Origin of the sequence: Sphingobium sp. MP9-4 (assembly GCF_005281675.1) — a bacterium.
Classification (GTDB): Bacteria; Pseudomonadota; Alphaproteobacteria; order Sphingomonadales; family Sphingomonadaceae; genus Sphingobium; species Sphingobium yanoikuyae.
The window spans coordinates 109,673-190,467 of sequence record NZ_LUFI01000038.1 but is presented as its reverse complement, the minus strand read 5'-3'; the positions used below and the strand labels follow the sequence as shown (position 1 = coordinate 190,467).

The window sequence follows — 80,795 nt, the reverse complement described above, 5'->3', positions numbered from 1 at the left end:
GCCCCGTCGCCGCTCCGCCGGCGCCCCGTCCCAGCGCATCGTCACCCGCGCGCCCAGTCCCGCCTGCTCCCAGTCGCGGCGCAGCCGCTCGCCTGCCGCCAGCTGCCGGTCGCTCACATGACCCCGCGCATGCAGCCAGCCGATCGGAGATTCCCCCAGATGCAGCTTCACCGCCTGCATCTTTCCGGCAGGGTCTTCGATCATACGGTCGACAAACTGGGCGGCCATGGCGGCATCTCCTGACAGGGTGGGATAGGCCAGGGGCTTGCCACGGCGGATAATCTGTAGGAAAGAGAAAACCAAATAGGTTATCAACCCGAGGACAGCCATGATCACCCGCATCCGCGAGGTCCGCAAGGCCAAGGGCCTGACGCTCGAACAGGTGGGCTTGCTCTGCGTGCCGCCGACCACCGCCCAGACCATCGGCCGGCTCGAAACCGGCACCCGCACCGTCTCGGTCAAATGGCTGAACCGCATCGCCGACGCGCTCGGCGTCACCAGCGCGGAACTGGTCGCCCTGCCCGGCCAGAGCGAAGTGCCCGTCGCCGCCCTGCTCGGGCCGGAGGGCGCGCGCGCACCGGTCCGCGCCCTGTCCTTCCCGCCGCCCGTGCCCGCCGACGGCATGATCGGCATCCAGGTCAATGCCAGCATAGGCGACTATCGCAGCGGCGACGCCATCTGGTGCCGCCGCATCGCCCCGGCCGATTTCGCCAGCGCCTTGAACCGCGACGTCCTCTTTCCCCGCCCCGCTGGCCGCTTCCTGTTCGGCCGCCTCATCGGCCGCGAGGGCGACCGGCTCCAGATATTGCCGCTCGGCCATGGCGCCCGGCAACAGGTACTGACCGACCCACCCTGGGGCGCAGTGGCGGTGCAACTCGTCCGACGGCTATAGCCAAGCGCCCCCGCCACGCCTAAGCCTCGCTTAACCGACATGCAGTAGGGAGGGCCCATGACACTCAACGTCCTCACGCTTTCCACGCTCTTCCCGGACATGAGCCGGCCCAATTTCGGCGTTTTCGTGGAGCGACAGGCGCGCGAACTGGCGAGCCGCCCCGACGTCAGCGTCACCGTCGTCGCCCCGATCGGCATGCCGCCCTGGCCGCTCTCGCGCGCCGGCCGCTATGCCCCGCTGCGCGCCCTGCCACCCAAGGAAAGGTGGAAGGATCTGACCGTCTATCGGCCGACCTTCCCGATCATCCCGAAATTCGGCGGCCGCACCAATGTCCTCACCATGACCCGCGCCATCCTGCCGCTGGTCAAGCGGCTGCACGCCCAGACCCCGTTCGACGTGATCGACGCCAGCTTCTTCTTCCCCGACGGCCCGGTGGCCCAGCGTCTGTCGAAGGCGCTCGGCATCCCCTATTCGGTCAAGGCGCGCGGCGCCGACATTCATCATTGGGGCACCCAGCGCGGCACGAAGAAGATGGTGAAGCGCGCCGCCGACGGCGCCGCCGGCCTGCTCGCCGTCTCGGCCGCGATGCGGCGCTCCATGGGCCGAATGGGCATCGATGCCGACAAGATTCGGGTCCATTATACCGGGGTCGACCTTGATCGCTTCGAAATCGCCGACCGCGATCAGGCCAAGGCCGCGCTCGGCTTCGAAGGGCCGCTGATCCTCTGCGTCGGCGCGCTCATCCCGCGCAAGGGGCAGGATATTCTGGTCCGCGCCCTGCCCCAGCTGCCCGGCACCACCCTGCTGCTCGCGGGTCAGGGCCAGTATCGCCGGATGCTCGAAAATCTCGCGCAGGAACTGGGCGTCGAACGGCGCATCGGCTTCCTCGGCTCGGTGCCGCACGATCGCTTGCCGCGCCTCTATGCCGCTGCCGACGTGATGGCGCTGCCATCGGAATCCGAAGGGCTGGCCAATGCCTGGGTGGAATCGCTCGCCTGCGGTACGCCGATCGTCATCACCGACGTCGGCGGCGCCCGCGAACTGCTCGATCGCCCCGAAGCCGGCAGGATCGTCGATCGCGAACCCGAAGCCCTGGCCGAAGCCATCGCCGACATATTGGCCGACCCGCCCGAGCGCGACGCCGTCCGCGCCGCCGCCCTGCGCTTCACCTGGACCGCCAATGGCGACGCCCTGCTCGATCATCTCACGGGCATAACGCGAGGCTGAACCGGTCTAGAATATACCCCGGCCCTCCGCTGGGGTGGCAAAGTTGGGTGGGGAGCGGACAGTCTGCTCGTGGCGATAGGATGCCGTTACCTGGCATTCAGAATGCGAGCCGAGCAAGTAAAACGACCTGCTATTTCTTTAATAGATTTCCTCAAATTCCCAACCGGTCAGTTTTAAGGTCAGCAGTCCAAAATCGCGCATTGCCCCCTTCTGAGGCGACCAACGGTCGGCATATTCGTAACTGCCCTTACGAGCGCGTTCGAGTATCCATCGACTACCATCCGTGCCGCCGCCGCAATTTTCGGGCGGTTCATTGAACGGGCTAGCCCTCGCCATCGCGCGCTCCACTTAGTGCGCTTCTAAGGAACTGAGTTTCCGATTGATTTGCCGAGAGATACTACCCGGTTCATAACCCCCGGCACCGGAAAGCTCCTTCGCTATAAAATTAGTGGTGCCTGCGGACGTTTCGAAACGGACAATCACCGGATGATGAAACGTCGGGAGCCATGTGAATCTGAGAACACTGTCTCCGGCATACTTTTGGGCGTTTGAAATTTCAAAAAGAGATGGCTCCGTTGCGGCTTCCCAATGGTTGGAATACCATTCACTCTCAAAATTACTGATCTTAGGAAAGCATTCCGGATAACCCTTGAATTTACAAATGTGCATAACCTTCCCAAACGAAGGCGGGAGATACTGGATACCTGATTTTGAAGATCTAATCGCTTCAGATTTTCCTGGGAGCATTCGGCAAAGCGCATTATTCTCTTCATTGCTCGTCGGCACCTGCTGAGCAGTGCATGCCGCGAGCATCAATGGAGGAATACTCGCTGCAAGCCAAAGGAGCGACCGACCCATCATATTTTCTGTCAACCCATGCCCGTAAGCCAGCTTCCTCAAAGTTGCTGGAAATGTCTGCAATTGGAAAGCGGAAAACACCATATCAAAGGCAACAAATGGTCGTTTTCAGACCATCCTCCCCTGCAAGGGGAGGTGGCTGGCCGAAGGCCAGACGGAGGGGTATCTCCCTCTCGATAGGGCGACACCCCTCCACCACTTCGTGGTCCCCCTCCCCTTGCAGGGGAGGATTTTACAGCCGCATTTGGTCGGTAGCAGCCCCATCGCTTTCCTACTCTCGCCCTTTCTGTTCCACATGCTTCGATGGAACGCCGCGCCCTTTCCCGCCTCCACTGCCGCCGCCCACGCGACACTGTCGCGTCGCTGTCCTTTCCCTGTCGCCTCGCTGTCGCGTCGCAGGCGCGGCAACGGCGCCTGATCGTCGCGCGGCCATCCCCCCGCACCGACCTGGCGCAAATCCGCCAAAAGCCGCGCCACCATAGGCCGCACAACGGTGTGAACTTTCTACTGTCGCGTCGGCGCCCCATCGCCCGGCGATCTACCGCCTAGGACAGGGGCAGCAGGCGGGCCTTGCCGTCCGGTGTCGGGAACCTCCCCTCGTCGAACGGCAGTTCGCCCCAGCGCCAGGGGGTCAGCTCGTCATAGGCGGGGTTGGAAATCGGGGCATGACGGCGCAGGTTGAGCAGCCGCGCGCCGTCATTGCCATAGGCGGTCAGGCGCACATGCTCGCGGTAGATTTCCGCCGCCCATTCATAATGAAAGGCCGCCTGCCAGCCCATGGCGCGGGCGACCTGGGTGACGATCCACCAGTCGGGCTTCGCATCGCCGGGCAGCGGGAACAGCCGGCGCTGGCGGCTGATCAGCCGGTCCGCCCCGGTCAGCGTGCCGTCCTTCTCGACCCAGCTCGCCGATGGCAGCAGGATGCCGCGCCCGTCCCGCTCGGGATCGGCCCAGGGGGTGGAGCGGATCGCCAGCGGCACCGTGTCCAGCGCTGCGCGCAGCCAGGCCGGATCGATGCCGTCGCCGCTTATGCTCCACAGCGCGCGGATGCGCCCGCTCCGCACCGCGTCGGCTAGTTCCGCGCCGTCCAGTCCCGGCCCTGTTGCCATCGCCTCGGCCGACCAGAAACGGGCTATTTCTGCCATAGCCGATGCCGTGAAGCCACGATGCGCCGCAAGCCCCGTCGCATTGCAGCCGACCTCGCGCCCGCCCATGCCATTGGCCGCGGCCGTCATGGCAAAGGGCGCCGCCCCCGGCCTGCCGATCCGCCCCGTCGCCAGATGGAAATCGATCACCGCCCGCGCCAGCCCCTCGTCCGCGCCGCCAAACAGCGTCACGATCCGCGGCACGGCGGCGATCCGGTCATAGAGCGCACGCAGCTCCACCGGCGACAGGCCGCAACTGCGCGCCACCGACCACAGATCATGGCGGGTCCGCAGTTGCGCCCAGAAATCGTCGGGCACGCTGACACTGCGCGCCAGATAGTCGCCATCGGTCGCGCCGACATCATGACAATGGCGCAGCAGTCCGGCGATCCAGGACGCCATGCCGTCGCGCGGCATTTCGATGCGCAGGTCGGCCTCGATGCTCGTCCCCTCGCCCGGCGCCGCCAGCAACAGCAGTTCGACGCCCTGCTCGGCCCGCGCCGCCGCGATCCGCGCGTTCAGCACCGGATGATCCTGCGCCAGATCCGCGCCGACCATCAGGATCAGTTCGGCCCGCTCGATATCCTCATAGGCGGCGGGCATCACATCCTCGCCATAGGCCGCGCGCTGCGCCAGCGCCGCGCCATCATTGGCGGCCCAGCCCGCATCGACATGGGCCGAACCGATGAAGCCCTTCATCAGCTTGTTGGCGACATAATAATCCTCGGTCAGCAGGCCGCCGCCGACATGCAGCGCCACGCTGTCCGGGCCATGCTGGGCGATCACCGCCGACAGCCGCCGCGCGACCTGTGCGATCGCCTTCTCCCAGCGTTGCGGCCGACCGTCTATCATCGGCTGGAGCAATCGCCCGTCCAGCCCGACCTCTTCCGCGATCTCCAGCCCGCGGATGCACAGCCGCCCGGCATTGGCCGGATGCATCCGGTCGCCCTCGACCATCAGGTCGCGATCCTCGCCGGTGATGGCGCGCAGGCCACAGCCGACGCCGCACCGGCCGCAAAGCGTGCGTATCACTGCCATGTCAAAGGGCTGCGCGGGTCCGGCCGGAACGGACGAAGGGGGGAAGGATCGGCGTCACCAGCGCCTGCTTAGCGGATCGGGCGCGGCGACAAAAGCATGTGCCGACAATTGCATGGCCCCGGCGCCGGGCGCACAAGGCGGTCATGCGCTTCTTCTCTCCGATTCCGCTCCTGCTGCGCGCGCTCGCGCTGCTGTCGCTTTTGCTGTCGCCATCCTGGGCCGCCGCGCAGGACAGGCGCGGGCCGCTGGTGCTTGCCGCCGCCAGCCTGCAGGAATCGATGAATGCCGCCGCCGATGCCTGGGCGCGGCAGGGCCATGCCCGCCCGGTCCTGTCCTTCGCCGCCTCCTCGGCGCTGGCCCGGCAGATCAAGGCCGGTGCCCCCGCCGACATGTTCGCCTCCGCCGACGAGGATTGGATGGACGATATCCAGAAGGCCGGCTTCGTCGCGCGCGGCAGCCGCGCCGACATGGCCGGCAACCGGCTGGTGCTGGTCGCCCCGGCCGGCAAGCCGGTGCGGCTGCGCATCGGCCGCAACATGCCTCTCGCCGCAGCGTTGAACGGCGGCCGCCTCGCCATGGCCGATCCCGACGCCGTGCCGGCGGGCAAATATGGCAAGGCGGCGCTCACCGCGCTCAATGTCTGGCCCTCGGTCGCGGACAAGGTCGCGCGCAGCGACAGCGTGCGCGCCGCCCTCGCCCTGGTCGAACGCGGCGCCACCCCGTTCGGCATCGTCTATGCGACCGATGCCCGCGCCTCGAAATCGGTGCAGACGGTCGGCACCTTCCCGGCGAACAGCCATCCGCCGATCCGCTATCCGGTGGCGCGACTGACCGCCAGCCGCCACCGCGACGCGGAAGGCTTCCGCCGTTTCCTGCTGTCGGCGCAGGGCCGGGCGATCCTTGGCCGTTACGGCTTCAGCGCGCCCTGATCGCCGATTGTTTTTCTACGGATCGCGCACACCATCATCTCAAAGCCCCGCCCCATCTCCGGTTTTCAACGGACGGATCGAGACAAGGTCGGCTCCCAGCGCCTCCAATTCTGCACGATCGTGACTGACATAAAGAATCGGGATCGATGTGGCCGCGTGCAACTTGCGTATAAGCTCCAGTATCTGGTCCTTCAGGCCCTGGTCCAAGCCCGTCAATGGCTCATCCATCAACAAAAAATGAGGATTGGCTAGCAAGGCACGCCCAATCGCCACACGCTGCGCCTCCCCCCCGGAGAGAGAATGTGGCCGGCGCTCAAGCAGATCGCCGATGCCTAACATGTCGACGATAGCTGGCATATCAAGTGCGCTGCCCCTACTATGCCTTCGGCCATAAATAAGGTTCCGGCGCACGCTCATGTGCGGAAAGAGGCGCAGATCCTGAAAAATATAGCCGCAATGCCTCTGCGCGATGGGCAGGTCTACGCCGACGGCGCTGTCAAACAACGTGCCCCCGGCAATCGCGACACGACCTTCATCGGGACGTAATAGACCGGCCACCATGTTGAGCAGGCTGCTCTTGCCTGCCCCAGATGGACCAAATAGGCCGACGATCGCACTGGAACTGGCGATGTCTATGGCCAGATGATTGGCCCCCAGTCGGCGACGGACATGGATGTCAAAGGACATGGTCGCCCCTGCCCATGCGTCTCGCGAGCCATTCGGATGCCATCAGCGCGCCGAGCGACAGCGCAATCGAAATCAGTGCCAGCCGCAATACCGCATTTTCGCTGTCCGGCAGTTGCAGCGCGGAATAGATGGCGATCGGCAGTGTTCGGGTCTCCCCTGGTATATCGGATACAAAGGTAATGGTGGCGCCAAATTCCCCGATCGATCGAGCAAAACCCAGGATCATGCCAGCCAATATGCCCGGAACCGCGAGTGGCAACGAGATGGTGCAGAAGACCCGGATACGGCCGGCTCCGAGCGTCTGGGCGACAGCCTCCAATCGTCGATCGATTGTCTCAATAGACAGCCGGATAGCGCGCACCATCAGCGGCATCGCCATGATTGCTGCCGCGAGCGTTGCGCCCGTCCAGCGAAACAACAGACTGATGCCAAACCAGCTTTCCAGCCAATAACCAAAAACACCCTGCCGACCAAACAGAAGCAGCAGTAGCCAGCCGGTGACCACCGGTGGCACCACCAACGGCAAATGCACCAGTGCATCAAGCATCAGTTTGCCAGGAAAACGATAGCGCGCGAGCAACCATGCCAAGGCAAAAGCTATCGGCAGCATCGCGAAGACCGCTGTCAGACTGACCCGGAGCGAAAGCCCGATGATCGCCCATTCTTCAGCACTGATCGATGACAATAGCATGTAGTCACCGATTCACTTCGGCAAGATTGCGCATTCGCCGATCAATGGCGATGGTCACCAAAATTGTCCTTTAGCGTACTCCACGTAACGCCGTGCCCTTTTGCATTGTCCATCGTGGTGCGCGGCCTCGGTCTGGCCGGATAATCTGCGCAGGCGCCCGCAACAGCCGATCAACCGCGTTGCTGACGAGCATCTGCAGCCCTTCCTCGCTCAGAAGCCCTCCGCGAATGAGGCAGCGATCGACCAGAACTCGCCGAAACGCTGAATAGAGCGTCATGTCCGGCTGGCGCGGCGCCGACCAGAAATCATCAAGGCTCGACTGATGCACCACTCCTGGCACCTTGTAGACTGCGTGCCCCAGAACCACGACAGGCTTGCCGGCATTGAGCGCCAGCGTGCCTACAGTGCTGTTCACCGTCACCACGCCCAACGACTTGCCCACCACTTCGGCAATGTCCCAATCGGCCAGATAGACGACACGGTCCTTTACGCCATAATGAGCGGCCAGCCGGCGAGTCAGTCGGTCCCAGGCGACAAGACCGGGATCCAGCGGATGGCGTTTCACCACAAGAGAGACATGATCAGGCGCATGCTGCGCAAAGCTCTTGATAGCGAAACGCAGCGCAGCGCGCATGTTGCCGAAGGGCGAATGAACGCGAATCTGATAGTCGGAGTTGAGTTGCAACGGGAGCGCGAAATAGGGCTTATCCTTGACCGTATCCCACGCCTTGAAAGACCGGCGCCCGTCACCGCGACGCATGACCAGCTTGCGACACCAGGCGACCGATTCCATCAGGAAACTATGCGGCCGGTGGGTTCGGTAGAATGGGAAATAGGGCCGCATGAATGCAGCGGCGAGGCCATTGCGCATCGTGTTGCGCGCACGGGCATTGAAGGTCGAGGGCACGGGCGGCAGATTATCGATATAGTCCGGCAGGCCCCGGACTAGGTCCAGGTACCATTGCGGGTCCAGCGGCAGAGTCGAATTGCCATTCACGCCATCATCTTGCAAGGTCAGGAAATCGGGGCGAATATACCCTTCCTCAACGACATGAACATGCACGTTGCGCAGCCGTGCCATGCCATGTGCCGAGGTATGGTAGGGACGGCAATCACCATAGAGAATCAGGTCCGTAACGCCATGATTGACGATAAAATCGTCAAAGAAGAGCGGCCAGTTACGAAATGTTCCACGATAATCGGTGGCCTCTCCTAGCCAATCGACCTTGTCGCCACCATTAATATTGATCCGCAGAGCAGAATGTCCGCGCTTGCGCAACGCATCCGCAAGCATCGAGAAATAGGGACCATGCGGCCCCTGCAGGAACAAGAATGTTTTGGACGTGGGTTCAGCCATGAAGGAACTCAGCGGACAATGTCATAAATCTTCGTAGCTTCCCCTGTAGCGCCCGCAACCGAATGAGCCATGTCATCGGCGGCGTCGATCCACTCGCCAGGCGGTCCACCATCAGTTCGGGACCACAAGGCAAGCGCGTCACGGGATCAATATAGCGAGGATAGAGAATGAGCGCGGCCGCGACAAGTCGATCCACGTCGAGTTGACGCCCTCTTCGCGGAGAGGATTTGGCCAGATCCCGAGTCACCCCCCAACCGGCATAGAAGGGCATGCCGTGAACCGTAACGGAGCAGCCCCGCATCAACGCCTCGAAGCCGGTCAGCGAAGACAGGACATGCACCTCGTCCACCGCCTGCACCAGTTCCATCAGGGGCGCGCCGCTGTCGATCGCGTCAGCATGTTCCAGCACGGCGGCGTCGCTCAAATGCCCCTTGCGATGTCCGGCCTGCACATCGGGATGGGGACGATAGATGATCCAGCCGTCCGGTTCTGCGCGGCGCACTCGCGCCAGAAAATCGAGATTACCATCGATCCCGGCCCCGCCCAGTTGCACCGACATGTCGTCATCGACCTGCCCCACCGCCAGCACCGTGCGCCGCCCCGGCGGCAGGTCGATCATCTGCCCCGCCTCGGCGCCATATTTGGTAACGCCGGCATCGCAGACGCGCGCGCGCAACTGCCGGGCGCGTTCGACCAGGTCCGGCGAAAATTCATGCGTGGCGAGCAAGCCTTCCAGATCGCTTGCGGCGCGCGCGTTATAATAGATGCCGCATCGATCGATCACCACCGATCCGGGCGGATGCAGCGCCGCGCCCAGCCCTCGTGAACGCAGGAATCCATCCTCTACCCGAGCCAGGGTAACACCAACGGCAGCCGCATCCGCTGTAATGGTCACGGGCACGCGCGATGGCCAGATCGCCAGCGCGCCCGCTTCCCGCCGTGCCCGCGCCAAGCCGCGTGCGGGTGGCAGGAAGGGCGGTGTGCGGACTCCATCCCACAGGAAATGACGCATCGCTTCCCGCTTCCAGAATGCCATGCCGCTTGCCGCCGCAATCCCTCTGTTGCCGTCCACATGCCGTCGCCAATCGGCCAGTTGCCCAATTGCATGGGCGGCATCGACCATCTCGCCACTGAAGCAATCGCGATAGCGGGCGCTGGCCAGCCGATAACGGGCAGCTTCCTTCAACTGCTCTGCAGAGAACGCCGCACCATCCGGCCCCAAGACCGCAATGCCCAACAAGCCGGCAACGATGGCCAGGTCATCGTCCACCTCGGCATGGACGGTCCGCGCGTCGGCCAGCAATACCCAGGGATCGCAGACCGAAGGCAGCCAATGCCCGATTGCTGGCGCTGCCCCACGCTTCGCGCTGACATCAGCGGGCATAATGCCAATCTGCCCAGCAACAAGACCGACACAGATGGAGGGATCGATGCGCACGCCTTCGCGCGCGACCAGCAGCAGACCTTTTGGCCGATGTCCCCAGAAATCGCCACCCACCCGTGCTAGCAGCAACGCATCCAGCAACGCGTCGGATATGGGCGCTAAGACGCTCTCCTGTTCCGCATAGCTGATGGCTGCAACCGCCGGATCGATGCCGGGGAAAGGCGGCGACCGCAGGAACGGAACACGGTCTGCGCGACGGCAGGCTCCGACTCCCGCGTCGGCCATTTCCGCCATGTCCATATACCCCCGACGACGCCCTCCAAGCCGGCCAGCGTCAAGGAGGGGAATTGCATTCAACCCATTCCATGATCGCCTGAAAATTCCAGGTCAAGGAACAGTAGCAGTCACATCTTCCAATAGTTCCGCCACTATGTCGAAATAGTCACGCCAGGTCGGCGCATGCCATCCGCCGATCCGTGCAAGCTGCGCCGCCCGCTGCGGCGAATCCGCTGCGGCATAGGCGTGGATCATCCGCATCCAGCCCATACCATCGAGCGGATCGATATAATCGGGCGCATCGCCGCCGACTTCACGATGCGCCGAAATGTCGCTGCAGATCACCGGGACGCCAGCGCACAGCGCTTCGACCACCGGCATGCCGAACCCTTCGGCAAAGGACGGCATCAGCATCGCCCGCGCGCCCGCGACCAGATCCTGCATCTGGTTGTCGGGCAGCTCGCCCGCCTCGACCACATGGCCGCGCAGCGCCTCGCCCCGCTCCAGCATGTCGATGACATTCTCATTTTCCCAGCCGCGCCGGCCGATCAGCACCAGCATCGGCGCCGCATCGCCCAGTTCGTCCACCATCCGCCGCCAGATATTGAGCAGCAGCAGATGATTCTTCCGCGGCTCGATGGTCGACAGATAGACGAAATAGGGCCGCTCAGGGAGCGCCGTGCCCGACCCGCCAAACACATCGGGCGGATCGGCGCCGAAATGGGCGACGCATGTCTGGCGATCGGCCAGGCCGTTCGACAGATGCGGTTCCAGCGCGTCCAGCGTCGCCTGGCTGTTGCCGATGATCCCGGCGGCATAAAGGTCGATGCTGCGCAGCCGACGACGATGCTCGTCCGCGCCCTGCGGCCGGGCGAACTCGGGATGGCTCAGCGGAATGACGTCATGCACCAGCGTGACGAACTTCGCGCCCTCCGCGCGCAAAATCGCCCCTACCTGCGCCGCATCGTCCAGATGATGGGGCGACGCCTGCAGATAGATGCGCGGCCCCTTGGCCCTCGGCACCGGGCGCGGGCGGGTCGCGAACATGTGGCGGATCACCGCCGCCCGCTCCTTGCGCTCGTCGGGCGAATCCACATTACGCCATTTCGCCGCGGTGAAGGCCAGGAACTGGCGCACGGCAGCGTGATTCAAGCGCCCATAATAGCCGCCCGCCGGATGAACGGCGGCAAAGGCCAACCGATCGGGCATCCGCTCCAGCAATTCGCGGGCATAGACATATTCGACCCGGTCGATGCCGGTCGGCGTCGGGTGGAAAGCACGCGAGAGCAGCCGCGAGATGTCGAGGATCACCTCGGCCCCGCCCCGATCGCCGGTCAGATAGCTGTTCGCCGCCTTGGACCGCAGCGCCAGCCGCGCGCCCGGCGCCTTGAAGGGTTTGAGTGCCACGTCAGAACTGCGCGCGAATCTCTTCGGCCAGCGCCGCCAGCGCATCCTTGTCCGCCTGCGCACCGGCGCCATGGGCGGTGAAACCCTTGGGATCGCCCTCCCAGCGCGGCAGGATATGGACGTGCAGGTGGAAGATGGTCTGGCCCGCCGGCGCGCCGTTGAACTGGGCGATCTGGATGCCGTCGGGGTTCAGCGCCTTGCGGATGGCGGTGGCGACCTTCTTGGTGGTCGCCATCACCTCACCCAGCGCCTCATCCTCCATCTCCAGCAGGTTGCGCGCCTTGGACCATTTGGAAATGACCAGCGCATGGCCCCGCGTCTGCGGCATGATGTCGAGGAAGGCGAAGGTCTTCTCGTCCTCGTACAGCTTGGTCGACGGGATCTTGCCCTGCAGGATCAGGGCAAAGATATTGGCTTCGTCATAGGTGCCGTCGAGGCTCATGAAACGCCCTTAGCTGATATAATGGGCGGTCGTCTTAGCAGCGACTTCTTCGGCGGTCACGCCCGGCGCCAGTTCAACCAGCTTGAACGGGCTGTCATGGTCGAGACGCTGGAACACGCACAGGTCGGTGACGATCATGTCGACCACATTCTTGCCGGTCAGCGGCAGGGTGCAGGCCGGGATGAACTTGGGATCGCCATTTTTGGACGTATGCTCCATCACCACGATGATCTTCTTGACGCCCGCGACCAGGTCCATCGCGCCGCCCATGCCCTTGATCATCTTGCCGGGGATCATCCAGTTGGCGATGTCGCCATTCTCGGCCACTTCCATCGCGCCAAGGACGGTCAGGTCGATATGCCCGCCGCGGATCATCGCGAAACTGTCGGACGAACTGAAATAGGCCGATTGCGGCAGCTCGCTGATCGTCTGCTTGCCGGCATTGATCAGGTCCGCATCCTCATCCCCCTCATAGGGGAAGGGACCGATGCCCAGCATGCCATTTTCCGACTGCAGCGTCACTTCGACGCCATCGGGAATATGGTTCGCCACCAGCGTCGGGATGCCGATGCCCAGATTCACATAGAAGCCGTCCTCCAGCTCCTTCGCCGCACGCGCGGCCATCTCGTCACGGGTCCAGGCCATTATCACTTCTCCCCTTGGGCGGGCGGCGCCCATCTTTTGTCGGCAGGAAAAACATCGTCGAAGCCGCCCTTGAGGCCGCTGCCATAAACCGGGTTGGGCAGGACGAACCAGCCCGCGCCCCAGAGTTGCGCGATTGCCGGGCCTTGCGTCGCGGCGCGCCGCGCCGGCACGCTCTGCCCGACATTGAACAGGTCCGTGAAATCGCCAAGCTGATCGCCGCCCAGTGCAATCACGCAATAGCTGCGCGAAATCGTCCAGCGCCGGCCATCCTTGCGCGATCCCATCGTATCGTCGCCGGCCAGATACAGCGTCTGGCCATGCACCGCCTCGCCCAGCCCCGCCGCCTTGATCGCGCGCGCGGTCGCGTCGGCATTGGCGGCCGAACGGTTGGTGTTGAAGATCACCGTCACGCCCATCGCCCGCAGCGCGTTGAGGCCGCTGTCAGCGCCCGGCACCGGGCCGACCGCGCCTTCGCCGGTCTTTTCCCACGCGTCCCAGTCGGCGGCATCATAGCCCTTGCCGGTCTTCGCATCATGATATTCGAAGCCGGTGTTCAGCATCACCGTCTCATCGACGTCGAACACGGCGGCGAAGGGCCGGTTGCCGCACGGCACATATTTGGGCGCATCCAGGCTCGCGCCTTCCGCCAGCACGACAGAATCTGCCGGCCGCGCCTTCACGACGGTCGCGGCATGGGCGACCAGCGCGGTCCAGGCCTGGCGCGACAAGGCTGCCGCCTCGCCCGATCCATAAAGATATTGCATGCCCGCCGGCGGCACCGCTGGTCCGGTCGGCGTCACCGGCGCCGGGCCGGTCGCGCTCGTCGTCTCGGTCGTCGTTGCACAGGCCGCCAGCGGCGCCAGCAACAGCGCCGGCGCAAGCCGCATCATCGTCGCCATCAGGCCGCGTCCCTCTGGCGCACGGTGCGGAACTCGATCTTCTTGTCATAGGGCGCGCCGACGATCATCCGCTTGACGTAGATGCCGGGCAGATGGATCGCATCGGGGTCCAGGCTGCCGACCGGCACCACTTCCTCCACCTCGGCGATACAGATCTTCGCCGCGGTCGCCATCGGCGCGTTGAAATTGCGCGCGGTCTTGCGGAAGATCAGGTTGCCGCTCTCGTCCGCCTTCCAGCCCTTGATGATCGCGACATCGGCAAAGATGCCGCGTTCAAGGATATAGTCCTGGCCGTCGAAATTCTTGACTTCCTTGCCCTCGGCCACCGCGGTGCCGACGCCGGTCTTGGTGTAGAAGCCGGGAATGCCCGCCCCGCCCGCGCGGCAGCGCTCGGCCAGCGTCCCCTGCGGGCAGAATTCCACCTCCAGCTCACCGGCCAAATATTGCCGCTCGAACTCCTTGTTCTCGCCGACATAGGAGGAGATCATCTTCTTGACCTGGCGCGTGCGCAGCAGCTTGCCCAGCCCTTCGCCGTCGATGCCGGCATTGTTGCTGGCGATGGTCAGGTCCTTCACCCCCGAATCGCGGATCGCGTCGATCAGCCGCTCGGGGATGCCGCACAGGCCAAAGCCGCCCGCGCACAGATGCATGCCGTCGAACAGCAGCCCTTCCAGCGCGGCGGCGGCATCGGGGTAGAGCTTCTTGGCCATCGGCATCCATCCTTTTGAAATTTCGGCGCAGACTAGGCAGGCAAACCGATCAATACCAATGATTTGTTTTTTCGGTTAAACCCAAACAATGTCTATCAATCGCATCGCCTTCTACCATCTCGAAACCCTGCTGTGGATCGCGCGGCTGGGCACCTTCGCGGCGGCGGCGGCGCGCCTCAACACCACCCAACCGGCGATTTCCGCGCGGGTGCGCGAACTGGAAAGCCATCTGGGGACTGCCCTCTTCCGGCGCGAGGGGCGGACGATGGCGCTCACCCCCGCCGGGCGCGAGCTGGTGCGGGAGAGCGAGCCGCTCTGGGCGCGCTTCCAGGGCGTGCTGATGGGGTGCAGCGACATATCCGGCGCGACCGGCATCGTGCGCATCGGCGCGGGCGAGATCGCGGCGGCCAGCTGCCTGCCCGGCTTCGTCGCCCAGCTCGGCCGCGACCTGCCCCATGTCAGCCTGGAGGTCGACATCGCGCTCACCGCCGACCTCATCCAGCAGCTCGCCTCGGGCCATGCCGACCTCGCCTTCGCCGCCGGCCGCATCGCCCATCCGATGCTGCGCACCGCGCCGATCGGCAGCGTCGACCTGCTCTGGCTCGCCAGTCCCGCAACCGTCGCGACGATGGCAGACGTCCGCCCGCCGATCTGGTCGCTCACCAACCTGTCGCCGCTCTACCGCATCATGAAGGATGCGATCGCCGCGTCGGACCTGGCCGACTGCCCGCTCAACCTGTGCAACAATGTCCGCACCATGATCGACATCGTGCTGGAAGGCGGCGGCATCGGCATCTTTCCCCGGCCGATGGCGCGCCAGCAACTGGCCGAAGGGCGCCTGGTCCCGGTGCCCGGCGCCCCGCTCATGCCCCCGGTCGATTTCCACGTCGCCGTCCGCGCCGCCGAAGCCGACCCGCTGGTGCTCGCAATCTTCGACCGGGCCAGCCGGCTGGAGTTACGGGGTGAAGAGTGAAGAACGAGGGATAGGATTACGGTCAACCTGATCGGTTAAATGATGGGCTTCCGGCCCGCCCTCACAACGTCATGCTGAACTTGTTTCAGCATCCATCCAGCCCAGTAGTCCATTGGCCTGCTGGGACAAATGGACCCTGAAACAAGTTCAGGGTGACGATGCTGTTAGCGACAGCTTCCGCCCCTCAACCGCGCTGTCCTACACGCGCCTCTTCTGATTTACTTGGGGGATGGGACATCCGCCCCCAAGCAACCGCCCACCTGCAACACAGGCGTCGCTTCCCTGTCGCCCCAGTGTCGCCTCCGTGTCGCGTCGAACGCGCGCGATCGTGCCCCGATTGTCGCGCGATTGTCGCTTCGCTGTCGCGTCGCGGGCGCGTTCCCGGCGCATTGGCCCGGAATCACCCCCACGACACTGTGAACTTCGGCTGTCGCGTCGAATCTCGCGCCGCGACGCCCTGGAATCAGATCAGGCCAGCGAGCGGACTCGACGGGTCGGCATACATGCGCTTGCCCATGCGGCCGGCGCGATAGGCCATGCGGCCGGCCTCGACGCCCGCCTTCATCGCCGCCGCCATCAGCACCGGGTCCTTCGCCTCGGCAATGGCAGTGTTCATCAGCACGCCGGTGCAGCCCAGCTCCATCGCCTGCGCCGCTTCCGACGCGGTGCCCACGCCCGCATCGACCAGCACGGGCAGCTTGGTGCCTTCCACGATCAGGCGGATCGTCACCTTGTTCTGGATGCCCAGACCCGACCCGATCGGCGCGCCCAGCGGCATGATCGCGACCGCGCCGGCATCCTCCAGCCGCTTGGCCGCGATCGGATCGTCGACGCAATAGACCATCGGCTTGAAGCCTTCCTTGGCCAGCACCTCGGTCGCGCGCAGCGTTTCGACCATATCCGGGTAGAGCGTCCGCGCCTCGCCCAGCACTTCCAGCTTCACCAGTTCCCAGCCGCCCGCCTCGCGCGCCAGGCGCAGGGTACGGATCGCCTCCTCGCCGGTAAAGCAGCCGGCGGTGTTGGGCAGATAGGTGACCTTCTTCGGGTCGATATAGTCGGTCAGCATCGGGGCGTTCGGATCGGACACATTGACGCGGCGCACGGCCACGGTGACGATCTCAGCGCCCGACGCGACCAGCGCGGCGGCATTCTGCTCGAAATTCTTGTACTTGCCGGTGCCCACGATCAGGCGCGAGCGGAAGGTCTTGCCCGCTACCGTCCAGCTATCGTCATCCACCGGGGACATATCGCCGCCGCCAACGAAATGCACGATCTCCAGTTCGTCGCCATCCTCGACCTTCACATCGGCCAGGGTCGAACGCGGCACCACTTCCAGATTGCGCTCCACCGCCACCTTCTCCGGCGCGAAGCCCAGCTCGCTCGCCAGCTCGGCCAGGGTCAGGCCGTCGCGGATGCGGCGATGCTCGCCATTGATATGGATGGAGATGGTGCCGTCGATGCTCACTACATTATCCCGTTCGTGGCTGGAAACGTGTCTCGACTTGGCGCGACACGAAGGGCTAAAGATCAGCGCGCATATAGGGGCGGCGACGCCGCGCCCGCAACAGACAAGTCTCGACCGAATGGGGGATCGCCATGGCGGACACACGCAAAATCTATGTTCTTAACGGCCCGAACCTCAACATGCTCGGCACCCGCGAACCGGAAATCTACGGCTATGACACGCTGGACGACATTGCCGAGCGGATGGAGGACGCCGCCCACCGCGCCCATGTCGAGATCGATTTCCGCCAGTCCAATCATGAAGGCCACCTGGTCGACTGGGTGCAGGAGGCGCATCGCGAGGGCGCCCATGCCATCATCATGAATCCCGGCGCCTATACCCACACCTCCATCGCGCTGCATGATGCGATCAAGAGCATCACCGTGCCGGTGATCGAGATCCACCTGTCCAACCCGCACACGCGCGAGGCCTTCCGCCACAAATCCTATGTCGGCATGGCCGCCAAGGGCACGATCGCAGGCTTTGGCGCCATGTCCTACATGCTGGCGCTCGAAGCAGCCCTGGAACTGTAGAACGCACAAAAGTTGCGCTTTGGCGCAAATGAGCATAGGCGCTGGCCGCCAGAACGCATTTTGAAAGACGACAAGGGTCAAGCATGAACGACAAGCATGACAAGGGCGCGATGCAGGTGGACGTCACCCTGGTGCGCGAACTGGCAGCTTTGCTGGACGACACCAACCTGACCGAGATCGAGGTTGAAGACGGCGACCGCAAGATTCGCGTGGCGCGCAAGATCGGTGGCGGCGCCCCCATCTTCGCAGCGCCCGCTGCCGTAGCGGCACCCGTCGCTGCCCCGGCTGCGGCACCGGCCGCTGCTCCCGCCGCGGCGGCCGAGCCTGCCCTGCCCGCCGGCAATGTGGTGAAGTCGCCGATCGTCGGCACCGCCTATCTCTCGGCCGAGCCGGGCGCCGCGCCCTTCGCGCGCGTCGGTGCACAGGTAAAGGCCGGCGAAACCGTGCTGATCGTCGAGGCCATGAAGGTGATGAACGCGATTACCGCGCCCGTCGCCGGCACCGTCAAGGCCGTGCTGGTCGATAACGGCCAGCCGGTCGAATATGACCAGCCGCTGATCGTCATCGAATAAGGCCGCGATCCCATGGCCATCGAAAAACTGCTGATCGCCAACCGGGGCGAAATCGCGCTGCGCATCCACCGCGCCTGCCATGAAATGGGTATCAAGACGGTGGCGGTCCATTCGACCGCCGACGCCGACGCCATGCATGTGCGCCTCGCCGACGAGGCGATCTGCATCGGGCCGCCCGCCGCCAAGGACAGCTATCTCAACATCGCCGCGATCATCTCTGCGGCCGAGATCAGCGGCGCCGACGCGATCCATCCGGGCTATGGCTTCCTCAGCGAAAACGCCAAGTTCGCCGAAATCGTCGAGGCTCATGGTCTCGCCTTTGTCGGTCCCAAGCCCGAACATATCCGCACCATGGGCGACAAGATCGAGGCGAAGCGTACCGCTGGCGCGCTCGGCCTGCCGCTGGTGCCGGGTTCGGACGGCGCGGTCAGCGATGTCGAGGAAGCGCGCGCGATTGCCGATGCTGCCGGCTATCCGGTGATCATCAAGGCCGCGTCTGGCGGCGGCGGTCGCGGCATGAAGGTCTGCACCTCGCCCGACCAGCTCGAAACGCTGATGCAGCAGGCCGGTTCGGAAGCGAAGGCCGCGTTCGGCGACGCCACCGTCTATATCGAGAAATATCTCGGCAATCCGCGCCACATCGAAATCCAGGTGTTCGGCGACGGCAATGGCAATGCCATCCATCTGGGCGAACGCGATTGCTCGCTGCAGCGTCGCCACCAGAAGGTGCTGGAAGAAGCGCCCTCGCCCGTCCTGAGCCAGGCCGAGCGTGAACGGATCGGCGGCATCTGTGCCAAGGCGATGGCCGACATGGGCTATCGCGGCGCGGGCACCATCGAGTTCCTGTGGGAAAATGGCGAATTCTACTTCATCGAGATGAACACCCGCCTGCAGGTGGAGCATCCGGTGACCGAGATGATCACCGGCCTCGACCTGGTGCGCGAACAGATCCGCGTTGCCGAAGGCAAGCCGCTGTCGGTGAACCAGGAAGATATCCGCTTCACCGGCCATGCGATCGAATGCCGCATCAACGCGGAAGATCCCAAGACCTTCGCGCCCTCGCCGGGCACCGTCACCAGCTATCATGTTCCGGGCGGCATGCATGTCCGCGTCGATAGCGGCCTGTATCAGGGTTATAAGGTGCCGCCTTACTACGACTCCATGATCGGCAAGCTGATCGTCTATGGCCGCACCCGCGAGGGCGCGATCATGCGTCTGCGCCGCGCGCTGGAGGAATATGTGATCGAAGGGATGAAGACCACCATCCCGCTGCACCAGGCGCTGCTGAAGGATCCCGAATTCCTCAACGGCGACTATACGATCAAGTGGCTGGAAGAATGGCTTGCCCGTGAGGATGGCCAGTGAAGGCCACCATCTGGCACAATCCCAAATGCGGCACGTCGCGCAAGACGCTGGCGATCCTTGAGGAAACGCCAGGCGTCGAGGTGGAGGTGGTCGAATATTTGAAGACCCCCTTCACCCACGACAAGCTGGCCCAGCTGTTCGCCGACGCCGGGATGACCCCGGCCGAAGCGATCCGCAAGATGGGCACCGATGCCGAGGAACGCGGCCTGTCGGACATGACGGCGGATGCGATCCTGGACGAGATGGCGGCCAATCCGGCCTATGTGAACCGCCCCTTCGTCGAAACCGAAAAGGGCGTGCGCTTCTGCCGCCCCCAGGACAAGGTTCTGGAAATCCTCTGAATATCAGCCGCTTGTCACGCCCATGTAACAAGCGGCTGATTTGAGCCCTTGCTTTGACGGGGGGAAGCCGTAGCTTCCTCTCCCATGGCAAAGGAACCGGCATTGGCGACCATCGCCGTCTACAGCCTCAAGGGGGGCGTTGGCAAAACCACCTTTTCGGTCAACCTCGCCTGGGCGTCGGCGAGCATATCGAAACGGCGCACCCTGCTTTGGGATCTCGACCCGCAGGCCGCGTCGAGCTGGCTCCTCTCCACCGATCTTGAAAGCCGCGATGCGGCCCAGGCCATCTTCAGCAAGGATGTCGAGGTCCGCAAGCTGATCCAGCCCACCACCGTGCCGGGCCTGGACCTGATCGCCGCCGACACCTCGCTGCGCAGCCTAGACCATCTGTTCCGCGAGATGGACAAGAAGAAGCGGCTGGCCAAGCTGATCGACAGCCTGGGCAAGGATTATGACCGCATCATCCTCGATTGCCCGCCGGGCCTCACCGAAACCAGCGAGCAGGTGCTGCGCGCCGCCGACCTGATCGTCATCCCGGTCATCCCCTCTCCCCTGTCACAGCGCGCGATGGGCGAGGTGGCGCGCTATCTGGTCCAGCGCGGCGGCAATCATGCGCCGATCCTGCCGGTCTATTCGATGGTCGACCGCCGCCGCAGCCTGCATCGCAAGGCACTGGACGAACAGCCCGGCTGGGGCGCGATCCCCATGGCCAGCACGATCGAGCAGATGACGGTCCGCCGCAAGCCGCTGGGTGCGTTCGCCCCCGCCTCCCCCCCGGCCCAGGCCTTCGGCGCGCTATGGACGATGGTCGAGCGGCAGGTTCAGCAGGGCTGAGACCCTGCCTCAGCCAACGGCGCAGGCCTGCGCCGGCGGATCGGGGAACAGGCGCGCCGCATCCTGCGGCAGCATCGGCCGGCCATAATAATAGCCCTGCACCTTCTTACAGCCCAGCCGGCGCACCATGTCCAGTTCGGTCGCGGTTTCCACCCCTTCCGCCGTGGTCGACATGCCCAGGCTTTCCGCCAGCGTCACCACCGCCCGGATGATCGCCAGATTCTCTGGCGTGTTATGCGCCGCCCCGACGACGAAGCTGCGGTCGATCTTGATCGTGTTGAAACGGGTGCGGCTGAGATAACCGAGCGAGGAATAGCCGGTGCCGAAATCGTCGAGCGACAATTGTATGCCCATCGACTGCAACTGATCCAGTACGCGCAGCGCGCCGTCATCCTCATGCATGAACACGCTTTCGGTGACCTCCAGCTCCAGCCGCCGCGCATCGAGCCCGCTCTGGGCCAGCGCATTGATCACCGCGGAGATGAAGTTGGACTGGTGCAGTTGCTCCGCCGACACGTTGACGGCAACCCTTATATGCGCGGGCCAGCGCATCGCCTCGCGGCAGGCGGTGCGCAGCACCCATTCGCCGATCGGCCCGATCAGCCGCGCTTCTTCGGCCACCGGCACGAATTTCGACGGCGGGATCGGCCCCAGTTCGGGATGGGTCCAGCGCGCCAGCGCCTCGAACCCGGTGATCACGCCGGACGTCGCATCCACGACCGGCTGATAGAGAAGATGGAGCTGATCCTTCTCCAGCGCCTCGCGCAGCGCCTGCTCCAGCCGCTGCCGTTCCTCCGCCTTGGCATGCAACTGCGGCTCATAGGGGCAATGGACACCGCCGCCTTCGTCCTTGGCGCGATAAAGCGCCAGATCGGCGCTGCGGATGATCGATTCGGACTGATGCCCATCGATAGGCGAGACGGCCGAGCCGACCGACGCCCCGACATGCAGCACATGCTGATCGATCTGATAGGGGGCCGACAGGGCGTCGATGATCGCGATCGACAGGCGCGCCACCGCCCGGTCGTCGTCGATCCGCGCAATCACCACGCCAAATTCGTCGCCACCGATGCGACCGCAAAATCCGGCACCGCCACAGACATGGCGCAGACGCTGCGCCACCTGGCTGAGCAGCTGGTCGCCGACCTGATGGCCCAGGCTGTCATTGATCGCCTTGAACCGGTCGAGATCGAGCATCAGGAACGCGCAGCCGGGCCGGCGATTGCCGGTGTCTGCCATCGCCTGATCCAGCGCATCGCGCAGATGGGCGCGGTTGGGCAGGCCGGTAAGCGTGTCGAACCGCGCCAACTGGGCGATCTTGTCGGCCGATTCCCGCTGGATGGTGATGTCCGACCCGACATCGCGAAAGCCCTGGAAATTGCCATTGTCATCATAGCGGGGCGAGGCCGACAGTTCGAGCCAGCGCGTGCGCCCCTGCACATCGACGGGCAACGCCAGATTGCTGAAGCTTTCCCGCCGCTTGAGATGATCCGCCAGGCTATGCAGGCTGGAGGCGAAGCGGCCGCTTTCCCATCCGGCGCCGGCCAGAACCTGGACCAGCGGCGCCCCTTCCAGCGCCTGCGGCGTCATGCCGACGCTTTCGGCGAAACGCTGGGATACGCCGCTGATCCGGCGCAGCGCATCGGTCTGCCACAGCCAGTCGGATGCGCCCTGCTCATATTCGCGCAGCAACAGGCTGACGACTTCGGTCTGCTCGGCCAGCTGGACCGTGGTGCTGTGCTGGCGCGCGAAGGTGCGGGCATAGATGAGGCAACCGACCAGCAGCGACAGTGCATAGCTGGTGGCGAGCGCCCGCAGCGGTAACAGGGTTTCGCCGTCGAACATCGCCGACAGGCCGACGATGCAGGGCACCAGGAAAGCGATCGCGGCCAGCGGCGTCGCCGCATAGCTGATTGCGCCGCACACCATGATGCAGCTGATGAGGGTCCAGAGCGCCACGAGATGCTCAGCCCCCTCTCCCCTCGAAAAAAGCGTCATGCAGGCCGCCCAGACCAGGCCGTGCAGCAGGCCGGTCAGGGCATGGCGGCGCAGGTCGCGCGCCTGCGGCACGCCGCCGGCACCGATCTTCCGGCGATGGATCAACAGGGCACTGATAGCAACGGCACCGATCAGCGCGACGCTCCAGCCGATCATGACGGTCGCCGAAACATGGCTGCCAAACACGCGCCAGAGGAACAGCAGGCCGAACACGTTCATCGCCAGACGCAGCAGCGCGACGCTATCTGCCGACTGCAACTGGGCAGTCAGGACGCGCATATCGGCTTCATCGACGAGGCGTGCGAGCCCCATCATCGCCCTTAGCGAGCCCCGTCCCTGTCGGTCGGTTTCGGATTGCCCTTGCTCGATACCCACATGCCCGGCCTAGCAGGCAATGGTTATCAATCGGTATGCGTCGCCCGATCAGGCAGCGATATCGTAAGGACGGATCTCGCCGGTCAGATAGAGGTTGCGTGCCTTGGACCGGCTGAGCTTGCCGGAGCTGGTGCGCGGCAGGGTGCGCGGCGGCACCAGTTCGACGACGCAGTTCATGCCGGTGATGGCGCGAACCCGCTCGCGAATCTGGTCGCGCAGACGCGAACGCTCCTCATTGTCGGAGGTGCGGCAATGGACCAGCACCGCCGGCGCTTCCTCGCCGCCCGGCGTGGTGATCGCGAAGGCGGCAATATCGCCCTGCTTGAAGCCCGGCAGCTGCTCCACGGCCCATTCGATATCCTGGGGCCAGTGATTTTTGCCGTTGATGATGATCATGTCCTTGGCGCGACCGACAATGTAGAGATAGCCATCGGACAGATAGCCCATGTCGCCCGTGTCCAGCCAGCCATCCGCCATGCAGGCCTCGGTCGCTTCGGGATCCCGGAAATAGCCGACCATCAGCGAGGGGCCGGTGGTCCAGACCTTGCCGATCTGGCGCTCGTTCATCAGGCCGCCATCCTCGTCGCGGATCTCGACGATCATGTCCTTGGCGGGCTTGCCGCAATTGACGATCGAGCGGAAACGTTGCGGACGGCCTTCCGGTGCGGCACCGCCCGACAGGTCGGTTTCCTCCACCAGTTCGACGATGATGCCTTCGCCCGGCGGCATGATAGTGACCGCCAGGGTCGCTTCGGCCAGGCCATAGCTCGGCAGGAACGCCTTGGGGCTGAAGCCGGCATCGCCAAACGCATCGACGAAGCTCTGCATCACGTCGGGGCGAATCATGTCAGCGCCATTGCCGGCCAGGCGCCAGCGCGACAGGTCGAAACGGTCAGCAGCCTTGGTCTGGCTCGACATGCGACGCGCGCAGATGTCGTAGCCGAAGGTCGGCGAATAGCTGATCGAGGTGCCTTCATTGCGGCTGATCAGGTCCAGCCAGGCCAACGGACGACGGGCGAAATCCTCGGTCTTCATATAGTCGGTCGACACCTGATTGGCGACGACCGACAGGAAGCAGCCGACCAGGCCCATGTCATGATACCAGGGCAGCCAGCTGATGCAGCGATCGCTTTCCTGCACTTCCATGCCATGGCTGTGCGCCGACAGGTTGGACAGCAGCGCATGGTGCGTCACGGCGACGCCATGGGGGAAGCGGGTCGAACCGCTCGAATATTGCAGATAGGCGATTTCCTCGCCCTTGGCCTGCGGCAGGTCGCAGGCGATCGCTTCGCGGGCGATGAAATCCTCGAAGGCGATGCTCTCGACCGACTTCTGCCGACCGGATTCGCCCGCCATGTCCTCCAGTTCCTTGGGGAAGAGGAACAGCATCGGGTCACAGCTCGACAACTGGACATTGAGCTGGTCGATATAGCTTTCCTTGCCGCCAAAGCTGGTCGGCAGCGGCAGCGGCACAGGCCAGGCGCCGGCATAGACGATGCCGAAGAACAGCATGGCGAAGTCGGCGCCGGTTTCAGCGACCAGGGCGACGCGGTCCTCGGGCTTCACGCCATGGGCGATCAGGCGATGGGCACAGGCGATCGCGTCCTCGCGCAGTTCGCTGAACGGATAGGGCCGCGCCAGATTGCCGCGCGCATCATGGAAATTGAGACCGCGCTTGCCCTGCGCCGCATAATCCAACGCTTCGCCCAACGTCTCGAAATCGGAGAAGCGGCGCGGAAGAACATCGTTGGTCGGCGTAGGTGCCATCATAATCTGCGAACCCGTCATATTGGTGTCACCCAATGTCATATCTGTCATATTCCGGCGGCCGCTATCAGTTTTGACGTCGACTTGCACCGGATAGTTTCAATCCAGCCTGTGCTTCTAGACCATAAGGCGCGGTAAAATTCCGGCCCGACTGTGGCATAAAGATGGCGCTTAGCGCATGATGGCGCACAATGCACGACCGGTCATGACCAGCAAACGCCCGCCCCGCCCCCTGGACGAAGACGCCTTGCGCGAATTGGCGCTGCGCTATGTCGGCCGGTTCGCGACCAGCCGCGGCAAGCTGCTCGCCTATCTTGCGCGCAAATTGCGCGAGCGCGGATGGGGCGGGGAAGCGCCGGCCGATCCCGAAGCGCTGGTCGCCCGCTTTGCAGAACTGGGCTATGTCGACGACAGCAGCTTTGCCCTGATGAAGAGCGCCGCCCTTGGCCGGCGCGGCTATGGCGCCCGCCGCGTCACCGAAACGCTGCGCGCCGCCGGCATAGAGGAGGCCGATCGTGGTGCCGCCGATGCCCAGGCACAGGCTGATCGCTGGGCGGCTGCCGACCGATTCGCCCGACGCAAGCGGATCGGCCCCTATGCAATGCAGGCGCCCGATCCCAAGGGACGGGAAAAGGCGATCGCCGCCTTCCTGCGCGCCGGCCATGATTATGCCCTGGCCCGGCGCTGGGTCGATGCAGCACCCGGCGACTTCCCCGACGCGGAGGATTGAGGGTTAATTCTCTCCCGCACCTCCCCGAAACCCGCTAGGCAGGATCGCATGCCCCTTACCCGACTGCTTTTCGCCGCCGCCCTGCCCGCGCTGCTCCTGGCCTGTTCTGCCAAGCCCGATGCCGCAAATGACAGCGGCAATGTCCAGGCCGCCGCGCCACAGGGCGCGCTGCTCCCCCTCGTCATCCACACGGCGAAGGGCGCGCATCGCTTCGACGTGGAAGTCGCCCGGACCGAAGCGGAGCAGGAACAGGGGCTGATGTTCCGCAAGGCGCTGGATGCCGACAAGGGCATGCTGTTCCCGATGGAGCCGCCGCGCACCGCCAGCTTCTGGATGAAGAACACGGTCATCCCGCTCGACATGCTGTTCATCCATACCGACGGCACGATCGCCTTCATCGGCGCCAATGTCGCCCCTTATTCGCGCGAGCCGGTGTCCGCCGGCGTGCCGGTGGTGGCGGTGCTGGAACTGCGCGGCGGCCGCGCCGCGGAACTGGGCATCAAGGAAGGCGACCGCCTATCCTGGGGCAAATGCGCAACAACCGAAGGCAAGAGCGCGATCGACCTCGATTTCTGCCCGACAACCGCCCGTTAGGGCCATATCGTCCTTGCCCACGTCAATCCCAGCGGCTAAGCGCATCGGCCATGGGTATCCTGGCAAACATCTTCACCTGGTGGAATGGCGCCACCTTCGGCACCTGGCTCTTCACGGCTCGCAAGGGCACGAAAGTGGGCGAGGACCATCAGGGCAATGTCTATTATGAAGGCGGCATCGATCCGAACGGCCTGACGCGCCGCTGGGTGATGTATAACGGCGCCAATGATTCGAGCCGCGTGCCGGCCGAATGGCATGGCTGGCTGCACCACTCGATCGAGGGCACGCCCGAAAGTTTCCTGCCGCCACCGCGCATCTGGGAAAAGGAATTCACCCCCAACGCGACCGGCACCGCCAACGCCTACCGTCCCTCAGGCGCGCTCGAAAAGGGCGGCCAGCGCCAGAAGGCGACCGGCGATTACGAGGCATGGAGCCCCGACGCGGCATGATTCGGCGTCCGGCGGGGGGATTCCCGCCGATCCTGCTTGGCGCGCCGCTTCTGGGGTGCGCGCTGCTGGCGGCCTGCGGTCGCAATGATGCGCCAGAAGCGAATCAGAGCGGCCCGGTGAAGATCGAGGGCCAGCCTATCCGCAACGCGGACGAGGCCAGCCTGTCCGGCACGCCGATGGCCGAGCGCACCGCCGTGATCGGCCTGCTCAACAAGCGCAACGGCCTGACCCGCGACCTGACGATGAAGCCCGGCGAGGCGTTGCGCGTCGGCGACGCCATCGTCCGCCTGCAGGCATGCGAGACCACGGCCCCCTGGGAGAATGTGCAGGAAACCGGCGCCTTCGTGCAGCTGGACGTGCGCAGCAGTTCCGACGGCAAGTGGCGCCGCAATTTTTCCGGCTGGCTGTTCCGCGAACGGCCCGACCGCAATGTCGTCCAGCACCCGGTCTATGACGTCTGGGTCAAGAGCTGCACGATGGAATGGCCCGAAAGCGGTCCTGCCACGGTCAAGCTGGGCGACAAGGGCAAGGTGCCTGCCGCCGCATCGCCGGCCAGCGGTGCAAACGCCAGTTCGGCCGCCGAGCCCGAACCGGCCGACAGCACCGCGTCGCCCGCTCCCAGCGGCACGTCGCCGACGGCAACGCCCAACAACTGAAGATAGTCGCGCTGGCTGATTTCCTGCGCGCCCATGCTGCGCAGATGATCGGTCATGAACTGGCAGTCAAGCAGGCTGAAGCCGCCAAAACGCATCCGCGCCACCAGCCAGGCCAGCGCCACCTTTGACGCATCGGTGCGGCGCGACACCATGGACTCGCCGAAAAAGGCACCACCCAGCGCCACGCCATAGAGGCCGCCGACCAGTTCATCCCCGTCCCAGCATTCGATCGAATGGGCAAAACCCAGTTCGTGGAGATGGCGATAGGCGCGCTCGATCGGGCCATTGATCCAGGTCGATGGACGATCCGGCGCAGCTTCCGCACATAGGGCGACGATGCCGGCAAAGGCGCGGTTGGCGGTGACGCGAAACCTGTCCTGCCGGATCGTCTTTGACAGCGAACGTGACAGGTGAAGGCCATCGAGCGGCAGGATCGCCCGCCTTTTGGGCTCGACCCAATAGACATCGTCCGCCTGCCGGTCGTCGGACATCGGGAACACGCCGATGGCATAGGCCTGCAGCAGCAACAGCGGATCGATCGTCATCGATTCAAGGGTCTAGCCAATGTCGAACCCGCCCGCCAGCCGCGATTGACTTGATCCGTCGCCCTCCTAGTCTCCCGCGCCATGATATCCCTCCGCCTCGCAGCCCTGCCGCTGCTCCTCGCCACCGTCGCTCTCCCCTTCGCCGCCTCGGCCGCGCCCGCATCCGATCCCTATGCCGCGCGAATCGCCAAGGTGCTGAAGGCCACCCCGCTGATCGACGGCCATAATGACTGGCCCGAAGCGATGGCCGGCAAGGCCGGGGACGCCCGCTGGACCATGCCGCTCGACCGGCTCGACCCCAGCCAATATCATACCGACATCACCCGCCTGCGTGCCGGGCAGATGGGCGGGCAATTCTGGTCCGTCTGGGTGTCGGCCGACCTGCCCGAACTGCAGCAGGTGAAGGACACGGTCGAGCAGATCGAACTGGTCCACAGCCTCGCCCGCCGCTACCCGCAGGACTTCACCCTCGCCACCACCGCTGCCGAGGTTCGCGCCGCGCACAAGTCCGGGCGGATCGCGTCGATGATCGGGGTCGAGGGCGGCGGCCAGATCGACGGCAGCCTGGCCGTGCTGCGCGCCTATCATGACCTTGGCGCCGGCTATCTGACGCTGACCCACAGCCGGACCATCGCCTGGGCCGACAGCGCCACCGACAATCCGCAGCATGACGGCCTCACCCCGTTCGGCGAGGCGGTGGTGCATGAACTCAACCGCCTGGGCATGCTGGTCGACCTCGCCCATGTCAGCGAAGGCGTGATGCTGGACGCACTGAAGATCAGCAAGGCACCGATCATCTTCTCCCATTCCAGCGCGCGCGCGCTGTGCAACACGCCGCGCAACGTGTCCGACGCGATCCTGCAGCAGGTCGCGGCCAATGGCGGCGTGGTCATGGTCAATTTCGCGCCGCAATATGTGTCGGAGGCCCGCCGGGTCTGGAGCGCGGCGCGCAGCGCGGAAATGGCCCGCTATAACGCTCCGCCCTTTGGCGGCCTTTATATCGGTGATCCCGAGGGCGCGAAGAAGGCGCTGGCGGAATGGGAAAAGGCCAATCCCGAACCGGTAGTCACCCTGTCGATGGTCGCCGACCATATCGACCATATCGCCAAGGTTGCGGGCGTCGACCATGTCGGCATCGGCAGCGATTTCGACGGCGTGGGATCGCTGCCCCAGGGGCTGGGCAGCGTCGCCACCTATCCCGCGCTGCTGGCCGAACTGATGCGCCGCGGCTGGAGCGATGCCGACATCGCCAAGCTGGCCGGCGAGAATGTGCTGCGCGTCATGGCGGCGGCCGAGAAGGTTGCAGAGGGGATGAAAGGCGAGCCGATCGGCAATGGCACCGTCGCCTCGCTGGACGGCGCCAAGCCCGCAACAAAGGAATAGAGCCTGATTCACGCCATCGCTGGAAGCGCGGAGCGCTTCCAGCTCAAACGATCAGGCTCTAACTGACCGCCGGCTCCAGCAACCGGATCGTGCCCGCGTCCGCATCGATTTCGGCGCGGGCGCCGACCGGCAGGCTGAACTGGTTGGCGATATGACCGAACAGCGCGCCCTGGAAAGCAGGAATGCCGAGCGGCGCCAGATGCTGCTGCAGCACTTCCGACAGGGTGAAGCCGCCATAGGACACGCCGGTGGCCGTGCAGCTGGTGCATTGGCCGAAAACGAAGCCGGCAAGCTTTGGCAATATGCCCGCCAGCGACAATTGGGTCAGCATCCGGTCAATGCGATATTCCGCCTCGTTGGTTTCCTCCACGAACAGGATCGCGCCGGTGAAATCGGGCAACCAGGGCGTGCCCATCAGCGCCGTCAGCACGGTGAGATTGCCACCCAGCAGCCGCCCGTTCGCCTTGCCGCCGCCAAAGGTACGGATGCGGCCGCTGCGCGGCACCAGCCGATCCTCCGTCCCCACCGGATTGACATAGGTCGGCGTTGCCCCGTCAAACGCCACCGCGCGGAAGCTGTCCCAGCTGAGCTTGCCCCAGCCGCTGGCGGCATTGGGGCCGTGGATGGTGGTGAAGCCGGCGCGGGCCGCAAAGGCCAGGTGCAGCGCCGTGATATCGGAAAAACCGGTCAACAGCTTGGGATTGGCGCGGATCGTCTTGAAGTCGAGATAGGGCAGCATGCGCGCGCAGCCCCAGCCGCCGCGCACCGCAAACACCGCCTTCACCTCCGGGTCGGCATACATGGCGTTGATGTCGGCGGCGCGGTCGGCATCCTTGCCCGCCAGATAGCCATAGCGCTCGACCAGATGCGGCGCGGCCTTGGGCTTGAGCCCCATCGCCCGGATCGTCTCCTTGACCAGGTCCAGGTCGAAGGCGTCATCGGTAAAGCCCGCCGGCTCCACTAGGCCGACCACATCCCCTTCACGCAGGCGCGGCGGCCGGATCAGCCCGCCCGGCGCCGCTGCCGAAACCGAGGGCATGCCCGCCGCGACCACAGCACCACTTATGCCGGCCAGCAACCCACGACGATCCATCATGCAAAAACGCTCCCATCCTTGTGGCGATAGACCCCACCGGACAGGTGCAGATCGATATCGGGATAATGGCAATCACTGACAGACGGACGGCCAAAGGCAAGGAAGACGCAATCCGTATCGCTTTCATTGAGCAGATGATGGCCATCCGCCACGCCCTTGGGGAAGGCCGCCATGTCGCCCGGTGCCATCGGCGTGCGCCCGCCCTCCTCGACCAGCACCGCCTCGCCCGACAGCAGGACGACAAATTCGTCCTCGCCCTCATGCCAGTGGCGTTGCGATGAGGCTGCGCCGGGTTTCAGCACGACATGGCTGACGCCGAAATCGCCAAGACCCGTCGCCGGGGCCAGCCGGCGATAGTAACGACCGGCCACCGCCAGCGCATGATCGCCCGGATAGCCGGTGGCATTGCTTTGTGGAATGGCGGCAAGATCGATCTTCGGCATGGCCCCTCTCCTCTGCGCTGGTCAAGAAAGTCGGCTTTCGCTAACGCTGCCCCATGACCAAGACCAGCACCAATCACGACGCCCTGGCCCTGGCCGAGCGCCTGCTCGCCTGCCCCTCCGTCACCCCGGCCGTCGGCGATGTCTTCGCCGAGCTGGAAGCGATGCTGGTTCCGCTGGGCTTCACCGTAGACCGTTTCGTCAGCGGCGTCGCACCCGACGGCCCGGTCGAAAATCTGCTCGCCTGGCGCACCACCGGCGCCGGCCCGCATTTCGCCTTTGCCGGCCATCTCGACGTCGTTCCGCCCGGCCATGGCTGGGCCAGCGATCCTTTCACCCCGGTGGTGCGCGGCGACCTGCTCTATGGCCGCGGCGCAGTCGACATGAAGGGCGCGATCGCCGCCTTCGTCGCGGCGCTGCACGAATTGCCCGACAGCCTGCCCGGCACGATCAGCCTGATCATCACCGGTGACGAGGAAGGCCCGGCCACCTATGGCACGCTGGCGCTGATGGACCGAATGGTCGCCCATGGCCTGCACCCGGACATGTGCCTGGTTGGCGAACCGACCTCCTCGGCCCGGCTGGGCGACGTGGTGAAGATCGGCCGGCGCGGGTCGGTCAACATGTGGATCAAGGTGGCGGGCACGCAGGGCCATGTCGCCTATCCGCACCTGGCCGACAATCCGATCCCGGCGCTAGTCCGCATCCTCGCCAAAGTGGATGCCGAAGTGCTGGACGAGGGCACCGACTGGTTCCAGCCCAGCAATATCGAGATCACCGACCTGGAAGTCGGCAACCCGGCCCATAATGTCATCCCGGCGGCGGCAACGGCGCGCATCTCGATCCGCTTCAACGACCAGCATAGCGGCGCGTCGCTGATCGATCGGATCAGCGCGATCGCGGCGAGCGAGGGCGGCAGCGTGGAGGCCAAGATCAGCGGCGAGCCCTTCCTGACGCAGCCGGGCACGCTGTCCACCCTGATCAGCGATGCGATCCGCGACGTGACGGGCCTCGACACCGAATTGTCGACCACCGGCGGCACGTCGGACGCGCGCTTCCTCTCGCGCCTCTGCCCGGTCGCCGAATTCGGCCTCAACAATGCGACGATGCACAAGCTGGACGAGGCCGTCGCGATCGCCGACCTGCACGACCTGACCCGCATTTACCGGCTGATCACGGAGCGGGCGTTGCGCGGCTGAAACCGGTTTACGACGCGACAGTCCGAAGTTCACAGTGTCGTGAGGCTGTTTTGGGCCATTTGCGCCTGAAACGCCACGCCAACGCGTCTGTGACGCGACAGTTGAGCGCCACGGACGCGACACCAGGGTCATGCTGACGCACCATTGACGCTACGATGAAACGACAGTGAAGCGACAGCCACGCGCCAGCGGCGCATCGGCCGATGCCGGATCAGGAAGCGTTGGCCTCTGCATCCGACAGGATAGATCATAAAAGCCCGCAGTAGGACAATCTGTCCGATGTCATGATGGGGTGGTTTCCTGCCATTCCACTAACGTCATGCTGAACTTGTTTCAGCATCTATCAGGCCCAACAAGCCATTGGTCTGCTGGGAGGAATGGACCCTGAAACAAGTTCAGGGTGACGATGATGGTGAGGGCGGCTTATGGTCGTTAGCAGCCATCAATCCCTGATGCCCGTTCCGCTTCCCAAGCGATCTATGATATGGGTGACGCCCATGTCGGCGGTGACATTGCCGACGGTGCGGAAAATGTCCGGCACGGTTTCGACAGCCAGCAGCAGCGGCAGCGCCTCGACCGGGACGCCCATGGCGAGGCAGATCGGGCCGGTGGTGGTGAAGAAGGTGATCTGGCTCGGCAGGCCGACGGCCGCCAGACTGACGATCGCGGCGACCACAACGCCCAGCATGATCTGCACCGGGCCGAGCGCTACCCCGTTCATCGCCGCCACATAGAGGGCAACGCCGAGATTGGCCGGCGGGCTGGTGATACGGAACAGCGAGATGGCGAGCGGCAGGACGATCGACCGGGTGCTTTCGCGTATTTCGAGCGGCCCGTCGCTGGCCGCAATCATCGCCGGCAACGAGGCGATCGAGCTTTGCGTCGAAAAGGCGATGAGTTGGGCCGGCAAGGCCGCACGGGCGAAGCGGCCGGGCGCAATCCGGCCAAGCAGGATCACCAACGGATAGACCAGCGCCGTCACAGCCAGACAAATGAGGACGATGAAGCCGATATAGTGGAGCAGCGCACCGGCAGTCGCGAGACCGGAGCGGCTGCCCGCGACCAGCGCCAGCGCAAAGACGCCGACCGGCGCGAGCCAGAGCACCCAGCCGACCATGACCAGCAATGTGTCCACCAGCGCGGCGAGAAAGCCGCTCAGGGCGATACGCCGATCCTCTGCTACACGGGTCACGGCAAAACCGAAAACCAGGGCGAACAGGACGACGGCGACCACCTGCCCTTCCGCCGCACTATGGATCGGGTTGGCCGGGATGAAACCGAGCAGCCATTCGGCCGAGGGGCGTATGCCGGGCACGTCCGTCGCCGGGCCGGCACCAGCGAGCGCGCCAACGGCGCCGGCCGGGACCGGCCAGAGCTGGAGCAGCAGAGGGCCAAGCAATGCGGCGACGCTGGCCGAGCCAAGCAGCAGCAGGGCGAAGAGAAGGAGGGTGCGTGCCGCCGTGCCGCTGGTCCGCGCGGTGGTCGCGGCAGAGGCCACGCCCGTGACCAACAGGGCGAAGATCAGCGGGATGAGCGGCATCTGAAGCCCGTTCAGCCAGGCCTTGCCGACCGGCTGCGCGATATCAACCACCGCCGCGTCGAGCTCGCCGCCATATTCGGACAAGGCGATACCCGCCACCAGCCCCGCGACCAGCGCGATCAATATCCGTATCGTCAACGACATGCCCGTCCCCCGCATCTTGACGGCATCGCTCCCCTTCCTGCCAGCCTAAGATGTTGCAGGCAAAAAGAAAGCCCGGCGATCGCAGGGATCGCCGGGCAATTTTGGTCTGGCTGGGAGCCGACCGTATCTTGACTGCTCAGCCCTTCTTTTCGGGCGGCAGGGTGATCTTCACATCCTCGCCATTCTGGCCGGGGAAATTGGTGAACATCGCGTCGATCAGATTGGGCACCAGATAGGTCAGCTTGTTGGACAACGACTGGGCGCTGGCCTTGCCCTCGAACAGGCGCAGATTGTCGGCCGCACGATCGATCTTCATGCTGAGATCGCTGGTGTAGACGGTGTAGCTCGACACGTCGTTGAAGCCAGCACCGCCGAACAGCCAGGGATCATAGAAGCCATAGCCCCAGGGGCGACCCCAGCGGCCATAGCCCCAGCCACCACCGAAATAGGGGCTCGGGCCGAAACCACCGGTCGAGCGCACACGCTCACGGCCATTGTCGACATCATAGGCGACACGCACGATGAGGTCGGCCTTGGCCGGATCGCCAGCGGCGACATAGCCGGTCTGGGTCAGGCGTTGCCCGACCATCTGGGCATAATGGGAAAATTCGAGCCCACCGGCGAGCTTGGGATCGTCGGCAACGATCGTGTAGCTCTGCCCTGCGGGTGCGGGGAGCTGCTGGAAACGGGCGACGTCCGCCTTGAACGACGTGGCGCAGCCGGACAGGGCCACCAACGCCAGCGCGGGCGCTGCGAAAAGGCCGATCTTGCTGAAAGCTTTCATTTTTTCGCGTCCTGAATCAGGCGGATGCCTGTTAGTCTTCTTGCGCCCTGCTCTAGCAAAACGCAACTGAACATCGTTTGAACGCACCAACCCGTCGATTGGACGCAAGCCATGTCCGCACATCCATGACGCCATGTCGCAGAACGATCCGTCAAACCACTGGAAAAGAGTGACAGACTGTTGCAGGAAAGCCGCATGAAGCATGCCTTTCTCACCCTGCCGCTGTTCGCTCCCTTGCTGATAGCAGCCGCGTCTTCGCCCACGCCAACCGGAAATCCGGGCGACCGGGTCACGTCCGAAGATTATCCGGCAACGGCACTGCGCGAGGGACAGGAGGGAGTTACTGCCTTTTTGCTGGACATCGACAAGAATGGCGTGCCGGTAAAATGCACGATCAGTTCCAGCAGCGGCGCCGCCACACTGGATCAGGCCACCTGCGACCTACTCATAGCTCGCGCCCGTTTTACGCCTGCGCGCGACACGAACGGCAAGCCCCTAGTCGGAAGCTACAGCAACAAGATCAACTGGCGGATACCGGAGTCCGATGGCAGCGCATCGGACTGCGTCGCGACGATCAACGACAAGCCGATGCCGGAACAACATTGCGCAACGCAAATTCTCAGTCGGCGTTATCCGATCCAGCGGGACAGCGCCGGCAATCCCGTGCGCAAGAAGATGCGCATGGCGATGACATTCGAAACGATCGAAGAAGGTAAGTGACGGGCGCAGTTCGCGCCCGTCCTTCCAGTTGGCTCAGCGCATCAGACCCATGGCATCATAGGCGGCGCGCAGGGTCGGTTCGGCCGCCGCCGCCGCCTTGGCCGCGCCCTTGTCGAGGATCGCATCAAGCGCGGCATCGTCGGTGCGCAGTTCCACGAAACGCTCGCGCATCGGCCGCAGCGTTTCGACCAGCAACTCGCCCAGCGCCGGCTTGAACGCGCCAAAGCCCTTGCCCGCGAACTGCGCGCAGACTGCGTCAGGCGTGCTGTTCGACAGGGTGGCGTAAATGCCGACCAGGTTGGTCGCTTCCGGACGACCGGCCAGACCCTCCGCCGTTTCGGGCAGCGGCTCGGGATCGGTCTTGGCCTTCTTCACCTTGGTCATGATCGCATCATCCTCGTCGGTTAGGTTGATGCGGCTCATATCCGAAGGATCGGACTTGGACATTTTCGCCGTGCCGTCGCGCAGCGACATGATGCGCGCAGATTCCTTGGGGATGATCGGCGCCGGCAGGGTGAAGACATCGACGCCGAAATCGGTGTTGAACTTGGTGGCGATATCGCGCGACAGCTCGAGATGCTGCTTCTGGTCCTCGCCCACGGGAACATGGGTCGCCTGATAGAGCAGGATGTCGGCCGCCTGCAGCACCGGATAGACGAACAGGCCGACCGACGCACCCTCGCGATCCTTGCCCGCCTTGTCCTTGAACTGGGTCATCCGGTTGAGCCAGCCAATCCGCGCGGTGCCATTCAAGAGCCAGGCGAGTTCGGCATGGGCCGGTACGCGCGCCTGGTTGAAGAGGACCGAGCGATCGGGATCGATGCCCGAGGCAACCAGGGCGGCGGCCATGTCGCGCACGTTGCGGATGCGCTGCTCGCGCCCTTCATGCACGGTGATCGAGTGCATGTCGGCGAGGAAGAAGAAGCACTGGCTGCCTTCATCCATCTCGTCCTGCATCTTCACCCAGTTGCGGATCGCGCCAAGGTAGTTGCCAAGGTGCAGATTGCCGGTGGGCTGGATGCCGGAAAGGACGCGCATTACTCTAATCCATTCTGTTGATTATGTGGTGCCTCGCCGCCGCATCAGCGCCTTGAGGTCGGATAGGCGATAGGCGCCGGTGACGAAGCATGCCAGCCCGTACAGCGCGACGCCCGCGCCGACAAGCAGGGCAAGGCCGATATAGCGGCTGACCATCGTGCCCGAGAGCATCGGATCGAGCAGATCCTCTCCCGCCCAGAGCGCAACGCCCATGACGACCGCCGCCACGGCGAGGCGCGGGATGCGGCGGCGCAGTTGCGGGTCTGCCGTAAAATGCCCACGCGCGACCAAGGTGCGATAGAGCATCGCGACATTGACGGTGGAGGAGAGCGCGGTGGCGAGCGGCGGGCCGATATGGCCAAGCGTGGGGATCATCGCGAGATTGCCGACGATATTGATGGCGATCGACAACATCGCATAGCGCACCGGCGTCTTCGTATCGCCGCGCGCATAATAGCCCGGCGTCAGCACCTTCACGAGCACATAGCTGGGCAGGCCGATCGAGAAGGCGGAGAGTGCCCAGCCGCAGCGCATCGCATCCTCGGCGCTGAAGCGGCCATATTGGAACAGGCCGCGCACGATAGGTTCGGCCACGGTGATGAAGGCGACGGTCGCCGGCAGGGTCAGGAACAGGGCGAGTTCGATGCCCCGGTTCTGCGTCTCCATCGCCGCCTGATCCTCGCCCTTCGACAACATGCGCGAGATGGTGGGGAGGAGGATGGTGCCCAGACCGATGCCGATCAGGCCGAGCGGCAACTGATTCAACCGATCGGCATAATAGATATAGGTGATCGAGCCCGAGGCGAGCAGCCAGCCCGACAGGGCGGTGGAGATCAGCAGGTTGATCTGCGACGCGCCGGCGCCGGCAGCGGCCGGCACGATCAGGCGCAGCAGCTCGCGCACGTCGGCGTCGAGGCGCGGACGCTTCAATTTCATCGAGACGCCGGCCCGCTTGCAGGCCCAGATCAGCCAGAGCAGTTGCAGCGCGCCGCCAACCGTGACCGACATCGCCTGTACCCGTGCGGTTTCATATTCGTCGGCGCCGTGGAAGAACCACAGGCCGGCGATCATCGCGACGTTGAGCAGGATCGGTGCGGCCGCATTGACCCAGAATTTGTCGAGCGAGTTCAAGATGCCGCCCAGCAAAGAGGCCAGGCTGATCAGCGCCAGATAGGGAATGGTGATGCGCGACAAAGTGACGGCGAAGGCGAACTGATCCGGCGTCGGATTCTGGCGCGAGAAGCCGCCCGACAACGCCCAGGTGATCGGCCAGGCGGCCGCCAGCAGGACGATCGTGAACAGGATCAGGACCGGCAGCAGCACCGCCAGCGCACGCTCGGCAAAATGATAGCCGTCGGCCATGCCGCCCGGCCCGGCCGCCTTTTTGTTGAACAGCGGGATGAAGGCGGCGGAAAAGGCGCCTTCGGCAAAGAGGGCGCGGAACATGTTGGGCAGGCGGAAGGCGACGCCGTTGAAAGCATCCGACGCGAAGCCGGCGCCGACATAACGGGCCGCGAGCGAATCGCGCACCAGCGCGAGCACCCGGCTGGCGAGCGTCAGCCCGCCGACCGAGCCAAGGGCCTTCACCAATTTCATGCGGCGGCTCTCCATGCCGTTCGGGCTTCGACGGGCTCAGCCCGAACGGGAATCAGGAGCATGATGCAATCAGGCGTGGCCGGCGGGTTCGCCCGTGGTTACCTGCATCTGTTCGGCCTGCTGCAGATAGAGCGCACCGAAATCGATCGGATCGAGCAGCAGCGGCGGGAAGCCGCCGTCGCGGATCGCGTCGGCCAGTACGCGGCGCGCGAAGGGGAAGACGAGGCGCGGCGCTTCGGCCAGCATGAAGGGCTGAATCTGGTCCTCGGGCACGTTGCGCATGCCGAACAGGGCCGCATAGACCAGTTCGACGGCAAAGGCGGTGCCCTGCGGCGCGACAGCCTTGACCTCGATCTTCAGGGCGATTTCCAGCACTTCGTCACCGACGCGGTCGGCGCCGATGTTGAACTGGACGTCGATCTGGGGCTGGTCCTGCCACTGATAGACGGCCGGAGCGTTCGGATTTTCGAACGACAGATCCTTCACATATTGGCTGATCAGCGCGATCTGCGGCGCGGTGTCGGCGCCATTGCCGGTCACGTTGGTCTGGATGGTGTCGGCTTCGTCGGCCATTGTCCTCAAATCCTTGCTGATCGTTCGTTGCTCGAAGGGCCGGAACAGCCCGCCATATCGATCCGCGCGCTTAGCAGTGGCGAAAGATCAGGGCAATGCCGCCCGACAGGAAGCAACGTCGGCCAATTGCTGCGCATTACAGGGCAAGCCGATATTTGAAGTATCGTGCAAACATGCCTATGTTGATGGAACATCATCCCGAACAAAGGGTATTTGCCTCCGTGTACGTGATCGTCATCCTCGCCATGATTGCCGGCTTCCTGGCACTGCGGCTCTATTCCGTTCTTGGAAAGCGGACGGGCCATGAGCAGGAGCCTGCGCTGCGTCCGGCGGAGGAACGCGCCAAGGTGGGCGGCTTGCAGCCCCGCCCGATGCCGGAAGCGACGGGCGATTCGGTTCGCCTGGCCGAAGGCCTCATTACCCCGGCAGGCGAAGCCGGCGTGCGCGCGCTGATCAGTGCCGATCGCAGCTTCGACGTGCCGCAGTTCGTCGAGGGCGCCAAGAGCGCCTACAAGATGGTGCTGGAAGCCTTCTGGCGCGGTGATCGCGACGAACTGGCCTGGCTGTGCGATGCCGATGTTCTCGGCTCCTTCGAGGAAGCGATCGCGGCGCGCGAAGCGGAAGGCCATTTGCTCGACAACCGCCTGGTACGGATCGAGAAGGCACAGATCGTCGATGCCAGCGTCAATGGCCGCATCGCTGAAGTCTCGCTGCGGTTCGAGGCAGACATTGCCGCCGTCACCCGCGACAAGGACGGCAATGTCATCGCCGGGTCGCTGACCGACGCTGTCGGCACCAACGATATCTGGACCTTCACCCGCGACATCCGCAGCGCGGATCCCAACTGGAAGCTCAGCGAAACCGACGAGGCAGCGTGAGCCTGCGTCATTCGGGGGGGGCGCTGCTTGCGGCGCTGATGCTGTCCGCCTGCGCGGGCGGCGTAATTCCGCCATCGGCCAGCGGCCCTGCACCAAGCCGGCCGAACGGTAGCGGCGAAGGCGCGACCCGGCCGGTTCCTGCCACGCCCCGCCCCACCCTGCCGCCCAAATTGCCGACCGTATCGCCGAGCGACCTGTCCACGGAGCAGGCCAATGCCGCCGGCCTGGGCGTCACGCCCGGCCCCGACATTGCCAGCCTGATCCCGTCCGGCGAGCGCGCCCGCGCCGCTCTCCAGGCCTTTCGCATTTCCTGTCCGACGCTGATGAAGCGCACCGACCAGAGCGGCCTCACGCGCGGATCGGACTGGAACAGCGCATGCAGCGCGGCGTCGAGCTGGCCCGAAGCGACCGCCGCCGAATTTTTCTCCCGCTATTTCGAGGCGGTGCAGGTGGGCGAGGGCAAGGCCTTCGTCACCGGCTATTATGAGCCGGAAATCGCCGGGTCGCGCACCCGCCAGCCCGGCTATCAGGTGCCGATCTATCGCCGCCCGGCGGAACTGATCGACGTCAACCTCGGCCTGTTCAGCGACAGCCTGAAGGGCCGCACCATCCGCGGCAAGGTGCAGGGCAGCAATTTCGTGCCGTTCGACGAGCGATCGCAGATCGTCGACGGATCGCTCGCCGGGCGCGGGCTGGAGCTGGCCTGGGCCGCCGACCCGGTCGAATTCTTCTTCCTGCAGGTCCAGGGCAGCGGCCGGCTGACCCTGCCCAACGGCGGCGTGATGCGCATCGGCTATGATGGGCAGAATGGGCGCGACTATACCGGCATCGGCAAGCTGATGAAGGATCGCGGCCTGATTCAGGCCGGGTCGATGCAGGACATCATGCAATATCTGCGCGCCCACCCCGCTGAGGGCGCGGCGATCATGAACGAGAATAAGAGCTTCGTCTTCTTCCGTGAATTGACCGGCGCGGGACCGATCGGCGCGCTGGGCGTACCGGTTACGGCCGAGGCGACGGTGGCGGCCGATCCCAAATATATTCCACTGGGCGCCCCTGTCCTGCTGTCGCTGGACCGGGCCGAACCCAATGGCATCTGGATCGCCCAGGATACCGGCGGCGCGATCAAGGGCGCCAATCGGTTCGACAGTTTCTGGGGGGCAGGCGACCGCGCGCGCGGCATTGCCGGCGGCATGTCCGCTCGGGGCAGCGCACTGATATTGCTGCCGATCGGGTCCGCCGCACGGCTGGCGCGCCCGTGATCGCGCGCCATGCGACGCCGGACCCTATCTTCTGAAGAGCAGGCGCTCTGGGGCGCATTGACGCGCTCGGTCCGGCCGCTGCGGCCGGGGCTGATCCGTCCGCCCCTGCCCGTTGTCGCCCCGGTGCCGATCCCGGAAACAAGGTTAACGCCGCAGCCTGCCAAGGCGGTGCCGATCACCCCCGCCCGCACGCCAGCGGCCGTACTCGACACTGGCTGGGAAAAGCGAATCCGTAGCGGCAACATCGCCCCCGACATGTCGATCGATCTGCACGGCCATAATCTGGCCGGTGCCCATGTCAGGCTTAATCAGGCGCTGGCGGCAGCGATTGCCCGTGATGTCCGGGTGCTGCTGGTCGTGACCGGCAAGCCGCCAAAAGCCAGCAGCCACGGGGATTCGAGCCGGCGCGGCGCGATCCGGGGCGAGATCGGCCACTGGCTGGAGACCAGCCCCTATGCCGATCGCATCGCCAGCGTGCGCATCGCCCATCCCCGTCATGGCGGCGACGGCGCCATCTACCTGATCCTGCGCCGCAAAAAATGACGCAATTTGCGCAGCCACTGACCTTTTCTTAACCACTGTCCTTCATATCCGCCTGATCCAGCAGCACCGATTATCGGGGGCTTTGAGCAGGCAGGGAGGCACATGCAGGGCGTGACAGTGAAAAGCCGCGCTGCTGCCTTTGCCTGTGCGGCCGGCGCGCTCGTCTTCATCCTGTCGCTGCTATTGGGCCATGGTGCGGCCGACGATCTGGTCGATGTCGGCCGATCCCTGATCATCGCGATCCTGTGCGGCACGATGAGTTGGGCATCGGCCCAGCGCACCATCGCCGCCACCGCAAGCGCCATCGATACCGCGACGGAGCGGCTGCTGGCCGCCGCTCATGGCGATCTTCATTCCCATGTCCCCGCCGAGATCGGACTGGAACTGCCCGACCTGTCGGTGGCGATGGAAAGCCTGTTCAGCCAGGTCCGCACCAATCTGGACCATGTCCAGACGCTGGCGCTGTTCGACCAGGTGACCGGCCTTGCCAACCGCACCAGCTTCTGCCGGCAGGTCGAACGCCTGCTCGTCGAGCGTGACGGTGCGGGACCGGCCGCCTTGTTCTTCATCGACCTGGACGGATTCAAGGCGGTCAACGATACGCTGGGCCATGCGGCCGGCGACCAGTTGCTGGCGCGCGTAGCAGGTCGCCTGCGCGAAGTGGTGATGGCCCAGGTCAGCGCAGGCCTGGGCGACGCCGTGATCGGCCGCTTGGCCGGCGACGAGTTCACCATGTTCTTCCCTACCCTGCCCAATCGCGATGCGGCTTCACGCATCGCGCGTGCCATCCAGTTCGCGCTGGGCGAACGATTCGAACTGGGCAGCCAGCATGTCGATCTGGGCGCGTCGATCGGTATCGCCTGCTACCCCGACCATGGCGACAGCCTGTCCGCGCTGCTGCGATCGGCCGACATCGCCATGTATCATGCCAAGCATGAAGGCCGGGGTCGCGCCGAGATGTTCACCGCCGAACTGGCGCTGGAAGCGGCGGACCGGGCCGAACTGGAACGCGACCTGTTGCTGGGGCTGGAGCGCGACGAATTCCTGCTGGAATTTCAGCCACAGATCGAAATGAGCCATGGCGGCGTGGCCCATGCGGTCACGGCCGAGGCGCTGGTGCGCTGGGTCCATCCCGAACGCGCGCTCATCATGCCCGGCGCCTTCGTGCCGGTTGCCGAGGAAAGCGGCATGATCGTCGCGCTGGGCGACTGGGTCATGAGCCGGGTATGCGAGACCGCTGCGCGCTGGGCGCGATCGGGCGTGCATCAGCGAATCGCGATCAATATTTCGACTCGTGAACTGGCGCAGGCCGATTTCTTCCTGCGCCTGCGCCACGCCATGGCGACGCACCAGACCCCACCGCCCATGCTGGAGCTGGAGATCACCGAATCGCTGGCAATGGACATGGACGAGCGCGTGTTGGGACAGCTCAGCGCGCTGCGACAGGATGGAGTGCGAATCGCCATCGACGATTTCGGCACCGGCTATTCCAATCTGGCCCGGCTGCGTGAATTGCCGGTCGACCGGGTGAAGATAGACCGCAGCCTGGTGCGCGACATCGCGACCTCCGCAGAGGCGCGGACGATCTGCAGCGCGGTCGTCGGTCTGATTCAGGGCCTTGGCATGGAAGTGGTGATCGAAGGGGTCGAGACGCAGGCGCAGATGGACATGCTGCGCGTCATCGGCTGCACCCTGTTCCAAGGCTATCACCTCGCCAGGCCGATGGGCGAGGCGCAATATCTGGATCGATATGCCGCCGCGCCCACCGTCGAACCGACGGAACGACGCAGCCTCTAAGCCGGACGATTCAGGGCAGGCGTCGGGCCGACAGGATCTTCACCACCGGCTCCAGCATCTGCCCCTTCATCACGCCATTGCCGGCGGTGGGCGATTTCGGACCGGCCTGGATGGCCTTCACGATATCCAGCCCCTCGACCACATGCGCGAAAACGGCAAAGCCCTGATTGTCGCCGGCCGATTCGGGATGCGCGTCCATCGCCGGCATCTTGCCCAGCACGATGAAGAAATCCCCGGTCGCGCTGCCCGGTGCATAGCGCGCCATCGACAGCGCGCCATCATCATGGGTGAGGCCCGTCTGGCTCGTCGGCTCATGCTTGATCGGCGGCAGGACGCGCTTGGGGTCATTCTGTGTCCCGCCCTGGATGAAGCCGTAATCCGGGCCGCCGACGGCCCGATAGAAGACGGTGCCGTCGAACCGCTTCTGGTCGACATAGCGCAGGAAATTACCGGCCGTGACCGGTGCCTTATCGGGATGCAGCGCCACCACGATGCGTCCGGCACTCGTATCGAGCGCCACCCGCACATCGCTTGACGCAACGGGCGTTGGAGACTGGGCCAGCAGCGGACCGGAGGCCAGCGCGGCAAGGAGGAACAGGGCCAGGGTGCGGATCATGGCATCAAGCCTAGTCCAACCACCCTGCCCTGTCAGCCCATGGAGTCAGCCATGGTTGAGGCTGCTGTCAGCCTTCCAGCTGGCGCATCAGGGCGCGGACGTCGGCGTCCATGTCCGGATGGCTTTCGCGCAGCTTCTCGATCGTGCGCACCGCGTGAATCACCGTGCTATGATCACGACCGCCAAAGGTGCGGCCGATTTCCGGCAGCGAGCGCGGCGTCATCTTCTTCGAGATATACATCGCCACCTGACGCGGCCGCGCGACGGCGCGCGCACGGCGCTTCGACTTCATTTCCGACAGGTCGATCTTGAAATGCGCGGCACAGGCCTTCTGGATCTCGTCGATGGTCAGGCGACGCACATTGGCGCGCACTGCATCGGCGAGCATGGTCTGGGCAAATTCCAGATCGATCGAGCGACCGGTCAGCTGGCCATAGGCCACCAGCTTGTTGAAGGCGCCTTCCAGTTCGCGCACGTTCGAGCGGATCGAACGGGCAAGGAAGTCAATCACCGCATCGGGCACCGGCGGATCGCCGGCATGGGCGCGGCGCGCCTCCAGAATCGCAAGGCGCAGGTCGAGCCCCGCCGGACGGATATCGGCGACCAGGCCGCCTGCCAGACGCGACAGGATGCGCGGATCAATGCCGTCCAGCATCTGCGGCGCGCGGTCGGCGGTCACGACGATCCGGGCACCGGTATCGATCAGGTCGTTGATCGTGTGGAGGAATTCTTCCTGGGTCGAGCCCTTGCCGGCGATGAACTGGATATCGTCGATCAGCAGCAGGCGCGCGGCGCGCAGGCGGGCCTTGAACGCCATCGTCTCGTTCGAGCGCATCGCATTGACGAACTCGACCATGAAGCGTTCGGCCGACATGTAGAGCACCGGTGCGCTCGGCGAATGGGCCGAGAAGGCCCGTGCGATCGAGTGCAGCAGGTGCGTCTTGCCCTGACCGGTACCGCCATGGATGAAGAGCGGCGTGAAGCGGGGCTCCGCCTCCCCCGCCATCGCCAGCGCCGCCGAATAGGCGAGCTGGTTGGTTTCACCCGGAACGAACTGGTCGAAGGCGTGGCGCGGCTGGAAATTGCAGGCGACGGTCGGCGCAGCGGCAACGATCGCCGGCGCCGTCACGGCTGCGGCCACGTCGCGCTTCACCTCCAGCAGGCGCGGACCCGACGAATCGGGCGCACGGCGCAGGCGCACTTCACGCACGCCAGCGCCCGAGCAGCGCCAGGCCATGCGCAGGCGATCGCCAAACTGGCCGGAAACAAAATTCGCGCTGAAATCCGACGCAAAATGGAGATCCAGCGTCTGCGAATCGGGGCAATAGTCACCCAGGCGCGCAGGCTTCAACCATTGGTCGAACATGCGCGCGCCGATGTCGCGGCGCAGACCGGTGCGGATGGTCGTCCAGGCGGATTCCAGGCGGGCCATATCTGCCGCTGCCTCTCCGTCCTGAATTCCAAGCACCGCCGCATTATCCTTCATTGAATGCTGCCCCCAAAATACCAACAAAAATGCCCCTGAGGGCACGACTATCGGACGCAACAAGATGGTTCGGAAAAGCGCCCCCGCCTTTCCGAGTCTGATACATCGACTGACATTATGACGACCGCCAGGAAGTGATTCGATCAGCGGCCGGAGGATCAAAATAGACAGGGCCGCTTCGCCGGATCAAGGGCGGGTCGCTTCAAAAAACTGAAATAAAGACGTTGACTCGGGAATCCCGCGGAAAACTGCAGATTCACAAATTATGGCTATTTTTCAGTGAATTACTTGGCAGCGATTCTGACGATCCGGCTCGAATCGTGAGAAATTCGCGGGTCAGGGAAATGACTATTCCGTGACTCCAGCAGAAAAAGCCCGCTCCGGCGATCCGGAGCGGGCTTTTCAGATAAGCGGGTAGCTTAACGTAAGGCTTAGGCGATCGCGCCGACGGCCTTGGTCAGGCGACCGAACTTACGAGCGGCGGTGTTCTTGTGCAAAACGCCACGGGCAACGCCGCGGGCCAGTTCGGGCTGGACAGTCTGAAGCGCGGTCGCAGCAGCATCCTTGTCACCGGCGAGGATGGCGGCTTCCACCTTCTTCACCAGGGTGCGGATCCGGCTGATGCGGGCGCCATTGATCGCGGCGCGACGCTCATTGCGACGGATGCGCTTCTTGGCTTGCGGCGTATTGGCCATTCTATTCCTCGGTTCTCATCAAATCTCGGGAAGAGGCCCGTCGGATTCGCCAACCAGCCTCGTGAAGGTGCGCCCCTTACAGCTGTTCCGGGGTGTCGTCAACCAGCGAGCCCCCCGCTATTTCTGGCATTTGGGGCAATGGAAGGTCGATCGCCCCCCATCGACTCGGCGTTGCACGGTGCCGCCACAGGGACAAATCTGCCCTTCGCGCCCATAGACTCGCCATTGATTGGAGAAATAGCCCAATTCGCCATCCGGCCGCGCATAATCGCGCAGGGTGGAACCGCCGGCGACGATGGCGGCGGACAGAACGGTACGAATCGCTTCTACCAGCAAAGTGAGTCGGGGCTTCGATATGCGCCCTGCCGCTCGAGTCGGGGCGATGCCCGCCATGTTCAGCGCTTCGCATACATAGATATTGCCCAGCCCCGCGACGATGCGCTGGTCGAGCAGCGCCGCCTTGATCGACGTCGCCTTGCCATCCAGCACCTTCGCCAGATAGGCCGCGTCGAAATCCGGCCCCAATGGCTCCGGCCCCATGCGGGTGAAGGGGGCATAGCCCTGCCAGGCGTCACTGCGCACCAGATCCAGCGAGCCGAAGCGGCGCGGGTCGTTGAGCGAGAGAAGATGCCCGTTGCCCGTCTCCAGCAACAGATGGTCATGCGCCCCGATTTCCGCCGGATCGATTCGCCATCGCCCCGACATGCCGAGGTGGAAAATCATCATGTCGCCGCGATCGGTTTCGATGAGGCCATATTTGGCCCGGCGCGACAGTCCCGTGACGGTGGCGCCGGTCATACGCTGACGCAGGTCCACCGGAATCGGGAAGCGCAGATCGGCGCGGCGTGGCTCGACCCGTGTGAGGGTCGCGCCCTGCAGGACGGATCGCAGGCCGGAAACGGTGGTTTCGACTTCGGGAAGCTCTGGCATGGTCCCTATGTAGGATGCCGGATAGCGGAGCGACAGGGGCGTTTACGCCCAACTCCCAACCCATGCCTTCGCGCCGGATTGGCGCTGAAACTGCGCAATCATACAAGAGCGGGATTCGCCGCATCGCGTAAGCGCGCATAGCGCTTCCATCTGGCACGATCAGGCTCTAGAGCGAACCGCATGAGCGAAACAGCATCCTTCGGCTATCGCGACGTCGATGCCGCCGAGAAGGCCGGCATGGTCCGCGCCGTATTTTCCAATGTCGCCGCCAAATATGACCTGATGAACGACGCCATGTCGGGCGGCGCCCATCGGTTGTGGAAGGATCAGTTCGTCAAGCGCGTGAAGCCGCAGCCGGGCGAACAGATATTGGACATGGCCGGCGGCACCGGTGACATCGCCTTTCGCATGCACAAGCTGGGCGCGCATATCACCGTGTCCGACATCAACCCCGAGATGCTGGCCGTGGGCGTCGAACGGGCACAGAAGAAGGGCTATGAGGGCCTGATCTGGTCGGAGCAGAATGCCGAAACGCTGACCTTTGGCGACCGGGAGTTCGACGCCTATACGATCGCCTTCGGCATCCGGAACGTCACCCATATCGACATGGCGCTGCGTGAGGCGCACCGCGTGCTGAAGTTTGGCGGCCGTTTCTTCTGCCTGGAATTTTCGACCACCACCTGGCCGGGCTTTTCCGATGTCTATGACAGCTATTCGCACAAGCTGGTGCCGCAGTTGGGCAAGCTGTTCGCCAATGATGCCGACAGCTATCGCTATCTGATCGAATCGATCCGCCGCTTCCCGCCCATGCCCAAGTTCGAGGGCATGATCCGCGATGCCGGCTTCGTGAACACCAAGGTCGAGCCGATCCTGGGCGGACTGGTGGCGATTCATTCGGGCTGGAAGATCTGACGCCCGCATGACCACCCACGCGACTCATATCTGGCGGCTCCTGAAATGGGGCCGGACACTTGCACGCCATGGCGCCCTCACTGGCATAGAACGCGATCCGCTGACGCCGACGCCGGTGCGCCGGCTGGTCCGCCTGGCCCGCTTCGGCGCGCGCGTGCCCAAGCAGCCACGCTATGCCGACGCGTTCCAGTCGATCGGCCCGGCCGCGATCAAGCTGGGCCAGACGCTGGCGACCCGCCCCGACCTGGTCGGCGAGGAGGCGGCGAACGACCTGCTGCGCTTACAGGACGCCCTGCCCCCGGTGCCGTTCGAGACGATCCGCGCCCAGATCGAGCAGAGCTTCGGCCGGCCGCTGGAGCAGGTCTATGCCCACTTCGACGAGACACCGGTCGGCGCCGCATCGATCGCACAGGTGCATCGCGCCGTCACCACCGATGGCCGCGACGTGGCGGTCAAGGTGATCCGCCCCGGCGTGATCGATCAGTTCAACCGCGACATCCAGACCTATGAATGGGCCGCCGCCCATGTCGAGATGCTGGGCGGCGAAGTGGCCCGCCTGCGTCCGCGTCTGGTGATCGCCAATATGAAGCGCTGGACCGCGCGGGAGCTGGACCTGCGGCGCGAGGCGGCATCGGCATCGGAACTGGCCGAGGCGATGGAAGCGATGCCGGGCTATCGCATTCCCGCCATCGACTGGGATCGCACGACCGGCAAGGTCATGACGATGGAGTGGATCGACGGCATCAAGATCTCCGATCGCGATGCGCTGATCGCCGCCGGCCATGACCTCAAGGACATCGCCGCGCGGCTGGTCAACGCCTTCCTGCGCCAGGCGATCGCCGAGGGTTTCTTCCACGCGGACATGCATCAGGGCAATTTGTTCGTGAAGGGCAATGGCGACATCGTCGCGATCGATTTCGGCATCATGGGGCGGATCGATCGGCGCGCGCGCATGTGGCTGGCCGAGATTCTCTATGGCCTGATCACCGGCAACTACAAACGCGTCGCCGAAATCCATTTCGAGGCGCAATATGTGCCCGGCCATCATAATGTCGACGAGTTCGCCACCGCCTTGCGCGCCGTGGGCGAGCCGATGCGCGGCAAGCCGGCCAGCGAACTGTCGGTCGGCGGCATGCTGGACGGCCTGTTCGCCATCACCCGCGATTTCGACATGCAGACCCAGCCGCATCTGCTGCTGCTGCAGAAGACGATGGTGATGGTCGAGGGCGTCGCGCATCAGCTCGATCCCGAAATCAACATGTGGGAGACGAGCGGCCCCTATGTGAAGGAATGGCTGCGCACCGAATTGCGGCCGGAAGCCAAGGCGGCCGATGCGCTGATCGAGAATTGGCGCCTGATCCAGCGGCTGCCAGCACTGGTCCGCCGGATCGAGGATGCCTTCCCCGAAAAGGGCGGTGCCCCGCCACCGCTCCCGCTGGGCGACGTAAAGTTGATCCAGGTGGGCGGCGGCTGGCGCTATGGGCTGATCGCGCTGCTGGCCGCGGCGATCGGCGCCGGGGCGATGGCCGCGGCCACGACTTTCCTATGAAGTCACAGGGTTAAGAGCCGGACGGATCATTCTTGTCGTCGTCCGGCCTCTTGCCAAAGCCGCGCATACGCCACACCACCAGCGAAGCCGCAACAATGACGCCTGCTAGCGCCAACAGTCATCCGCGCAGGCTTTCGAGCAGGCCAGTCGTATCCTTGATATCGTCCTTGGCGGTCTGAATCTTCTCGGCCCGGACTTCCCGGTCGGTGACATGGACGCTGACTGCGATCGGCGCGCTCTGATAGAGTTTGAGCCGGGTCGCATGGCCCTCCCCATCCTGGGCGAAAGTCTCGATCCGAACCTGCAATGTCTGATCGCCCGCGCGGGTCGGGGTGACATCCCATTCCCATTGTTCGCTGCCGCTCATCCCCAGATCGCGCTGAGGATCGCCGATCGGCACGATATCAAAGGCGCTGCCGCTAAGCGCGGCGCGCATGTAGCGACCGATACGGATCGGGGACACCTGAACATCGGCCGGACGGCCGCCGGCAGCGCGTATCGTCTCGCTCCGTTCAGCCTGCGCGCCTATGGCCAGCACGACTCGGGTGGCAGCACCGCGCATCATCATGCGCGGTGGATTGAAGGCGGCAACCCCTTGCTCCAACGAATCACGCTGGGCGGCGAGTGCCGCGCAGCGCGCGGCTGGCATGGCTGCGCGCGCGGCGGGGCACCAGGGATCATCCGCCGTACCACCAGCCGCATTGCCCGGCTCAACCGATCCGCCGCCATAAACGGGGCCGCCAGTATCCGGACTGACGGCATTGCCGGGCATGATGTCGGCCGCGTTCATCGCATTGTCGAGCGCATCTTCGGGGATCGCTCCGGGCATGGGGGCCGCCGCATTTTCGACATCGGACGATGCGCTCTCGCCCTGCATCGGCGCGCTGTTGCAACCCGCCAGCCCCAGCATCACCGCCATCGTCAACAGCCGTCCGCCCATCATCCCAGCCCCCAGAGACGAAAATGGAAGACGCATCCTATCATGAATGCCGGCCGGTGCGACGATTGATTCATGCGCGGCCAACGGGCAAGGAAGACATATGACCCAGCGTGTCCTTCTCATCGTCTCCGGCGGCATTGCGGCCTATAAGTCGCTGGAACTGGTGCGCCAGTTGCGCCGGCGCGGCATCGCCGTGCGGGCGGTGCTGACCGAAAGCGCGCAGCAGTTCGTCACGCCGCTGAGCCTGGGCGTGCTGACCGAGGATCATGTCTATGGCGACATGTTCGACCTCAAGGAAGAGCGCGAGATCGGCCATATCCAGCTGTCGCGGCAGGCAGACCTGATCGTCGTCGCACCGGCCACCGCCAATATCCTCGCCAAGATGGCGGCGGGCATCGCCGATGATCTGGCCACCACCATCCTGCTTGCCGCCGACAAGCCGGTGCTGGCAGTGCCGGCGATGAATGTGCGCATGTGGCACCACAAGGCGACGCAGCGGAACTTGGCGCAGCTCCATGCCGATGGCGTCCGCATCATGACGCCCGACGATGGCGAGATGGCCTGCGGCGAATATGGCAAGGGCCGGCTGCCCGAGCCCGAAGCGATCGCAGCGGAGATCGGGCGCCTTCTGGCCGCCGCCCCCCTGCCCGATCCGCTGGCGGGCCAACCTGATTTCGCGGGCGCGGATGAGCCGCTGGCCGGGCGCCATATATTGGTGACTGCCGGGCCGACGCATGAGCCGATCGATCCGGTGCGCTACATCGCCAATCGGTCTTCGGGCAAGCAGGGCTTTGCCATCGCCGCCGCTGCCGCCCGCGCTGGGGCGAAGGTGACTTTGGTGGCCGGCCCAGTCCATCTGCCAACACCTGCCAGGGTCACCCGCATCGATGTCGAGACCGCGCGCGAGATGCTGGCGGCGGTCGAGGGCGCGCTGCCCGCCGATGCCGCGATCATGGTCGCGGCCGTTGCCGACTGGCGCACCGCCGACGCGGCCGAGCAGAAACTGAAGAAGGATGGCTCCGGCCAGCCCGCGCCGCTCGCCCTGGTCGAGAATCCCGACATATTGGCGACGCTGGGCCATCATGCCCGCCGCCCCCGCCTGCTGATCGGCTTTGCCGCCGAGACGCAGAAGATCGCCGAACATGCGCAGGCCAAGCTGGCCCGCAAGGGCGCCGACTGGATCGTCGCCAATGATGTGTCGGGCGACGTCATGGGCGGCGACAGCAACAGCGTCCAGATCGTCACATCCACCGGCATCGAAAGCTGGGCCGCCATGGCCAAGAGCGATGTCGCCACCAAACTCATCGAAAAGGTTGCCAATGCCCTCTCCGCTGCCGCCGATTGATATTCAACTCATGCGCCTGCCCAATGGCGAGGGCCTGCCCGTCCCCGCCTATGCGACCGCACATGCCGCCGGCATGGACGTGGTGTCGGCCGAGGAGATCACCCTCAACCCCGGCGATCGCCATCCGGTCGCGACCGGTTTCGCGCTGGCGATTCCCGAAGGCTATGAGATTCAGGTGCGGCCGCGGTCCGGCCTGGCGCTCAAGCATGGCATCACCCTGCCCAACGCTCCCGGCACGATCGACGCCGATTATCGCGGTGAACTCAAGGTGCTGCTGATCAACCATGGCGCCGATCCCTTCCCGATCAAGCGGGGCGATCGCATCGCACAACTGGTGGTTGCGCCGGTTCAGCTTGCGAGCTTCGTCGAGGTCGATATGCTCGACGATACCGTCCGCGGAATGGGCGGCTTCGGTTCTACGGGAGTATGACCATCATGATGACCCCGCTGCTTTCGCTGATGCTTGCCGCCGCCACACCGCAGGCGCTGCCCGCCATGCCCCAGGATCTGAGCGAAGTGCCGGTGATCGAGGGCTGGCAGGGTCGCAAGGTGTCGCCCAAATGGTCGGAGAATGTTCACACTCTCTACCGCAAGGCATCGTGCAGCGGCGCGGTCAATTATGAAGGCTCGCAACTGCTGGAACTGGATGTGCTGTTCCTGCTCGACGGTCAGGGCCGGCCGCTGAAGATCGCGCCGGTCAATGTCCGCTGCCCGGATGTCGAAACATTCGTGAGCAAGCGCATCCTCGGCACGCTCAAGGGCAGCTTCCCCAAGACCGGCACCGACGAACCGGTCTGGATGCGCTCGCAGGTGCGCTTCCTCTGGTCGGACGCCTCGTGACGCTGACCGACGATCAACTGGAGCGCTATGCGCGCCATATCGTGCTGAAGGAAATTGGCGGCGCCGGCCAGGCGCGGCTGCTGTCGGCCGATGTGGCGGTGATCGGCGCGGGCGGCATCGGTAGCCCGGCCATTCTTTATCTGGCGGCCGCCGGCGTCGGCACGATCCGGGTGATCGACGATGACGCCGTCGCCCTGTCCAATCTGCAGCGGCAGGTGCTGTTCGGCACCGCCGAGATCGGCACGCCCAAGGCGGAAGCGGCGATGGCGGCGGTCGCCCGGATCAATCCCGACATCAAGCTGATCCCGATCAATGCGCGGATCGACGCGGACAATGCCGCCATGCTGCTGCGCGAGGCCGATGTCGTGCTGGACGGGTGCGACAGTTTCGCCACCCGGCTGGTGGTCGCCGATGCCGCGCAAGCGCTGCGCATGCCGCTGGTGTCGGCGGCGGTCGGCCCGTTCGAGGGGCAGCTCGCCACCTATCGCGGCTGGGAGACGGACAAGCCCTGTTATCGCTGCCTGGTCGGCAGCCCGGTCGATGCGCCCGAGCGCAATTGTTCGGAAACCGGTGTGATCGGCGCGCTGACCGGGGTGATGGGCAGTCTGGCCGCGCTGGAGGTGATCCGGGCGCTGGTGCCGTTCGGCACCGACATGGCGGGGCAGTTGCTGATCGCGGACCTGCTGGCGATGCGTTTCCGCACGCTGGGCGTGCCCAAGGATCCGGCCTGCCCCGGCTGTGCGGCGGAACTGTGCGCGCCCTGAGGATCGTCGTCATGACGGCCGATGCGGAGCGGCTGCGTGGCGCATTGGTGCTGGCCACGGCGCAGGCGGCATTGGGCGGCGAGGCCAGCCTGTTCCTGCAACTGGATGCCGTGGGCCTATTAGCACGTCCAATGGCTGCACCACAGGATGATGCGCACCACGCGGCAGGCTTGCCTACGCTCTCCGAATTGGTGAACGAAGCGCTGGACATGGACGTCGCCATGATCGCCTGCCAGAGCGGCCTTGCACTATCTGGGCTGTCCGCCGACAGCCTGCCCAAAGGTGTAGAGGTCGGCGGCCCACTCTCCTTCCTGCAACAGATGGACTCAGAAGCCCGGCTGCTGATCGCCTGAATCAGTCGCGCAGGAAGATATCCTCGATCTTCAAACCGAACAGGTCGGCGATGCGGAAGGCGAGCGGGAGCGAGGGGTCATATTTGCCCGTCTCGATCGCGTTGACGCTCTGGCGCGAGATGCCGAGCTGGGCGGCGAGATCGCTCTGGTTCCAGTCGCGCTCCGCCCGCAATATCTTGAGCCGGTTCTTCATGCGCGGCCGCCGGGCAGGATCGGCGCCAGCAACAGGCCCAAATTCCACAGGATGAAGGCGGCATAGGCGGGCGCATGGGGGGCAAGGCCGGAACCTTCGAGCAGGCCCCAGACAGTGGTGATCACCAGCATGAAACCGGCCGCGATCAGCGCGCGCCGGGCATGGACCATACGCAGATATTCGTCGCTCTCCTCCACCAGAAGGCGTCCCATCGCCCAGATGAAGCCGATCAGCGGCGGCGCCGGCAGCAAGGCGACGAGCACGGCCAGGACGCCCGCCGGATGCCATTCGCGCTGGATGGTGATGGCCGCGACCACGGTGACGATATTGGCGATCATCAGCGGCACGACCCGGCCGATATAGCGGGCGATCGCCGATCCGGGCACGCCGCGCGCCAGCCGCATCGCTTCCCAGATCAGCCAGCCCAGCGCCAGCAGGCCCGGCACCATCAGCGGCAATTTGCCGTTGCCGCTGATGGTGAAGATGTTGGCGGCGACGGCAGCGGCCACCATCAGCACCGTGAACAGCGCGGCGGCAGCGCAGATGCGCCAGGGAAAGGGGTGAATGGGTTCCGGGGCGATCATGACTCGTGCCTCCTGCTCTGAAAGGGTCAAGCGTCCTTTACAGAAACAGGAAGCAACGAGTCAACTTACCTTTACATTTTATCGCGTATCCTTGTCAGAACTGGCCATAGCGCTCATTGCCGACAAAGCCGAGCTTGGTGACGCCGGAACGGCGGATGTCGGCCAGGGTCTGGTCGACCACCAGATAGCGGGCGGCGGCGTCGGGCTGGAATTGCAGTTCCGGTTCGACCGGCATGGCGAGCGTCTGAGCGAGATAGCGGCGCAGCGTCAGGGCATCGACCGCATTGCCGTTCCAGCGGACCACGCCCGATGCGTCGATCGTCACCTTGTTCTTGATCGGATCGGGTTGGGGCAGGCTGGTATCGACCGGCGCCTGGGGCAGGTTGATACCCACGCTGTGGGTCTGGATCGGGATGGTGATGATGAACATGATCAGCAGCACGAGCATGACGTCGATCAGCGGCGTCGTGTTCATCTCGCCCATCGGCGCGTCATCCTGCGCGCCACGGGATTTTGCAAAGCTCAAAGCCATAAGTCCCTCCTGCGCTGATAATGATATATCAGCACATAAAACATGCGCCCATGGGTGACTCTTGGCAAGAGGGCTTCTATTGACAGGGCAGACCGCCCATTTATGGGGAAGGCGCGGCTTTTTGGGCCGTGCAACCTGAACATTTCACAGAAAGACCCCCCGTGTCCGCCATGCTCAAGATCACCCTGCCCGATGGTTCCGTGCGTGAAGTCGCGCCCGGCACTACCCCGGCGGATATTGCAGCGGCGATCGGGCCGGGCCTGGCCAAGGCGGCGATCGCTGCGAAGGTCGACGGCGAGTTGCGCGACATCATGCGCCCGCTGGAACAGGATTCGCAGCTGGCGCTGGTGACGGCGAAGGACGAGGCCGACGCGCTGGAACTGGCGCGCCACGATTTCGCCCATGTGCTGGCCGAAGCGGTGCAGGCGCTGTTCCCCGGCACGCAGATCACCTTCGGCCCGGCGACCGACGATGGTTTCTATTATGACTTCGCGCCCAAGGATCGCCCCTTTGCCGAGGAAGACCTGCCCGCGATCGAGGCGGAGATGCGCAAGATCATCGCCGCCAACAAGCCGCTGCGCCGCGAAGTCATCGCCCGCGACACGCTGATCGCCCAGTGGGAAGCGGCCGGCGAGACGTTCAAGGCGCAATGGGCCGCCGAGCTGCCGCAGGGCGAGGAACTGACCGTCTATCATAGTGGTGACGGCTGGTACGACATGTGCCGCGGCCCGCATCTGGCCTCCACCGGCAAGCTGGACCCGGCCGCGTTCAAGCTGACCCGCGTGTCGGGCGCTTACTGGCGCGGCGACCAGAAGAACGCGATGCTGAGCCGCATCTATGGCACCGGCTGGCTCAACAAGAAGCAGCTCAACGAGCATCTGACGCGGCTGGAAGAGGCCGGCAAGCGCGACCATCGCAAGCTGGGCGCGGAGATGGACCTGTTCCACCTGCAGCAGGAAGCGCATGGCAGCGTCTTCTGGCACCCCAAGGGCTATCTGATCTGGCGCGAGCTGGAAGCCTATATGCGCCGCGCGATCGACGATGCGGGCTATCGCGAGGTGAAGACCCCGCAGGTGATGGACGCGCGCCAGTGGGAGCAGTCCGGCCATTGGGGCAAATATCGCGAGAATATGTTCGTCATCCCCGACGAAGTGCCGAATGTGGCGGACGAAGGCCCGCTGGTGTCGGACGATGTCGACTGGATGGCCCTGAAGCCGATGAACTGCCCGGCGCACATCCTGATCTTCAAGCAGGGGATCAAGAGCTATCGCGACCTGCCCTTGCGCTTCTACGAAAATGGCTGCTGCCACCGCAACGAGCCGCATGGCGCGCTGCATGGCCTGATGCGGGTACGCCAGTTCACCCAGGACGACGCCCATATCTTCTGCCGCGAGGACCAGATCGTCGAGGAAGTGCGCGCCTTCTGTGCGCTGGCCGACCGGATCTACCGGGATTTCGGCTTCACCTACTCGATCAAGCTGGCGCTGCGCCCGGAAAAGCGCTTCGGCACCGAGGAAATGTGGGACAAGGCGGAAGAGGAACTGCGCAACGCGGTCGCCGCCGCCGGCCTCAACACGCCCGAATATGGCTGGGAAGAACTGCCCGGCGAAGGCGCCTTCTATGCGCCCAAGCTGGAATGGCACCTGACCGACGCGATCGGCCGCACCTGGCAGGTCGGCACGATCCAGTCGGACCGCGTGCTGCCCGAGCGGCTGGACGCTTCCTACATTGCCGAGGATGGCGAGCGTCATCGGCCGGTGATGCTGCACCGCGCGATCTTCGGCAGCTATGAGCGGTTCATCGGCATCCTGATCGAACATTATGCCGGCAAGTTCCCGCTGTGGCTGGCGCCGGTGCAGGCGGTGGTCGCGACGATCGTGTCGGATGCGGATACGTATGCACTGGACGTGGTCGAGAAGCTGCGCGCCGCTGGCATTCGCGCGGAAGCCGACGTGCGCAACGAGAAGATCAACTATAAGGTACGCGAACATTCGCTGGGCAAGGTGCCCAACCTGCTGGTCGTCGGCCGGCGCGAGGCGGAAGAAGGCACGGTCGCGCTGCGCGAACTGGGCAAGGATGGCCAGACCATGCTTTCGCTGAGCGAAGTGATTGCGCGCCTTGAAAAAGAAGGTCGCGCACCCGATATGGGTTGAGGCAGCAATGCCACAGGGTGCGTGATTCCGTTACGACGGAGGCACGCACCCCTTTCGGTTTTGTAGAAAAGCCGCTAAGAGCCACTCGGTTTTAATAGACTCAGGAGAAGCTGCTATACGTCCCCCGATGATGCGCCGCCCACTGGCGCCGCCGCCGAAGTCCGGCCCCCGGTATAACGAATTCATCACCGTGCCCAAGGTGCGCGTGATCGATGACGAAGGCGAAAATTTGGGCGTGATGTTTACGCAGGAGGCGATTGAGCAGGCCGCCGACGTTGGCCTGGACCTGGTCGAAGTGTCGCCCAACGCCGATCCGCCAGTCTGTAAGTTCCTGGACATCGGCAAGTTCAAGTACGAAGCCCAGAAGAAGGCGAACATCGCCCGCAAGACCCAGAAGACGCAGGAACTCAAAGAGATCAAGATGCGTCCGAACATCGACGATCATGATTATGATACGAAGATGAAGAAGGTCCATGATTTCATCGGCGATGGCGACAAGGTGAAGATCACCCTGCGCTTCCGCGGCCGCGAACTCAGCCACCAGCAGCTCGGCATGAACCTGCTGCAGCGCGTGGCGGAAAATGTCGCCGAGATCGCCAAGGTCGAAGCCTATCCGCGCATGGAAGGCCGCCAGATGCTGATGGTTCTTTCGCCGAAATAAATGGCGCCGCGACATTGAAGAACATGCGTATCGGGCGGGGTCTGGCGACAGACTCCGCCCGATACGCATTTGAGCGCGACTTAGTCGATCAACGACGTGTCGGGCGTGGCGCGTGCATCCAACGCCAGTTGCAGGAAGGCCAGGTCAAGCCACCGGCCAAATTTCATGCCGACCTGCGGCAGCAGGCCGACCTGGGTGAAGCCCAGTTGCTCGTGCAACCGGATCGACCCGATATTGCCGGCCTCGATGCCGGCGACCATGACATGCTTGCCGATCGCGCGGGCGCGATCGATCAGGGCGAGCATCAGCGCCTTGCCGATTCCCGCCCCGCGCTGATCGGCGCGGACATAGACCGAATGTTCGACCGTGTTGCGATAGCCATCCCAGGCGCGCCAGTCGCCAAAGGAGGCATAGCCAACCACGTCGCCCAGCGCATCGACCGCGACCAGCACCGGATAGCCCTGCCCCTGCCGCTCCGCCAGCCAGGCGCGGCGATTGGCAGCGTCGACCTGATGATCGTTCCAGATCGCCGTCGTGTTGACGACCGCGTCATTATAGATGGCCGCGATGGCCGGCGCATCGGCCGGGCCGGCATCCCGAATGGTCATTGGCGCAGGTCACTCCTTGATGGGTTCATATAAGGGCTCAGGCGGCGTTCGGCACGATCAGATATTTCTCGCCGGTGCGGCGGGCATTATAGGCCAGCACCGCGTCGCGCGTCAGCGCCTCGCGGAGCGACAGGCGCGCCTTATAGTGGCTGGCGAAGAGGCCGGTGAGATTGGCGCGGACGCGGGCGCGCATCCGCTCCCCCGTGTCCGCCCCCGCCTGCGCCAGGAAAGGCGTCAGCAGCCAGCCGCCGACCCGCCAGCTGAAGCCGAAGCTGCGCGTCAGCAGGGTTGGCGACAGGTCTAGGGCGCCATAGATATAGGCCTGCTTCATGGTGGCGGAGCCATAGCGGCTATAGGCAGCGCCCGCACTCGCCACCTGTTCCATCGCGCCCAATATCCGGCTGACCAGCGATCCGCCGCCAATCGCGTCAAAGGCGATGGTCGCCCCCGTTTCGCTCAGAGCGGCGACCAGCAGTTCGGCAAAATCATCGGCCGTGCTGTCGAGCACATGGCGCGCGCCCAGATCGCGCAGCAGCGCAACCTGCGCCGGGCTGCGGACGATATTGACCAGCGGGATGTCGTCCGCCTGGCAGATTTTGACGAGCATCTGGCCAAGGTTGGAGGCCGCCGCAGTATGGACCAGCGCCTTGTGCCCCTCTGCCCGCATGGTTTCGACAAAGCCGACCGCAGTCATCGGATTGACGAAGGCCGATGCCCCCTGCTCCGCCGTGGCGCCATCCGGCAAGACCATGCAGGCGCGCGCATCGACCAGCCGATATTGGGCATACATGCCGCCCGGCACACAGGTGACGCGCTTGCCGAGCAGCGCTTGCGCCTCCGGCGCTTCGCCCGCTGCGATCACCGTGCCCGCCCCTTCATTGCCGACCGGCATCGCTTCGCCCAGGCGCGAGGCCATGGCGCGCATCGCTGCCTCGGGCATCTGCGCCACCAGATAGCCATCGCCATATTCGGCATGGTCGACATCGGCCGACCCCAGCAGAAACCCGAGATCGGATGGATTGATCGGCGCCGCCTCGACCCGCAGCACGACCTGAGATCCGGTCGGCGCTGGCAGGGTCTGCTCTGCCAGCGATACGGTCAGTCGGCCATCGGGCGCGAGGGTCGAAAGAATTTGCAGACCGGTGATGTCGGACATGAGGAGGCTCCCTTGGCGGCGATGACATTGCGGCGATGAAAGGGGCTTAGCCTGCCACGCCGCCATCGGCCAGCATCGGCGCGATCAGGCGGCGGGGACCGCGCGGTAGAGCGTGGGATACATGGCGCGGAATGCCTTGAGCTTGGGCATGTCCCAGCGCTGGATATAGGGATGATAGGGATAGCGGGCCATGAAGTCCTGATGATCGGCTCCGGCATCCTGGAAGCCGGTGAAGGGCTCCACCTTGGTCACGATCGGGTCGCGCCACAGCTCGGCCTTCTGCAACTGTATGAGATAGGCGCTCGCTGCCTTGTCCTGCTCTGGATTGAGCGGGAAGAGCGCGCTGCGATATTGGGTGCCGCTGTCGGGCCGCTGATAATTGAGCGTGGTGGGATCGGTGATGACCGAGAAGAAGATGCGCAGCAGCGTGCCGTAGCTGACGATCTTCGGATCATAGGTGACCCGGACCGACTCGGCGAAGCCGGTATCGCCGCCGCTGACCATGTCATAATCGACCTTGCGGTCGCGCGGGCCGCCGGCGAACCCCGCCACGACGAGCCTGACGCCCTTCACATGGGAAAAGACGCCCTCGACACCCCAATAGCAGCCGCCCGCGAAGATCGCGGTTTCCAGCGACCGGGTCGGCTGCGCATCCAGCGCCGGAATCGGCGCGGGGACGGCAGGTTCGGCATGCAATGGGGAAGACGCGGCGGCGAGCGCCGCAAGGGGGAGTAGGAAAAGGCCCTTAGAACGCCGCACTGCCGACAGGGGTCGCGGTCGACGCGATCGCGGTCGAGGTCAGCGCCGGCGGCTCATTATTGGGCTGAAGCGCGAACATTGCGACCGCCCCGATGGCAAAGCCACCCAGGAAGCGGAAGAACAGTTCGGATTTCAAAAACGCCAACATGGCCAAGCCTTTCTGTCGCGATATCTTCGCGATCGTCGCCCGGTAGGACATTGCGCCTTGCCCCTGTCTGAACATGATCGCGCCGGACAGCGGCTTTCGACCAAGGACGGGAGCGGAGCGACGAAATGCCACCGCACATAAGTTTCTTTACGCAACGGGCATATAGCGCCTGCGGCGTCAATCACAAGACGCTGCAGTGCGAAAAAGACCGTTTCATTTTTTGAGACAATGGAAAAATCCGGCCGCGATAGACAGTATCGCGACCGGATTTTCAAGAGCTTATTGCAGGCCGACGATCATCGGCCGGCGCTTATTTCAGCGCTGCGCAGGCTTCCTGGATGCGCACGCAGGCGGTCTTGAGCACCTCTTCCGAGGTCGCATAGCTGATGCGGAAGGCCGGCGAGAGGCCGAAGGCAGCGCCATGGACGGCCGCGACCTTCGCTTCGTCGAGGAAATAGCCGATCAGCGCTTCGTCGCTGTCGATCAGTTGGCCCTTGGGCGTCACCTTGCCGATCACGCCGCTGGCGTCGGGATAGACATAGAAGGCGCCTTCAGGCGTCGGGCAGTCGAGGCCCGGCGCGTCGTTCAGCATGGCGACGACCATGTCGCGGCGCTTCTTGAAGGCGGCATTGCGCTCTTCCAGGAAATCCTGCGGGCCGGTCAGCGCGGCCACGGCGGCGGCCTGGCTGATCGAGCAGGGGTTGCTGGTCGACTGCGACTGCAGCTTGCCCATGGCCTTGATGATCCATTCAGGGCCACCGGCGAAACCGATGCGCCAGCCGGTCATCGAGAAGGCCTTGGAGCAGCCATTGACCGTCAGGGTGCGGTCATAAAGGTCCGGGCACACCTGGGCGATGGTGGCGAAGGGGGTCGGCGCGTACCAGACATGCTCATACATGTCGTCGGTCATCACCAGCACATGCGGGTGACGCAGCAGCACCTCGCCCAGCGCCTTGAGTTCGGTCGCCGAATAGGCGGCGCCCGACGGGTTGGACGGCGAATTGAGCATCACCCACTTGGTGCGCGGGGTGATCGCGGCGTCGAGCTGGGCCGGGGTGATCTTGTAGCCCTGGCTGGCCGGGCCTTCGATGAACACCGGCGTGCCGCCGGCAAAGTTCACGATGTCGGGATAGCTGACCCAATAGGGTGCCGGGATGATGACTTCATCGCCCACGTCGACGGTGGCGACCAGCGCGTTGAACAGGGTGTGCTTGCCGCCCGAGTTCACGCTGATCTGGCTGCGCTTGTAGATCAGGCCATTGTCGCGCTTGAACTTGAAGGCCACGGCTTCCTTGACGTCGGCAGTGCCGTCGACATCGGTATAGCGGGTCAGATTCTTGCGAATGGCCTCGATCCCCGCCTCTTTCACGAAATCGGGCGTGTCGAAATCAGGTTCGCCGGCCGAAAGACCAATGACGTCCACGCCTTCGGCTTTAAGGGCATTCACGCGCGCGCTCATCGCCAGGGTGGCGGAGGGCTGGATGCGACCGAGGGCTGCGGAAGTCTGGCTCATGGCAATGATCTTTCTCCAGAGCGATGCCCAGACGGACAAAAGCGTCCGCGTTCGACGGCATCGCGACAAAAAATAATATTATCTCCTTGCCTGCCGCGCAGGCAGACGCGGCGGTCCTTAGTGCGCAAAGGACGCCGGAGCAACCGCCAGTTGCCGGTTATTGGCTTGTGCGCGTCCTAGGAAAACTATCGGACCAGCGAGGCCGCGACCATCCCGCGCGACGCATTGCCGATGAAGAAGCCGCGTTCCAGATCATGGATGCGCAGATCCCCCTCCACCGCCTCGCCCATGTCGAGCAGGCTCTGGCGCAGGATTCCGCGCAGCAGCCCGCGCGAGGCCGGCGGCGTCACCAGCTTGTCGCCCCGCTCGACGAAGATGGAGGAGAAGCAGCCTTCGGTCAGATAGCCCTGCTCATCGGTCATCAGCACCTCATAGGTGCCGCCGCGCTGCAGCGCGTCGCGATAGAGGGAGCGGTCGGTGGTCTTGTGCTCCAGCCGGGGATCCGTGGCGGCGGCGAGCCGGGGCACGACCTTCACCTGCATGATCGCCTTGGGCCAGGTGCGATGTTCGCGCACCTCGATCGACACCGAGCCCTGGCGCGACACCAGCAACCGCACGCGGCTGAGTTCGCGCAGGCGGAAGGTTGCGGCCTGAAGCTCGTTGCGCACGCTGTGGCGGTCGAAGGCGAAACCCAGCGCCTGCGCGCTGTCCTTCAGCCGGCCAAGATGCAGTTCCAGCAGACGCACGCCTTCATGCGGATCGAAGGCCATGGTCTCGAGCAGATCATATCGTCCGTCAGCCACCGACATCGAACCTATTCACGCCCCACTGCAATCATCTTTCATCCCAGCGACAGGAAGCGCCCCTTGGCCAGGCATTCCGCCCATTCGGCCGACGCATCCGAATCCGCAACGATGCCGGAACCCAGGCCCAGGCGACCGATACCGCTTCCTTCTTCGACGCAAATGGTGCGAATGGCAACATTGAAAGCCGCGTCCCCCGCAGGATCCATCCAGCCCATGGCGCCAGTGTAGACGCCGCGGGCGAAAGGCTCGACCATATCGATGATCTCCATCGCCCGCACCTTCGGCGCGCCGGTGATCGATCCGCAGGGGAAAAGCACCCGCAGCACGTCGACCGGCGCCAGCCCCGGCAGCACCCGGCCGCGAATGGTGGACACCATCTGATGGACGGTCGGATAGGTTTCGACCTTGAACAGGTCGGGGACCGTGACCGATCCGGCCCGCGCCACCCGCGACAAATCATTGCGCAACAGGTCGACGATCATCAGATTTTCGGCGCGCTGCTTGGCATCGCGCGCCAGCTCGGTCGCCAGGGCGGCATCGCGATCCGGATCATGATCGCGCACGGCGGTGCCCTTCATCGGCCGCGCAGTCAGTTGCCCGCGCACCTGGGTGAAGAAGAGTTCGGGCGAGAAGGACAATATCTGATGCCCGCCAATGTTGATGACGCCGCCATAGCCGGCCTGCGCGCGCGGACGCAGCGCCGCATAGAGCGCCATCGGATCGCCGGCGAAGCGCAATTCGCACGGGAAGGTCAGGTTGACCTGATAGATGTCGCCGGCACGGATCAGTTCCTGCACCTGGTCGAACTGCGCGCGATAGTCGGCTTCGCTGACCAAGGGCCAAGGCGCATCGACGCTGACAGCCGCAGGATCGGGCAGCAGGTCCGCGACGCCATCGGCCGGGATGAAGCGACAGCCCTCGAACAGGCCGAACCAGAGCAAGGGCATGGCCTGCGGCCCGCCCTTGGGCGGGCGGTGCGCGATCGGCGCCAGCCGCTCCTCCAGCGCCAGCCCGGCTTCATAGCTGATATAGCCGGCGGCATGCAGGCCGGCCTCGCGTGCTTCGGCGATGCCGTCGAGCGCGGGCTGTACCTCCTCCATCCGCCAGGCGGCGATGACCGACACCGGATCGCGATACAGCCGTGCGGGCGCTGCCCCCTGGACGCGCGCATCGTCGAACAGGGCAAAGGCTTCGGTGGGACCAGGCAGGCGCATGGCGTCCTCTTAACAGGCTTTGGCGCGCACGAAAGAGCGATGCAGGCAGCAGCATGATTGCCCGGCGGGGCAAAGCTGGCTTAGACAGGAGCCATGTCCGACCAGCCCCCTGCCTCGACCAGCGAACCGCGTCCGTTCAAACCGGCCTTGCTGCTGGGCCTGCGCAGCCGCTGCCCGGCCTGTGGCGAGGGCAAGCTGTTCGCGCGCTTCCTGAAACCGGTCGCCGCGTGCAGCCATTGCGGCCAGCGCTGGGACGGGCATCAGGCCGATGATTTCCCGGCCTATATCGTCATCCTGCTGCTCGGCCATCTGCTGGTGCCGCTGATGATCGAGGTCAATGCCGCGCTGGCCATCCCGATCGGCTGGCAGGCGGTGCTATGGCCGACGCTGGCGGCGATATTGGGGCTGGCGATGATCCAGCCCGCCAAGGGGGCGGTGCTGGCCTTCCAATGGTCGCGCCGGATGCACGGCTTCGCCTGACGGCGCGCCGGGCCTTATTCTGCCGGCTTGCGGATGAAGTTGAGTTCCATCGCTTCGCGCAGCGTGTCGTCGATCGAGCGACGCCCCTCCGCCCCATGGGTGACGACGGTGGTGTCGCAGGTGGCGACGCATACGCCCTTCTGGAAACCGGCCGAGCTGATCGTCCAGCTGGTGCGACCGATATGGCCGATCGCGCAATGGACCTCGAACGGATAGGGGAAATGCGATTCCTCGATGAAGTTGAGGTTCACATTCGCCACCAGCCAGCGCACGCCCTGTTCCTGCGGGTGGCGGCCCATATGGTGATGAAAGCGGATACGGGCCGTTTCGAAGATACCGGAAATGGCCACATTGTTGATGTGACCCATGGTATCGAGATCCTGGAAACGCGTATCGATGCTCGTGATGAAGCGATATGCGTCGGGACTGAACCGCCAGGATTCGGGTTTGGCCATGTCCTGCTTTCCTTGAAATTGTTTTTTTCGCTCTTAGCCCAGCGATCTTGCGATGCAATGTTCGCGGCGAAAATGCCGCGACTGCGACCTTTATGACACAGACAAAATCATAACGATATTGTCACGAAACTGACGCCGCAGCGTCGCGATAGTCACATTGCAGTGCAACATGCCCAGCCTAGAGCGCCCGCCAATCACATCCGATTGGGGGATTTCACCATGCGCCACGCACTCAGCCTGCTGCTCGCTTCGACCGCCTGCATCGCCGCACCCGCCTTTGCCCAGGACATGGCGCCCGCCGCCGATGCCGCGGCCGATGCGGACAGCGCCGGCATCATCGTCTTTGGCCGGGGCGAAACCCGCCAGGTCCAGGAAATCACCACCCGCGACCTCGTCACCCTGACGCCCGGCACCAATGCGCTCAAAGCCATCGAGAAGCTGCCCAGCGTCAATTTCCAGTCGTCCGATCCGTTCGGCAGCTATGAATGGTCGCAGCGCGTCAGCATCCGCAGCTTCAACCAGAACCAGCTTGGCTTCACCTTCGACGGCATTCCGCTTGGCGACATGAGCTATGGCAATCATAACGGCCTGCACATCACCCGCGCCATCAGCAGCGAGAATATCGGCACCGTCCGCGTGTCGCAGGGCTCTGGCTCGCTCGGCACCCAGTCGACCGGCAATCTGGGCGGCACGATCGAGACCTTTTCGATCGACCCGGCCGATGCGCTGGGCGCACAGGGCAACCTCACCTATGGCAGCGACGAGACCTGGCGCGCCTTCGCCCGGCTAAACATGGGCAGCGCCGACGGCATTCGCGGCTATGTCTCCTACGCTTACGGCTCGACCGACAAGTGGAAGGGCCAGGGCACGCAGGACCAGCATATGGTCAATGCCAAGGTCGTGATCCCGGTCGGCGACGGCAAGCTGGATGGCTGGCTCAGCTATTCCGACCGCCGCGAACAGGACTATCAGGACATGTCGATGGACATGATCAACCGCCTGGGCTGGAAATGGGACAATACCTCGCCCGACTATGCCAAGGCGGTCCTCTATGCCGACATCGGCAATAATCGCGGCGAAACCGGCGCGCCGGTCAGCAACGCCGCCGCCGGCACCGTCTATCCCGACAATGTGACGTCGGTCTGGGACGCCTATTATGACGCCGCCGGCCTGCGCGAGGACTGGCTGGGCGCGATCGGCTACAGCACGCCGCTGGGCGATCATGCCAATTTCAAGATCAAGGGCTATTACCACAATAACAGCGGCATGGGCCTGTGGGCGACGCCGTCCGTCCCCAGCCCCACCGGTGGTTCGCCGCTGTCGATCCGCACCACCGAATATGACATGGACCGGATCGGCGCGTTCGGCAGCGTCGATGCGACGATCGGCGTCCAGACGCTGGAAGCGGGCGCCTGGTACGAGAATAACAAGTTCAACCAGGCCCGCCGTTTCTATGCGTTCAAGAGCCGCACCGAAGCCGGCCTGTCCTTCCGCGACTATCCCAAGAACCCGTTCGCGACCCAGTGGGAGTTCGATTTCACCACCGACACGATCCAATATTATGTCCGCGACAAGATCGACCTCGGCATGCTGACGATCAACCTGGGCTGGAAGGGCTTCAAGGTCACCAACGAGGCCGAGGCGGTCGTGTCCAGCAGCTTCCCCGAGGGCAAGATCAAGGCCGAGGACTGGTTCCAGCCCCATGCCGGCTTCGCCGTCGAACTGAGCCCCGAAGCGGAAATCTTCGGCGGCTTCACCCAGGTGACCAAGGCCTTTGCCAGCGCCACCACCACCGGCCCCTTCTCCACCAACCAGGCCGGCTTCGACCAGATCCGCGACGACCTGAAGCCGGAAAGCTCGGACACGTACGAACTGGGCCTGCGCTACAACACGTCGCGCTTCAACGGCACGCTGGGCGCCTATCTGGTCAATTTCCGCAACCGCCTGCTGGCGGTGCAGGTCGGCAGCCCGATCCTGGGCCTCGCCTCCGCGCTGCAGAATGTCGGCAATGTCCGCGCCGTCGGTATCGAGGCGGCCGGCGACCTGAAGCTGGGCCAGGGCTTCGGCCTCTATGCCAGCTACAGCTACACCGACGCCACCTATCGCGACGATGTGCTCAACAGCTCGGACGGCACGCTGGTCGCGGCGATCAAGGGCAAGACCGTGGTCGACAGCCCCAAGCATATGCTGCGCGGCGAGCTCAATTATGACCAGGGGCCGCTGTTCGGCCGGATCGGCGCCAACTATATGTCGAAGCGCTATTACAGCTATACCAACGACGCGTCGGTCGATGGCCGGGTGATCGTGGACGCCTCGATCGGCTATCGCATCACCGACCAGATCGAAGTGCAGCTCAACGCCAGCAACCTGTTCGACAAGAAATATATCAGCACGATCGGATCGGGCGGCTTTGGCAATAGCGGCGACGCGCAGACGCTGCTGATCGGCGCGCCGCAGCAATTCTTCGTCACCCTCAAGGCGGGTTTCTAAGATGAACAAGGCCGCGCTGCTTGCCTCCGCCCTGCTCGCCGTCACGCCGCTCCCGGCGCTGGCCGAGCCGGTGCTGCTGATCTCGATCGACGGGCTGCGCCCCGGCGACGTGCTGGAGGCGGACAAGCGCGGCCTTGCCTTGCCCAATCTGCGCCGGTTCCTGACCGATGGCGCCCATGCATCGGGTGTCACCGGCGTGCTGCCGACGCTGACCTATCCCAGCCACACCACGCTGATGACCGGCGTGTCGCCGGGCAAGCATGGCATCGTCAGCAACAACAGCTTCGACCCGATGCAGATCAACCAGGGCGGCTGGTATTGGTATGCGCAGGATGTGAAGGTGCCGATGCTGTGGGATGCGGCCGCAAAAGCCGGGCTGTCCACCGGCAATATCCACTGGCCGGTCAGCGTCGCCGCCAAGGGCATAAGCTGGAACCTGCCGCAAATCTGGCGCACCGGCCATGCCGACGACGCGCAACTGCTGGATGCGCTGGCGACGCCGGGCCTGAAGGCGGAACTGGAACGGGCGGTCGGCCAGCCCTATGCCATGGGTATCGATGAAAGCCTGTCCGGTGACCAGAACAGGGGCCGGTTCGCCACCGCCCTGATCGCCGCGCACCAGCCCAACTTCCTGACCGTCTACCTCACCGCGCTCGACCATGAGCAGCATGGCAGCGGTCCCGACACGCCGGCCGCCAAGGCCGTGCTGGAAAAGATCGACGCGATCGTCGGCGATCTGGTCGCCGCCGAGCGCAAGGCCCATCCCGACGCGCTGATCGCGCTGGTCAGCGACCATGGGTTCGAGGCGACTCATAGCGGCCTCAACCTGTTCCGCCCCTTCATCGATGCAGGCCTGATCACCCTCAGCGCCGACGGCAAGGTCGCGTCGTGGCAGGCCATGCCGTGGATCGGCGGCGGATCGGCCGCGATCATGCTGGCCCGCCCGGACGACCAGATGCTGGCCGACAAGGTGAAGGGCCTGCTCGACAGGCTGGCCGCCAACCCCGCCAACGGCATCGACCGCATCGTCGACCGGGCGGAAATGACAAAGCTCGGCGGCAATCCGCAGGCTGCCTTCACGATCAACCTCAAGCCCGGCTTCGTCACCGACATCTTCCGCGGCGCCAATGTGCCGCTGGTCGCGCCGACACCGGTCAAGGGCATGCACGGCTATTTCCCCGGCCCGGCCAATTTGCGCGCCACCTTCATGGCGATGGGACCGGGGGTGAAGCCGGGCAAGGATCTGGGCCTGATCGACATGCGCGCGATCGCGCCCACCCTGGCCAAGGCGTTGGGCGCCAAGCTGGCCGGCGCGGAGGCGGCGGCGATCGACCTGCGCTGATTCACCCGGCAACGGATCGTTTCCTGCTGCGACGATGGACTTCATTACCCCCGCGACATAATTTTGCGCCCAATCCAACAGGGTCATTTTCGGGGTAGTCCATATGCCGCAGCGTTACAGCCTGGCCGCCATCATCTTGCACTGGGCGATCGCCGCCCTGCTCGCCTTCCAGATCGCCGTCGGCTTGGCGCTGGGCAGTCTGGGCGCGCGCGGCTTTGCGCTGTTCCAGTTGCACAAGTCGATCGGCATCACCGTGCTGCTGCTGACGCTGCTGCGCATCGGCGTGCGCTGGTGGAAGCCGCGCCCGGCCAAGCTGGAGGGCGGCTGGCAGGGCGCGCTGGCCTCCGGCGTCCATGTCGGCCTCTATGCCTTCATGCTGGGCGCGCCGCTGACCGGATGGGCGCTGGTATCGACCGCCAAGGTCAAGGTGCCGACGCTGTTCTTCGGCGTCATTCCCCTGCCCCATCTGCCGCTGCCGATGGCAAGCCATGGCCTAGCCGAAGGCGGCCACAGCCTGCTCGCCTGGATCGGCATCGCGCTGGTCGCGCTGCATGTCGCGGGCGCGCTGCGCCATCATGTGCTGATGCGCGACGGGCTGATCTGGCGGATGGTGCCGGGCCGTTCGACCGCCTTGCTGCTGGGATTGCCCGCGCTGATCCTCGTCGGATTCCTGCTAGGCCGGGCGATCCTGCCGGGCGCCGCGCCTGAAGCGCCCGCGGCCCCCGCCACCAATGCGGTCGAAGCGGAAGACGTGCCTGCCGAAGACAATGCCGTCGAAGCCGCCGGCAATGCGAGCGACAATGCCGCCGCCCCGGCTGCGAACGAGACCGCGGCTGTTGCCGAGGAACCCGCCGGCCCGCCGCCGGCCTGGGCCGTACAACCCGGCGGCAAGATCGGCTTTTCGGTCGGCAACAGCGGCGAGACGATCAGCGGCAGCTTCTCCAAATGGACCGCGAAGATCGTGATGGACCCCGACCATCCCGAAAGCGCCGACATCAAGGTGACGATCGACATGGCATCGGCCAGCGTCGGCGACGCCTATAAGGATAGCATGCTGCCGGGCGACGAATTTTTCGGCAGCGCCGCCCACCCGACCGCAACCTTCGTCGCCAAGGGTGCGGAAAAGACCGGCGCCGACGCCTATCGCGCCAATGGCACGCTGACGCTGAAGGGCGTGGCCAAGCCGCAGGCGATCCGCTTCAACCTGTCGGGCAGCGGCACAAGCCGCAAGGTCAGCGGATCGGCCAGCGTCGCCCGCCTGCCCTTTGGCGTGGGCAATGGCGACAGCAGCACCGGCCTTGATCCCAAAGTGATGGTGACCTTCAACTTTGACGCCAAGGCGCAATAAGACCATGCGATGCATGGATTAACGTAACGGTTTCTGCCAAGAAGCGGACATGGAACGACAGAGCCGGCATCGCCGAACGCAGATTGAGGATGGGGTGTTCGTCGCCCTGGTGGTGCTGGTTTCCATCGCCTTCGCACTGGTGGTCGAGCCCTTTTTCGGGGCGATCCTCTGGGGCGTGATCGTCGCCATCCTGTTCATTCCGGTGAACCAGGGGCTGCTCAAGCTGATCCCCGGCCATCGCAACAGTGCCGCGCTGCTGACGCTGCTGCTGATCATCGCGATCGTCATCGTGCCGGCCATCATCCTGTCGATCGCGCTGGTGCAGGAAGCGACCGCGCTCTACGCCCAGATCAATGTGGGGAAGATCAACATTCCCCACATGTTCGCGCAGTTCCAGGCGGCGTTGCCCGACTGGGCATCGATCGGCCTGCGGCGGCTGGGCATATCCAATTTCGCGGCGGTCCAGCGGCTGCTGACCGATGGCCTGACCGCCAGTTTCCGCACCGTCGCGGCCCAGGCCTTCCTGATCGGCCAGGGCGCCTTCAGCTTCATCATCGCGCTGACGGTGATGCTCTATCTCACCTTCTTCCTGCTGCGCGACGGGCTCGACCTGACGCGCAAGCTGGACCGGGCCGCGCCGCTGCGGGTGCTGCATCGCCGCGCGCTGATGCGGCAATTCGTCATCGTCATCCGCGCCACCATCAAGGGCAGCATCGTCGTCGCCATCCTGCAGGGGCTGATCGGCGGGCTGGTGTTCGGCGCACTGGGCATTTCCGGCGCGCTGCTGTGGGGCGTGATGATGGGCTTCTTCTCGCTGCTGCCGGCCGTCGGCACTGGCCTCATCTGGGCGCCGGTGGCGATCTATCTGTTGGCGACCGGCGCGATCTGGAAGGGGCTGATCCTGATCTTCTGTGGCATGTTCGTGATCGGCATGGTCGACAATCTGCTGCGCCCGATCCTGGTCGGCCGCGACACCCGCATCCCCGACTATGTGGTGCTGATCACCACGCTCGGCGGGCTGCAATTGTTCGGCTTCAACGGCATCGTCATCGGGCCGGTGATCGCCGCCCTGTTCATCGCCACCTGGCAGATCGTGATCCGCACCCGCTCCAACGAAGCGGGCGCGCCACCGCTGACATTCTAGACCCTGATCGTCTGAGGTGAACGCGCTCCGCGCTTTCACCGATGGCGTGAATCAGGGTCTAAAGCCGGAGAATCAGCCGGCTTCCAGCGCCGCGCCGGCTTCCATCCAGACTTCCTCGGCCGCTTCGAGCTTCTTCTCGACTGCGGCGCGCTTCACCATCAGTTCGCTGGTGGTCATCTTCGCCTCGGCCCCGGTCGCGCTCTTGGGATCGGACAGCACGGCGTCGATCCGCTTGCGCTCGGCGATCAGCGTGGACATTTCGCGCTCGGCCTTGTTGACGGCATTCTTGAGCGTCTTCTGCTTCTCGCGCCATTCGGCAGCGGCCTTCTTGTCCGCCTTGCGATCGACCTTGGGCGCGTCGCCGCCCGACGGGTTGCCGTCCGCCTTGCGCAGGATGATGTCGGTATAATCGTCGAGCGATCCGTCGAACGGTTGGGCGGTGCCATTGTCGACCAGCACCAGCCGGTCGGCGACCAGTTCGATCATGTGGCGGTCGTGCGAGACGATGACGACGGCGCCCGAATATTCGTTGAGCGCCTGCACCAGCGCCTCGCGGCTGTCGACGTCCAGATGGTTGGTCGGTTCGTCGAGGATCAGCAGATGCGGCGCATCGCGGGTGATGAGCGCCAGCGCCAGCCGCGCACGCTCGCCGCCCGACATGGAGCCGACCTTCTGCGTCGCGCGCTCGCCGGAAAAGCCGAAGCGGCCAAGCTGGGCACGCACCGCGCCGGGCGTCGCGCCCTTCATGACGCGGGTCATATGCTCCAGCGGCGTGTCGGTGACGTCCAGTTCCTCCACCTGATATTGGGTGAAATAGCCGACATTCATCTTGGCCGAACTGTTGATGGCGCCTTCCATCGGCGCCAGCTGCGCGGCGATCAGGCGGGCCAGCGTGGTCTTGCCATTACCGTTGCGGCCGAGCAGCGCCAGACGATCGTCGGGATCGATGCGCAGATTGACGCGGCGCAGGATCGGCGTGTCGTCATAGCCGACCGAGGCCATGTCCATGGTGATGAGCGGCGGGCGCAGTTCGGCGGGGCTGGGGAAACCGAAATGCAGGCTGGGGTCTTCGATCGCAGCGGCAATGGGCTGCATCTTGGCCAGCGCCTTGGCGCGCGACTGGGCCTGCTTGGCGGTCGAGGCGCGGGCGGAGTTGCGGGCGACATAATCCTGCAATTTCTCGCGCTCGGCCTGCTGCTTGGCGCGTGCCGCCTCCTGCTGGGCCAGGCGCTCGGCGCGCTGGCGCTCGAACGCGTCATAACCGCCGGGATAGAGGGTCACCTTCCCGCCTTCGAGATGCAGGATATAGTCGACCACATTGTTGAGCAGGTCGCGCTCATGGCTGATGATGACCACGGTGCCGCGATAGGCCTTGAGGAAATTCTCCAGCCACAAGGTCGCTTCGAGATCGAGATGGTTCGACGGTTCGTCGAGCAGCAGCAGGTCCGGGTTGGAGAAGAGCAACGCCGCCAAGGCCACGCGCATCTTCCAGCCGCCCGAATAGCTGTCAAGCGGACGGCCCTGCATTTCCTCGTCAAAGCCCAGGCCGACGAGGATGCGGGCGGCGCGCGCGGGCGCGGTGTAGGCATCGATCGTGGTTAGCCGCTCATAGATATGGCCGAGGCGGTCGGGATCTTCGGTATGCTCCGCCTCCGCCATCAATTCGGCGCGTTCCTTGTCGGCGGCGAGCACGGTGTCGAATGGGGTGGCGGTGCCCGAGGGGGCTTCCTGCGCGATATAACCAAGGCGGGTGTCGCGCGGCATGTCGCAACTGCCCTCGTCGGGGTCGAGTTGGCCGATCATCACCTTCATCAGGGTCGACTTGCCCGCGCCATTGCGGCCGATGAGGCCGACGCGGCTGCGCGGCGGCAGCGCGGCGCCGGCGCGGTCGAGGATGGTGCGGCCGCCCAGGCGCACGGTGATACCGTTCAAGTTAAGCATGGCCGCGCCTGTAGCAGAGCTGCGGCGGGGGGTGAAGCGGCTTGGCACGCTTGCGAAAGCTGCAAAATATATAGTGTCGCAGAGGACGCATTTGCGCCGCTGCCGGTCCGCAGTCACGACTTCGCAATAGGAGATTTTTGCGAAGTCGTGCGGTCGACACGCAAAAAATGGGGGTGGGCAAGGGCCCACCCCGCAGGTGTCAGAGGCCGTCGACGGCCTTGCTGACAAGGATATTGACCGCGACGCGGCGATTCTGCGCCTTGCCCTCGATCGTGTCGTTGCTGGCCACCGGATCGGCCTCGGCCATGCCGGTCGGGGTCAGCATGCGATAGGGCTTCCAGCCGCACGCCTGCTGCAGATAATTGACCACGCGCGAGGCACGCTTTTCACTGAGTTCCTGATTCAGCTCCTCGCCACCGGTGGAGTCGGTATAACCCACGACCAGCAGCAGCGCGTTGCTCATGCCATTGGCCGAGGTCGCCGCGGCGCAGAGGTCATTCTTCGCCTGATCCGACAGCACCGCCTTACCGGTGTCGAAATTGACGTTGGTCGTACCCTTCACATTATACTGGTCGATCTCGCCCATGCGGCCACGCAGCGCCTCGGTCGCGGCGGTCTGTTCATCGAACCGCTGGGCCGTGCCGTTGTTGATCATCGACGCGGTCTTGAGATCCTTGTTCTGCAGGGCGATCTTGCTGGCAAGCAGCCCTTCGCCGGCCTGCAGGGTCTTCACTGTCACCGGCAGACCGTTCAGCAGCGACGTCGCGGCCAGATGGTCGCGGCCAAGGCCGAACAGCCCCTTGCTGGCGCTGATCTTGGTATCGTCATTGATGGTGATGACGCTCTTGCTGCCGTCGGCGGCGGTCACCTGCATCCGGTCGCCGCTGCGCGCGGAGATGATGCCCTTGATCTCGGGCCCCTCCGTCAGTTCGGCGGCCGGCATGGCGACGCTGGCCGACACATCGGCCGGCGGCGCGTCCTGGGCCTGGTCCTGCGCCACGACGGCGGCCGGGGCGGCCCCGGCCAGCAGGGCAAGCATCACAAGATATTTTTGGTTTTTGGACATGATAGGCATCACGCTGCTCCTTCACTTCTCGATCGGTCGGGCCTGCAGCATTGCAGCTTGTCGTCCGACGGCGGCCGCCTGGTGGCGTTTCCGGCCGTCAGAACCCCCTTCTTCTGACCTTCATAAATTTTGACGTCTTGGCGCCGTGGGATGCGCCAGACACATTGCCTGTTCGTGTCCGGCTTTCTGCTGCATGAACAGCCCGTGTTCCGGCCGTGTTGCGCAGGCCAGATGAGCGGATGATGCGACGAAACGAAGGTGGAGACGGAAAGTGTTAACGCGATCCACTTGAGTCATAACAGCTATAGATTGCCACCATACTTCGCCATGAAGGACCCTGTTGTTGTGAAACAAAAATCAGCGTCCGCGTGGAACAAATTCCGAATTTCTATTTTTGCGCTTTAATAACATTGACTTGAAACATTATTTGACGATCCGGCGTGCGGAGCAGGCCGAGGGACGCCTTGACCGGCCGCAGCCGCAACGCGCATCACCCGCCAGTCAACGGCACTGGTTGTGGCAATATGGTCACAGAGGGAAATATTCGCATATTTTGCGCAAAATAGCATTGCGACGCATTCGCATTATTGTTGCGATCACCTCGCAATACCGCTTAGGACGACGCCCAATTTCCTACCAGAAAACAGGGGTCTTCATGCTGTCCAAATATCACTGGCTTGCCGGCGTCGCACTATGCGTCGTCGCCCTTCCCGCCGCCGCCCAGACCAGCGCCGCACCGGCCGATGAGAATCGCGACGACCAGATCGTCGTCACCGGCACCTATACCCTGCCCGACAAGATCGACACCGCGACCGGCCTGGGCCTGACGGTGCAGGAAACGCCGCAGTCGGTCAGCATCATGACCGCGCAGCGCATCCTCGACCAGAATCTGATCAGCGTGAAGGATGTCATCACCAATGCGGTGGGCGTATCCGCCGACGAAGTCGACGATGTGCGCAACAGCTTCTTCGCGCGCGGCTTCGAGATCCGCAACACCCAGGTCGACGGCGTGCCCGCGGCCTGGACGCTGGCCGGTGGCAATGGCGAGACCAGCATCGACGTCTCCATCTATGAACGGATCGAGGTCGTGCGCGGCGCGACCGGCCTGCTGTCGGGCGCGGGCGATCCGTCCGCATCGGTCAACCTGGTGCGCAAGCATGCCGACGCCACCGACCTGACCGGCTATGTCAATGCCAGCATCGGCAGCTGGAACACCTGGCGCCTGTCGGCCGACATTGGCGGCGCGCTGACCGCTGATGGCCGCATCCGCGCCCGGCTGGTCGGTCGCTATGAAAAGGGCGACTATTTCATCGACATTCAGGACCGCAAGAAGTGGGTCCTCTATGGCGTGGTCGAAGCTGACGTCACCGATAGCACGCTGGTCCGCGTCGGCATGAGCCACCAGGACAGCAAGCCCAAGGGCGCAACCTGGGGCGCGCTGCCCACCTTCTACACCGACGGCACGCTGACCGACCTGCCCCGGTCGCAGACCACGGCGGCGGACTGGACCTACTGGAACACCACCAACCAGAATATCTATGCCACGGTGCGCCAGGAATTTGGCGATCGCTGGAACCTGACCGCCAATTACAACCGGCTAAAGACCACCGGCGATACGCAGCTCCTGTATCTCTATGGCGGCGTCGACAAGGCGACCGGCACGATGGACGGGACCAACCCCTACAAGTCCAAGGGCGAAAGCATCCAGAACAGCATCGACGCCCAGTTGAAGGGCCAGGTGGCGCTGTTCGGCCGCGATCATGAGGTCGTGCTGGGCGCGCTGCACAGCGTGCTGAAGCGGCACACCGACAATTATGTGGCGCCCTCGCCCTGGCTGACGGACGTGCCGGTGATCGGCCAGGAAGGCGTGCCCTATCCCGAGCCGGTCTGGGGCACCGACGCGGTGCGCAACGAACAGGAACGGATCGAGCAGACCGGCTATTATGGCGCGTTCCGCCTGAACGTGGCCGATCCGTTCAAAGTCATCCTGGGCGGCCGCATCGCCAGCTGGAACCAGCGCGGCTTCGCCTGGAGCGGGCCGAGCGACTATGGCGACGACAATGTGTTCATCCCCTATGTCGGCGCATTGTATGACATCACGGCGAACCATCGCGTCTATGCCAGCTATACCAAGATCTTCCAGCCGCAGAACCTGTATGACCGCGAACAGCGCCTGCTCGATCCGCTGAACGGCGCGGCCTATGAAATCGGCCTCAAGAGCAGCTTCTTCGGCGACGCGCTGCAGACCTCGATCGCGCTGTTCCGCATCGAGCAGGATAATGTCGGCGAGATGGACGGGCCGGAAATCATCCTGAACGGCCAGACCTTCCAGCCCTATCGCGCGGTCGAGGGCGTCACCAGCAAGGGCTTCGAACTGGAAGCCACCGGCCAGCCGCTGCCGGGCTGGAACGTCAATGCCAGCTACAGCCAGTTCAAGATCGAGGATCCGGACGGCAATGACGTGAACACCGCCCAGCCGCGCAAGCTGCTCAAGATCTTCACCACCTATGACCTGCCCGGCGTGCTGACCGGCCTGACCATCGGTGGCGGCGTCAATTATCGCAGCAAGGCCTATTCGGACGGCACCATCCCCGGCACCACGCCGGCCGTGCCCTTCCGCTTCCAGCAGGACGGCTATACGCTGGTCAGCCTGATGGCGCGCTATGCCGTGACCGAGCAGCTGCAGCTCCAGGCCAATGTCGAAAATCTGTTCGACAAGAAATATTACAGCCAGGCCGGTTCGTTCAGCCAATATCGCTACGGCGCCCCGCGCAATTTCACGATCAGCGCGAACTACAAGTTCTGATAAAAGAAGGGCGCCGTGGGAGACCAGGGCGCCCTTTTTGTTGGGGGGCGGATGGATGCTGACGCAGGTCCAGCATCAGGAATGACGCAACGTTGTTTTGGGGTGGCGCCCGGCCATTCCCCTCCCGCCGGCGGGAGGGGGAGCGAGACTTGCGCGCGCAGCGCGTTAGTCGCAGCGGGGTGGGCTTTCGCGATGTCCAGCCCACCCCCTAACCCCCTCCCGCTTGCGGGAGGGGGAACAGGTCCGAACTTGGTCGCTTCCGGTCAATCTGATACCAAGAACCCGGCGTCGCCCTGCGCCGCCGGGTTCTTCATTCTTCAGAAGCGGTCCGCGTTCATGACCTTGGTCCAGGCGGCGGCGAAGTCGGTGACGAACTTCTCCTTCGCGTCGTCCTCAGCATAGACTTCGGCCACGGCGCGCAGTTCCGAATTGGAGCCGAAGATCAGGTCGACCGGGGTCGCCGTCCACTTCGCCGTGCCGCTGGCCCGGTCCTTGCCGTCATAGAGGCCCGGCGTCGCCGACTTGCTCCACACCGTGTCCATCGTCAGCAGGTTGACGAAGAAGTCGTTGCTGAGCGTGCCCGGACGGGTGGTCAGCACGCCATTCTTCGATCCGCCGCTGTTGGCGCCCAGCGCCCGCATGCCGCCGACCAGCACGGTCATTTCCGGCACGGTGAGGTCGAGGGCGTCGGCCTTGTCCACCAGCGCGTCGGCCGGACTGACCTCCGCCCTGGGGCCATACCAGTTGCGGAAGCCGTCCGCCTTGGGCTCCAGATAGGCGAAGGAGGCGACATCAGTCTGCGCCTGCGCCGCGTCGACCCGGCCCGGCGTGAAGGGCACGGTGATGCTGTAGCCGCCCTTCTGCGCCGCCTGCTCGACCGCGGCGTTGCCGCCAAGCACGATGAGGTCGGCCATCGACACCTGATTGCCGGACTTGGCGAAATCCTTCTGGATCGCGGTCAGCTTGGCCAGCACCTTGTTCAGCTCCGCCGGGTCGTTGACCGCCCAGCCGCGCTGCGGGTCGAGCCGCAGGCGCGCGCCATTGGCGCCACCGCGCATGTCGGTGCTGCGGAAGGTCGCGGCCGAGGCCCAGGCGGTGCGCACCAATTCCGGCCCGGTCAGACCCGACGCCAGCACAGCGGCCTTCAGCTTGGCCTGATCGGCGGCGCTGACGGGGGCGAAGCTCGCCTTGGGCAGCGGGTCCTGCCAGCTATAGGTTTCGGACGGGATGTCCTTGCCGAGATAGCGGGCCTGCGGCCCCAGGTCGCGATGGGTCAGCTTGAACCAGGCGCGGGCGAAGGCCTTGCTGAACAGCTCGGGATTCTTCTGCCAGCTTTCCAGCACCTTGCGGAAACCGGGATCTTCCTTGAGCGCGATGTCGGTGGTGAACATGATCGGCGCGTGCCGCTTGTCCTTCACATGCGCGTCGGGGACCATCTGCGCGGCGGCGGGATCGGTCGGGATCCATTGCGTCGCGCCCGCCGGGCTCTTGGTCTTGACCCAGTCGAAGTTCAGCAGATTGTCGATATATTGGGTGGTGAACTGGGTCGGCGTGGCGGACCAGGTGCCTTCCAGGCCCGAGGTCAGCGTATCCTCGGCATTGCCCTTGCCGCACTTGTTCTTCCAGCCGAAGCCCTGATCCTCGATGCCGGCGGCGGCGGGTTCCGCGCCCAGGCATTCCTCCGGCTTCTTGGCGCCATGCGCCTTGCCGAACGTATGGCCACCCGCGATCAGCGCCAGCGTTTCCTCGTCATCCATCGCCATATTGCCGAAGGCGCGGCGGATGTCGGCGGCGGCGCCCTTGGGATCATGATTGGCGCCGGGGCCTTCGGGGTTCACATAGATGAGGCCCATGGTGGTCGCGGCAAGCGAGCGCTTGAGCGAACCGTCGGGATTGGATCGCTCGGTGCCCATCATCTTGGTTTCCGGGCCCCAATAGACGACGTCGGGCTGCCAGGCGTCGATGCGGCCGCCGGCAAAGCCCACGGTCTTGAAGCCCATATCCTCCAGCGCGACATTGCCGGACAGGACCATCAGGTCGCCCCAGCTCAATTTGCGGCCATATTTCTGCTTGATCGGCCAGACCAGGCGGCGGGCCTTGTCGAGGCTGACATTGTCGGGCCAGCTGTTGAGCGGATCGAACCGCTGTTCGCCGCCATCCGAGCCACCGCGGCCGTCACCGACGCGATAGGTGCCGGCGCTGTGCCAGGCCATGCGGATGAAGAAGGGGCCATAATGGCCATAGTCGGCCGGCCACCAGGGCTGCGACGTGGTCAGCACCTTGCGGATGTCGGCCTTGACCGCTTCGAGGTCGAGGCTGTTGAATTCCTTCACATAATCATAGTCGGCACCATAGGGATTGGCGCGGGTCGCCTCATGCTGGCGCAGCGCGGTGAGGTCGAGGCGCTTGGGCCACCAGTCCTTGTTGGTCATGCCGCCGGGCTTTTCGGTGACGGCGGGCGCAGCGGCGGCGGGCTTGGTTTCTGCGGCGAGCGCCGGGCTGGCGAGCAGCGCGCACGCCAAAGCGAATGTGGAAATGCGGGTCGTGGACATGTTTCTCTCCCCTGTCCTGTTCTGCCTGTTCAAGGCGCGAAAAGGGGTAGTCCCGTGCGGCAGCGGATCGAAACGAATCGATTCCGTCACAGTGATCGGATTTTCCTATGAGAGAGGGTGGATCGGAGCGGTCAGCCTTTTGGTGGCGGAGAAGTCGGCGCCGCCGCGTAGAGGGTGAACTGGCCGTGCAGGCCGCCGGTCGAGGACTGGCCGACCCACAGATCGAACAGGCCCGGTTCGGCGATGCGGCGGTTGCCGGCGCCGACAAATTCGAGGTCGGTGCGCGACAGGGTGAAGCGGACCTGGGTGGAATCGCCCGGCGACAGGGTGACGCGCTGGATGCGCTTCAGTTCGCGGATCGGGCGGGTGCGGCTGGCGACGCGGTCGCGGATATAGAGCTGCACCACCTCGCTGCCCTTGCGCTTGCCCTTGTTGGTGAGGCGCGCGGTGATCTCGACCGCGCCGTCCCAGCGCAGCGCGGTGTCGGAGAGCTTCAGGTCGCTGAGGGCGAAATCGGTGTAGCTGAGGCCATGGCCGAAGGGAAAGCGCGCGCTATTGTCGGTGGTGGCGTAGCGCGCCTTATATTCGGTGCTGCCATTGTCCACGGTCGGCCGGCCGGTCGACTTGCGATCGTAGAAGAAAGGCTCCTGCCCGCTTTCCCAGGGGAAGCTGACCGGCAGCTTGGCCGATGGATCGACCTTGCCGAACAATATGTCGGCCAGCGCATGGCCGGTTTCCGACCCCAGAAACCAGGTCGCCAGCAACGCCTGGGCATTGGCGACGCCGTCATGCAGGGCCAGCGCGCGGCCATGGCGCAGCAGCACGATGACCGGCTTGCCAGTGGCGGCGATCGCATCGGCCAGCGCCTGTTGCGAGGACGGCAGCTCGATCATCGTGCGCGATTGCGCCTCGCCCGACATCGCCTGGGATTCGCCGACCGCCAGGATCACCACGTCCGCCGCCTTCGCCGCCGCGACGGCACGGACGATCCCGTCCTTGATCGGGCCGTTGACCGCGCAACCCAGCTCGACCGTCAGCTTCGCCGGATCGGGCATCGCCGCGCGCAGGCCGGTGGCGATGTCGACGCCCTTGTCGGGATCGCCGTAAAAGGCCCAGGGGCCGTAGAGATTGGCCTTGTCCTCGCCGAACGGACCAATCAGCGCGATCCTTTGCCCGGCGGCGGGATCGAGCGGCAGCACCCCGTCATTCTTGAGCAGCACGACCGATCGCGCCGCCGCCTCACGCGCCAGTGCATGATGGGCGGGCGTGCCGATGCGCGCCTTTTCAACCTCTTCGTCAAGCGAGCGATAAGGATTGTCGAACAGCCCCATCGCGGTCTTCACGTAAAGGATGCGGCGCACCGCGACATCGACCGTCGCCATCGGCACCGCGCCGCTCTTCACCAGATCGGGGATGTGGCGGATATAGAGGCCGCTCTGCATCGACATGTCGACCCCGGCCAGCACAGCGAGGCGGGCGGCGTCGCGCTCATCCTCGGCAAAGCCATGGGCGACCAGTTCTTCGTCGGCGGTGTAATCGGAGAAGACGAAGCCGCGAAACTGCATCTCACCGCGCAATATGTCGGTCAGCAATTCGCG

The 80,795-nt window shown here is 64.7% G+C and carries 78 protein-coding genes and 1 pseudogene (1 of these 79 cut by a window edge); 35 read left to right on the top strand and 44 right to left on the bottom strand.

All coding sequences use genetic code 11. From position 1 onward, the window contains the following. Positions 1-228, bottom strand: a 228-nt coding sequence (locus tag A0U87_RS13540) for a DUF6456 domain-containing protein (RefSeq protein ID WP_240700559.1), incomplete at its 3' end; no start/stop codon positions are given. A 100-nt stretch (positions 229-328) separates the two neighbouring features. On the opposite strand from A0U87_RS13540, the gene A0U87_RS13535 reads away from it, so the two are divergent. Together A0U87_RS13535 and A0U87_RS13530 are read left to right on the top strand one after the other, a co-directional pair. After that, positions 329-892, top strand: a complete 564-nt coding sequence (locus tag A0U87_RS13535) for a helix-turn-helix transcriptional regulator (RefSeq protein ID WP_048938403.1) — start codon at positions 329-331, stop codon at positions 890-892. A 57-nt stretch (positions 893-949) separates the two neighbouring features. Further along, a complete protein-coding gene (locus tag A0U87_RS13530) occupies positions 950-2,119 on the top strand; it encodes a glycosyltransferase (RefSeq protein ID WP_048938404.1) in 1,170 nt (389 codons plus the stop codon). 138 nt (positions 2,120-2,257) lie between these two features. On the opposite strand, the gene A0U87_RS13525 is transcribed toward A0U87_RS13530, so the two are convergent. The 3 genes from A0U87_RS13525 to A0U87_RS13515 all read right to left on the bottom strand — a co-directional run bounded on the left by A0U87_RS13525 (position 2,258) and on the right by A0U87_RS13515 (position 5,160). Beyond that, positions 2,258-2,455, bottom strand: a complete 198-nt coding sequence (locus A0U87_RS13525) for a hypothetical protein (RefSeq protein WP_137405622.1) — start codon at positions 2,453-2,455, stop codon at positions 2,258-2,260. Between the two features lie 12 nt (positions 2,456-2,467). Next, positions 2,468-3,061, bottom strand: coding sequence for a hypothetical protein (locus A0U87_RS13520; protein ID WP_137405621.1), 594 nt, complete (start codon positions 3,059-3,061; stop codon positions 2,468-2,470). Between the two features lie 461 nt (positions 3,062-3,522). Beyond that, the gene (locus A0U87_RS13515; protein WP_048936432.1) at positions 3,523-5,160 is read right to left on the bottom strand and encodes a molybdopterin-dependent oxidoreductase; all 1,638 of its coding nucleotides are present in this window, start codon (positions 5,158-5,160) and stop codon (positions 3,523-3,525) included. A gap of 143 nt (positions 5,161-5,303) precedes the next feature. Here A0U87_RS13515 and modA point away from each other — a divergent pair, with 143 nt between their 5' ends. Then, complete coding sequence (gene modA / locus A0U87_RS13510; protein ID WP_048936431.1) at positions 5,304-6,089, top strand: molybdate ABC transporter substrate-binding protein; 786 nt, start codon at positions 5,304-5,306, stop codon at positions 6,087-6,089. Positions 6,090-6,128: 39 nt separating this feature from the next. Here modA and A0U87_RS13505 read toward each other — a convergent pair whose 3' ends face one another. From A0U87_RS13505 to A0U87_RS13465, 9 genes are all read right to left on the bottom strand, one after another. After that, the gene (locus A0U87_RS13505; protein WP_048936430.1) at positions 6,129-6,776 is read right to left on the bottom strand and encodes an ATP-binding cassette domain-containing protein; all 648 of its coding nucleotides are present in this window, start codon (positions 6,774-6,776) and stop codon (positions 6,129-6,131) included. After that, positions 6,766-7,467: a molybdate ABC transporter permease subunit gene (gene modB / locus A0U87_RS13500; RefSeq protein ID WP_037506164.1), complete on the bottom strand. Its 702-nt coding sequence runs from the start codon at positions 7,465-7,467 to the stop codon at positions 6,766-6,768. Before modB ends, A0U87_RS13505 begins: the two co-directional genes overlap by 11 nt. Positions 7,468-7,537: 70 nt before the next feature. After that, positions 7,538-8,824 carry a capsular biosynthesis protein gene (locus A0U87_RS13495; protein WP_048936429.1) on the bottom strand — a complete coding sequence of 429 codons (1,287 nt, stop codon included), beginning with the start codon at positions 8,822-8,824 and terminating at the stop codon, positions 7,538-7,540. Continuing rightward, positions 8,817-10,502 (bottom strand): beta-3-deoxy-D-manno-oct-2-ulosonic acid transferase, encoded by a 1,686-nt coding sequence (locus A0U87_RS13490; RefSeq protein ID WP_234415776.1) that lies wholly within the window; start codon positions 10,500-10,502, stop codon positions 8,817-8,819. Before A0U87_RS13490 ends, A0U87_RS13495 begins: the two co-directional genes overlap by 8 nt. Before the next feature lie 93 nt (positions 10,503-10,595). After that, entirely contained in the window at positions 10,596-11,891 is a 1,296-nt protein-coding gene (locus tag A0U87_RS13485; protein WP_048936428.1) for a glycosyltransferase family 1 protein, read from the bottom strand. Between the two features lies 1 nt (position 11,892). Then, the gene (locus A0U87_RS13480) at positions 11,893-12,333 is read right to left on the bottom strand and encodes an HIT family protein (protein WP_004210376.1); all 441 of its coding nucleotides are present in this window, start codon (positions 12,331-12,333) and stop codon (positions 11,893-11,895) included. A 9-nt stretch (positions 12,334-12,342) separates the two neighbouring features. Then, the gene (locus tag A0U87_RS13475) at positions 12,343-12,978 is read right to left on the bottom strand and encodes a CoA transferase subunit B (protein WP_048936427.1); all 636 of its coding nucleotides are present in this window, start codon (positions 12,976-12,978) and stop codon (positions 12,343-12,345) included. Positions 12,979-12,980: 2 nt separating this feature from the next. Beyond that, on the bottom strand, positions 12,981-13,877 hold the full coding sequence (locus A0U87_RS13470; protein WP_048936426.1) for an HAD family acid phosphatase: 897 nt from the start codon (positions 13,875-13,877) through the stop codon (positions 12,981-12,983). Then, positions 13,877-14,587, bottom strand: a complete 711-nt coding sequence (locus A0U87_RS13465; RefSeq protein ID WP_048936425.1) for a CoA transferase subunit A — start codon at positions 14,585-14,587, stop codon at positions 13,877-13,879. Before A0U87_RS13465 ends, A0U87_RS13470 begins: the two co-directional genes overlap by 1 nt. Positions 14,588-14,675: 88 nt before the next feature. On the opposite strand from A0U87_RS13465, the gene A0U87_RS13460 reads away from it, so the two are divergent. Further along, complete coding sequence (locus A0U87_RS13460; RefSeq protein ID WP_048936424.1) at positions 14,676-15,560, top strand: LysR family transcriptional regulator; 885 nt, start codon at positions 14,676-14,678, stop codon at positions 15,558-15,560. A 463-nt stretch (positions 15,561-16,023) separates the two neighbouring features. Here the strand turns inward: A0U87_RS13460 and thiS are convergent, their stop codons facing one another. Continuing rightward, the gene (gene thiS, locus A0U87_RS13455; RefSeq protein WP_122927846.1) at positions 16,024-17,025 is read right to left on the bottom strand and encodes a sulfur carrier protein ThiS; all 1,002 of its coding nucleotides are present in this window, start codon (positions 17,023-17,025) and stop codon (positions 16,024-16,026) included. Between the two features lie 131 nt (positions 17,026-17,156). Between thiS and aroQ the strand changes: the two genes are divergently transcribed. The 5 genes from aroQ (at position 17,157) to A0U87_RS13430 (ending at position 20,709) form a co-directional block, all read left to right on the top strand. Then, positions 17,157-17,597 (top strand): type II 3-dehydroquinate dehydratase, encoded by a 441-nt coding sequence (aroQ, locus tag A0U87_RS13450; protein WP_004210356.1) that lies wholly within the window; start codon positions 17,157-17,159, stop codon positions 17,595-17,597. 83 nt (positions 17,598-17,680) lie between these two features. Next, positions 17,681-18,169, top strand: a complete 489-nt coding sequence (gene accB, locus A0U87_RS13445) for an acetyl-CoA carboxylase biotin carboxyl carrier protein (RefSeq protein WP_004210355.1) — start codon at positions 17,681-17,683, stop codon at positions 18,167-18,169. A 12-nt stretch (positions 18,170-18,181) separates the two neighbouring features. Continuing rightward, complete coding sequence (accC, locus tag A0U87_RS13440; RefSeq protein ID WP_004210354.1) at positions 18,182-19,534, top strand: acetyl-CoA carboxylase biotin carboxylase subunit; 1,353 nt, start codon at positions 18,182-18,184, stop codon at positions 19,532-19,534. Further along, entirely contained in the window at positions 19,531-19,875 is a 345-nt protein-coding gene (locus A0U87_RS13435) for an arsenate reductase family protein (protein ID WP_048936423.1), read from the top strand. Before accC ends, A0U87_RS13435 begins: the two co-directional genes overlap by 4 nt. Positions 19,876-19,959: 84 nt before the next feature. Continuing rightward, a complete protein-coding gene (locus tag A0U87_RS13430) occupies positions 19,960-20,709 on the top strand; it encodes a ParA family protein (protein WP_017500882.1) in 750 nt (249 codons plus the stop codon). A 9-nt stretch (positions 20,710-20,718) separates the two neighbouring features. On the opposite strand, the gene A0U87_RS13425 is transcribed toward A0U87_RS13430, so the two are convergent. Further along, the gene (locus A0U87_RS13425; RefSeq protein ID WP_137405620.1) at positions 20,719-23,022 is read right to left on the bottom strand and encodes an EAL domain-containing protein; all 2,304 of its coding nucleotides are present in this window, start codon (positions 23,020-23,022) and stop codon (positions 20,719-20,721) included. 108 nt (positions 23,023-23,130) lie between these two features. After that, on the bottom strand, positions 23,131-24,891 hold the full coding sequence (locus tag A0U87_RS13420) for a fatty acyl-AMP ligase (protein WP_048936421.1): 1,761 nt from the start codon (positions 24,889-24,891) through the stop codon (positions 23,131-23,133). A 163-nt stretch (positions 24,892-25,054) separates the two neighbouring features. On the opposite strand from A0U87_RS13420, the gene A0U87_RS13415 reads away from it, so the two are divergent. The 4 genes and pseudogenes from A0U87_RS13415 to A0U87_RS27120 form a co-directional block, all read left to right on the top strand. Further along, positions 25,055-25,579, top strand: coding sequence for a RecX family transcriptional regulator (locus A0U87_RS13415; RefSeq protein ID WP_048936466.1), 525 nt, complete (start codon positions 25,055-25,057; stop codon positions 25,577-25,579). Positions 25,580-25,627: 48 nt separating this feature from the next. Then, complete coding sequence (locus tag A0U87_RS13410; RefSeq protein ID WP_048936420.1) at positions 25,628-26,173, top strand: DUF192 domain-containing protein; 546 nt, start codon at positions 25,628-25,630, stop codon at positions 26,171-26,173. 50 nt (positions 26,174-26,223) lie between these two features. Continuing rightward, complete coding sequence (locus A0U87_RS13405; RefSeq protein ID WP_048936419.1) at positions 26,224-26,622, top strand: NADH:ubiquinone oxidoreductase subunit NDUFA12; 399 nt, start codon at positions 26,224-26,226, stop codon at positions 26,620-26,622. Next, positions 26,601-27,035, top strand: a pseudogene (locus A0U87_RS27120) (DUF2155 domain-containing protein); the annotation flags it as partial. The gene A0U87_RS13405 and the pseudogene A0U87_RS27120, both read left to right, overlap by 22 nt. A 35-nt stretch (positions 27,036-27,070) precedes the next feature. On the opposite strand, the gene aat reads toward A0U87_RS27120, so the two are convergent. Further along, complete coding sequence (gene aat, locus A0U87_RS26750; protein WP_048936417.1) at positions 27,071-27,823, bottom strand: leucyl/phenylalanyl-tRNA--protein transferase; 753 nt, start codon at positions 27,821-27,823, stop codon at positions 27,071-27,073. 81 nt (positions 27,824-27,904) lie between these two features. Between aat and A0U87_RS13390 the strand changes: the two genes are divergently transcribed. Then, the gene (locus A0U87_RS13390) at positions 27,905-29,206 is read left to right on the top strand and encodes a dipeptidase (protein WP_137405619.1); all 1,302 of its coding nucleotides are present in this window, start codon (positions 27,905-27,907) and stop codon (positions 29,204-29,206) included. A 58-nt stretch (positions 29,207-29,264) separates the two neighbouring features. Here the strand turns inward: A0U87_RS13390 and A0U87_RS13385 are convergent, their stop codons facing one another. After that, positions 29,265-30,302, bottom strand: coding sequence for an LD-carboxypeptidase (locus A0U87_RS13385; RefSeq protein WP_170978398.1), 1,038 nt, complete (start codon positions 30,300-30,302; stop codon positions 29,265-29,267). Continuing rightward, on the bottom strand, positions 30,299-30,745 hold the full coding sequence (locus tag A0U87_RS13380; RefSeq protein WP_048936415.1) for a cupin domain-containing protein: 447 nt from the start codon (positions 30,743-30,745) through the stop codon (positions 30,299-30,301). Before A0U87_RS13380 ends, A0U87_RS13385 begins: the two co-directional genes overlap by 4 nt. A gap of 53 nt (positions 30,746-30,798) precedes the next feature. On the opposite strand from A0U87_RS13380, the gene dapE reads away from it, so the two are divergent. Further along, positions 30,799-31,941, top strand: a complete 1,143-nt coding sequence (dapE, locus tag A0U87_RS13375) for a succinyl-diaminopimelate desuccinylase (RefSeq protein WP_048936414.1) — start codon at positions 30,799-30,801, stop codon at positions 31,939-31,941. A gap of 442 nt (positions 31,942-32,383) precedes the next feature. Here dapE and A0U87_RS13370 read toward each other — a convergent pair whose 3' ends face one another. Next, positions 32,384-33,625, bottom strand: a complete 1,242-nt coding sequence (locus A0U87_RS13370) for a cation:dicarboxylase symporter family transporter (protein WP_048936413.1) — start codon at positions 33,623-33,625, stop codon at positions 32,384-32,386. Between the two features lie 136 nt (positions 33,626-33,761). After that, positions 33,762-34,409 carry a DUF4136 domain-containing protein gene (locus A0U87_RS13365; protein WP_004210337.1) on the bottom strand — a complete coding sequence of 216 codons (648 nt, stop codon included), beginning with the start codon at positions 34,407-34,409 and terminating at the stop codon, positions 33,762-33,764. 195 nt (positions 34,410-34,604) lie between these two features. Between A0U87_RS13365 and A0U87_RS13360 the strand changes: the two genes are divergently transcribed. After that, the gene (locus tag A0U87_RS13360; protein ID WP_137405618.1) at positions 34,605-35,129 is read left to right on the top strand and encodes an energy transducer TonB; all 525 of its coding nucleotides are present in this window, start codon (positions 34,605-34,607) and stop codon (positions 35,127-35,129) included. Between the two features lie 33 nt (positions 35,130-35,162). On the opposite strand, the gene trpS is transcribed toward A0U87_RS13360, so the two are convergent. The 3 genes from trpS to secB form a co-directional block, all read right to left on the bottom strand. Continuing rightward, positions 35,163-36,167 (bottom strand): tryptophan--tRNA ligase, encoded by a 1,005-nt coding sequence (gene trpS / locus A0U87_RS13355; protein WP_122927844.1) that lies wholly within the window; start codon positions 36,165-36,167, stop codon positions 35,163-35,165. Between the two features lie 21 nt (positions 36,168-36,188). Further along, positions 36,189-37,763 (bottom strand): murein biosynthesis integral membrane protein MurJ, encoded by a 1,575-nt coding sequence (murJ, locus tag A0U87_RS13350; protein WP_048936463.1) that lies wholly within the window; start codon positions 37,761-37,763, stop codon positions 36,189-36,191. A gap of 69 nt (positions 37,764-37,832) precedes the next feature. Further along, positions 37,833-38,336, bottom strand: a complete 504-nt coding sequence (gene secB / locus A0U87_RS13345) for a protein-export chaperone SecB (protein ID WP_048936411.1) — start codon at positions 38,334-38,336, stop codon at positions 37,833-37,835. Between the two features lie 221 nt (positions 38,337-38,557). Here secB and A0U87_RS13340 point away from each other — a divergent pair, with 221 nt between their 5' ends. The 4 genes from A0U87_RS13340 (at position 38,558) to A0U87_RS13325 (ending at position 42,816) form a co-directional block, all read left to right on the top strand. After that, the gene (locus A0U87_RS13340; RefSeq protein WP_048936462.1) at positions 38,558-39,214 is read left to right on the top strand and encodes a Tim44/TimA family putative adaptor protein; all 657 of its coding nucleotides are present in this window, start codon (positions 38,558-38,560) and stop codon (positions 39,212-39,214) included. Next, positions 39,211-40,476: a murein transglycosylase A gene (locus A0U87_RS13335; protein WP_048936410.1), complete on the top strand. Its 1,266-nt coding sequence runs from the start codon at positions 39,211-39,213 to the stop codon at positions 40,474-40,476. Before A0U87_RS13340 ends, A0U87_RS13335 begins: the two co-directional genes overlap by 4 nt. A 9-nt stretch (positions 40,477-40,485) precedes the next feature. After that, positions 40,486-41,019 (top strand): Smr/MutS family protein, encoded by a 534-nt coding sequence (locus A0U87_RS13330; RefSeq protein WP_048936409.1) that lies wholly within the window; start codon positions 40,486-40,488, stop codon positions 41,017-41,019. Positions 41,020-41,121: 102 nt separating this feature from the next. Then, positions 41,122-42,816 carry an EAL domain-containing protein gene (locus A0U87_RS13325; protein ID WP_048936408.1) on the top strand — a complete coding sequence of 565 codons (1,695 nt, stop codon included), beginning with the start codon at positions 41,122-41,124 and terminating at the stop codon, positions 42,814-42,816. A gap of 10 nt (positions 42,817-42,826) precedes the next feature. Here the strand turns inward: A0U87_RS13325 and A0U87_RS13320 are convergent, their stop codons facing one another. The 4 genes from A0U87_RS13320 to mutM all read right to left on the bottom strand — a co-directional run bounded on the left by A0U87_RS13320 (position 42,827) and on the right by mutM (position 46,543). Then, positions 42,827-43,432, bottom strand: coding sequence for a peptidylprolyl isomerase (locus A0U87_RS13320; RefSeq protein WP_048936407.1), 606 nt, complete (start codon positions 43,430-43,432; stop codon positions 42,827-42,829). Between the two features lie 67 nt (positions 43,433-43,499). After that, entirely contained in the window at positions 43,500-44,918 is a 1,419-nt protein-coding gene (gene dnaA / locus A0U87_RS13315; protein WP_004210320.1) for a chromosomal replication initiator protein DnaA, read from the bottom strand. Positions 44,919-45,349: 431 nt separating this feature from the next. Further along, a complete protein-coding gene (rpsT, locus tag A0U87_RS13310) occupies positions 45,350-45,613 on the bottom strand; it encodes a 30S ribosomal protein S20 (RefSeq protein ID WP_010335635.1) in 264 nt (87 codons plus the stop codon). A gap of 117 nt (positions 45,614-45,730) precedes the next feature. Beyond that, positions 45,731-46,543: a bifunctional DNA-formamidopyrimidine glycosylase/DNA-(apurinic or apyrimidinic site) lyase gene (gene mutM, locus A0U87_RS13305; protein ID WP_010335634.1), complete on the bottom strand. Its 813-nt coding sequence runs from the start codon at positions 46,541-46,543 to the stop codon at positions 45,731-45,733. Between the two features lie 180 nt (positions 46,544-46,723). On the opposite strand from mutM, the gene A0U87_RS13300 reads away from it, so the two are divergent. Both A0U87_RS13300 and ubiB read left to right on the top strand, forming a co-directional pair. Continuing rightward, entirely contained in the window at positions 46,724-47,455 is a 732-nt protein-coding gene (locus tag A0U87_RS13300; RefSeq protein WP_010335632.1) for a class I SAM-dependent methyltransferase, read from the top strand. Between the two features lie 7 nt (positions 47,456-47,462). Then, entirely contained in the window at positions 47,463-49,004 is a 1,542-nt protein-coding gene (gene ubiB / locus A0U87_RS13295; protein WP_137405617.1) for a 2-polyprenylphenol 6-hydroxylase, read from the top strand. A 118-nt stretch (positions 49,005-49,122) separates the two neighbouring features. On the opposite strand, the gene A0U87_RS13290 is transcribed toward ubiB, so the two are convergent. Beyond that, positions 49,123-49,947 carry a hypothetical protein gene (locus tag A0U87_RS13290; RefSeq protein ID WP_137405616.1) on the bottom strand — a complete coding sequence of 275 codons (825 nt, stop codon included), beginning with the start codon at positions 49,945-49,947 and terminating at the stop codon, positions 49,123-49,125. Between the two features lie 97 nt (positions 49,948-50,044). Between A0U87_RS13290 and coaBC the strand changes: the two genes are divergently transcribed. Genes coaBC through A0U87_RS13265 form a run of 5 tightly spaced genes read left to right on the top strand, consistent with a single transcriptional unit; the run spans position 50,045 to position 53,246 of the window. Then, a complete protein-coding gene (gene coaBC / locus A0U87_RS13285) occupies positions 50,045-51,289 on the top strand; it encodes a bifunctional phosphopantothenoylcysteine decarboxylase/phosphopantothenate--cysteine ligase CoaBC (RefSeq protein ID WP_137405615.1) in 1,245 nt (414 codons plus the stop codon). After that, positions 51,264-51,719, top strand: coding sequence for a dUTP diphosphatase (gene dut / locus A0U87_RS13280; protein ID WP_048936403.1), 456 nt, complete (start codon positions 51,264-51,266; stop codon positions 51,717-51,719). The genes coaBC and dut overlap by 26 nt, the downstream gene beginning before the upstream one ends. A 5-nt stretch (positions 51,720-51,724) precedes the next feature. Continuing rightward, positions 51,725-52,129, top strand: coding sequence for a hypothetical protein (locus A0U87_RS13275; RefSeq protein WP_048936461.1), 405 nt, complete (start codon positions 51,725-51,727; stop codon positions 52,127-52,129). Then, positions 52,126-52,893 (top strand): HesA/MoeB/ThiF family protein, encoded by a 768-nt coding sequence (locus tag A0U87_RS13270; protein WP_048936402.1) that lies wholly within the window; start codon positions 52,126-52,128, stop codon positions 52,891-52,893. Before A0U87_RS13275 ends, A0U87_RS13270 begins: the two co-directional genes overlap by 4 nt. Continuing rightward, positions 52,881-53,246 (top strand): DsrE/DsrF/DrsH-like family protein, encoded by a 366-nt coding sequence (locus A0U87_RS13265; RefSeq protein ID WP_170978397.1) that lies wholly within the window; start codon positions 52,881-52,883, stop codon positions 53,244-53,246. Before A0U87_RS13270 ends, A0U87_RS13265 begins: the two co-directional genes overlap by 13 nt. Before the next feature lies 1 nt (position 53,247). Here A0U87_RS13265 and A0U87_RS13260 read toward each other — a convergent pair whose 3' ends face one another. The 3 genes from A0U87_RS13260 to A0U87_RS13250 all read right to left on the bottom strand — a co-directional run bounded on the left by A0U87_RS13260 (position 53,248) and on the right by A0U87_RS13250 (position 54,555). After that, on the bottom strand, positions 53,248-53,439 hold the full coding sequence (locus A0U87_RS13260) for a helix-turn-helix transcriptional regulator (protein WP_004208912.1): 192 nt from the start codon (positions 53,437-53,439) through the stop codon (positions 53,248-53,250). Then, on the bottom strand, positions 53,436-54,023 hold the full coding sequence (locus A0U87_RS13255; protein WP_048936401.1) for a hypothetical protein: 588 nt from the start codon (positions 54,021-54,023) through the stop codon (positions 53,436-53,438). The genes A0U87_RS13260 and A0U87_RS13255 overlap by 4 nt, the downstream gene beginning before the upstream one ends. 94 nt (positions 54,024-54,117) lie before the next feature. Then, complete coding sequence (locus A0U87_RS13250) at positions 54,118-54,555, bottom strand: biopolymer transporter ExbD (protein WP_048936400.1); 438 nt, start codon at positions 54,553-54,555, stop codon at positions 54,118-54,120. A 170-nt stretch (positions 54,556-54,725) separates the two neighbouring features. Here A0U87_RS13250 and thrS point away from each other — a divergent pair, with 170 nt between their 5' ends. After that, positions 54,726-56,708, top strand: coding sequence for a threonine--tRNA ligase (thrS, locus tag A0U87_RS13245; RefSeq protein WP_048936399.1), 1,983 nt, complete (start codon positions 54,726-54,728; stop codon positions 56,706-56,708). Positions 56,709-56,835: 127 nt separating this feature from the next. Continuing rightward, on the top strand, positions 56,836-57,369 hold the full coding sequence (gene infC / locus A0U87_RS13240; RefSeq protein WP_029547879.1) for a translation initiation factor IF-3: 534 nt from the start codon (positions 56,836-56,838) through the stop codon (positions 57,367-57,369). An 80-nt stretch (positions 57,370-57,449) separates the two neighbouring features. On the opposite strand, the gene A0U87_RS13235 is transcribed toward infC, so the two are convergent. The 7 genes from A0U87_RS13235 to pabB all read right to left on the bottom strand — a co-directional run bounded on the left by A0U87_RS13235 (position 57,450) and on the right by pabB (position 63,573). Beyond that, positions 57,450-57,977 (bottom strand): GNAT family N-acetyltransferase, encoded by a 528-nt coding sequence (locus A0U87_RS13235; protein ID WP_048936398.1) that lies wholly within the window; start codon positions 57,975-57,977, stop codon positions 57,450-57,452. A gap of 37 nt (positions 57,978-58,014) precedes the next feature. Beyond that, entirely contained in the window at positions 58,015-59,133 is a 1,119-nt protein-coding gene (locus tag A0U87_RS13230; protein WP_048936397.1) for a zinc-binding dehydrogenase, read from the bottom strand. 84 nt (positions 59,134-59,217) lie between these two features. Continuing rightward, on the bottom strand, positions 59,218-59,892 hold the full coding sequence (gene msrA / locus A0U87_RS13225) for a peptide-methionine (S)-S-oxide reductase MsrA (RefSeq protein WP_122928734.1): 675 nt from the start codon (positions 59,890-59,892) through the stop codon (positions 59,218-59,220). After that, positions 59,879-60,040, bottom strand: a complete 162-nt coding sequence (locus A0U87_RS13220; protein WP_199909680.1) for a hypothetical protein — start codon at positions 60,038-60,040, stop codon at positions 59,879-59,881. Before A0U87_RS13220 ends, msrA begins: the two co-directional genes overlap by 14 nt. Positions 60,041-60,350: 310 nt before the next feature. After that, positions 60,351-61,553 carry a pyridoxal phosphate-dependent aminotransferase gene (locus tag A0U87_RS13215; RefSeq protein WP_037515969.1) on the bottom strand — a complete coding sequence of 401 codons (1,203 nt, stop codon included), beginning with the start codon at positions 61,551-61,553 and terminating at the stop codon, positions 60,351-60,353. A 185-nt stretch (positions 61,554-61,738) separates the two neighbouring features. Further along, positions 61,739-62,362 (bottom strand): aminotransferase class IV, encoded by a 624-nt coding sequence (locus tag A0U87_RS13210; protein WP_004210299.1) that lies wholly within the window; start codon positions 62,360-62,362, stop codon positions 61,739-61,741. 32 nt (positions 62,363-62,394) lie between these two features. Next, on the bottom strand, positions 62,395-63,573 hold the full coding sequence (pabB, locus tag A0U87_RS13205) for an aminodeoxychorismate synthase component I (RefSeq protein ID WP_137405614.1): 1,179 nt from the start codon (positions 63,571-63,573) through the stop codon (positions 62,395-62,397). Positions 63,574-63,666: 93 nt separating this feature from the next. Here pabB and A0U87_RS13200 point away from each other — a divergent pair, with 93 nt between their 5' ends. Then, the gene (locus A0U87_RS13200; protein ID WP_037515965.1) at positions 63,667-64,053 is read left to right on the top strand and encodes a DUF983 domain-containing protein; all 387 of its coding nucleotides are present in this window, start codon (positions 63,667-63,669) and stop codon (positions 64,051-64,053) included. A gap of 14 nt (positions 64,054-64,067) precedes the next feature. Here A0U87_RS13200 and A0U87_RS13195 read toward each other — a convergent pair whose 3' ends face one another. After that, complete coding sequence (locus A0U87_RS13195; RefSeq protein WP_004210293.1) at positions 64,068-64,508, bottom strand: thioesterase family protein; 441 nt, start codon at positions 64,506-64,508, stop codon at positions 64,068-64,070. Positions 64,509-64,727: 219 nt separating this feature from the next. Between A0U87_RS13195 and A0U87_RS13190 the strand changes: the two genes are divergently transcribed. The 4 genes from A0U87_RS13190 to A0U87_RS13175 all read left to right on the top strand — a co-directional run bounded on the left by A0U87_RS13190 (position 64,728) and on the right by A0U87_RS13175 (position 70,832). Continuing rightward, complete coding sequence (locus A0U87_RS13190; RefSeq protein WP_048936393.1) at positions 64,728-66,998, top strand: TonB-dependent receptor; 2,271 nt, start codon at positions 64,728-64,730, stop codon at positions 66,996-66,998. A gap of 1 nt (position 66,999) precedes the next feature. Further along, positions 67,000-68,340, top strand: a complete 1,341-nt coding sequence (locus A0U87_RS13185) for an ectonucleotide pyrophosphatase/phosphodiesterase (protein ID WP_048936392.1) — start codon at positions 67,000-67,002, stop codon at positions 68,338-68,340. A gap of 103 nt (positions 68,341-68,443) precedes the next feature. Beyond that, positions 68,444-69,688 (top strand): YceI family protein, encoded by a 1,245-nt coding sequence (locus A0U87_RS13180; RefSeq protein WP_137405613.1) that lies wholly within the window; start codon positions 68,444-68,446, stop codon positions 69,686-69,688. 49 nt (positions 69,689-69,737) lie between these two features. Beyond that, complete coding sequence (locus A0U87_RS13175; protein ID WP_048936390.1) at positions 69,738-70,832, top strand: AI-2E family transporter; 1,095 nt, start codon at positions 69,738-69,740, stop codon at positions 70,830-70,832. A 72-nt stretch (positions 70,833-70,904) separates the two neighbouring features. Here the strand turns inward: A0U87_RS13175 and A0U87_RS13170 are convergent, their stop codons facing one another. Together A0U87_RS13170 and A0U87_RS13165 are read right to left on the bottom strand one after the other, a co-directional pair. Then, complete coding sequence (locus A0U87_RS13170) at positions 70,905-72,773, bottom strand: ABC-F family ATP-binding cassette domain-containing protein (RefSeq protein ID WP_026109113.1); 1,869 nt, start codon at positions 72,771-72,773, stop codon at positions 70,905-70,907. 199 nt (positions 72,774-72,972) lie between these two features. Further along, a complete protein-coding gene (locus A0U87_RS13165; RefSeq protein WP_026109112.1) occupies positions 72,973-73,848 on the bottom strand; it encodes an OmpA family protein in 876 nt (291 codons plus the stop codon). A 646-nt stretch (positions 73,849-74,494) separates the two neighbouring features. Here A0U87_RS13165 and A0U87_RS13160 point away from each other — a divergent pair. Then, positions 74,495-76,645 (top strand): TonB-dependent siderophore receptor, encoded by a 2,151-nt coding sequence (locus A0U87_RS13160; protein ID WP_137405612.1) that lies wholly within the window; start codon positions 74,495-74,497, stop codon positions 76,643-76,645. Between the two features lie 317 nt (positions 76,646-76,962). Here the strand turns inward: A0U87_RS13160 and katG are convergent, their stop codons facing one another. Further along, the gene (gene katG / locus A0U87_RS13155) at positions 76,963-79,197 is read right to left on the bottom strand and encodes a catalase/peroxidase HPI (RefSeq protein ID WP_137405611.1); all 2,235 of its coding nucleotides are present in this window, start codon (positions 79,195-79,197) and stop codon (positions 76,963-76,965) included. Positions 79,198-79,328: 131 nt separating this feature from the next. Then, positions 79,329-80,795 carry the 3' portion of a glycoside hydrolase family 3 N-terminal domain-containing protein gene (locus A0U87_RS13150; protein WP_048936387.1) on the bottom strand. Its footprint extends 819 nt past the window's final position, so the window shows 1,467 of its 2,286 coding nt (coding positions 820-2,286); its start codon lies beyond the right edge, outside the window; it ends in the stop codon at positions 79,329-79,331.

Bases quoted from the DNA above. Each gene is read 5' to 3' on its own strand.
- A0U87_RS13160 (WP_137405612.1), top strand. From the start codon at position 74,495: ATGCTGTCCAAATATCACTGGCTTGCCGGCGTCGCACTATGCGTCGTC.
- A0U87_RS13210 (WP_004210299.1), bottom strand. From the start codon at position 62,362: ATGTCGGTGGCTGACGGACGATATGATCTGCTCGAGACCATGGCCTTC.
- A0U87_RS13300 (WP_010335632.1), top strand. From the start codon at position 46,724: ATGAGCGAAACAGCATCCTTCGGCTATCGCGACGTCGATGCCGCCGAG.
- secB (WP_048936411.1), bottom strand. From the start codon at position 38,336: ATGGCCGACGAAGCCGACACCATCCAGACCAACGTGACCGGCAATGGC.
- A0U87_RS13165 (WP_026109112.1), bottom strand. From the start codon at position 73,848: ATGCCTATCATGTCCAAAAACCAAAAATATCTTGTGATGCTTGCCCTG.
- A0U87_RS13480 (WP_004210376.1), bottom strand. From the start codon at position 12,333: ATGAGCCTCGACGGCACCTATGACGAAGCCAATATCTTTGCCCTGATC.
- dnaA (WP_004210320.1), bottom strand. From the start codon at position 44,918: ATGAAGGATAATGCGGCGGTGCTTGGAATTCAGGACGGAGAGGCAGCG.
- mutM (WP_010335634.1), bottom strand. From the start codon at position 46,543: ATGCCAGAGCTTCCCGAAGTCGAAACCACCGTTTCCGGCCTGCGATCC.
- trpS (WP_122927844.1), bottom strand. From the start codon at position 36,167: ATGCGCGTCCTTTCCGGCATCCAGCCCACCGGCAATCTGCACCTTGGC.
- ubiB (WP_137405617.1), top strand. From the start codon at position 47,463: ATGACCACCCACGCGACTCATATCTGGCGGCTCCTGAAATGGGGCCGG.
- A0U87_RS13330 (WP_048936409.1), top strand. From the start codon at position 40,486: ATGCGACGCCGGACCCTATCTTCTGAAGAGCAGGCGCTCTGGGGCGCA.
- accC (WP_004210354.1), top strand. From the start codon at position 18,182: ATGGCCATCGAAAAACTGCTGATCGCCAACCGGGGCGAAATCGCGCTG.
- aroQ (WP_004210356.1), top strand. From the start codon at position 17,157: ATGGCGGACACACGCAAAATCTATGTTCTTAACGGCCCGAACCTCAAC.
- accB (WP_004210355.1), top strand. From the start codon at position 17,681: ATGAACGACAAGCATGACAAGGGCGCGATGCAGGTGGACGTCACCCTG.
- A0U87_RS13430 (WP_017500882.1), top strand. From the start codon at position 19,960: ATGGCAAAGGAACCGGCATTGGCGACCATCGCCGTCTACAGCCTCAAG.
- A0U87_RS13250 (WP_048936400.1), bottom strand. From the start codon at position 54,555: ATGGCTTTGAGCTTTGCAAAATCCCGTGGCGCGCAGGATGACGCGCCG.
- A0U87_RS13220 (WP_199909680.1), bottom strand. From the start codon at position 60,040: ATGTTGGCGTTTTTGAAATCCGAACTGTTCTTCCGCTTCCTGGGTGGC.
- A0U87_RS13195 (WP_004210293.1), bottom strand. From the start codon at position 64,508: ATGGCCAAACCCGAATCCTGGCGGTTCAGTCCCGACGCATATCGCTTC.
- A0U87_RS13215 (WP_037515969.1), bottom strand. From the start codon at position 61,553: ATGAGCCAGACTTCCGCAGCCCTCGGTCGCATCCAGCCCTCCGCCACC.
- A0U87_RS13490 (WP_234415776.1), bottom strand. From the start codon at position 10,502: ATGGCGGAAATGGCCGACGCGGGAGTCGGAGCCTGCCGTCGCGCAGAC.
- A0U87_RS13470 (WP_048936426.1), bottom strand. From the start codon at position 13,877: ATGGCGACGATGATGCGGCTTGCGCCGGCGCTGTTGCTGGCGCCGCTG.
- A0U87_RS13200 (WP_037515965.1), top strand. From the start codon at position 63,667: ATGTCCGACCAGCCCCCTGCCTCGACCAGCGAACCGCGTCCGTTCAAA.
- A0U87_RS13515 (WP_048936432.1), bottom strand. From the start codon at position 5,160: ATGGCAGTGATACGCACGCTTTGCGGCCGGTGCGGCGTCGGCTGTGGC.
- A0U87_RS13530 (WP_048938404.1), top strand. From the start codon at position 950: ATGACACTCAACGTCCTCACGCTTTCCACGCTCTTCCCGGACATGAGC.
- murJ (WP_048936463.1), bottom strand. From the start codon at position 37,763: ATGAAATTGGTGAAGGCCCTTGGCTCGGTCGGCGGGCTGACGCTCGCC.
- A0U87_RS13535 (WP_048938403.1), top strand. From the start codon at position 329: ATGATCACCCGCATCCGCGAGGTCCGCAAGGCCAAGGGCCTGACGCTC.
- thrS (WP_048936399.1), top strand. From the start codon at position 54,726: ATGCTCAAGATCACCCTGCCCGATGGTTCCGTGCGTGAAGTCGCGCCC.
- A0U87_RS13360 (WP_137405618.1), top strand. From the start codon at position 34,605: ATGAAGCATGCCTTTCTCACCCTGCCGCTGTTCGCTCCCTTGCTGATA.
- A0U87_RS13320 (WP_048936407.1), bottom strand. From the start codon at position 43,432: ATGATCCGCACCCTGGCCCTGTTCCTCCTTGCCGCGCTGGCCTCCGGT.
- coaBC (WP_137405615.1), top strand. From the start codon at position 50,045: ATGACCCAGCGTGTCCTTCTCATCGTCTCCGGCGGCATTGCGGCCTAT.
- rpsT (WP_010335635.1), bottom strand. From the start codon at position 45,613: ATGGCCAATACGCCGCAAGCCAAGAAGCGCATCCGTCGCAATGAGCGT.
- aat (WP_048936417.1), bottom strand. From the start codon at position 27,823: ATGACGATCGATCCGCTGTTGCTGCTGCAGGCCTATGCCATCGGCGTG.
- dut (WP_048936403.1), top strand. From the start codon at position 51,264: ATGCCCTCTCCGCTGCCGCCGATTGATATTCAACTCATGCGCCTGCCC.
- infC (WP_029547879.1), top strand. From the start codon at position 56,836: ATGATGCGCCGCCCACTGGCGCCGCCGCCGAAGTCCGGCCCCCGGTAT.
- modA (WP_048936431.1), top strand. From the start codon at position 5,304: ATGCGCTTCTTCTCTCCGATTCCGCTCCTGCTGCGCGCGCTCGCGCTG.
- A0U87_RS13460 (WP_048936424.1), top strand. From the start codon at position 14,676: ATGTCTATCAATCGCATCGCCTTCTACCATCTCGAAACCCTGCTGTGG.
- A0U87_RS13370 (WP_048936413.1), bottom strand. From the start codon at position 33,625: ATGTCGTTGACGATACGGATATTGATCGCGCTGGTCGCGGGGCTGGTG.
- A0U87_RS13405 (WP_048936419.1), top strand. From the start codon at position 26,224: ATGGGTATCCTGGCAAACATCTTCACCTGGTGGAATGGCGCCACCTTC.
- A0U87_RS13260 (WP_004208912.1), bottom strand. From the start codon at position 53,439: ATGAAGAACCGGCTCAAGATATTGCGGGCGGAGCGCGACTGGAACCAG.
- pabB (WP_137405614.1), bottom strand. From the start codon at position 63,573: ATGCGCCTGCCTGGTCCCACCGAAGCCTTTGCCCTGTTCGACGATGCG.
- dapE (WP_048936414.1), top strand. From the start codon at position 30,799: ATGACCAAGACCAGCACCAATCACGACGCCCTGGCCCTGGCCGAGCGC.
- A0U87_RS13185 (WP_048936392.1), top strand. From the start codon at position 67,000: ATGAACAAGGCCGCGCTGCTTGCCTCCGCCCTGCTCGCCGTCACGCCG.
- A0U87_RS13365 (WP_004210337.1), bottom strand. From the start codon at position 34,409: ATGAAAGCTTTCAGCAAGATCGGCCTTTTCGCAGCGCCCGCGCTGGCG.
- A0U87_RS13235 (WP_048936398.1), bottom strand. From the start codon at position 57,977: ATGACCATTCGGGATGCCGGCCCGGCCGATGCGCCGGCCATCGCGGCC.
- A0U87_RS13525 (WP_137405622.1), bottom strand. From the start codon at position 2,455: ATGGCGAGGGCTAGCCCGTTCAATGAACCGCCCGAAAATTGCGGCGGC.
- A0U87_RS13465 (WP_048936425.1), bottom strand. From the start codon at position 14,587: ATGGCCAAGAAGCTCTACCCCGATGCCGCCGCCGCGCTGGAAGGGCTG.
- A0U87_RS13520 (WP_137405621.1), bottom strand. From the start codon at position 3,061: ATGGTGTTTTCCGCTTTCCAATTGCAGACATTTCCAGCAACTTTGAGG.
- A0U87_RS13190 (WP_048936393.1), top strand. From the start codon at position 64,728: ATGCGCCACGCACTCAGCCTGCTGCTCGCTTCGACCGCCTGCATCGCC.
- A0U87_RS13415 (WP_048936466.1), top strand. From the start codon at position 25,055: ATGACCAGCAAACGCCCGCCCCGCCCCCTGGACGAAGACGCCTTGCGC.
- A0U87_RS13505 (WP_048936430.1), bottom strand. From the start codon at position 6,776: ATGTCCTTTGACATCCATGTCCGTCGCCGACTGGGGGCCAATCATCTG.
- A0U87_RS13425 (WP_137405620.1), bottom strand. From the start codon at position 23,022: ATGATGGGGCTCGCACGCCTCGTCGATGAAGCCGATATGCGCGTCCTG.
- A0U87_RS13420 (WP_048936421.1), bottom strand. From the start codon at position 24,891: ATGACATTGGGTGACACCAATATGACGGGTTCGCAGATTATGATGGCA.
- katG (WP_137405611.1), bottom strand. From the start codon at position 79,197: ATGTCCACGACCCGCATTTCCACATTCGCTTTGGCGTGCGCGCTGCTC.
- A0U87_RS13255 (WP_048936401.1), bottom strand. From the start codon at position 54,023: ATGATCGCCCCGGAACCCATTCACCCCTTTCCCTGGCGCATCTGCGCT.
- A0U87_RS13230 (WP_048936397.1), bottom strand. From the start codon at position 59,133: ATGTCCGACATCACCGGTCTGCAAATTCTTTCGACCCTCGCGCCCGAT.
- A0U87_RS13275 (WP_048936461.1), top strand. From the start codon at position 51,725: ATGATGACCCCGCTGCTTTCGCTGATGCTTGCCGCCGCCACACCGCAG.
- A0U87_RS13390 (WP_137405619.1), top strand. From the start codon at position 27,905: ATGATATCCCTCCGCCTCGCAGCCCTGCCGCTGCTCCTCGCCACCGTC.
- modB (WP_037506164.1), bottom strand. From the start codon at position 7,467: ATGCTATTGTCATCGATCAGTGCTGAAGAATGGGCGATCATCGGGCTT.
- A0U87_RS13170 (WP_026109113.1), bottom strand. From the start codon at position 72,773: ATGCTTAACTTGAACGGTATCACCGTGCGCCTGGGCGGCCGCACCATC.
- A0U87_RS13325 (WP_048936408.1), top strand. From the start codon at position 41,122: ATGCAGGGCGTGACAGTGAAAAGCCGCGCTGCTGCCTTTGCCTGTGCG.
- A0U87_RS13180 (WP_137405613.1), top strand. From the start codon at position 68,444: ATGCCGCAGCGTTACAGCCTGGCCGCCATCATCTTGCACTGGGCGATC.
- A0U87_RS13410 (WP_048936420.1), top strand. From the start codon at position 25,628: ATGCCCCTTACCCGACTGCTTTTCGCCGCCGCCCTGCCCGCGCTGCTC.
- A0U87_RS13495 (WP_048936429.1), bottom strand. From the start codon at position 8,824: ATGGCTGAACCCACGTCCAAAACATTCTTGTTCCTGCAGGGGCCGCAT.
- A0U87_RS13475 (WP_048936427.1), bottom strand. From the start codon at position 12,978: ATGGCCTGGACCCGTGACGAGATGGCCGCGCGTGCGGCGAAGGAGCTG.
- A0U87_RS13290 (WP_137405616.1), bottom strand. From the start codon at position 49,947: ATGATGGGCGGACGGCTGTTGACGATGGCGGTGATGCTGGGGCTGGCG.
- A0U87_RS13385 (WP_170978398.1), bottom strand. From the start codon at position 30,302: ATGATGGATCGTCGTGGGTTGCTGGCCGGCATAAGTGGTGCTGTGGTC.
- A0U87_RS13380 (WP_048936415.1), bottom strand. From the start codon at position 30,745: ATGCCGAAGATCGATCTTGCCGCCATTCCACAAAGCAATGCCACCGGC.
- A0U87_RS13175 (WP_048936390.1), top strand. From the start codon at position 69,738: ATGGAACGACAGAGCCGGCATCGCCGAACGCAGATTGAGGATGGGGTG.